At 24.7% G+C, this 88,727-nt stretch carries 83 protein-coding genes, 8 tRNA genes and 3 pseudogenes (1 of these 94 cut by a window edge); 27 read left to right on the forward strand and 67 right to left on the reverse strand.

Going from position 1 to position 88,727, the window contains the following annotated elements; all coding sequences use genetic code 11:
* The 22 genes from rplE to fkpA all read right to left on the reverse strand — a co-directional run.
* Positions 1-334, reverse strand: partial view of a 50S ribosomal protein L5 gene (gene rplE / locus U0T63_02345; GenBank protein XBC39504.1) — the 5' portion only. 206 nt of this gene lie to the left of the window's left edge; 334 of the gene's 540 nt are visible here — the first part of the coding sequence; it begins with the start codon at positions 332-334; its stop codon lies beyond the left edge, outside the window.
* A gap of 14 nt (positions 335-348) precedes the next feature.
* Positions 349-663 (reverse strand): 50S ribosomal protein L24, encoded by a 315-nt coding sequence (rplX, locus tag U0T63_02350; protein XBC39166.1) that lies wholly within the window; start codon positions 661-663, stop codon positions 349-351.
* A 15-nt stretch (positions 664-678) separates the two neighbouring features.
* Entirely contained in the window at positions 679-1,047 is a 369-nt protein-coding gene (rplN, locus tag U0T63_02355) for a 50S ribosomal protein L14 (GenBank protein ID XBC39167.1), read from the reverse strand.
* 133 nt (positions 1,048-1,180) lie between these two features.
* Positions 1,181-1,441 (reverse strand): 30S ribosomal protein S17, encoded by a 261-nt coding sequence (gene rpsQ, locus U0T63_02360; GenBank protein ID XBC39168.1) that lies wholly within the window; start codon positions 1,439-1,441, stop codon positions 1,181-1,183.
* Entirely contained in the window at positions 1,434-1,652 is a 219-nt protein-coding gene (gene rpmC, locus U0T63_02365) for a 50S ribosomal protein L29 (GenBank protein ID XBC39169.1), read from the reverse strand. The genes rpsQ and rpmC overlap by 8 nt, the downstream gene beginning before the upstream one ends.
* On the reverse strand, positions 1,630-2,040 hold the full coding sequence (rplP, locus tag U0T63_02370; GenBank protein ID XBC39170.1) for a 50S ribosomal protein L16: 411 nt from the start codon (positions 2,038-2,040) through the stop codon (positions 1,630-1,632). The genes rpmC and rplP overlap by 23 nt, the downstream gene beginning before the upstream one ends.
* Positions 2,041-2,051: 11 nt before the next feature.
* A complete protein-coding gene (rpsC, locus tag U0T63_02375; protein ID XBC39171.1) occupies positions 2,052-2,753 on the reverse strand; it encodes a 30S ribosomal protein S3 in 702 nt (233 codons plus the stop codon).
* Positions 2,754-2,772: 19 nt separating this feature from the next.
* Positions 2,773-3,108, reverse strand: coding sequence for a 50S ribosomal protein L22 (gene rplV / locus U0T63_02380; GenBank protein XBC39172.1), 336 nt, complete (start codon positions 3,106-3,108; stop codon positions 2,773-2,775).
* A 15-nt stretch (positions 3,109-3,123) separates the two neighbouring features.
* The gene (rpsS, locus tag U0T63_02385; GenBank protein ID XBC39173.1) at positions 3,124-3,402 is read right to left on the reverse strand and encodes a 30S ribosomal protein S19; all 279 of its coding nucleotides are present in this window, start codon (positions 3,400-3,402) and stop codon (positions 3,124-3,126) included.
* A gap of 19 nt (positions 3,403-3,421) precedes the next feature.
* On the reverse strand, positions 3,422-4,243 hold the full coding sequence (gene rplB / locus U0T63_02390) for a 50S ribosomal protein L2 (GenBank protein XBC39174.1): 822 nt from the start codon (positions 4,241-4,243) through the stop codon (positions 3,422-3,424).
* A gap of 26 nt (positions 4,244-4,269) precedes the next feature.
* On the reverse strand, positions 4,270-4,572 hold the full coding sequence (rplW, locus tag U0T63_02395; protein XBC39175.1) for a 50S ribosomal protein L23: 303 nt from the start codon (positions 4,570-4,572) through the stop codon (positions 4,270-4,272).
* Positions 4,569-5,174 carry a 50S ribosomal protein L4 gene (gene rplD, locus U0T63_02400; protein ID XBC39176.1) on the reverse strand — a complete coding sequence of 202 codons (606 nt, stop codon included), beginning with the start codon at positions 5,172-5,174 and terminating at the stop codon, positions 4,569-4,571. Before rplD ends, rplW begins: the two co-directional genes overlap by 4 nt.
* The gene (gene rplC, locus U0T63_02405; GenBank protein XBC39505.1) at positions 5,158-5,820 is read right to left on the reverse strand and encodes a 50S ribosomal protein L3; all 663 of its coding nucleotides are present in this window, start codon (positions 5,818-5,820) and stop codon (positions 5,158-5,160) included. The genes rplD and rplC overlap by 17 nt, the downstream gene beginning before the upstream one ends.
* 46 nt (positions 5,821-5,866) lie before the next feature.
* The gene (gene rpsJ / locus U0T63_02410) at positions 5,867-6,181 is read right to left on the reverse strand and encodes a 30S ribosomal protein S10 (protein XBC39177.1); all 315 of its coding nucleotides are present in this window, start codon (positions 6,179-6,181) and stop codon (positions 5,867-5,869) included.
* 503 nt (positions 6,182-6,684) lie between these two features.
* Positions 6,685-7,869 carry an elongation factor Tu gene (gene tuf, locus U0T63_02415; protein ID XBC39178.1) on the reverse strand — a complete coding sequence of 395 codons (1,185 nt, stop codon included), beginning with the start codon at positions 7,867-7,869 and terminating at the stop codon, positions 6,685-6,687.
* A gap of 44 nt (positions 7,870-7,913) precedes the next feature.
* Positions 7,914-10,025, reverse strand: a complete 2,112-nt coding sequence (gene fusA / locus U0T63_02420; GenBank protein XBC39179.1) for an elongation factor G — start codon at positions 10,023-10,025, stop codon at positions 7,914-7,916.
* A gap of 94 nt (positions 10,026-10,119) precedes the next feature.
* On the reverse strand, positions 10,120-10,590 hold the full coding sequence (rpsG, locus tag U0T63_02425) for a 30S ribosomal protein S7 (protein XBC39180.1): 471 nt from the start codon (positions 10,588-10,590) through the stop codon (positions 10,120-10,122).
* Between the two features lie 99 nt (positions 10,591-10,689).
* Positions 10,690-11,058: a 30S ribosomal protein S12 gene (gene rpsL / locus U0T63_02430; GenBank protein ID XBC39181.1), complete on the reverse strand. Its 369-nt coding sequence runs from the start codon at positions 11,056-11,058 to the stop codon at positions 10,690-10,692.
* A gap of 123 nt (positions 11,059-11,181) precedes the next feature.
* On the reverse strand, positions 11,182-11,469 hold the full coding sequence (gene tusB / locus U0T63_02435; GenBank protein XBC39182.1) for a sulfurtransferase complex subunit TusB: 288 nt from the start codon (positions 11,467-11,469) through the stop codon (positions 11,182-11,184).
* A gap of 11 nt (positions 11,470-11,480) precedes the next feature.
* On the reverse strand, positions 11,481-11,840 hold the full coding sequence (gene tusC, locus U0T63_02440) for a sulfurtransferase complex subunit TusC (protein ID XBC39183.1): 360 nt from the start codon (positions 11,838-11,840) through the stop codon (positions 11,481-11,483).
* Positions 11,841-11,850: 10 nt separating this feature from the next.
* Positions 11,851-12,240, reverse strand: a complete 390-nt coding sequence (gene tusD / locus U0T63_02445) for a sulfurtransferase complex subunit TusD (GenBank protein XBC39184.1) — start codon at positions 12,238-12,240, stop codon at positions 11,851-11,853.
* Positions 12,241-12,291: 51 nt separating this feature from the next.
* The gene (gene fkpA, locus U0T63_02450) at positions 12,292-13,056 is read right to left on the reverse strand and encodes an FKBP-type peptidyl-prolyl cis-trans isomerase (GenBank protein ID XBC39185.1); all 765 of its coding nucleotides are present in this window, start codon (positions 13,054-13,056) and stop codon (positions 12,292-12,294) included.
* A 720-nt stretch (positions 13,057-13,776) separates the two neighbouring features.
* Here fkpA and tsgA point away from each other — a divergent pair.
* Positions 13,777-14,895 carry an MFS transporter TsgA gene (tsgA, locus tag U0T63_02455; protein ID XBC39506.1) on the forward strand — a complete coding sequence of 373 codons (1,119 nt, stop codon included), beginning with the start codon at positions 13,777-13,779 and terminating at the stop codon, positions 14,893-14,895.
* 4 nt (positions 14,896-14,899) lie between these two features.
* On the opposite strand, the gene trpS is transcribed toward tsgA, so the two are convergent.
* The 4 genes from trpS to aroK all read right to left on the reverse strand — a co-directional run bounded on the left by trpS (position 14,900) and on the right by aroK (position 18,577).
* Positions 14,900-15,904 carry a tryptophan--tRNA ligase gene (trpS, locus tag U0T63_02460; GenBank protein XBC39186.1) on the reverse strand — a complete coding sequence of 335 codons (1,005 nt, stop codon included), beginning with the start codon at positions 15,902-15,904 and terminating at the stop codon, positions 14,900-14,902.
* Between the two features lie 77 nt (positions 15,905-15,981).
* A complete protein-coding gene (rpe, locus tag U0T63_02465) occupies positions 15,982-16,644 on the reverse strand; it encodes a ribulose-phosphate 3-epimerase (GenBank protein ID XBC39187.1) in 663 nt (220 codons plus the stop codon).
* Between the two features lie 280 nt (positions 16,645-16,924).
* Complete coding sequence (gene aroB / locus U0T63_02470; protein XBC39188.1) at positions 16,925-18,007, reverse strand: 3-dehydroquinate synthase; 1,083 nt, start codon at positions 18,005-18,007, stop codon at positions 16,925-16,927.
* A gap of 39 nt (positions 18,008-18,046) precedes the next feature.
* A complete protein-coding gene (aroK, locus tag U0T63_02475; GenBank protein ID XBC39189.1) occupies positions 18,047-18,577 on the reverse strand; it encodes a shikimate kinase AroK in 531 nt (176 codons plus the stop codon).
* 482 nt (positions 18,578-19,059) lie between these two features.
* Between aroK and U0T63_02480 the strand changes: the two genes are divergently transcribed.
* A tRNA-Ser gene (locus U0T63_02480) sits at positions 19,060-19,144 on the forward strand.
* A gap of 98 nt (positions 19,145-19,242) precedes the next feature.
* Here the strand turns inward: U0T63_02480 and deoD are convergent.
* Entirely contained in the window at positions 19,243-19,956 is a 714-nt protein-coding gene (gene deoD, locus U0T63_02485) for a purine-nucleoside phosphorylase (GenBank protein ID XBC39190.1), read from the reverse strand.
* Between the two features lie 48 nt (positions 19,957-20,004).
* Complete coding sequence (locus tag U0T63_02490) at positions 20,005-21,240, reverse strand: phosphopentomutase (protein ID XBC39191.1); 1,236 nt, start codon at positions 21,238-21,240, stop codon at positions 20,005-20,007.
* A 909-nt stretch (positions 21,241-22,149) separates the two neighbouring features.
* Here U0T63_02490 and ansA point away from each other — a divergent pair.
* The gene (gene ansA / locus U0T63_02495) at positions 22,150-23,190 is read left to right on the forward strand and encodes an asparaginase (protein ID XBC39192.1); all 1,041 of its coding nucleotides are present in this window, start codon (positions 22,150-22,152) and stop codon (positions 23,188-23,190) included.
* An 18-nt stretch (positions 23,191-23,208) separates the two neighbouring features.
* Here the strand turns inward: ansA and U0T63_02500 are convergent, their stop codons facing one another.
* A complete protein-coding gene (locus U0T63_02500) occupies positions 23,209-23,784 on the reverse strand; it encodes an NfuA family Fe-S biogenesis protein (GenBank protein ID XBC39193.1) in 576 nt (191 codons plus the stop codon).
* Between the two features lie 259 nt (positions 23,785-24,043).
* Here U0T63_02500 and bioH point away from each other — a divergent pair, with 259 nt between their 5' ends.
* Complete coding sequence (gene bioH, locus U0T63_02505) at positions 24,044-24,826, forward strand: pimeloyl-ACP methyl ester esterase BioH (GenBank protein ID XBC39194.1); 783 nt, start codon at positions 24,044-24,046, stop codon at positions 24,824-24,826.
* A gap of 32 nt (positions 24,827-24,858) precedes the next feature.
* Here the strand turns inward: bioH and ssb are convergent, their stop codons facing one another.
* On the reverse strand, positions 24,859-25,362 hold the full coding sequence (gene ssb / locus U0T63_02510; protein XBC39195.1) for a single-stranded DNA-binding protein: 504 nt from the start codon (positions 25,360-25,362) through the stop codon (positions 24,859-24,861).
* A 1,042-nt stretch (positions 25,363-26,404) separates the two neighbouring features.
* On the opposite strand from ssb, the gene dnaB reads away from it, so the two are divergent.
* The 4 genes from dnaB to ruvX all read left to right on the forward strand — a co-directional run bounded on the left by dnaB (position 26,405) and on the right by ruvX (position 29,967).
* Positions 26,405-27,790, forward strand: coding sequence for a replicative DNA helicase (gene dnaB, locus U0T63_02515; GenBank protein ID XBC39196.1), 1,386 nt, complete (start codon positions 26,405-26,407; stop codon positions 27,788-27,790).
* 165 nt (positions 27,791-27,955) lie between these two features.
* Positions 27,956-28,915 carry a glutathione synthase gene (gene gshB / locus U0T63_02520; GenBank protein XBC39197.1) on the forward strand — a complete coding sequence of 320 codons (960 nt, stop codon included), beginning with the start codon at positions 27,956-27,958 and terminating at the stop codon, positions 28,913-28,915.
* Between the two features lie 69 nt (positions 28,916-28,984).
* Positions 28,985-29,548, forward strand: a complete 564-nt coding sequence (locus U0T63_02525; protein ID XBC39507.1) for a YqgE/AlgH family protein — start codon at positions 28,985-28,987, stop codon at positions 29,546-29,548.
* Positions 29,549-29,550: 2 nt separating this feature from the next.
* Positions 29,551-29,967 (forward strand): Holliday junction resolvase RuvX, encoded by a 417-nt coding sequence (ruvX, locus tag U0T63_02530; protein ID XBC39198.1) that lies wholly within the window; start codon positions 29,551-29,553, stop codon positions 29,965-29,967.
* Positions 29,968-30,124: 157 nt separating this feature from the next.
* Here the strand turns inward: ruvX and leuA are convergent, their stop codons facing one another.
* From leuA to leuB, 4 genes are all read right to left on the reverse strand, one after another.
* Entirely contained in the window at positions 30,125-31,672 is a 1,548-nt protein-coding gene (leuA, locus tag U0T63_02535; GenBank protein XBC39199.1) for a 2-isopropylmalate synthase, read from the reverse strand.
* A 397-nt stretch (positions 31,673-32,069) separates the two neighbouring features.
* The gene (gene leuD, locus U0T63_02540; protein XBC39200.1) at positions 32,070-32,681 is read right to left on the reverse strand and encodes a 3-isopropylmalate dehydratase small subunit; all 612 of its coding nucleotides are present in this window, start codon (positions 32,679-32,681) and stop codon (positions 32,070-32,072) included.
* 48 nt (positions 32,682-32,729) lie between these two features.
* On the reverse strand, positions 32,730-34,130 hold the full coding sequence (leuC, locus tag U0T63_02545) for a 3-isopropylmalate dehydratase large subunit (GenBank protein XBC39201.1): 1,401 nt from the start codon (positions 34,128-34,130) through the stop codon (positions 32,730-32,732).
* Positions 34,127-35,227, reverse strand: a complete 1,101-nt coding sequence (gene leuB, locus U0T63_02550) for a 3-isopropylmalate dehydrogenase (GenBank protein XBC39202.1) — start codon at positions 35,225-35,227, stop codon at positions 34,127-34,129. Before leuB ends, leuC begins: the two co-directional genes overlap by 4 nt.
* 874 nt (positions 35,228-36,101) lie before the next feature.
* On the opposite strand from leuB, the pseudogene hemW reads away from it, so the two are divergent.
* The 4 genes and pseudogenes from hemW to murI all read left to right on the forward strand — a co-directional run bounded on the left by hemW (position 36,102) and on the right by murI (position 39,673).
* A pseudogene (hemW, locus tag U0T63_02555) lies at positions 36,102-37,236 on the forward strand (radical SAM family heme chaperone HemW).
* A gap of 241 nt (positions 37,237-37,477) precedes the next feature.
* Positions 37,478-38,509: an A/G-specific adenine glycosylase gene (mutY, locus tag U0T63_02560; protein ID XBC39203.1), complete on the forward strand. Its 1,032-nt coding sequence runs from the start codon at positions 37,478-37,480 to the stop codon at positions 38,507-38,509.
* A 26-nt stretch (positions 38,510-38,535) separates the two neighbouring features.
* Positions 38,536-38,781 (forward strand): oxidative damage protection protein, encoded by a 246-nt coding sequence (locus U0T63_02565; GenBank protein XBC39204.1) that lies wholly within the window; start codon positions 38,536-38,538, stop codon positions 38,779-38,781.
* Positions 38,782-38,857: 76 nt separating this feature from the next.
* A complete protein-coding gene (gene murI, locus U0T63_02570) occupies positions 38,858-39,673 on the forward strand; it encodes a glutamate racemase (protein XBC39205.1) in 816 nt (271 codons plus the stop codon).
* 85 nt (positions 39,674-39,758) lie between these two features.
* Here murI and sbcB read toward each other — a convergent pair whose 3' ends face one another.
* Both sbcB and U0T63_02580 read right to left on the reverse strand, forming a co-directional pair.
* Positions 39,759-41,174, reverse strand: a complete 1,416-nt coding sequence (gene sbcB, locus U0T63_02575) for an exodeoxyribonuclease I (protein XBC39206.1) — start codon at positions 41,172-41,174, stop codon at positions 39,759-39,761.
* Positions 41,175-41,276: 102 nt separating this feature from the next.
* Positions 41,277-41,349: transfer RNA gene (locus tag U0T63_02580), tRNA-Asn, on the reverse strand.
* 115 nt (positions 41,350-41,464) lie between these two features.
* Between U0T63_02580 and U0T63_02585 the strand changes: the two genes are divergently transcribed.
* Positions 41,465-41,537, forward strand: a tRNA-Ile gene (locus tag U0T63_02585).
* A gap of 49 nt (positions 41,538-41,586) precedes the next feature.
* Entirely contained in the window at positions 41,587-42,234 is a 648-nt protein-coding gene (gene pyrE, locus U0T63_02590; protein ID XBC39207.1) for an orotate phosphoribosyltransferase, read from the forward strand.
* A gap of 42 nt (positions 42,235-42,276) precedes the next feature.
* Here pyrE and dut read toward each other — a convergent pair whose 3' ends face one another.
* The 11 genes from dut to pgi form a co-directional block, all read right to left on the reverse strand.
* The gene (gene dut / locus U0T63_02595; protein XBC39208.1) at positions 42,277-42,741 is read right to left on the reverse strand and encodes a dUTP diphosphatase; all 465 of its coding nucleotides are present in this window, start codon (positions 42,739-42,741) and stop codon (positions 42,277-42,279) included.
* A 152-nt stretch (positions 42,742-42,893) separates the two neighbouring features.
* The gene (gene rplI / locus U0T63_02600; protein XBC39209.1) at positions 42,894-43,358 is read right to left on the reverse strand and encodes a 50S ribosomal protein L9; all 465 of its coding nucleotides are present in this window, start codon (positions 43,356-43,358) and stop codon (positions 42,894-42,896) included.
* Positions 43,359-43,398: 40 nt separating this feature from the next.
* A complete protein-coding gene (gene rpsR, locus U0T63_02605; protein ID XBC39508.1) occupies positions 43,399-43,626 on the reverse strand; it encodes a 30S ribosomal protein S18 in 228 nt (75 codons plus the stop codon).
* A 54-nt stretch (positions 43,627-43,680) separates the two neighbouring features.
* On the reverse strand, positions 43,681-44,013 hold the full coding sequence (gene rpsF / locus U0T63_02610) for a 30S ribosomal protein S6 (protein XBC39210.1): 333 nt from the start codon (positions 44,011-44,013) through the stop codon (positions 43,681-43,683).
* Between the two features lie 290 nt (positions 44,014-44,303).
* Positions 44,304-45,599 carry an adenylosuccinate synthase gene (locus U0T63_02615; protein XBC39211.1) on the reverse strand — a complete coding sequence of 432 codons (1,296 nt, stop codon included), beginning with the start codon at positions 45,597-45,599 and terminating at the stop codon, positions 44,304-44,306.
* A gap of 72 nt (positions 45,600-45,671) precedes the next feature.
* Positions 45,672-46,649: a protease modulator HflC gene (gene hflC, locus U0T63_02620; protein ID XBC39212.1), complete on the reverse strand. Its 978-nt coding sequence runs from the start codon at positions 46,647-46,649 to the stop codon at positions 45,672-45,674.
* Positions 46,642-47,856 (reverse strand): FtsH protease activity modulator HflK, encoded by a 1,215-nt coding sequence (gene hflK, locus U0T63_02625; GenBank protein ID XBC39213.1) that lies wholly within the window; start codon positions 47,854-47,856, stop codon positions 46,642-46,644. Before hflK ends, hflC begins: the two co-directional genes overlap by 8 nt.
* 361 nt (positions 47,857-48,217) lie before the next feature.
* The gene (miaA, locus tag U0T63_02630; protein ID XBC39214.1) at positions 48,218-49,168 is read right to left on the reverse strand and encodes a tRNA (adenosine(37)-N6)-dimethylallyltransferase MiaA; all 951 of its coding nucleotides are present in this window, start codon (positions 49,166-49,168) and stop codon (positions 48,218-48,220) included.
* A gap of 1,832 nt (positions 49,169-51,000) precedes the next feature.
* The gene (locus U0T63_02635; protein XBC39215.1) at positions 51,001-52,167 is read right to left on the reverse strand and encodes a mannitol-1-phosphate 5-dehydrogenase; all 1,167 of its coding nucleotides are present in this window, start codon (positions 52,165-52,167) and stop codon (positions 51,001-51,003) included.
* A gap of 107 nt (positions 52,168-52,274) precedes the next feature.
* Complete coding sequence (locus U0T63_02640) at positions 52,275-54,176, reverse strand: PTS mannitol transporter subunit IICBA (protein ID XBC39216.1); 1,902 nt, start codon at positions 54,174-54,176, stop codon at positions 52,275-52,277.
* A gap of 216 nt (positions 54,177-54,392) precedes the next feature.
* Positions 54,393-56,042: a glucose-6-phosphate isomerase gene (gene pgi / locus U0T63_02645; protein ID XBC39217.1), complete on the reverse strand. Its 1,650-nt coding sequence runs from the start codon at positions 56,040-56,042 to the stop codon at positions 54,393-54,395.
* 318 nt (positions 56,043-56,360) lie between these two features.
* Between pgi and orn the strand changes: the two genes are divergently transcribed.
* The 3 genes from orn to U0T63_02660 all read left to right on the forward strand — a co-directional run bounded on the left by orn (position 56,361) and on the right by U0T63_02660 (position 58,114).
* A complete protein-coding gene (gene orn, locus U0T63_02650; protein XBC39218.1) occupies positions 56,361-56,912 on the forward strand; it encodes an oligoribonuclease in 552 nt (183 codons plus the stop codon).
* Between the two features lie 94 nt (positions 56,913-57,006).
* A tRNA-Gly gene (locus U0T63_02655) sits at positions 57,007-57,079 on the forward strand.
* Between the two features lie 405 nt (positions 57,080-57,484).
* The gene (locus U0T63_02660) at positions 57,485-58,114 is read left to right on the forward strand and encodes an N-acetylmuramoyl-L-alanine amidase (GenBank protein ID XBC39509.1); all 630 of its coding nucleotides are present in this window, start codon (positions 57,485-57,487) and stop codon (positions 58,112-58,114) included.
* Between the two features lie 200 nt (positions 58,115-58,314).
* Here the strand turns inward: U0T63_02660 and rpmE are convergent, their stop codons facing one another.
* Complete coding sequence (gene rpmE / locus U0T63_02665; protein ID XBC39219.1) at positions 58,315-58,527, reverse strand: 50S ribosomal protein L31; 213 nt, start codon at positions 58,525-58,527, stop codon at positions 58,315-58,317.
* Positions 58,528-59,335: 808 nt separating this feature from the next.
* Between rpmE and hslV the strand changes: the two genes are divergently transcribed.
* Both hslV and hslU read left to right on the forward strand, forming a co-directional pair.
* Positions 59,336-59,866: an ATP-dependent protease subunit HslV gene (hslV, locus tag U0T63_02670; GenBank protein XBC39220.1), complete on the forward strand. Its 531-nt coding sequence runs from the start codon at positions 59,336-59,338 to the stop codon at positions 59,864-59,866.
* A gap of 12 nt (positions 59,867-59,878) precedes the next feature.
* Entirely contained in the window at positions 59,879-61,213 is a 1,335-nt protein-coding gene (gene hslU / locus U0T63_02675; protein ID XBC39221.1) for an ATP-dependent protease ATPase subunit HslU, read from the forward strand.
* 214 nt (positions 61,214-61,427) lie between these two features.
* On the opposite strand, the gene zapB is transcribed toward hslU, so the two are convergent.
* The 3 genes and pseudogenes from zapB to U0T63_02690 all read right to left on the reverse strand — a co-directional run bounded on the left by zapB (position 61,428) and on the right by U0T63_02690 (position 64,323).
* Positions 61,428-61,667 carry a cell division protein ZapB gene (gene zapB / locus U0T63_02680; protein ID XBC39222.1) on the reverse strand — a complete coding sequence of 80 codons (240 nt, stop codon included), beginning with the start codon at positions 61,665-61,667 and terminating at the stop codon, positions 61,428-61,430.
* Positions 61,668-62,209: 542 nt separating this feature from the next.
* A pseudogene (locus U0T63_02685) lies at positions 62,210-62,761 on the reverse strand (aminodeoxychorismate/anthranilate synthase component II).
* A gap of 2 nt (positions 62,762-62,763) precedes the next feature.
* The gene (locus U0T63_02690) at positions 62,764-64,323 is read right to left on the reverse strand and encodes an anthranilate synthase component 1 (protein ID XBC39223.1); all 1,560 of its coding nucleotides are present in this window, start codon (positions 64,321-64,323) and stop codon (positions 62,764-62,766) included.
* A 474-nt stretch (positions 64,324-64,797) separates the two neighbouring features.
* Between U0T63_02690 and U0T63_02695 the strand changes: the two genes are divergently transcribed.
* Both U0T63_02695 and coaD read left to right on the forward strand, forming a co-directional pair.
* Entirely contained in the window at positions 64,798-65,547 is a 750-nt protein-coding gene (locus U0T63_02695; GenBank protein XBC39224.1) for a ferredoxin--NADP(+) reductase, read from the forward strand.
* A 222-nt stretch (positions 65,548-65,769) separates the two neighbouring features.
* Complete coding sequence (gene coaD / locus U0T63_02700) at positions 65,770-66,255, forward strand: pantetheine-phosphate adenylyltransferase (protein XBC39225.1); 486 nt, start codon at positions 65,770-65,772, stop codon at positions 66,253-66,255.
* Between the two features lie 180 nt (positions 66,256-66,435).
* On the opposite strand, the gene U0T63_02705 is transcribed toward coaD, so the two are convergent.
* From U0T63_02705 to dapF, 4 genes and pseudogenes are all read right to left on the reverse strand, one after another.
* Positions 66,436-67,653, reverse strand: coding sequence for a hypothetical protein (locus tag U0T63_02705; GenBank protein ID XBC39226.1), 1,218 nt, complete (start codon positions 67,651-67,653; stop codon positions 66,436-66,438).
* Between the two features lie 792 nt (positions 67,654-68,445).
* The gene (locus U0T63_02710) at positions 68,446-69,915 is read right to left on the reverse strand and encodes an inorganic phosphate transporter (protein ID XBC39227.1); all 1,470 of its coding nucleotides are present in this window, start codon (positions 69,913-69,915) and stop codon (positions 68,446-68,448) included.
* A 187-nt stretch (positions 69,916-70,102) separates the two neighbouring features.
* Positions 70,103-71,338 carry an MFS transporter gene (locus U0T63_02715; protein ID XBC39228.1) on the reverse strand — a complete coding sequence of 412 codons (1,236 nt, stop codon included), beginning with the start codon at positions 71,336-71,338 and terminating at the stop codon, positions 70,103-70,105.
* 194 nt (positions 71,339-71,532) lie between these two features.
* Positions 71,533-72,356 (reverse strand): annotated as a pseudogene (gene dapF / locus U0T63_02720) (diaminopimelate epimerase).
* Positions 72,357-72,587: 231 nt separating this feature from the next.
* On the opposite strand from dapF, the gene cyaY reads away from it, so the two are divergent.
* Positions 72,588-72,905 carry an iron donor protein CyaY gene (gene cyaY, locus U0T63_02725; protein ID XBC39229.1) on the forward strand — a complete coding sequence of 106 codons (318 nt, stop codon included), beginning with the start codon at positions 72,588-72,590 and terminating at the stop codon, positions 72,903-72,905.
* Positions 72,906-73,171: 266 nt separating this feature from the next.
* Here the strand turns inward: cyaY and U0T63_02730 are convergent.
* The 9 genes from U0T63_02730 to U0T63_02770 form a co-directional block, all read right to left on the reverse strand.
* A tRNA-Pro gene (locus U0T63_02730) sits at positions 73,172-73,245 on the reverse strand.
* Between the two features lie 49 nt (positions 73,246-73,294).
* Positions 73,295-73,367, reverse strand: a tRNA-His gene (locus U0T63_02735).
* A 52-nt stretch (positions 73,368-73,419) separates the two neighbouring features.
* Positions 73,420-73,493, reverse strand: a tRNA-Arg gene (locus U0T63_02740).
* A gap of 294 nt (positions 73,494-73,787) precedes the next feature.
* Positions 73,788-75,047: a transcription termination factor Rho gene (gene rho, locus U0T63_02745; protein ID XBC39230.1), complete on the reverse strand. Its 1,260-nt coding sequence runs from the start codon at positions 75,045-75,047 to the stop codon at positions 73,788-73,790.
* Positions 75,048-75,252: 205 nt separating this feature from the next.
* The gene (gene trxA / locus U0T63_02750; GenBank protein XBC39231.1) at positions 75,253-75,582 is read right to left on the reverse strand and encodes a thioredoxin; all 330 of its coding nucleotides are present in this window, start codon (positions 75,580-75,582) and stop codon (positions 75,253-75,255) included.
* A gap of 164 nt (positions 75,583-75,746) precedes the next feature.
* Positions 75,747-77,666: a UvrD-helicase domain-containing protein gene (locus U0T63_02755; protein XBC39232.1), complete on the reverse strand. Its 1,920-nt coding sequence runs from the start codon at positions 77,664-77,666 to the stop codon at positions 75,747-75,749.
* Positions 77,667-77,765: 99 nt separating this feature from the next.
* Entirely contained in the window at positions 77,766-79,238 is a 1,473-nt protein-coding gene (gene ilvC / locus U0T63_02760; protein XBC39233.1) for a ketol-acid reductoisomerase, read from the reverse strand.
* Positions 79,239-79,336: 98 nt separating this feature from the next.
* Positions 79,337-81,172 carry a dihydroxy-acid dehydratase gene (gene ilvD / locus U0T63_02765; protein XBC39234.1) on the reverse strand — a complete coding sequence of 612 codons (1,836 nt, stop codon included), beginning with the start codon at positions 81,170-81,172 and terminating at the stop codon, positions 79,337-79,339.
* A gap of 278 nt (positions 81,173-81,450) precedes the next feature.
* Positions 81,451-81,523 (reverse strand) — tRNA-Trp (locus U0T63_02770).
* A gap of 269 nt (positions 81,524-81,792) precedes the next feature.
* Between U0T63_02770 and U0T63_02775 the strand changes: the two genes are divergently transcribed.
* The 5 genes from U0T63_02775 to fdx all read left to right on the forward strand — a co-directional run bounded on the left by U0T63_02775 (position 81,793) and on the right by fdx (position 86,110).
* Complete coding sequence (locus U0T63_02775) at positions 81,793-83,007, forward strand: IscS subfamily cysteine desulfurase (protein XBC39235.1); 1,215 nt, start codon at positions 81,793-81,795, stop codon at positions 83,005-83,007.
* Between the two features lie 19 nt (positions 83,008-83,026).
* Positions 83,027-83,413, forward strand: coding sequence for a Fe-S cluster assembly scaffold IscU (gene iscU / locus U0T63_02780; GenBank protein ID XBC39236.1), 387 nt, complete (start codon positions 83,027-83,029; stop codon positions 83,411-83,413).
* Between the two features lie 114 nt (positions 83,414-83,527).
* Entirely contained in the window at positions 83,528-84,040 is a 513-nt protein-coding gene (gene hscB, locus U0T63_02785; protein XBC39237.1) for a Fe-S protein assembly co-chaperone HscB, read from the forward strand.
* A gap of 19 nt (positions 84,041-84,059) precedes the next feature.
* Complete coding sequence (hscA, locus tag U0T63_02790; protein ID XBC39238.1) at positions 84,060-85,610, forward strand: Fe-S protein assembly chaperone HscA; 1,551 nt, start codon at positions 84,060-84,062, stop codon at positions 85,608-85,610.
* Positions 85,611-85,783: 173 nt separating this feature from the next.
* On the forward strand, positions 85,784-86,110 hold the full coding sequence (gene fdx / locus U0T63_02795; GenBank protein ID XBC39239.1) for an ISC system 2Fe-2S type ferredoxin: 327 nt from the start codon (positions 85,784-85,786) through the stop codon (positions 86,108-86,110).
* 87 nt (positions 86,111-86,197) lie between these two features.
* Here the strand turns inward: fdx and der are convergent, their stop codons facing one another.
* From der to U0T63_02810, 3 genes are read right to left on the reverse strand one after another with little or no spacing between them, the layout of a single operon-like run.
* Positions 86,198-87,373: a ribosome biogenesis GTPase Der gene (gene der, locus U0T63_02800; GenBank protein ID XBC39510.1), complete on the reverse strand. Its 1,176-nt coding sequence runs from the start codon at positions 87,371-87,373 to the stop codon at positions 86,198-86,200.
* Positions 87,346-87,570, reverse strand: coding sequence for a GTPase (locus tag U0T63_02805; protein ID XBC39240.1), 225 nt, complete (start codon positions 87,568-87,570; stop codon positions 87,346-87,348). The genes der and U0T63_02805 overlap by 28 nt, the downstream gene beginning before the upstream one ends.
* Before the next feature lie 59 nt (positions 87,571-87,629).
* Entirely contained in the window at positions 87,630-88,232 is a 603-nt protein-coding gene (locus U0T63_02810; GenBank protein XBC39241.1) for a tetratricopeptide repeat protein, read from the reverse strand.
* Between the last annotated feature and the right edge of the window lie 495 nt (positions 88,233-88,727).

An 88,727-nucleotide genomic window follows, 5' to 3' on the forward strand; every position in this document is an offset into this window, starting at 1 on the left:
GAATTCTAGGTATAGCTACAATAATTAAACGCTCTAAAAAATCCCATTTTTTTTTACCGCGAAGTGTTACTTTACAACCAATAGGATATCCTTTCCGAATTTTAAAACTAGCAACAGATTTACGAGCTTTAGTAATTAATGGTTTTTGACCTGATATTTTAGTTAAATCAGAAACAGCGTTATCAAGATGTTTTTTATCTAAAGAAGCTGATCCTACACCCATGTTTAAAGTAATTTTTTCAATTTTTGGAACTTGCATTACGGAAGAATATTTAAATTTATGCATAAAATCTTGTAATATATTATTTTTATAATAATCTTCAAAACATACCATCAAAATGCTCCATTTTATTTAACAACATTATTATCTGATTTAAAAAATCTTACCTTTTTTTTATTTTCTATTCTAAAACCAACACGATCTGGCCTATTTGTATTTGGATTCAAAATAGCTATATTAGAAACATGAATACCTACTTCTTTTTTTATTATACCTCCAGTTATATTCTTATCAGGTATAGGCTTTTGATGTTTTTTTACAAAATTAACACCTTTTATAATAACTCTATTTTTAGACAATATTTGTTTTACTACTCCTACTTTTCCTTTTTCTTTCCCTGTAATAACAATTACATTATCATTTTTTTTAATTTTTGATGCCATGACTATTAATTTTCCTTATAATACTTCTGGAGCTAATGAAATAATTTTCATAAATTTTTCATTTCTTAACTCACGTGTAACAGGACCAAATATTCTTGTCCCTAAAGGTTGATCGTTACTATTTAATATGACACAAGAATTAGTATCAAACCTAACAATTGAACCATCCATACGTCTTATACCTTTTTTTGTCCTTACTATAACTGCTGTATAAACTTCCCCTTTTTTCACTTTTCCTCTAGGTATCGCTTCTTTAATAGCTATTTTAACTAAATCTCCAATACTCGCATATCTACGCCTTGAACCACCTAATACCTTAATGCAAACAGCAACACGAGCACCAGAGTTATCTGCTATGTTTAGCATACTCTGTTCTTGAATCATATTAAACCTCATAAAATTTATAGAGAATACTTGACATGTCACTTCCAAAACTGATAGATACAAAAGATCTTGAAATCAAAACATGAATAGTAAATTTTAAAATACACTATTCATGCTACCTTAAAAATCATGTTTACGATACTATAAAAGCTTTTTTAACTATTCGAACTAAAATCCATGATTTAGTTCTAGATATTGGCCTACATTCACGAATTTCCACTATGTCTCCTAATCTACACTCATTTTTTTCATCATGAATATGCAATTTTGTTGTTCGTTTAATGAACTTTTTATACAATGGATGTTTTACTATACGCTCGATAGCAATAACCGATGACTTTTGCATTTTATTACTAATAACACATCCTAATAACGTACGAAATTTGTTATCCATCTTGTTTTTCCTTACTAGATAATAAAAAGTTAATTCGAGCAATATTACGACGAACTAAACGCAATAAATGAGATTTTTGCAGTTTTTGAGAAGAAAATTGCAAATGAAGACCAAACTGTTTGCGAAGTAAATTTATTAGATCAACTTTTAAATCTTTAATAGTTTTTTTTTTACCTGTGTTATCATCATTATGATATCCTCTTAACGACAAACATAGTTTTTATAGGAAGCTTAGATGATGCTAGCCTAAAAGCTTCTCTAGAAATTTCTTCAGATACACCATCAACTTCATATAATATTTTACCAGGCTGTACCAAAGCTACCCAATATTCTACATTACCCTTACCTTTTCCCATTCTTACTTCTAAAGGTTTTTGAGTAATAGGTTTGTCCGGAAATATTCTAATCCAAATTTTACCTTGTCTCTTAATAAATCTAGAAATAGTTCTCCTAGCAGATTCAATTTGACTAGCCTTTATTCGTCCTCTTTCAATAGCTTTCAATCCGTAAGACCCAAAGTGTATATCTACATCAGTAGATAAACCACGATTGCGACCCTTATGCATTTTTCGAAATTTTGTTCGCTTGGGTTGTAACATTCATGTCTTCCTTACTTTTTATATTTTCTGTGATGTTTTTTAAACTTAGCAAGAGGTTTTTCTAATTTTGAAATAGATTCCATTCCATCTAATAATTCTCCTTTAAATATCCATACCTTTACACCTATTACACCATAAGTAGTATAAGCTTCAGATAAACTATAATCAATATCTGCTCTTAAAGTATGTAATGGAACTCGTCCTTCTCGATACCACTCTCTTCTTGCTATTTCTACGCCACCTAAACGACCACTTACTTCTACTTTTACTCCTTTAGCTCCTTGTCTCATTGCATTTTGAACTGCGCGTTTCATAGCCCTTCTAAACATTATTCTACGTTCTAATTGAGAAGTAATATTATCAGCTACTAATTTTGCGTCTAATTCTGGTTTTCTAATTTCAGATATATTGATTTGTGCAGGAACACCTGTTATATTTGTAATTGATAATCTTAACTTTTCTACATCTTCACCTTTTTTTCCTATAACTATTCCAGGACGAGCACTATATATTGTTATTCTAATACTTTTAGAAGGACGTTCAATAACAATCCGGGAAATTGAAGCTTTAAATAATTTTCTTTTTAAAAATTCACGAACTTTAAAATCACTATTTAAAATATCTGAAAAATTCTTCGTACTAGAAAACCAAACAGAATTCCATTGCTTAATTATACCTAATCGCATACCATTAGGATGTACTTTTTGACCCATTAATAGTTCTCTCCATTTATTATAAACGATCAGAAACAAATATAGTAATATGACTAGTACGTTTTAAAATACGATCTGAACGACCTTTAGCACGTGGCATCATTCTCTTCATAGTGGGACCTTCGTCAATAAATACTTTAGTTATTTTTAAGTCAACCACATCTAATCCGTGATTATGCTCTGCGTTAGAAATAGCTGATTGCAAAACTTTTTTTATTAACATTGATGCTTTTTTATTATTAAATGTTAAAATATTTAAAGCATGTAAAACTTTTTGACCTCTTATTAAATTAGCTACTAGCCGAATTTTTTGAGCAGACGATCGAGCTTGACGATGTATAGCATATACTTCCATATTAAATATTTCCTCCTAACGCTTCTTAATTTTTTTATCAGAAATGTGTCCACGATAAGTACGAGTGATAGAAAATTCACCTAGCTTATGTCCAACCATATCTTCAGTAATAAAAACAGGAATATGTTGACGTCCATTATGAATAGATATTGTTAAACCAATCATATTAGGGAAAATAGTTGAACGACGAGACCAAGTGCGTATAGGTTTTTTACTATGATCTTTAATAGCTGTTTCAACTTTTTTTAATAATGATTCATCAATAAAAGGGCCCTTTTTAAGAGAACGTGGCATCTCATTACCTCCTTCTAAATTACTTGCTACGATTCTTTATAATAAATCGATCTGTTCGCTTATTTCTTCTAGTTTTTTTACCTTTAGTTTGCAACCCCCACGGACTAACGGGATGTTTTCCAAAATTCTTTCCTTCACCACCACCATGAGGATGATCTACTGGATTCATAGCAGTTCCTCTAACTGTAGGTCGAATTCCACTCCAACGAGAAGCTCCAGCTTTTCCTAATACCGTTAACATATGCTCTTCATTTCCAACTTCTCCAATAGTAGCTTTGCACTTTGATTCTAATTTTCTAATTTCTCCTGAACGTAAACGTACAATGACATATTTATCTTCTTTTGAAACTAATTGAATACAAGCTCCTGCTGATCTAGCTATTTGAGCTCCTTTTCCAGGTTTCATCTCTACATTATGTATCATCGTTCCAATAGGAATATTTTTCATAGGTAATACATTTCCGATTTTAATATCAGGCGAAACTCCTGAAATTACTTTAGAACCAACTTTTAAACCTTTAGGTGCTAAAATATATCTTCTTTCTCCATCTTGATACAAAATTAAAGCAATGTTAGCAGATCTATTAGGATCATATTCTAATCTTTCTACAACAGCTGAAATATTATCCTTATTTCTCTTAAAATCAATAACTCTATAAGATTTTTTATGACCTCCCCCTATATGCCTAGTTGTTATACGTCCATTATTATTTCGTCCTCCACTTTTATTCTTTTTTTTTACTAAAGGAAAATACGGATTACCTTTATGCAAATTAAAATTCACTGATTTTATGACATGGCGACGGCCTGGAGATGTTGGTTTACATTTAACAATAGCCATTAATAATTTCCTTTTTTTTCTTCATTCTACTCTTCATGCCCAATAAAATTAACATTTTGTCCTTTTTTTAAAAAAACATACGCTTTTTTCCAATTTTTTAGACAACTTTTAACACCCTTTTTATATTTTTTTTTTCCGTGAACAATTAATGTATTAATATAATTCACCTGTACTTTAAATAACTTTTGAATAGTTTGTTTAATCTCAATTTTAGTAATACTCATAGGTACTTTTATAACTACGATGTTACATTTTTTCAAAATAATAGACGATTTTTCAGAAATATGTGGAGAAAAAAAATTTTTTAATATTTCTTGCTCAATAATCATAATAATAGTTTCTCTATTTTTTTAACAGCTTCAACAGTAATAGCAACATTTTCAAAAGCAATTAAACTTATTGGATCAATAAAATTAATAGTTTTAACATACACTTTATGTAAGTTTCGAGAAGCTAGAAATAAATTTTTGTCATATGCTGCTGTAATAATTAATACATCATATAATTTTATAGAATTTAATTTTTCTACTAATAATTGAGTTTTAGGAGTTTCTATAAAAAAATCTTCAAAAATAAAAAAACGATTTTTTCGAATCAATTCAGAAAAAATACTTCTTAAAGCGCCTCGATACATTTTTTTGTTAATCTTTTTTGAAAAATTTCTAGGTTTTGATGCAAAAGTTATACCACCAGATCTCCATATAGGGCTTCTTAATGAACCTGCTCTAGCACGTCCTGTTCCTTTCTGACGCCATGGTTTTTTGCCTGACCCAGATACCTCTGAACGATTTTTTTGTGCTTTAGTTCCTTGACGAAGGCTAGACGAATGAGAAATAATAACTTGATGAATTAATGCTTCGTTAAAACTACAATTAAAAACTTTATCAGATACATTGAAAAAATTTTTTTTATCTCTAAGAATTAATTCCACTATGCTTTACTCCCTTTACCTTAATTGCTGGCCGAATAATAAGATCACTTCCTCTCGAACCAGGAACTGAACCTTTTACAAGAAGTAAACTTCGATTTAAATCAACTCTAACTATATCTATGTTCTGTATCGTTACTCTGCGATTCCCTAAACGACCAGCCATTTTTTTGCCTTTAAAAACTCTACCAGGAGTTTGATTTTGACCAACTGAACCAGGAGCTCGATGAGATAACGAATTTCCATGACTAGCATCTTGAGTATGAAAATTCCAGCGCTTTATTGTTCCACAAAATCCTTTTCCTTTAGATTTTCCAATAACATCAACCTTTTTATAATTCAAAAACACTTTTAAATCTAAAATTTGTCCAATTGCAAAATCTAATATGTTTTTAGAAATTCTAAATTCCCATAAACCACGACCTGCTTCAATTTTAGATTTTAAAAAATGACCAATTTCTGATTTAATTAACGTACTATTTTTTTTTGTTCCAGTAGTAACTTGAATAGCATTATACCTATCAGTCTCTATAGTTTTAACTTGAGTAATACGATTTTCTTTAATTTCAATCACAGTAACTGAAATAGATGCACCCTCTTTCATAAAGATACGGGTCATACCTATCTTTTTACCAATTAAACCAATCATGCGTTCTTTAATCCCTTTTAACCATTTTACTTTATACAATGTAAAACTAACCTAAACTAATTTGTACATCTACACCAGCAGCAAGATCTAATTTCATCAAAGCATCAACTGTTTTTTCAGTAGGTTCGACAATGTCAATAAGTCGTTTATGCGTTCGTATTTCATATTGATCACGAGCATCTTTATTGACATGAGGAGAAATAAGTACAGTAAAACGTTCTTTATGTGTTGGAAGAGGAATAGGACCACAAACTTGTGCTCCAGTTCTTTTAGCTGTTTCAACAATTTCTGAAGTTGATTGATCAATTAATCTGTGATCAAATGCTTTTAAACGAATTCTTATTCTTTGGTTCTGTTGCATAGACCAGAACTCCTATAACGTAAAATTATACAATATTCCTCTTTTCAATTTTTAGAAGAATATGCTAAAATTAAATTTTAGTTCATATACTAAAATTGTATATTTAAAATAATCAAATTGATAAATATCAACATTAAATTTAATATAATCTAAATAATAAACATTATTTATATAAAATAGCCTATTAAAAATTTTTAATTATTTATATGAAAAATTAAAAACTAACCTGTAGAAGCTTCGAAAAAATTTTATATACAAAATTTTTCATTACGTTATTATAAAGCATGAAATTATAAAATTCATTATTTTTTTATTATTTATCAAACAAAGATGAATACTTCCATACAAATAATAACATTAATAAAATACCTTCAAAAACAAAACAATTTTTTAAAATAAAAACAGAAATATTATTATGTTCAAAAGACAAAAATCAAGAAAAGAATTGAAATTTAATTTCTTTTCTTGACTTTAATTTCATAGTATATAACATATATTGCAGTTTAATTAATTACTTTTATAACAATTCCAGCACCTACCGTTTTACCTCCTTCCCGGATTGCAAAACGAAGTCCATCAGACATAGCAATAGGATGGATCAATGTAATAACCATTTTAATATTATCTCCTGGCATAACCATTTCTACTCCTTCTGGGAGCTCAATATATCCAGTAACGTCCGTGGTACGAAAATAAAATTGAGGTCTATATCCTTTAAAAAAAGGCGTATGACGACCTCCTTCTTCTTTAGACAAAACATATACTTCAGATTCAAATTTCATATGAGGAGTAATAGTTCCAGGTTTTGCTAATACTTGACCTCTTTCAATGTCATCTCGTTTAGTTCCACGTAATAACACTCCTACATTTTCTCCAGCTCGTCCTTCATCTAATAACTTACGAAACATTTCTACACCAGTACATATAGTTTTAGAAGTAGGTTTAATACCTACTATTTCTACTTCTTCCCCTACTTTTATTATTCCTCTTTCTACTCGTCCAGTAACTACTGTACCTCTACCTGATATAGAAAATACATCTTCTATAGGAAGCAAGAAAGGTTGATCAATAGAACGCTTAGGTTCAGGAATGTAAGAATCTAATATGTTAGCTAAATCAATAATTTTTTCTTCCCATATTAAATCTCCTTCTAATGCCTTTAAAGCCGATCCTCTTATAATAGGAGTATTTTCCCCAGGAAAATCATATTGAGTTAACAAATCACGAACTTCCATCTCTACTAGTTCAAGTAATTCTTCATCATCCACCATATCACATTTATTTAAAAAAACTACAATATATGGAACTCCTACTTGCCTTCCTAACAAAATATGCTCACGCGTTTGAGGCATAGGTCCATCTGTAGCTGCTACTACTAAAATCGCACCATCCATTTGAGCTGCTCCAGTAATCATGTTCTTTATATAATCAGCATGGCCAGGGCAATCTACATGTGCATAATGTCTCATAGAAGTGTCATATTCAACATGAGACGTATTAATTGTAATGCCTCGTGCTTTTTCTTCTGGAGCATTATCTATTTGATCAAAAGCTCGAGCTGATCCTCCATATTTTTTTGCTAAAACAGTAGTCACAGCTGCTGTTAAAGTAGTTTTTCCATGATCTACATGACCAATAGTACCAACATTTATATGAGGTTTTAAACGATTAAATTTTTCTTTAGACACAACTTCTTTCCTTTTCTAAATATCAAAATAACAAAAATTTCATATTACTTATGTTCTCTTTTTTCAATGATAGATGCCGCTATACTATTAGGAGCTTCTAAATATTTTAAAAATTCCATCGTATAAGATGCTCTCCCTTGTGTTTGAGAACGCAAATCAGTAGCATAACCAAACATTTCAGATAAAGGCACTCGAGCAGAAATTATCTTTCCCATTGAAATATCATCCATCCCTTCAATAATACCTCTTCTTCTATTCAAATCTCCTATTACATCGCCCATATATTCTTCAGGAGTTTCTATTTCAACTTTCATAATTGGCTCAAGTAAAATAGGATGAGCATTTTTAAAAGCAGCTTTAAATGCTAATGAAGCAGCTAACTTAAATGCAATTTCTGAAGAATCAACGTCATGATAAGATCCAAAGTGTAAGCGCACTCCAATACTCACTACTGGATACCCAGCTAATGGACCACTATTTAATTGCTCTTGTATTCCTTTATCAATAGCCGAAATATATTCTCCAGGAATCACACCACCTTTAATATCATTTAAAAATTTATAATTTCCTTCATTTAATTTTAAAGGAAACACATCGATAACAACATGTCCATACTGACCTCTACCACCTGATTGTTTTATATATTTTCCTTCCACATTATTGATACTATTTTTAATAGTTTCACGATAAGCGACTTGAGGTTTTCCCACGTTAGCATCTACATTAAATTCTCTCTTCATCCTTTCAACAATTATTTCTAAATGTAATTCACCCATTCCAGAAATAATTGTTTGATTTGACTCTTTGTCAGTCCAAACTCGAAAAGAAGGATCTTCTTTAGCTAATCTGTTTAAAGATATACCCATTTTTTCTTGATCTGCTTTAGTTTTTGGCTCAACAGCTATAGAAATAACAGGATCTGGAAAATCCATTTTTTCTAAAACAATTAAACTATTAGGATCACACAAAGTATCTCCTGTTGTCACACTTTTTAAACCAATAGCAGCTGCTATATCACCTGATCTTACTTCCCTTATTTCTTCTCGTTTATTAGCATGCATTTGAACGATACGTCCAAACCGTTCTTTTTGACATTTCACAGAATTAAAAACCGTATCTCCAGAACGAACCACTCCGGAATATACTCTAAAAAATGTTAAATTCCCAACAAAAGGATCCGTAGCAATTTTAAAAGCCAAAGCAGAAAAAGGTTCCTTATCATTCGAATAACGAACAGATAAATTGTTTTTAACATCATGAGATGTTCCTCTAACAGAAGAAATGTCATTAGGAGATGGTAAAAATTCAATTATAGCGTCTAATAAAGCTTGTACTCCTTTATTTTTAAAAGCTGATCCACATGTTACGGGAATAATTTCATTTTTTAAAGCACGCTTTCGAAGAGACGCCTTAATTTCTTCTTCAGATATCGCTTGACCTGTCAAATATTTTTCCATTAAAAAATCATCATTTTCTACCGCAGCTTCAATAAGACGTAGATACCACGTTTCAAACAGCTCTTTTAAATGAACTGGAATTTCTTGATAAGTAAATGTAATTCCTTGATCCAAATCGTTCCAATAAATTGCTTTCATTTTTATTAAATCAATAATACCAACAAAACGATCTTCTGATCCAATAGGTAATTGAATAGGAATAGGATTAGCACCAAGCTTGACTTTCATCTGCTTAATTACATTAAAAAAATTTGCACCCATACGATCCATTTTATTTATAAAAGCAATTCTTGGAACATTATATTTATTTGCTTGCCTCCACACAGTCTCTGATTGAGGTTGTACTCCTCCTACTGAACAATATATCATCACAACGCCGTCTAAAATTCGCATAGATCTTTCTACTTCTATAGTAAAATCTACGTGTCCAGGAGTATCAATAATATTAATTCTATGTGAAAAAAATTGTTTAGCCATTCCAGACCAAAAAGCAGTAGTAGCTGCTGAAGTTATAGTAATCCCCCTTTCCTGTTCTTGTTCCATCCAATCCATAGTAGCTGCACCATCATGAACCTCACCAATTTTATGATTAACACCTGTATAAAACAAAATACGTTCAGTAGTGGTTGTTTTTCCAGCATCTATATGTGCACTGATTCCTATATTACGATATTGTGTTATTGGTGTAATACGTCCCATTATATTCCTCTAATTTTAAATTTTATATAATGAATTCTTATATACAAATTAAAATTAATTATAAATTGATTAAAAATAATAATCTTTAACAAGATTACCAACGATAATGTGCAAAAGCTTTATTAGCTTCTGCCATTCGATGCACTTCTTCACGTTTTTTTACAGCAAATCCTTTATTGTCCACTGCATCTAACAATTCATGTGCTAACCTTAAAGACATCGATTTTTCTGTACGTTTTCTAGCAGCACTTACTATCCATCTCATAGCTAAAGCATGTCTTCGAATTGCGCGTACTTCAACTGGAACTTGATAAGTAGAACCACCGACACGACGAGACTTTACTTCTACAGTAGGACGAACATTATCTAATGCTAAATCTAAAGATTCTAGTTCTTTTTTTTTAGTATGCTTAGACAATATTTGTAAAGCGTTATACACTATTTTTTCAGCAATAGATTTTTTTCCATGCACCATTATTATATTAATAAATTTTGAAACTATATCAGATAAAAATTTTGGATCCGATATTATTTTTCGATGTCCAATACCGTGACGTCTCGGCATAACATTACTCCAATTAACATTAATGTAAATCTATATACATATTATTTTAAAAAATTTTAAATTTAAAAATTATTCTGAAAATAAAATTTATCTTTATAATTACTTTTTCTTAACACCATATTTAGAACGACTTTTTTTTCTATCTTTAACACCCGAACAATCCTGAGTTCCTCTAACAACATGATAACGCACTCCTGGCAAATCCTTAACCCTACCTCCTCTAATCAAAATTACTGAATGTTCTTGTAAATTATGACCTTCTCCTCCAATATACGAAGTCACTTCAAACCCATTAGTCAAGCGTACTCTACATACTTTTCGTAACGCAGAATTAGGTTTTTTAGGAGTTGTCGTATATACCTTTATGCATACACCCCTTTTTTGAGGACACTTGTCTAAAGCAGGTACATTACTTTTAACTAACTTTCGAATTCGAGGCCTACGAACTAGTTGATTAATTGTAGCCATATAAAGTTTTCCCAATTATTTTATAACAAACATATAAAAATAAATATATAAAATATTCTTTGTAATAACACAATACTAATAAATTACAATACAATAAAAACAAAAATATTAAAAATAAATATCTTACCAAGACATCTGTTTATTATGCTTAATAGTTAATAAGACAAATTCAGAATAATTGATAACATAAACTTTATTAGAAATTTTTTTTTGAATACCACGAGCATTAATATCATTTTTTAAAACATATATTTTTACTGGAATAGATAAAAACTTATTTAAAATAACATTCCCATTTATTGCAATTATTACACCATCTTGCAATACAACTATGTCATCATCTGATTTTAAAAAATTTACTAATAATATCATATTAACTTCAAAAGGAGAACGCGTTAAAATATGTAGCATATTTTATCCCTTTAAAAATTAATGATTAAATCATATTTCTCTAATTTTTCTCGTATATGCTCTCGATTTATCACTAAAACTTTTAAAAAAAAATCACTCTTAGAAAAAAGTCCCCTTTCAATTAATGAGTTCTTACAATAATATAATTTGTTAATTCCAAAATAAGGCAACATCCCAAAAGAAGATGCATAATTATGAGATAAAATACATTCTGGTTTTTGATTTTTCATTAATTGAAAAACTCCATCTCCGATAAAAAAAAGAGCAATATTATTATTAAATGTAGAAATCGACAAAACAGAATCCAATCCTTCACGACTAAAACTACTTCCGTGAGGTACACGAGAAAAAATGAATGCTATATGTTTCATATCAACTTGTCTAAAATTTTATAATACGATCACTTTTTTCGATATATTTTACTAATTCACTAAATCCTGTTAGGTTAAAAGATAACCATAAATCATTGTTCTTTTTTAAATAACCATTATGTATATTATTATCGAAACATAGTCCTCTTCTAGAAGCAGCACTAACACAAACATTCAGTTGAACAGAATGCTTATGATGCAAATTTATCCATTGTTCAATTAAATTGTACTCATCAGAACAATAAGAAATGTCTATATTAGCATTTAAAACTCCATCAAAATGAAAAAAAATACTTAGCAATTTATTTTTACTATTTAAAACAGCTTTAGAAAAAAGAAATGCAGTACTAGCATTTTGCGTTCCATACGGCGGTCCAGTAACTAATAATGTAAAATTCATATTTTGCTTCAATAAATTTTATAAAGTTTAACGTATTTAAATATTAAAATTTCATGAGATAGATTTTATATCAATTAATTCTATTTCAAATATCAAAGTAGAATTCCCTGGTATGCCAGGTACTCCCATTTCTCCGTATGCTAACGTAGGTGGAATAACTAATTTTATTCGTCCTCCTTTTTTTATATATTGTAATCCTTCTTGCCATCCTAATATGACGCTATTTAAAGGAAACGATAAAGGTTTACCACGTTTATAAGAATTGTCAAATTCAGTTCCATTCACTAATGATCCAACGTAATTTACAGTAACAATATCATTTTTACCAGGATGTATCCCTTCACCCTCTTTTTCTATAAAAAATACTAACCCTGTTTTAGACTGTTTTACATCTTTTTTAGATAACATATCTTTTATATATTTCTCTCCCTGAATAGCGTTCACTTTTGTCTTTTTCGCTTCTATGGTTTTTTTTAAATTGAACAATTTTTTTTTTAATTCTGTTAATATTTTAGAAACGTCATCATTAGAAAACTTAGATTTAAAAAACATCACATCTCGCATTCCAGATAATAAAATATCTTTATTTAAAAGCACTCCTAACTCTTTTTTATCTAAAAAAAAGTTATTTACATAATTTCCCAATGATATTCCTAAAGCATATGAAAATTTTTCATTTTCATTTTTGAAGCTTTTCTCAATAGATACATCTGATGAAGATGCAATAGTTGCCGGATCTATACTTTTTGAAAAAACAGTAGAAAATAAAAAAAAAACAACTGTTAATATTATTCCTTTCAATAGAAAAAAAGACATCGTAGCTCCAAAATTAAAATATTTTTAAGATATAATTAACTATAATTAATTACATCAAATTAAATTTTGTTTAGAGTAAACTCTAAAAAAAATATTTATATAATTCAACAAAACAACAAAAATGTAAAATTTTAATAAAAATAATATATAATACGCAAATAAACTATACACATATTCTAAATAATTTTAAATAATTCTTTTAAAATACTTAAAATCAAATATACAATACAAAACAAAATACACAAAATAATTTATTTTTTAGAATTATAAAAAATTTATCATTTAATTATTAAAATATATTTTTACTAAAACAATTATGAACTATAATTGAAACATTTTATTAACATGTTAAAAATACATAAAATTTGAATTTTTATTTTAAAATCTTGAATTTTTAAAAACATAAAAATATATATTATTACTTATAAAACTATCTAAAAAAATTAAAGCAAAATGTAAAATAACGTTCAACTTAAAATATTTAACTTTTCTCAATATCTTAAATTTATGCAACTAAATTTTACATTTTAAAAAAATAAATCTCATCCACCTTTACTTCTATATTAAATATCTTCAAACATACTTATGGAAGTTTAACATTAATATTATAATTTTGCGCTATTAAGCAATATCAATCTTGATATACTATTTTCGAAGTTATAACTTTATTATAAAGGAACTCTCAAAAATGAAAAAAAAAACCTTTTAGGACTTACTTGTATTAGTTTTTGTTCTTATTCTTTAACAGGAGCGCTTATCATCGTAACTGGGGTTATTTTGGGAAACGTATCTGAATATTTCAACATATCTATTTCTAAAATGAGCAATACTTTTACTTTATTAAACGCTGGTATTTTAATTTCTATCTTTTTAAATTCCTGGATCATTAATATTCTATCGTTAAAAAAACAACTAATACTAGGATTTATATTTATAATAATAGCTATATATATATTAATATTTCACCATACTCTTGCACTATTCTCATTAAGCATATTTATTCTAGGAATAGTTAGTGGCATAACAATGTCTATAGGAACTTTTTTAATCGCGTATCTATATGAAGGCAATAAAAGAGCTTCTATATTGCTACTAACTGACTCATGCTTTAGCTTATCAGGCATTATATTTCCTATAATTGCTACATATTTAATCTTTCATCACATTTCATGGTATTGGATATATCCCTTAATAGGAACAATTTATTTAATTATATTTTTATTAACTCTAAATGTAAAATTTCCTATATTACATTCTAAAAAAACGAAAAATAAAAAAGTAAAAACATGGAATATTTCTATTTTTTACTTATCAATATCAGCGTTACTATATATATTAGGACAATTAAGTTTTATTTCGTGGTTACCAGAATATGTTATAAAATCAATAAATTTAGATATTATTAAAGCTGGACAATTAGTTAGCAATTTTTGGACGTCGTACATGATAGGAATGTGGTCTTTTAGCATTATATTAAAGTACTGTAATCTTAAAAATATTTTTATCTACCTAACAGGAATATCTACTATACTAATGTACATATTTAATAATGTGCATAATTATATTTTATTACAATTAATAATTATCTTATTAGGATTTTTTTCTAGCACTATTTATACTATTATAATTACATTAGCTTCTCAAGAAACAAAAAAACCTTCCCCAAAAATTATAAATTTTATTCTAACTAGTGGAACTGTAGGAACCCTTTTAACGTTTATAGTTACTGGACCTATAGTAAATAACTTTGGATTTATCTCAGCACTAATCACATCTAATATATTATACGGATTAGTATTTATACTATCCACATTACTAAAAGTAAAACAAAAACAATAAAATATTAAATTAACCCTATTGCGAGTTTCACTGTTTTTAACAATCTATTGGCTTGAACACATGCTTTAGATGCACCATGACATACTATTTCTTTTAAATAATCTTCTTGCTTTCTATAATAAAAATATGAAGATTGCAACTTTTCTATTATATCAGATATAACTTCAATTATATCTGATTTAAATGCATGATACGATTTTCCAGAAAATTCTATTTCTAAATCAGAAATTTTTTTATTTGTTAAACTAGAAAAAATATTTAGTAAATTTGATATCCCTTTCTTATTGACCATGTCATAATGAATACTAGCGGGATTATCTGAGTCAGTAACAGCTAATTTTATCTTTTTAGAAATACTATCAATACTTTCTAATAAAAAAATTACATTATTTTTATTGAAATCAGATTTAGACATTTTTCTGTCTAAATCTAACAATGCTAAAATATTTGAGCTGTTTTCTATTATATATGGCATAGGAATAGTGAATATATTGCTACCATAATATGCATTAAATCTACGAGCTATTTTTCGAACTAACTCCAGATGTTGCATCTGATCATATCCAATAGGAACTATATCAGTTTCATATAATAAAATATCAGAAGCCATTAAAATAGGATAATTTAATAAACCAGAATTAATATTTTTGGAATTTTGAAAAGACTTATGTTTAAATTGAGTCATCCGTGATAATTCTCCACAATAAGTGTAACATGTTAATAACCAATATAGCTGAGTATGTTGATGAACGTGTGATTGCAAGAAGATAATACTTTTACATGGATCCAAGCCACATGCTAAATATAAAGCAATAGTATCTAAAATATTTTTTTGCAACTGAACAGATAAACAACGTGTAGTAATAGAGTGTAAATCAGCAATACAATATAAACATGTATAATAATTTTGCATTTTTTTCCAAGGACGCATAACACCGATATAATTTCCAAGAGTTAATTGTCCTGAAGGTTGTATAGCACTAAATAACGTTTTTTTGGAATTATTCACTATTATATTCCATACAAAATATAGAAATCTTTTAAAATATTAAAATTAAAAATTGAACTTATACAGTACGAATTGTTTTAATTTAATTCAAAACGAATATTCTTAATAGTTTCTTTATAATTTTTTGATCCAAAAATAGCAGATCCAATTACAAAGATATTTACTCCATAAGATGCTACTTTTTTAATATTATTTAAATTTATTCCTCCATCAATTTCCAATAATATCTTTCTATTACTGTTATCTATTAATTGTCGAACTTGTAAGAGTTTTTTAAATGTAATAGGTATAAACTCTTGTCCTGAAAATCCAGGATTGACAGACATTAATAAAATAATATCTAACTTTTCAATAATATAGTCTAAAACATGTAATGTAGTTGTAGGATTAATACCAATACCTACTTTGCAACCAAAACTCTTAATCAAATTTAAAGATCTATCTAAATGTTTCGTTGATTCAGGATGAATAGTAATAAAGTCCGCTCCTGCTTCAGCAAATTTAACTATTAAGTCATCCACAGGATCAACCATAAGATGAACATCAATAATAGATGTAATTCCATAACTCCTAATGGATTTTAATACCATTGGTCCAAATGTCAAATTAGGAACATAATGATTGTCCATTACATCAAAATGAATAATGTCTCCTCCTGCTTTCAAAATATTTTGTATATCTTCTCCTAAATTTGCAAAATTTGCAGATAAAATTGAAGGAGCTAGTAAAATAGTTTTCATTAATTTTCCTAAAACTTAGTCATACTTAATAATATAATTAACATTGAAATAATTTAAAAAATTTTTTTAAAAAATTTTTAAATACAAAACATGACTTTAATCCCTTTAAAATACATATTACCTGGCACTAAATATTATAATATGTACATAATAACGATTATTAATTCACTTTCTTATTTATATATATCTCGTTTAGAAAAATTTAAAAACATCTCTAAAACATTTAAGTAAAGTAACATATAAAATAATTCTTCAAAACTAATTACATTAGTAATAATACTTAACTACAATTATCAATAACTGACATCAATATATCCTTTTTTACATTATTAAAAACTACAGCTTTTCCTATAGAAGTAGGTAATACCAACCTCACAATATCTGAAGAAACTTTTTTATCTCTTAAAAAACAAGCATAATAAGAACTAAAAACCATATTTTTGGGTCCTTTTGTAGGTAATCCTATTTTTTTAATTAAATTGATAATCCTATTTTTTTCATAGATATTTAAAACTCCTAGTAAAACTGATGTTTCTACTGCCATAATGATTCCAACTGCTATTGCTTCTCCATGTAACCAAACTCCATATCCCAAATAAGTTTCAATTGCATGTCCATACGTATGGCCTAAATTTAATAAAGCTCTAGAACCATATTCTCGCTCATCTTCTTCAATTATTACTTTTTTAAGTTCGCAACATCTTTTAACACAATATAGTACTGTTTTTGAGTCTAATTTTAATATAGAATTAATATTTTTCTCTAACCAATCAAAAAACGTCTTATCAAAAGCAATAGCATATTTTATTACCTCTGCCATTCCAGATATTAATTGAGATCTCGGTAAAGTAGATAAAAAATCAAGATTAACAATAACTGAAATAGGCTGCCAAAATGAACCAATCATATTCTTTCCAAGAGAATGATTAACAGATGTTTTTCCACCTATAGAAGCATCCACTTGTGATAATAACGTGGTAGGTATTTGTACAAATTTAATACCACGTTGATAAATTGAAGCTGCAAATCCAGTTATATCACCAATTACTCCACCTCCAAGAGCTATTAAAATAGTATCTCTACCATAAGTTTTTTGTAACAACTTTGATATGATATATTCTAAAAAACTTATATTTTTAGTTTCTTCACCATCAGGTAAAACTATATAGTTCTTTTTAATTTTAAATTTATCTAAATAACGAAAAACAGTTTCTTTCCATATTCTATCTACTAAAGTATTAGTAACTAACATAACTTTATCTTTAGATTCAAACGGAAATAAACTATCATTTGTCTTAAATATAGAAGATCCAATGTTAATATAATAAGTGCAACTATTTAAAGATACCTTTAATCTTTTCAATATGGATATACCTTAAAATTTTATAAATAACAGAATTTTTTAACTTAACCGTTTATCTAACAAGTTAATAATACAAAAAACTACTGCTTTAGCACTTTTCTCATCCATTTGTATAGTGATATCTGCTATTTTTTTATACAAATGATTTCTTTTATTAGCTAGAGACTCTAAAATAACTCTCACAGGTACATCTTGAGTTTGTAATAAAGGTCTTTTTTTGTCCTTTTTAGTTCTAGCTATCTGTTTTTCTATTGTTGCTTCTAAATACACCACAATTCCACGAGACGACAATTTATTTCTAATTTCTTTTGACTCAATAGAACCTCCTCCTGTAGCTAACACAATTCCATGTTTATTCGCTAGTTCATTAATAATTTTCTTTTCACGTTCTCTAAATCCTGATTCACCCTCTATATCAAATACCCAACTAATATCTGCTCCAGTACGCTTTTCAATTTCTTGATCAGAATCATAAAATTCCATACTTAATTGTTGTGCTAATTGGCGACCAACAGTACTCTTTCCAGCTCCCATAGGACCAATTAAAAATATATTACGTTTTTCTGCCATTTTTTTATATTATTACAATAACATGTTAGTAATAACCATACTCAGTTTACTTAACTGGATGGAGATGAAATTTATAATCCTTATTATAACAAACTAAATCATTAAGAAAAGTGTGCAAAATATAAGGTCAAAATTTAAAAAATATATAACATATAATTATAAAGAAATAACTTTCTATTTTTAGTATACTCTAAAATAAATATAAAAATTTAGAATTATATATTTCTCAAAAACATTAACTATAATATAAAATAAAATGTTATATGTTTCAAAAACTTTTATGTCAAGTTAATGAAAAATCAACCTTATAATCTTTATATAAGTAACATATAACAACTTATATTTAATCTATATTAAATTATCTATTTTAAGCCATAATTATTTTAAAAAAAAATTAATTTAACTGTTTTCAATTTTCAACATTTACTATAAACTATTTAAAAATTAAGCACATTACTAAAATTTTAAAATATTCTTAAAACGGTGAGATGTCTGAGAGGCTTAAAGAGCATGCCTGGAAAGCGTGTATACGAAAACGTATCAAGGGTTCGAATCCCTTTCTCACCATAATAATAAATAAACAATTTTATACGAATCAGAAAATTAAATAAATTGCACATATCATTCTTATACCTTAATTTTTGTTTAAATATAATTTTTAACTTTTAACTCTCCAATAAAATCGAATCTAAAGCGATTTTAACCATATTATCTAAACTTGATTCTCGATCTTTGACACTAATCTTAATATTTTTTAAAATATGATCAGATACTGTACAAATAGAAGCTGATTTTATTCCAAATTCTGAAGATATACTATATAATCCTGCAGTTTCCATCTCTATCCCAAGAATATTAAATTTCTGTATAATTGATAAAATATCACTATTATCATGATAAAATAAATCTGTCGTAAAAAAACTTCCTATATTAATCTTAATTCCTAATTGCTTAGAAGAAACTAGTAAATTATGCACTAAATCAAAATCTGCTACAGCAGAAAAATCGTTATCTTGAAATCGAGCTCTATTAACTTTAGAATCAGTAGAAGCTCCTAACCCAACAATAAGATCATTAACATTGATATCTTTACAAATAGTACCACAAGTACCAATACGAATAATTTTTTTAACATGATATTGAGTAATTAATTCTCGAACATAAACAATACACGAAGGTATCCCAATACCATGACTCATAATAGAAACGCGTCTTCCTTTATAACTTCCAGTGAAACCTAACATAGAACGAATATTAGTGACTTCTACAGCGTTATCTAAATAATTTTTAGCTATATATTTAGCTCGAATAGGATCTCCAGGCATAAGCACGAAATCAGAAAAATCCCCTTTTTTTGCATTTATATGAGACGTTGACATATATTTTCCTATTTTTATAATATATTTTATATTAAAAACATAATAAACTTATGATTTTAAAAACATAGTGCTTCCAAATTTCATTGAAGACAAATTAAAATATTTTGCTAATGTTTGAGCTATATCTGAAAAAGTATTTCGATGTCCTAAAAACTTTGATTCAATGGTCGGCCAATATATTAATATTGGAATATTTTCTCTTGTATGATCAGTTCCTATCCAAGTTGGATCACATCCATGATCAGCAGTAATAATCAAAACATCATCTTCTTTTACTAACTCTAATAATTTTGGCAAACGAGAATCTAACCACTCTAATCCACAAGCATATCCAGACACATCACGCCTATGACCCCATAAAGAATCAAAATCTACAAAATTAACAAAAACAATAGTATTATCTTTCGATTTTTTTATTTCATATAAAGTGGAATTAAATAACTCAGACAAACCTGTTGAGTTAACTTGCTTAGTAATTCCATGTCCTGCATAAATATCTGAAATTTTTCCTATAGAAATTACTTTTCCAGATTTCTCTTTAATTAACTTATCCATAACAGTTACATCATGAGGTTCTACCGAAAAATCCCGTCTATTTCCAGTTCTTTTAAAACTAAATTTATCATAACCAATAAAAGGTCGAGCAATCACTCTACAAATATTTATTTTTTCTAAATTTAATATTTTTCTAATATTTTTACATATTCTATATAATTCTTTTAAGCTAAAAACATTTTCATGACAAGCAACTTGAAATACTGAATCAATAGAAGTATAAAAAATAGGTTTTTTCGTTTTTATATGTTCTTCTCCGAAATGTTCCAATATAGTAGTTCCAGAAGAATGACAATTTCCTAAAAATCCAGATAAATTACACTTCTTAACAATTTTCTCAAGTATATTCTTAGGAAAGCTATCATTTTTATCTTTAAAATAATCCCAATTAAATAACACTGGCACCCCAGCTATTTCCCAATGACCTGAAGATGTATCTTTTCCTGATGACATTTCACTTGCATAAGCATAACTTCCTATAATAGCACTACCTTCATTGCTTATTCCTAATAATGACTTTCCTAACGACTTATTAGCAGCATTCACTAATCCAAGAGAAATTAAATTAGGTATATTCAAAGGCCCTTTTCGACCTGTGTTAGCTTTTCCTAAATAACAAAATTTCGCTATGTTTCCAAATGTGTTAGCACCTACATCATTAAATATATGCGCATCACTGGTCGAACCAATTCCAAGAGAATCTAAAACTAAAATAAATGCGCGTTTCATATAATCTCCATGTTAAAATTTTAAAAAATCTAAATAATTATCTAAGATTTTCAAATAAGATATATTTCTAATCAAAAATAATATTTATAAAAATTACATTTAAATAACAAATTATTTAATGAAATTTAAATTAATATTTCAAATAATTATCTGAAAAATTACCATAAAATTTAAATTACACTCGTTATTTCTAAAATTGATCATTTTAACATTTTCTTTTTACTTAATCTATCTGTCTAAAAATATTAATTTTTAAAATATAATATATATAATGAGTGTTTTTTATTAATTATTAATATTAAAACGTTATATTTTACCTTATCGTTTCTTAAATTAAATATTTTCGTTATTTTATTTTTTATAAAAAATAAAATACTTCTTGCTCACATAATTAAATTGTTTATATCTTATAAATTATCTATAAATTAAAACCATAAACATCAAATAAAACCGTAAAATATAAAATTTTTAAAATTCTTAAAAAAAACCATTGTTTTAATAGACCTAAGCAATAATAAATACATATAACATATTAAATTTTACTTCCATTTTTAAAACAATTTCATAAATATTTTTTAAAAATTATCCCTTAACATACTTTTAAATTAACATAATTTAAATTACTATGCTCTTGTAAAATTAAGTTGTTTTAAAATATTGTTTATTACTTCCTTCAAAATTACTTATGTTAAATTATTTACATATTAGAAATAAAAATTATTCCTTTTCAAAAAAATTACATATTTGTAAAACCACAAAACTTTTTAAAAATATACAATTTGAAATATATTATATATACATTGCATATTAACCACTTTTATATAAATATTAAAAAATTATATAAATCAAATAAAAGTCAACTTTTTAAAACTTATTTTGTAATTAACAATACTTTTAAAGAGCTATAATATGCGAAAAAAATCTATATATATATCTTATACTGGGGGAACTATTGGCATGAAAAAGTCACTTTATGGTTATGTTCCTATCGCAGGATATTTACAAGAACAAATAATTAGTATTCCAGATTTTCAAAGACCTGAAATACCATTTTTTACTATCAATGAATATAAACCTTTAATTGATTCTTCTAATATGACACCTATTGAATGGAAAATAATAGCAGAAGATATCTACAATAATTATGAAAAATACGATGGTTTTATCGTTTTACATGGAACAGATACCATGGCATACACTGCTTCTGCATTATCATTTATATTAGAAAATTTGAAAAAACCAGTCATTGTAACTGGTTCGCAAATTCCGTTATCTGAATTTCGATCTGATGGACAACAAAACTTATTAAATTCATTATTCTTAGCTGCACATTATCCAATTCCTGAAGTAACTTTATTATTTAACAATAAATTATATCGTGGAAATAGAACAACAAAATCTCATGCAAATGGATTAAATGCCTTTTCGTCTCCTAATTTTAGCACATTATTAGAAATAGAAATGTCAATAAAACACACTTATACACCAGAAATACTACATAATAACAAAAAATTTAAAATTAATTCTATGATACAACAACCTATTGGAATAATTACTATTCATCCCGGAATTACAGAAGAAACCATATATACTTTTCTTAAACAACCTGTAAAATCTATAATTTTATGTTCTTATGGAATTGGAAATGCACCACAAAATAAAAATTTTTTACATGCTTTACATTTTGCTTATAAAAACAATGTAATAGTAGTAAATTTAAGTCAATGTATTTCAGGAACTGTAAACATGCATGGATATGCAACAGGAAATTCTCTTGTTAATGTAGGAGTAATTAGTGGATATGATCTAACAATAGAAGCGGCATTAACAAAATTATATTTTTTATTAAGCCAAAATTTAAACAATGAAAATATAAGAAAAAAAATGCAAAAAAATCTAAAAGGAGAGTTAACTCCAACTTTAAATAATCACTTAAACATTTCATATTAATTAATAAATTTACTGATATCAATAATATGAATGATTTCCTTTATTATGATTTGTGATGTCACATACTCCTTTTAACTCAGGAAATTGAATCAACAATTGGTGTTCTATTCCTTTTTTTAAAGTAAATCCTACCATAGAGCATCCATTGCAACCTCCAAAAAATTTAAGAGTAACATACCCTGATTGAGTAATACCTATTAAACATACTTTTCCACCATGAGAGGATAATTGAGGATTAATTTTAGAATTTAAAAAAACTTCTACTTTATTCTTTAAATTAATATCATTGTTAAAAATACACTTTTTAGCATAAGGAGCTATTAAAGTTAACTGAGATTTATGATCTTCTATAAGAAGATCAATCTTTGCATCTTTCAAATATAATATACTTAATTTGTCAATATACAACTTAAAATTTCCATATTCAAATTTCTTATCTTTACTCGTTATTTCTTCTGGATAACAGAAAGACACTCCACATCTTGCTGTTGGAGTTCCAGGATAACTTACAAATACCCTAATGTGAGTATTCTTTTTTTGTTTCAAAAGCAAATTAAAAAAATGATCTCTTGCTAATTTAGATATACTAATCATAATATAATCTCAAATAATTTAATTCTAAATGTATTCTATAAAATACATGTTCTTTCTAAAAATATTTAGCTATAAAACTTAATAAGTTAAATTCAATCCTATTAAATAAAAAATATTATTTATCTATTATAAATAGTAATAAAATATTAATACAAAGCAAAATTATTATCATCTTTAATTTTTACACTAAAAACACCATAAATTTACATATTTTAGATTTTCATAAAAATGAATTTTTTAAAAAATAAGTATAATATTTATGAATAAATTTCATTGGACTGTATTAGGAAACGGAAAATTCAACTTAATTTTAATACACGGTTTAGGATTTAATTCTAATATTTGGCATTTATTATTACCTAAATTATATACTAACTTTAAAATATATTTAGTAGATTTGCCTGGATATGGAAAAAATACACACTTAAAATTTACAAATTTAAATAATATAGCTAAATTTTTAGCAAAATATATACCTAGTAGTTCTATACTTCTAGGGTGGTCTATGGGGGGATTAATTACACATAAAATTGCAATTTTTTGTCCAAAAAAAATAAAAGGAATTATTAACGTATCTTCTTCCCCTTGTTTTATTAAACATGATAATTGGCCAGGAATTTCTAAAAATATATTAAATGAATTATATACTAAATTAATTTTAAACTACAAAAAAACTATTAAAGATTTTATCAATATACAATTTTTGCATTTAAAAAATTTAGATTTAAAAATACAAATTTTAAAAAAATTAGTGTTATCCTATCCAAAACCTACGTTATCGACATTAAAAAAAGGATTAAAACTACTTTGCTCATCAGACCTTCGAAAAGAAATTTCTAAAATAAAGATTCCATACTTGAAAATATATGGTGCCTGGGATGTACTAGTTCCGAAAGAAATATTTTATATTTTAGATAAAGAAAATTCAAACACTAAATCTATAATTATGAAAAATTCTTCTCATGCCCCCTTTATCTCCGAACAACACAAATTTTGTTTTATAATACATCAATTTTCTAATTATATAAACACTTATCTATAAAATTTTTGAAAGCTTATTTATTTCAAAATAAGTTAAAAAGGAATATCTTCATCATCAAAATCTAAATTATTTACATTAATATTTTCATCTTTTTTAGAATCATAACTTTCCTTATCATCTTTCAATAAATTTTTTTCTGGATCTCTCAAACTACTCTTAGAACGACCTAAAGAAGATGGATGATTAGAATTTCGACCCAACATTTGCATAGTTCCTCCGATACTAACAATTATTTCCGTAACATAACGATCTATTCCATTTTGATCTTTCCATTTTCTAGTTTGTAACGATCCCTCAATATATACTTGAGATCCTTTTTTCAGATATTCTCCAGCAATTTCAGCTAATCTATTAAAAAAAACAATCCTATGCCATTCCGTCTTTTCTTTCATTTCTCCAGTATTTTTATCCTTCCATGTTTCTGATGTAGCTAATGTAATATTAGTAACTGCTCCTCCATTTTGCATATATCGAACTTCTGGATTTTGTCCAAGATACCCAATAAGAATAACTTTGTTTACTCCTTTACTTGCCATTACGTATTTTCTCCAATATATTTTCTAATTGCTACTAAATTATAACCTTTATATTAAATAAATTTTGTTACTTTTAAATTTTAAGTGATAATTTTAAATATAAATTATGATATAAAATAATCACATATTAATATTATAATACTTATTATTAAAAATAATAACTGTTTACAAATTAAAAATAAAATTCCTTGAAATGTATACAATTTAATTACAAAAACAAATTATATCATATTTTAAAAGTAATTTACGTCTATTTATAATATTGAAAGTTAGTAACTTTCAAAGTTTAAAATAAATATATTTCAAAAAAAATTAAATTATAAAATGTCTCTAAAAATATTTTTTATATTAAAATACTTTTATAAAATACATAGACTACTTTCAACACGTTTGAAGTATAAAAAACTAAATTAAATATAATATTAACTATAAACATCTTACAAAAACTACGATGTAAAATTTTATTTTTTAAATTTTAAAATACAATATAAGTACAAAAACGTTTCTCAAAATACTTTACTTGTTAAATATGAATAAAATAATTGATCTATATTTAAAATGTCAAGAAACTAAAATTTAAATAAATTCTTTATACAAAATGTAAAATAACTACACGTTTATTATATTTATAATCTATATTATAAATCGTTTTGAAAAAATTTAAAATTCATTCATTCTAAATTTAATAACATTTCAAAATACTATTGTAATAATATTTTATATCATATGGTAAAATTATTCTTAAATATCTTTAAAAACATAAAATGCTTTATATTTAATAAATATATAAAAATTTTTCATATAGAAATCTTAAAACTATTAATTAATAATTAATAAAAACAAAATATTTTATTATTATAAAAAAATAAAATTCATGTATTTTAAATTACTTAAGAATTATGTTAATTAAACTTATTAGTACCATCAAAAATTTTGTAAAGCATAAACATATGATTAACTTGAAAACTCTACTATTACGTAACTTCTTATTTTAAAAATATAACTTTAAACTATTACAATTGAATTTCGGTGCTATATTAAAATGTCAGAAAAAAAAATATTTCCTAATAAAATCAACAAACATTTTAAACTACCTCATTCTCTAGAAGCCGAACAATCCGTATTAGGTGGTTTAATGTTAGATAACGAGCAATGGGATTGTATAGCAGAAAAAATTACAGAACATGATTTTTTTAGCTTCCCGCACAAATTAATATTTAAAGAAATGCAATATTTACTAAATCGTGGATACCCTATTGATCTAATTACACTATCAGAATCTCTAGAACAAAAAGGAGAATTAGAAAATGTAGGAAGATTTTCTTATTTAGCAGAACTATCCAAAAATATTCCTAGTACTGCTAATATTTCTACTTATGCAGAAATTATTCATGAGCATTCCATTATTCGTGAAATAATTCAAGTTGCACAAAGAATAATTAATATTGGATATAACTTAAAAGGACAAACTAGTGAAGAACTATTAAACATAGCTGAATCAAAAATATTCAACATCACAGAAAATAGATTAAATAAAAATACTGGCCCCAAAAACGTTGAACAAATATTAGATGTAACCTTAAAAAATATTGAAGAACTATTTCATAATTCTAATCATGGAATTACCGGAATTAATACAGGATATCAAGATTTAAATAAAAAAACATCAGGATTGCAACCTTCTAACTTAATTATAATTGCTGCTCGTCCTTCAATGGGAAAAACAACATTTGCTATGAATATTTGCGAAAATATCGCTATGGCATATGAAAAACCAGTTTTAATTTTTAGCCTAGAAATGTCTGGAGAACAAATAATGATGAGAGTTTTATCATCCTTATCTCGTGTAAATCAAGAAAAAATACGAACAGGACAATTAAACGATGAAGATTGGTCTCGAATTTCCAGTACTATAAATATTTTATTAAAGAAAAAAAATATGTATATTGATGACTCATCAACTCTTACACCTACTGAAATGCGATCTAGATCACGTAGAATTTATAGAGAAAATAACGGATTAAGCTTAATTATGGTAGATTATCTACAACTTATAAAAGTTCCATCACTCGTAGGCAACAGAACACTAGAAATAGCTGAAGTATCTAGAACTTTAAAAGCACTAGCAAAAGAACTACATGTACCTATAATAGCATTATCACAATTAAATCGCTTATTAGAACAAAGAGGAGATAAAAGACCTATTAATTCTGATTTGCGAGAATCTGGATCACTTGAACAAGATGCAGATTTAATTATGTTTATATATAGAGATGAACTATATCACGAAAATACAGATTTAAAAGGTATAGCTGAAATTATTATAGGAAAACAAAGAAATGGACCAATTGGAACAATTAAATTAACTTTTAATGGACATTGGTCACGATTCGATAATTATTCGAATTCTAAATACCATGAAAAATAAAATATAAAATTCAGTTGACAAAAATTTTCTATATTATTAATATTTAAAGTTATTAGTTATCATTTAATTAAAAACTAAAAACATTTATTTTTATAAAAATTAATATTTAACTATTCATATTGTTTAAAAAGATTTTAATTAATATAAATAAAAAATTTTCTATATATGAAAATAAAATTAGGAATAATAATGGATCCTATTTCTTCCATTAATATTAATAAAGATTCTAGTTTTGCTATATTATTAGAAGCTCAAAAAAGAAAATATTCGATTTACTATATGGAACTTTTAGACTTATATTTAAAAAATGACCAACCTTTTTCTAAGGTTAAACTTTTATTTTTAAAGAACAATATGAAAAAATGGTTTTTTTTTAAAAAATCTAAAGATATTTCTTTGTCAAATTTAGATGTTATCTTAATGCGAAAAGATCCTCCCATTAACGAAAATTACATCTATACCACGTATATTCTTGAACAAGCTGAAAAACAAGGTGTACTCATTATTAACAAACCTAAATGCTTAAGAGATTTCAATGAAAAATTGTTTTCTATACAATTTTCAAAATTTATTCCTCAAACCTTAGTTACTAGCGACATTTCTAAAATTGATAGTTTTATTCATAAACACAAAGAAATTATAATAAAACCATTAAATGGAATGGGAGGTTTATCTATTTTCAAAATCAAACATAATGACCCTAATAAAATGGTAATAATTGAAACAATGACTAGTCATGGAACTAAATTATGTGTTTCACAAGTTTATATACCAGAAATTCAATATGGAGATAAAAGAATACTAATTATTAATGGAAAAGTGTTTCCTTGGTGCCTAGCTAGAATTCCTAAGATTAATGAAAATAGAGGTAATTTAGCTGCAGGAGGATTTGGAAAAGTTCAAAAACTTAATTCATATGACTGGAAAATAGCAAATTATATATCTAAAGCTATAAAAAATCAAGGATTATATTTAATAGGTTTAGATATAATCGGAAAGAAGTTGATAGAAATTAATGTCACTAGCCCAACATGTATACAAGAAATTGAAGCTCAATGTAACATATCTATACGAAAAATTATTTTAGACTCAATAGAAGAACTTTTAATTAAAAATAATAATTAACTCGTTCACATATAACATTCTTTTAAAAATCTTACCGAAATTATAAAATAACAGGAATTAAAAGTGAAAATTAGTTTTCAAAATCATTTCTTGATAGCTATGCCTAATCTAAGAAATCCATTTTTTAAAAAATCTGTAATATATATATTTAAACATGATAATAACGGAGCAATGGGTATTATTATTAACAAACCTATTGAAAATTTAACAATTGAAAAAATACTAAATGAACTTAAAATTAATATTTCATCTAATAATACTTTAAGTCATCTAAACAAACCCGTTATAATTGGAGGACCAATATCCGAAGATCGCGGTTTTATTCTACACTCTTTTAAAAAAAAATTTATTTCTAGTATACTTATATCAAAAAATATTTTTATAACATCATCTCGAGATATATTAGAATATATAGCTAATAATCAAGATTCTAAAAATATGATCATGACATTAGGACATTGTATTTGGAATAAAAATCAATTAGAAAATGAAATACTGAATAATATCTGGTTAACTACATCAGCAAATAACTCGATTTTGTTTAATACTCCTTTATCAGAAAAATGGGTTAAGTCAGCCCAAAATATAGGAATAGATATAAATATATTATCTACAAATTTTGGACATGCATAATAATGATCGTTATAGCGTTTGATTTTGGAATTAAAAACATTGGAGTAGCAGTGGGACAAAATATAACATACACTGCGCAAAGATTGTCTTCTATAAAAATAAAAAATAACAAAATCAATTTTAAAAAAATTAAACAGTTATTTTTAGAATGGCAACCAAATTCTATAATTGTCGGACTACCATTAAATATGGATGGCACTAAGCAAAATATTACACAACAAGTAGAAAAATTTTCAAAAAAAATATCTTTACATTTTAAAATACCTATTTATTTTCACGATGAAAGATTAACTACAATAGAAGCAAAATCAATATTGTTTAAAACAAACGGATCAAAATCTTTAAAAAAAGAAATAATTGATTCTACTTCTGCTGTACTTATTTTAGAAAGTTGGTTAAAAGAAAATATAAGCCCTTAAAATTACTAAAACTCATGAAATAAAAAATATTATACTTATTCACTTTAAATTTATTAACTACAATTACAGTTATCAACAATATATGAACGCAAAAATTGCACAAATTTTTACATCCATATCTAAAAAATCAGAAATATTTTTAAAAAATTTAAACTAATTAAGATCTTTTAAACTTTTTATCAACTTTTTTTATTTTCCAAACAACATTTAAAATATTTATCATCGCTCTGATAAAAGATTCTATAATATCCTTAGAAAAACAACCTACTCCATATAAATTACGACTTCCGTATTGTGCCTGAATTTCAACATGTCCAAAAAAATCAAATTTTTTATTTTTTATTATTGAAGAAAAACTTTTTATTTCAACATTATAAGATGATAACTTGTTCAACGCTTTGCATATAGAGTGTATTAGTCCATTTTTAGTTTTAACGACTTCAGTTTTCAATTCTAACCCGCACATCAATTGCAACGTTAAACAACATGCACCATTTAAGCTTAATGCTATATTAAAATATTTTAACTTAAAATATTCAAATAATTTTTCTTCCGGATCAACAAAAGCTAATATTTCTAAATCATAGTCAAATACCTGACCTTTATTGTCTGCAAATTGTAAAAAAGAACTATATAAATTTTCTAAATTATAATCACTGTTTTCTTTATAACCCATATTAGACATATAATGTTTAATAGCTGATCTACCAGATCTAGAGGTTAAATTAAACATCATGGGACTTAGACCAATAACTTCAGGAACTATTATTTCATAATTCTTTCTATTTTTTAGTACTCCGTCTTGATGAACTCCAGAAGAATGTAAAAAAGCATTACTACCTACTATAGCTTTATTAGGAGAAATCGGAACATCACAAATTTTACTAATAATTTTACTAGTATTAAAAATTTCTTTATATTTAATATTAGTATACACTTTGAAAATATCTTGTCTGATTTTAACTGCCATCATGACTTCTTCTAAAGCAGCATTTCCAGCTCGTTCTCCTATTCCATTAATTGTCCCCTCTATTTGTCTAGCTCCTGCTTGTATAGCAGAAATGGAGTTAGCTACTGCCATCCCCAAATCATTATGACAATGAACAGAAATAACAGCCTTATCAATGTTTGGGACTTTATTATATAAAGAAGTAATAATGTTTTTAAATTGACTTGGAACGGCATAACCTACCGTATCTGGAATATTAATCGTAGTAGCCCCAGACTTAATAGCTATTTCTACAATACGACACAAATTATCTAAATTTGTTCTTCCAGCATCTTCACATGAAAACTCAACATCATCTGTATACTTACGAGCTCGTTTGATAGAACATGTAGCCATTTCTATAATTTCACTAAATGTTTTTCTTAATTTAGACTTCATATGCAAATTAGAAGTACCTAAAAATATATGAATTCGAAATGATACAGCATGTTTCATAGATTCAGCAGCTATATCTATATCCTTATAAATACATCGAGCTAAACTACAAACTTTAGAATTTTTAACATGTTTAGATATAATATCTACAGCTAAAAAATCACCAGGCGAAGAAACGGGAAATCCAACCTCTATAACATCAATACCTAGTTTTTCTAAAGCTAAAGCTATTTTTAACTTTTTTTTTGCACTTAAACTTGATTTTAAAGATTGTTCACCATCACGTAGCGTTGTATCAAAAATAATTAATTGTTGAGTCATCTATTTTCCTAAAGATTCAATATACTATAAAATTTATTAAAATTGATAAAAACAAAGTACCTTTTATCTAAACTATAGTTTTAAAAAAATAAAACAGTCTATCAATAACAAATATTGAAAATAACAAACCTATTTATACTAAAACATAACGCAATAAGCATTAACTTTAACTAATCTTAAAAATGTGCAAAATTAATTTAAATTTATTCATGAAATGTAATATATTAAAAATATAAAATCATATTTCTTGTTAAGAAAATAAACTATCTTATTATTTAAACAATACAAAATAACTTTAAAATAACTTTTGAAAATTAAAAAATTTATTTAATACATACACTTGAAAAAATTTACTAACATATTTCAATATCCTTAAAATTAAAATATCTATATAAAATTATTTAAAAATAACAAAAAACTTAGGTATTTTACTTTCGTAATCTCTTATTTCTTTATTATATTTTAAAGTTAAATCTATGTCATCTAATCCATTTAACATACAATGTTTATGAAAACTATTAATTTTAAATACATAACTCTCACTATCAATTAAAACTTTATTATTAACTAAATCTATAGTTATTAAAGTATTAAAGTTTTTAGAAGTTATTAAAAATAAATCATTTATAATATTTTCAGAAAGTTCAATAGGTAATAAATTATTTTTAATACTATTACTATAAAAAATATCAGAAAAACTAGACGCTAAAATCACCTTAAATCCATAGTCTACTAAAGCCCAGACAGCATGTTCTCTTGATGAACCACACCCAAAGTTATTTCTTGATAATAAAATAGTCGCATTTTTATAATATGGTTTATTTAAAATAAAATTAGAATTTAATACTAAGCCATTGTCATCTAAATATCTCCAGTTATAAAATACATGTTTTCCAAATCCTGACTTATTAACTTTTTGCAAAAATTGCTTTGGAATAATTGAATCAGTATCCACATTAGACATATTTAAAGGTACTACAATCCCTGTATGACGAACAAATTTAGACATTTTACAACCTTCTTATATTAAATATAATATTTATAAAATTTTTCTGTTCTATATTAAACTTCTAACATCCACAAAACGACCAAAAATTGCTGCTGCAGCTGCCATCATAGGACTAACTAAATGAGTTCTACCACCTCTTCCTTGACGTCCTTCAAAATTTCTATTACTAGTAGAAGCACAACGTTCCTTATTATTTAAATGATCTCCATTCATAGCCAAACACATAGAGCAACCAGGATAACGCCATTCAAACCCGGAGCGAAGAAAAATTTTATCTAATCCTTCTTTTTCTGCTTGTATCTTTACCAAACCAGATCCAGGAACAATAATTGCCTGTACAGTTTTAGCTACACGTCTATGCTCTACTATTTTTGCTATACTACGTAAATCTTCTATTCTAGAATTAGTACAAGATCCAATAAAAACTTTATCAATAAGTACATCTTTTAAAAACATTCCAGGTTCCAGTCCCATATATTCTAATGATTTTTCTGCAGTGTCTTTTTCTAGAAAGTTATCATAAGAATCAAGATATGGAATTTTCTCGTCAATAGATATTACTTGACTAGGATTAGTTCCCCAAGTAACCTGAGGTAAAATAGTAGATACATCTAATATAAATTTTTTGTTAAACACTACTCCTATATCAGAATGCAAAGAATTCCAATATAATAATGCATTTTCCCAATCTGTTTCTTTAGGAGAATATTTTTTATATTTTAAATACTTAAAAGTAATTACATCCGGAGCAATAATTCCAGATTTAGCACCCATTTCAATAACCATATTACACATAGTCATTCTACTTTCCATACTTAAATACGAAATAGTATTTCCAGAAAACTCTATCACATATCCAGTACCACCAGATACACCTAATTTTCGAATTATAAATAAAATTATATCTTTTGCTGTTGTTCCATAACTTATTTTACCATTTATTTCTATATTCATACTTTTAAATCGATTTTGCTTTAATGTTTGTGTAGATAACACATGTTCTACTTCTGATGTACCAATACCTAATGACAATGTTCCAAAAGCTCCATGGGTAGAAGTATGAGAATCTCCACATACTATCAACATTCCAGGTAAAATCATACCTTGTTCAGGACTCACAACATGAACTATTCCTTGATTTAAATTATCTATTCCAAATAACTTAATATTAAATTCTTCACAATTTTTCTGTAATACATCCATTTGCTTTCTAGCTAATCTAGTAGCACAATTCATGTCTCTACTCACTGTCGGAACATTATGATCCATAGTAGCAAAAGTTTTTTTAGGCTGTCTTAACGTTCTATTTTTCAAACGTATTTCATGAAAAGCTTGAGGAGAAGTAACTTCATGAATTAAATGCAAATCTACATACAAAATTGGAGATTGATTATTTTCTTCACACACTACATGCGAATCAAACAATTTCTGATAGAGTGTCTTTTTCATTTTATTTCTCTGTGAGATAATAATTTAGAGATAATGTCACCCATTTCTCTAGTACTAATAAAATGACAATTATTACTTGATATATCTCTCGTTCTATAACCTAAATTTAAAACCTCGAAAATCACTGAATCAATAATATTCGCTATTGTATCTAATTTAAAACTATATCTTACTAACATACTTATAGAGAGAATTAAAGAAATAGGATTAGCTATATTTTTCCCTTGAATATCAGGAGCTGAACCACCTGATGGCTCATATAATCCAAACCTTTTCTCATTTATACTAGCAGATGGCAATAATCCTATAGATCCTGAAATCATTGCGCATGCGTCAGAAATTATATCCCCGAACAAATTAGAACATAATAATACATCAAAACTTTTTGGATCTTTAATAATTTGCATAACAGCATTATCAATATATAAATGAGATAATTTTACCTCTGGATAATCTATAGCTATACTATTTACTGTTTCTCTCCATAAAATAGAAGTATCTAATACATTAGCTTTATCTATTGAAGTAAGTTTACATTTTCTACTTAATGCCAATTTAAATGCCATGCGAGCAATTCTCTCAATTTCAAACTGATAATATATTTCAGTGTCAAACGAATACTTTTTTAAATCCTTATATTGAGTACCTCTAGGAGTTCCGAAATAAATACCCCCTATCAATTCACGCACACATAAAATATTAAATCCTCCTCTAACGATTTGAAAACGAAGTGGCGATAACTTTTCTAATCCAGGATATAACTGAGAAGGCCTTAAATTCGCAAATAAATTAAAATATTTCCTCAAAGGAAGTAAAGAAGCTCTTTCAGGTTGTAAATGAAGAGGTAGTTTACTCCATTTTGGACCTCCTACTGCCCCAAATAAAATAGCATCAGAATTTCTACATCCTTCTAATGTATTTTTAGGCAATGCCATGCCATGTCTATCTATCGCAATCCCTCCAATATCATATTCCTTCGTTTTAATATTTAAACCAAATTTTTTTCGAAGAACATTTAAAATTTTATATCCTTCCTGCATTATTTCAGGTCCAATACCATCACCTGGTAAAATAGAAATTTTATACTTTTGATTCATATACAGTTCAAATTCCTTTCTTTAAAATATTAAAATTTTTGTACATTAGATAACAAACTTTTTTAAAATACATAAAAAATTATTGTTTTAATAAAAATAATTAACTTAAAAACTTTATTAACTGAAATTTAAATATACTGACTTTCAATCAAACATCTGTAATCAATGAAAAAACAACACATATCTCAATACTTATCTCTAAAAACTACGAGAAATTGTTATTTTAAAAATAATATCTTTTAAATAAATTTTCAATTGTATTAATTAATCATTAATAAATATTATTACTATATAATATTTTTATTTTCTATTAAAATAGAATATTTAAAAAAACAATTTCAAAAAATAAAAACAATCATACTCTCGAGAACACGATTTCTAAAATATTATACAAAAAACTTTTCTTAATTTTATACTTTAAAAATAACTACTCGAATGTTTGAATAAAAATCATTATTGTAATAAAAATAAAAAATCTAATTTATTAATATGAATGAATATCGAAATGTTTTATAAAATTTAACACTAATGACTTTGAAAATTTAATCAAAACATATTTAAATTTCTATTCATATAAAAATAAAAATTCTGTAAAAACATATTAATTATTATAACTATATGAAATTAAGCAATCACATATGATAATATATCTTTTTCATACAATAACAAAACTTAAAATTTTTCATAAATGTTATTGCAATAAGAATTAATTCTAATGTAAAATTTAATTTCATTTTCACAAATATATTAGAAATAGTATCTCATATTTTCAATACAATTTTATCTTTTAAATTCTGCATTTAAAATATAAAAAATTCTATTGTTTAATTTTTAATATATTTTAGTGAATTACAAATATATATATTTTATACAAATGTCAAACTTACCTCCATTAAGTCTATATATACATATTCCTTGGTGCACTAGAATATGTCCCTATTGCAATTTTAATGTATTTAAAAAAAAGCAAAATATTCAAGAAAAAAAATATATAGAACACCTTTTAAAAGATTTTAAAAACGATATCTTATTATCTTCAAACAGAAAGATTAAAACAATTTTTATAGGAGGGGGGACTCCTAGTTTGTTAAGTAAAAAATCTATTAAATACTTATTAGATTCCATAAGAGAAATAACATTTATTTCTAAATTTTCTGAAATTACTATTGAATCTAATTCTACAATATCAGAAATTAAAAAATTTTTAGATTATAAAAAACTTGGAATAAACCGATTTTCTATAGGAATGCAAACTTTTAACAAAAAACAATTAAAAATATTAAAAAAAGATCCAAATAATAAAACAATACTTAATACTATAAAAAATTTCAAAAATTTTAAAATAAATAACATAAATCTCGAATTAATGTATGGTCTACCTCAACAAACTTTAAAAACAGCTTTATTAGATCTAACATCTATTATTCAATTAAATTCACAACATATTTCTTGGTATCCTCTATATCTTGAACCTCATACCCCATTTTATTCAAATAAAATAATGTTACCTAACCATGACATTTTATGGGATATATACGTACAAGGAGAAAAAATGCTAAAACAAGCAGGATACAAAAAATATGCAATATCTTCTTATTCAAAAAAAAAAATATAATTGCCGTCATAATTTAAATTATTGGAGATTTGGAGATTATATTGGAATTGGTTGTGGAGCTCATGGAAAAATAACACAACAAAACGGAGACATAATAAGAACCATAAAAGAAAACAATCCAAAATACTTCATTCAAGGAAAATACATAAACAAAAAATATGTGGTTTCAAAAAACGTAATACCATATGAATTTTTTTCAAATCGTTTTAGATTATATGAACCAACTTTAAGAACCCACTTTGAAAAATATACAAACATTCAAGAATGTACAATTCAAAATAAAATTAAAAAATCTATTTCAAAAAAATATTTAATACAAACAAGAAAACATTGGAAAACTACGAAAAAAGGAAAATTGTTCTTAGATTTTCTTTTAGAAGTGTTTTTGAAATAAAATCATATAAATTATAATAATAATTTAAAAAAATTAAAGTAAAAGATATTAAAATTTATTATTGTAAAATTCGAAACATATAAATAACTTTGATTATATAAAATATGTAAATATAGTTATACATGAATTTAAACATGAATAATACATAAATATTTGAAATATAATATTAATATATTAACCTATATATTAATATTAAAAAACTTTAACAACTAAAATATACAATATTAATATTGAGAAAAATATGTTATTTTCCCAATTAGTTTTAAACTGGTACCACCAAAATGGTAGAAAGAGTTTACCTTGGAAAAAAGATAAAAACCCATATAAAGTCTGGATATCAGAAATTATGTTACAACAAACACAAGTAAAAACTGTGATTCCATATTACAAAAAATTTATAAAAAAATTTCCTAATGTTAATATACTAGCACATACTACTATCAATCACATACTTAATGCATGGAGTGGATTAGGATATTACAATAGAGCTCACAACATTTATCGTACTGCAAATATTATTGTAAAAAACTATCAAGGAAAATTTCCAGACAATTTAATTGACATTATTAAATTACCGGGAATAGGACGTACTACAGCAGGAGCTATTTTATCATTTGGATTCAATTTATATGCCTGTATTCTTGAATGTAATATAAAAAGGCTTTTATTAAGATATTTTAACTTACATAATTATAATACAAAACATATTGATAAAAAATTATGGTCTATTATAAATCTATTAACACCTATACATAAAACAAGTCAATTTAATCAAGCTATAATGGATATAGGAGCTTTAATTTGTTTAAAATCTTTACCTAAATGTTATATTTGTCCTATAAACAAAACATGTTTATTTTTTATTCAAAAACAAAAAATTGAAAAATTTATATATACACCAAAAAAACAAAAAAAAACTGAAAACATCTTTTTATTAATTATACAATACAAAAATTTAATGTTTTTATGTAAAAGTAGTATAAACAAGATATGGAAAGGATTATATTGTTTTCCAACATTTTACAATCAATTAGAAATATTAAAATGGATAAAAGAAAATAACATTAAAATAAAAAGTCAAAAAATGTTTGAAAAATTTATATATAAAATTTCCCATATACATTTTTTTTGTACCCCTATAAAAATAAAAATAACAAATTCATATTTTATAAATGAAATTAAACAGAGCATGTGGCTTAATGTTTTAAAACCTCAATGTGTAGGATTATCAACTCTTACAAAAAAAGTTATAAAAATATGTCTTATTACTTAAAATTAACTAGAAGGCTTGAATACAAAATGGAAAAAAAAATTTTTTGTCGTTTTCTTAAAAAATATACGTTAAGCCTAGATAATCCTCCATATCCAGGGAAAATAGGCCAGAAAATTTATGAAAATATTTCAAAATTAGCATGGAAACAATGGATTATTCAGCAAACTAAAATAATTAATGAAAAAAAACTAAATATGTTAAATCATCAAGATCGAAAAAATTTAGAGAAATATATGATAAACTTTCTTTTTTTGAAAAAAACTAAAAAATAGTAACATTATATATTCAAAATTTTACTAAAACTAAAATAAAAATAATTATTATTTAAAATAAATATTATATAAAATTATGAATTTTACATATAACTACTCACAAAAAAAACAATATAACGTCCTAATATTTGATTCAGGTTTAGGAGGTTTGTCTATTTATAAAAAAATGCAACACCGTTTTCCTAACATAAATTACATTTACGTGTTTGACAACGAATGTTTTCCATACGGAAATAAAGAAATATCCTTTATTTTTGAAAGATGTTCGAAAATAATTGAACTAGTATCTAAAAAAATACATATTTCTACAATGATATTAGCATGCAATACAATTAGTGTAACTAGTTTAATGTCATTAAAAAAAACTTTTAACTTTCCTATAATTGGAATTACTCCAGATATAAAAAAATCTATAAAAATAACTCGAACTAAAACTATTGGATTATTAGCAACCAAAGTTACTATTCACCATGATAGCATTCAAAAAAAAATTGCATCATTACTACCTGAAATTATTATAAAAACATTATATAATAATAATTTAGTAAAATTAGCAGAAAAAAAAATAAAATATAATTTTGTTAATAAAAAAGAAATAAGTAATATAATGAAACCATGGTATTCAAAAACAAATAATGTTGATACAATCATACTAGGTTGTACTCACTTTAACTTTCTAAAATATGAAATCCAACAACTGTTCTCTAAAAAAATTTGTATACTTAATTCCAATATAAAAATATCAAAAAAATTTTTTAATATCTTAAAAAATAATTACATTAAAAAAAATAAAAACATTGTATTTTTTTCAAAGTTTGAAAAAAATCATATATATATATTAAATTTGTTTAAAACATACAAATTCTCAAAATTTAAAAAACTAAATATTTAAAAAAATATATTTACATTTTAATAAATCTAATTCCAGTTAATATTTTAAAATATTTTAAAATACTATGATTTAACAAAACTACTAATTAAAAAAACTTTTTAAATATATTTATATATCTTAATAAATCTTTTAAAAGTAGTATATTTTTAAAATCATTATAATTCAATTTCAATAAATATATAATTTTTTTGGTATATTTATTAATACTATCTTGATTTATTTTTTTATTGCAATATTGAATCCAAAAAATTCTTTCTGTATGATTTAACATATGAGAAAAATTTCTAGCTATACACCGTTTCAATAAAGATCTTACTTTACTACTAGAAATAAATAAATTTCTATTAAATACATTTTCCTTAAGAAATGCTCGTATAATTTTAATTACTTTTTTTTCTGAACTACTAAAAAAATTATCATAAATTTGTAAATCTATATCATTTTTTTTAGAAAAAACAAAGCAACTATTAATAAATTGTATTTTTTTCTTTAAAAAATGATTACTACGTATTAATGATAAATTTTTGTTACATACTAAATAATTTATTCCTAATTTTAACATTCTTTTTGAACTAATAACATTTGTAGGTGCTAACATCGGACATCGATTCATATAGACAAACACAATTCCATATTCAAAAAGTTTTTTATAATTTAACATCTCAGTTGTAATATTTAAAAAATATGCCAAAAATTTTTTAAAACTTTTCGTTAAATCAAATCCAATTAATATATTTTGATTATAAAAATTCCATGAAATTGGAGCAATTACACTAATGTTTTTCCTTTCAGATCCGAAAAACCTAGAAATATATATCAAAGGCTTAATATTATAAATATCAACTATTTTTAATAATTCTTGTTTTTTACGATATTTAAAAAAGTAATTAAACAACCTAGGTTGCTTATTTTTCAACAATTTCGCTACTTCAAGAGTAGCTTGAACGTCACTAATAGCACTATGCGCATGACTATGATCAATATTATTAAATTTTGATATATTAGATAATTTGAAACTAGGAACTTTTAAATTTTTCTTAAAAGGCCAATTTATACCATTAGGCCGTAATACATAACAAGCTCGTAATACGTCTAACATATCCCATCTAGAATTGTTATTTTTCCAACTCCATTCATAAGGATCGATGAAATTACGATAAAAAATATTTCTCGTGATTTCATCGTCAAAATGAATATTATTGTAACCAACAATACATGTATTAGGTTTGGAAAATTGTTCATAAATTTTACTGGAAAATTCAAACTCATTTGTACCATATTTTCTTGTATAATTTGGAGAAATTCCAGTAATCAATATAGATTCAGGATTTGGAAGATAATCTACAGGAGGATAACAAAAAAATTCTAAGGGTATATCGACAATATTAAAATTTATATCAGTACGAATACAAGCAAACTGAGCTGGTTTATCTAATACTGTATCAATTCCAAAAGTTTCATAATCATAAAATAGAAAAGTGAAATTATCTAAATTAAACATTATATTTTTATTTATAAATACATGTTATAAAAATTTAAAAAATTTAAAACTGTAAAATGTTTACATTTACTTAAATAAATATTTTAAAATCATGAAATTTTTCTCCTCCGACTGGACTCGAACCAGTGACATACGGATTAACAGTCCGCTGTTCTACCAACTGAACTACAGAGGAATAAAAATTCTATCAAAAAAAGTTTTTATTGTCAAGAAATTAAAATTTAAAAAATATATGTTTTTAACTAAAATATATGTATAATATAAAAAGTTGCAATATTGAAACTTCTTAGGGCTCCTTAGCTCAGTGGTAAGAGCAGGCGACTCATAATCGCTTGGCCGCTGGTTCGAATCCAGCAGGAGCCAATTTATATAATTAATTTTATTATAAACCATTCTAAAACTAAAATATAAAATGAAAAACTGGAAACAAAAATTTATTCAATTTTGCTTTGAAAGAAACATATTAAAATTCGGAAAATTCAGATTAAAATCGGGCGAAAAAAGCTCGTTTTTTTTTAATTTTAGTTTTTTTAATACAGGATGTGATCTTGAAAAACTAGGATTTTTCTATGCTAAAACAATCATTAAAAATAACATTGATTGCAACACTTTATTCGGAATAGCATATAAAGGCATTCCTATTGTTATATCATCTATCATAGCATTAAAAAAATATTTTAATATTAATATTACTTATTGTTTTTCTAGAAAAGAAACAAAAAATTATGGAGAACATGGAAAATTTATTGGATGTGACTTATCAAAAAAAAATATCCTTATACTAGATGATGTAATTACATCAGGAACATCTATACAAAATACAATACAAACAATCGAATCTTATACACCACTATCCAATAACTTGATATCAGGTATATTAGTAGCTTTAGATAGACGAAAAAACAAAAATTTAAATTTGTTCTTTTTAAAAAAACAATATAATTTAAAAATAATTTCTATAATAAAAATACAAGATATCATAAATTACGTAAAAAATAACAAAACATTATTTTGTTATTTAAACCATATAGAAAAAATGAATTGCGAGATTATGAAATAAAAAATTTTTATAAAACTTTATATTAAAATCATAATTTTGAAATTAATCTAATCCAGAATGACCAAATCCTTTCCCTTTTCTTTCAGTATTGTTAACAGTAAAATCTTTCACAAAATGAAAATTAGGCCTAATAATTGGAATAAAAACTATTTGAGCTATTCTCATACCTACAGTTATCATAAAAACTTTGTTACTTCTATTCCACATAGATAACATAATTTGACCATTAAAGTCAGAATCAATCAATCCTATTAAATTTCCAAGAACAATTCCATTTTTATGACCTAAACCTGATCTAGGTAAAATTAAAGCAGAAATAAACGGATCTTTTATATGTATAGCTATTCCAGTAGGAACTAAAATAGTATTATTAGGTAATAAACTCTTGTTTTCACTAATACAAGCTCTCAAATCTAACCCAGAAGATCCTGGGGTTGCATAATTTGGAAAAAAGAACTTAGATTTTATATTTGAATCTAAAACTTTAATTTCAATATTAAAATTCATTTTACACCTTATTATTTTAAATATATTTAATATTTAAAACTACGCTAATCAAATATCAAACTTAATATACTAAGACAATAAAAAATTTAAAATTACAAAAATTTATAAAAAACATTTTATTTCTTAGTATAAAATACCACGGTTAAAATCGTTTACACCTTCTCTTTAGATACAATATTTATCTCAACAATTGTTTCAACATCGTGATGCGGTTTAAAAACTACATCATATTTGCCAATTTTTCGAAAAACTCCATTAGGAAGATATATTTCTTTTTTATTAATCTTTATTCCACTTAACTTAGATAACAATTTAGAAACATCACGTGGCCCTACAGAACCAAATAACTTTCCTTCTTTTCTAGTTTTTGAATATATTACTATCGGTTGAGAAATAACTTTAATTTTTTTAATACGCAATTGAGCTAAAGATAATTTGTCTAATAACTTTTGTTCAAACTCTATTTTTTTTTGCAATACTAATTTAACATTAAGTTTAGTAGCTATCATTGCTTGTTTTCTGGGAATTAAAAAATTACGTGCATATCCTGACTTAACATGTATTATGTCACCTAGATTTCCTAAATTTTCTACTTTTTCCAAAAGAATAATTTGCATTAATAAAAACCTACCCTACTTATATTTAAATGATAACATTTCATTGCTGCTGATCCGTATACGGTATCAAAGAAAGATAACGAGCACGTTTTATAGCTCGAGCTAATTGACGTTGATACTTAGCTCTAGTACCTGTAATTCTACTTGGAACTATCTTTCCATTTTCTGTAATATAACTTTTTAATATAAAAATATCTTTATAATCTATTTCTTTAACTTTGTCAGAAGTAAATCTACAAAATTTCCTGCGACGAAAATAACGCATTATAAAATATCCTTTACTTTTTATTTTGTAATCAAATAATTTTCACCACTCATTGGACTATTTAACTTCTTCTCGAGAACGTAATATTGGAGATATCTCTGTTACTGGACTCTTAACACATATAATAATATTTCTAATTATAAAATCACTAAATCTAAATTTGTCAGATAATTCTTTAATTAAACTTGGATATACTTCAACATTCATTAATACATAATGCGCTTTATGTAACTTTTGAATAGCATAAGCTAGCTGACGTTTACCCCAATCTTCTAACCTATGAATTTTCCCTTGATTATTTATAATTATTTTTTTGTATTGTTCAATAATATTATGACATTGTTCGCTATGATCGGGATGAATAAGAAATACTATTTCATAATGTCTCATAAAATTTCCTTATTATATCTCATTCCTATAAATATCATCACATTTGTATAATATCAAATAGAATAAAAATTCTTAAAATAAATAATATACATTAATAAAGAAAATTGTTCAATACTAGAAAAAATTTTATTTAAAATGAAATGAAAAAACAAAATTTAAAATGCCTTTACAACGCATATATCATTATAATTTTAACTATATCTAAAATATTAATATTTAAGAATACCTTCTTAAAATTTTATAACACTCAAAGCTAGAAATAAAAATTTTGTTATTTCTAGCTTTGAGTATTATAAATTTCTAATAATTATATCATTTCTATGAGGACCAGTAGATATCATACTAATAGGAACATCTAATATTTCCTCAATTCGTAAAATAAATTTTTTTGCAAAATAAGGCAACTTTTCAAAACAAGTAATTTCTAAAGTTGTATCCTTCCAGCCTGGCATTATTTCATAAATAGGAATAACTTCATTCCAATCTTTTTTACAACAAGGAATGTCCTTACATTTAATACCACTATTTTTATTTCGGTAACCTATACAAATTTTTATTTTTTCTAAACTATCTAATATATCTATTTTAGTTAAGCACAACTTTGAAAAAAAATTAATCTCTATGGACTTTTTAAGTAATACAGTATCCAACCATCCAATACGGCGTTTTCTTCCTGTAGTAGAACCAAATTCATTACCTTTTTTACAAAAATAAGAATCTAATTTACCAAATACTTCTGTTGGAAAAGGACCATTACCAACTCTAGTAGAATATGATTTAACTACTCCAATAATATCTCTGATACTGTCTAATCTTGCACCAGTACCCGTGAAAATATTCCCAGACACACTATTTGAAGAAGTAACATACGGATACATTCCATGATCTACATCTAACATACTTCCTTGAGCTCCTTCAAATATAACTGACTTATTGTCGTGCTGAGACTGCATTAAAATTTTAGAAACGTTACGAGATATACTAATAAGATAATCTTTTGTTAAAAAAATTTCATCTATGATAGAATTATAATTCACACCTTTAGCATGATAAAAATTTTCTAACTGATAATTATAATAATCAATATTATCTTTCAACTTATCAGAAAAATACGACCAATCTCGTAAGTCACATATCCTCAATCCTCTTCTTGCTATTTTATCTTCATAAGCAGGACCAATGCCTTGCTTAGTGGTACCAATAGCATTTTGACCTAACTTGTTCTCTCGAGCTAAATCCATAGAAATATGATAACTGAATACTAAATGAGCTAATTCTGATACAATAATTCGATTGCGAACATTATAATGAAATCTTTCTAACATATTGATTTCATTCATAAGATGAACAGGAGATAATACCACACCATTAGCTATTAAAGCTACAATGTTATCATGTAAAATTCCAGAGGGCAAAATATGTAAAACAATTTTATTTCCATTAATAACTAGCGTATGTCCAGCATTATGTCCTCCTTGATATCGCACAACATAATCTACATTTTTAGTCAAGAAGTCTACAATTTTTCCTTTTCCTTCATCTCCCCATTGCGCACCCAATATAGCTATATTTTTTTTATTATTCAAAATTTTCTCACTTGTTTTCTATATCAGTATAGATATCATTAAAATTACATTAAACACCAAAACAAAATATTATTAAAACTTTTTCATATATTTAAAAAAATAGTTGTTTTCTGGATTAATTATTAAAATATCTTGTCCACTTTTAAAACTTTTTTCATAAGCTTGTAGACTACGAATAAAATCGAAAAATATAGGCTCTTTATTAAAAGAACTAGAAAATAACTTAGCTACCTCAGCTTCTCCTTCTCCTCTTATTATTAACGCTTTACGCTGTGCTTCAGATAAAACTTTTACAACTTCATAATCAACAGATGCTTTTAATTTTTCTGCTTCTTCTTGACCCTGTGATCTTTGACTTCTAGCAACTGCTTCTCGCTCTGCTCTCATTCTATTATATATTGCGTCAGATACTTCAACAGGTAAATTAATTTGTTTGATACGTACATCTATTACCGTAATTCCTAGCTCATTCATACTATTAGTATTAATTAATACTTTATTATATTTATGATTTTTAGTATCTAACATCATATATTCATTTTGTTTTCTAATTTTATTAGAAGTATAATCTGCACTACCAGTATTTAAAGCATCTTTCACATCGTTAGTTAATTTTCCTCGAGAATCAGTTACAATTTCTTTTACATTTAATCGACCTATCTCCGAACGCAATCGATCACTAAATTTTCGCTTCAATAACATTTCTGCTTGAAAAATATCTCCACCCCCTGTTGCTAAATAATACCGACTAAAATCGCTAATATTCCATTTTATATAAGAATCAACAATAAGGTCTTTTTTCTCTTTCGTAACAAAACGATCAGCTTGATTATCTGTAGTTTGAATTCTAGAATCTAAAATCTTTACTGTATCCACTAACGGAATTTTTATATATAAACCAGGATTATATACTACAGGTTGACTTTGACTATTACGTAACACTTTACCAAATCGCAACACAATACCTTTCTGTCCTTCTTGAACAATAAATAAACATAAAAACAAAAAAGTCAACATCGTACTAAAAACGGTCATGAAAACTTTATTCATTACTACCCTCTTTTATACAATCACTTCTAACTGAATTTATTTTTCTTTGATCCATTACATCTTCATTTAATTTATTTATAGTAGATTCTTCATTTTTATCTTTTTTTAAGTTAGAAGCGTTATCTAAAGAAACATCTTTTTTAGAAGAATCATTAGATGTAGATAATTTATTTTTTTGAAACACTAAACTATCTAAAGATAAAAACAACGCGTTATCGTTAATCAATATTTTCTTAATGTTACTAAATATTTTTTCCATAGATTCAATATATAGTCTTTCTATAGTAATCTTTTTTGAAGATTTATACCAAGGAAGTATTTTTGAAAATCTAATTACTTCTCCTTTAGCTTCTGCTATTATACGAGATTTATAAGCTCTTGCCTCTTCTAAAATACGTTGAGCTGTACCATTTGCTTTAGGTTGAACTTCATTGACATAAGCTTCTGCTTCTCTAATATACTGTTCCCTATTCTCTCTTGCGGCAATAGCATCGTCAAAAGCAGATTTTACTTCTTCAGGAGGTCTAGCTGTCTGAAAATTTACATCTAATATAGTTATACCCATTTCATATGGTAATATTGTTTTTTCTATTTCTTTCTGAGTATCACTTCTAATTACAGTTCTACCTTCAGTCAAAATACGTCCCATAGTAGAATGACCTATTACGCCTCTTAACGCACTGTCAGTAGCCTCTCGTAAACTATCATCTGGATTAGTTACAGAGAACAAATATTGTACTGGATTAGTAATACGATACTGAACATTCATTTCTACCCGAACAACATTTTCATCAGAAGTTAACATAATACCTGAAGTTGCTAATTCTTTAACAGTCTTAATATCAACAGGAGTTACTTTATCAATAAGCATTAATTTCCAATTTAAACCAGGTTCTACTAAATGGCTAAATTTTCCAAAACGTGTTATTACTCCTCGCTCTGCTTCTTTAATAGTATAAAAACCATTAATTATAAAAGAAAGAAAAACTGTTATAAAAATTAGCACTATAGGGTTCTTAACAAACTTAAAAAACTTTGAATTATTACAAAAAAAACTCTTTCTAGTTCTGAAAGAACTAAGAAAATTTTTAAATTCAATAAAATTAAAAAACTTATTTTTTTTATTTTTGAAATCTTCCGATTTTCGATCATGATTACTCCAAGGATCGAGATTAGGTTCATTACTACTTGGCTGATTCCAAACCATTGTTATCTCCGTTTATTATTTCATTACTTTAAAACTTTATAGTATTGTAAACTCAAAATAATTTTATCACATATCAACCAAATAATTAAAATCTATAGAATATAAAGCGTTTTTAACTTATAAAAACTTTATTTATAATGCAAATTTTTAAATTATTACAACACACTATTTTAAATATGTTTAAAATTCTAAAGAATTGTTGACAATATATAAATTCAAATAATATTAACTTAATCTCATAAAATTACATACCCATTGAACAAATTTTATACTAGAACTTCTATGCTTCAATATTGATAAACGTAAAAAATTACATATTAACAGATAATTAAAAAATTTATAAATAAAAAGTAATATATCTTTAAAAATATGTGTTTTTAATAATTTTAACTATTTGATGACTTAAATTATCTATATTTCCAAAATTTTTTAACTCATATATATTTTTCCAATTTTTTAACCATGTCAATTGATTTTTAGCCAATTTTTTAGTAGCAGAAATAGATTGAAAAATCATTTCATCATAACTTAAACTATTTAAAAGATAATTCCACATTTGTCGATATCCTACACAACGTATAGAAGGTAAGTCAATATGTAAATCTCCACGTCGTAGTAAATTTTCCACTTCATTTTGAAAACCAAGAAATAACATTTTATGAAATCGAATATATATATTCTTTTTTAACCAATCCTTACTATATGGAATAATTGAAAATTGAATTACATCATATGGAAATTTATAATTCTTTGACATTGTAAGTTCTGTTAACGTCTTTCCAGATATATAAAATATTTCTAAAGCTCTTAAAATTCTTTGAATATCATTGGGATGAATTCTTTTTGAAGAAGTAACATCAATTTCTTTTAATTTGTTATGCAAAAAATTTTTATTGTTTTTCATAGAATACAAATATGAACGAACATCATAGTTTGATGGAGGTAATTTCGGCAATCCTTCCAATAAAACTTTAAAATAAAACATCGTCCCTCCAACAAGCAACGGAACTTTATCTTTAGAAATTACGTGTTGTATTGCTTCTAAAGCATCGCTCTGAAACTCACTTACAGAATACCTTTCCATAGGATCCTTAATATCAATTAAATGATATGGATTATATAATAGTTCCGATTTAGTGGGTTTTGCTGTACCAATATTCATATCACGATAAACTAATGCCGAGTCTACACTAATTAGTTCAACTGGAATCAATTTTCTTAACTTTAATGCAATCATACTTTTCCCACATGCAGTGGGGCCCATCAAAAATATAACAAATAATCTTTTAAATTTTTTATTTTTAGTAATCATCGTTTAATAACTTTAAACTAAAATTAATATTTATAAATTATAAATAGCTTAAAATAAAATTTTTATCAAATTTTTGTAATATCTTACAAATTCTAATAGTAAAATCAAAAACTTAAAATCATTTCAATATAACATGTTAACTTCTATAATATTAATAATCTTTTACTTTCTAAAAGCTATTTCATCATACTTCTATTTCGTTTAAAAATTATTTGATGTGCTTTTAATCTTAGTCAGTACATACAAAACACGAATACCTAAATTAAATTTAAAAAATAAAATGATTTAATACAATTTGGAATAAAAACCTTTACGTATATAACATAAAATATAACTTTCGTATTATTTTTTTATAATTATAAAAAAATCTCTAAAAATATTTAACTATATATTACTATTTGAATTTCTAATCTTAACTCAATTTATAAATTAGACGTTTTACTATAAGTAGAAAAATATAAACAGCTTTTACATTTTAGTTAAGAATAATAATCCTCTATAAGAATAAACAAACGTCTAAATATAATAGAAAATTTTAAAAATAAATTAACTATAAAAAATTACCATTTTTAATTTTTTAAAACCATTTCTAAATTTAATTTAAAATTAAAAACACAATTAAATTCTAATATATATATGAATTAATAATTTTTCTTACAAAGAAAAAACTTACAACTAAAACTATCTAATTTTTCAAAATTCATAAAATGAAATGTATAAAAACATACATATACAGCTTTATTTTATAACAGACAAGTAGAATACTATGTAACACTATATGTACCCATATACATACTTGAAAATATTTTCTTGCTTAAAGCATAATTAATGTTCAACTAATTAACATTAATTCAACAATAAATATAATAAATTTTATAATTTTTATTTACATTTTATTTTTGAAAACACCATGATAAAAAATTCTACACAATACTGTACTTTTATACATCATCATATTAAATAAATAAAATTAATTCAATTTTAATATAAAATATTATATCCTATTCTCAAATATTTATGTTACTATATAAATACTTCGTAAATACAAATTAATCAAAAGCAAAAACGACTTCAATAAGAATTAATTCTCTACTTTTAAACATAATTATTAGACTTATAATGGTATTACATCAATTTTAATTATGTTTTTGGACTAATATTTATTTTTATTCTAAAATAGAAATAACATGATACTTTATTAATTCTAAAAAATTTATAATATTTAAAATACAACATATTTTCAAAATACGCAAAACCTCAAACAAATTTCAAATCATTATCTTCATTCCTCAAAAAAATAAAGCTCATTATATACCTTGATATTAATATGATATAAATTGATTTTTTTATATCTATAAAAGGAAATAGTTAATTCTAATTTATAAATTGTAAAAAAAACTAAAAATTTTATTTAAAAAACTACATAAACACTAACTAAAATTTATTTATAAAATTTAAAATAATAATTAGTTTTAAACTTTTTATGAAAATTTTACTAATTGTATCAACAAGTTAAGACAAAATTGCAATTCTTTTATCTTGTTCTGATTCCATTATCTCTAATATTGATTAGATATAATTCTCTGATTTAAAATTAATGTTTAATATGTTCAAAATTAAAACATATTTCCATATCATTTTTATAAATTCTTTTAAAACTCATACCAAAAAATAAATTGCTTTACTTAAGTTATGAAACTTAACGTTATTATAAAAATATGCAAAGATGTAATAGATTTTTGAGATGCAAAATATATTTAAATTTTTAGATCTATACAATATTTTAACAAAAAAGTTTATTTATCGTTGTAAACAATTATATAACACTTATGCTAATTAATAAGATTATTCTTAAAAAACCAAAAATATTTCTTAATTAAATTACAAATAGATAATTCTAAATCCAAAAAACTAATGTTTGATAAAATATGATCAATACCCTTATTTTGAATTAAATAGTTCAACTCTACTGCTTCACTATCATTAACATCTGTATAACATAATGTAGCCGAAACGCCTTTTATTAAATTTATATTAGGAGTTTTATATTCTAAAGTTCCCAGAATAGGTTTGATTAAACGATCGTTTTTTTGCAATTTTCTCAAAGGATTTCGACCTATCCTTCTTAAATCATCAGAAAAATAAGAACTTTTAAATCTCGACAAAATAGAATTAATGTAACGATTATGTGTAATTTTATCAAAATTATGACGCAGTACTAATACATTTCCACTTTCATACATTGCCCCACATACCACATCATATATATTTTTATCAGAAATAGAATCAAACATATTTTCATATCCATAAACTACACCTAAATATGCAGCAATAGCATGTCCCGTATTTACTGTAAACAACTTTCGTTCGCTATAAGCATTCAAATTATCGCTTAATTGCATATTAATAATATTAGGAATATGTCCTCTAAACTGATTTATATCACATATAAACTCTTTAAATGGCTCTACCTTAATAAATAATATATTTTCATTTTTTTTATAATCAGAAGATACAATCCTATCCACTACTGTATCTACAAATCCCACATTATCTTCTAAATATTGATGATATTTTTTAGGCAAAAAAAATAAAACATTTTTTTTAAGTTCTGAAGTACAACGAAAAGAATTTTCGCATGCCATAATATTTAAAAATTTTTTTTCACCAGATTTTATTTTATATATTATTCCTTTGGAAATAATACTAGCCAAAGAATTAATAACATTGACTCCTACCGCTGTTGTAATCACATCCGAATTTTTAATAACAGATATAATATCTGAATCACATAAATGTATAGCTTTTATATTTTTAATTTTATCTAAATGAGAATTTTTACCTAATGTTTCAATCTTGTATTCATTAAAAAAATTTATAGCATCAATAATTTTTTCATTAATGTCAGAAAAAATTAAATCAAAACCCGAATGAATCAACATTGGCCCAATAAAACCACGACCTATATTTCCAGCTCCGAAATGTAATGCCTGCATCATCTTTTCCAAAATACAATTTTGTTAAATAAAATAATATTGTATTATCAAAATAAAAACAACGTCTTTTAAGAAACTTTCAAAGTATTTAATAATTACTAAATAATCTTTTAATTAAATAGTCTTAAAATATCATTAATGTCATTTGTTTTAGACAAAGCTTTAATTACTTTATGATCATCTAAAGCCTTTGTAATACTACTCACTACCATAACGTGTTCATTATTACGTGCAGCAATACCTATTACCAAACATGCAATATCATCAGAATGATCTCCAAAACGCACACCTTTAGGAAATTGACAAAATATTGCTCCTGTTTTCAATATAAAATCTTTTGCCTGTATAGTACCATGCGGTAAAGCAATTGATTCTCCTAACCATGTAGACATAATTTCTTCTCGTTCTAACATAGCTGAAATATATTCTTGTTTTACATATCCTTGATTTACTAGTTGTTTTCCTATGAACTTAATAGCCTCTTGTTTATTCTTAGCAGTTTGATTTAAAAATATATTTTCTTTCCTAAAAGAAAATATATTTTTATCCTTATTACTTTCTTTCTTAATTATATTGTTACATGTTGAATTAACATGATTAGTTTTTAACTTTATTAAATCACTTCCTAATTTTTTATAAAAATCTCGATCTAAAAAATTATTCAGAGATAAATGCTGAAATTGGGGATGTTTGACTTTAGCTCTTTCAGTTAAATTTTTATGAGTAATGACTAAATCGGTATCATTAGGAATAGAGTCAATAGCAGAGTTAGAAACGATAATATTAACATTTAAAGAACATAAAACTTTTTTTAACATTTCAGCACCTATTGCACTAGAACCCATTCCTGCATCACAAGCAACAATTATTTTATTTATCTTTGTAAAAACATTAAATTGAAAATTATTAAAAACTTTCTTATTATATTGAGGTTTAAAATTGTTTTTCATATGTTTAACTGATACTGTTTTCATATCATTTTGAAATAATTTATTAAAAATCCTTAATATCACTAAAGACATTAAAAACGATATTAAACATGACATTGAAACAGCAAACATATTAACAATATATAAATTTTTCGGTGTCATAGCCAAAATTGATATAATAGAACCAGGAGAAGCCGTTGATATTAATCCACCTCCAAAAATCATTAATATAAATATATTAGTCATTCCACCTAAAATTAAGGCTATAATTAATCTTGGATTTAATAAAACATAAGGAAAATATATTTCATGAATTCCACCTAAAAGTTGAATAATAATAGCGCTCTTTAAATTTGATTGAACATTTTTGTTTTTATGCTGTAAAAAAAACAATGCTAAAAGCATACCAATACCAGGACCTGGATTTGATTCAATTAAAAAGAAAATAGACTTTTTAAAAATATCTACTTCTTGCATGCCCAAAGAAGAAAAGATTCCATGATTAATAGCATTATTTAAAAATAATACTTTTGCAGGTTCAATAAAAATTGCAATTAAAGGCAAACAGTTATGTTTTACTATCACACTCACACTATATTCTAGAATATTAGAAAATTCTTCAATAATTGGACCAATAACGAAAAAAGAAACTATCGACAAAAATATTCCAATAATTCCAGCTGAAAAATTATTTACCAACATTTCAAAACTACTAGAAACCTTACCTTTAATAATACTATCAAACCCACGAATACACCATCCTCCTAAAGGTCCAATGATCATAGCACCTAATAACATAGGTAGAGTAGTATTAACTATAGCCCCTATTATAGCTATACTGCCAACAATAGCTCCTCTTTTCCCATGCATTAACCGTCCACCAGTACTAGCAATTAAGATAGGAAAAAGATAAATTATCATTGGATTAATTACTTTTTCTAAATTTTCATTTGGAATCCATCCAAAATTAAGAAATAAACCACTAATTAATCCCCATGCAATAAAAGCGCTAATATTTGGTATAATCATTTTACTTAAAAATCGACCAATATTTTGAATTTTAACTTTTATTAACATCGACATGATTTTTCCTTACTTCATTTATGCAATTCATAAAATAATTATTTTAATAAAACGACATAATGTAAAAATGTTTTCGAAATTTTAAGAACGTTTTAATACGAGCTTAAACATTATTATTTAAAAATTTAAAATAAAATTTATATCCATCAATTTAAAAATATTTGATTATTATAATTAATCAATAAAACAGCTATTTTAAAAACAATAATTAAAAAACTAACGCAACAATTTATAAAAATTAATTAATCCATTTGTAGATGAATCATATTTAGTTTCTTCTAAATTATTGGTTAAAGTAAGAGAAATAGATTTTGCAAGATTTTTTCCTAATTCTACACCCCATTGATCAAATGTAAAAATATTAAATATAACACCTTGTGTAAATACTTTATGTTCATATAATGCGATTAAAGAACCTAAATTATAGGGATTTACTTTATGCATAAAAATAGAATTACTTGGCCTATTTCCTTCAAATGCTTTATAAGGAGATACATTAAATAATTTCTTGGATTGATATGTAGTATTTATTGTATCTTGATCTATATTCTCTTTAAATTTCCCAAACGCTAACGCTTTAGTTTGTGAAAAAAAATGAGATAATAATTGTATATGATGATCAATTAAAATACTATTATTAGGATGTATTGAAGCTATAAAATCACAAGGAATTAATTTAGTACCTTGGTGTAATAATTGATAAAACGCATGTTGACCGTTAGTACCTGGCTCCCCCCAAATAATTGGACCAGTTTGCCAAGTTACTGGAAAACCATTTCTATCAATATTTTTCCCGTTAGATTCCATATTAGTCTGTTGAAGAAACGCTGGAAAACGGCGCATATTTTGATCATATGGCAAAATTGCTTCTGTTTCTGATAAAAAAAAGTTATTATACCAAATACCTATTAATGCTAATATAACAGGTATATTTTTACTTAAAGTAGTATTTACATAATGTTGATCCATCGCATATGCTCCATTAAGAAGCTTTGAAAAATTATTAAATCCAATAGAAAGAACAATAGATAATCCTACAGAAGACCATAACGAATAACGCCCACCAACCCAATTCCAAAACAAAAATATGTTTTCAGATTTAATACCAAAACTAACTGCATTTTTCATATTTTCAGATATTGCAATAAAATGTTGATCTATACAACTTTCAGTGTGAAAATATTTCATCATCCACATTTTAGCTGTATTAGCATTAATAATTGTTTCCTGAGTAGAAAATGTTTTAGAAACAATCAAAAATAACGTTGTTTCTGGACATAATTTTTTCAAAACATTAGAAATATGCGAACCATCCATATTAGATACAAAATGTATTTTTAAATGATTTTTATAAGCATTCAGTGCTTTAACTACCATAGAAGGACCTAAGTCTGATCCTCCAATCCCAATATTTACTACATCGGTAATAGATTTTCCTGTAAATCCTTTCCACACTCCATTAATAACCGATTCTGAAAATAATTTCATCTTTTTAAGAACTTTTTTTATGTCAATCATGACATTTTTTTTATTATACATAACTGGACTATCACTATTATTTCTTAATGCCGTATGTAGAACCGCACGACCTTCAGTACAATTTATTTTCTCCCCATTGAACATACATTGCATGGCATCAATTAAATCTACTTCCTCTGCTAGCATAAGCAATTTCGACATTGTTTCACTAGTAATTCTATTTTTAGAAAAATCTATCAATATTTGATCATTAAAATTTATAGAAAATCTAGAAAATCTCTGCTTATCTTGAAAGAATAAATCTTTCATATGCAAATTCTTTATTTTTTGGAAATGTCGTTTTAAACTTTCCCAAGAATAGGTTTTGATAGGATTAATATTTTTCATGTCAAATCTCATTAAATTAAAACTAAAACGTTAAATAAAACACATTTATAAAAGCATATTATCACTACTTACTTATTTTATAATCATACAAAATAAATTTGATTATAAAGTTTCAAATGTTATAAACAACATCGTAAAATTATTCTATTCAATTTTTCAAAAATTCTAGCTAATTTATATATAATAATACTAAGAAATTAAACTTTTTATATATTTAATTTTAAAATTTAAACAATTATAAAACATATATATTATAATATGTATATAAACTAAGTTTTAAAAATATAAAATCGATAATTTAACATATTAAAAAATTTAATGAATATCAATAAGAATAATTTAATATGGATTGACTTAGAAATGACAGGTTTAAATCCAAATAAACATAAAATTATTGAAGTTGCCGTATTAATCACTAATAAAGAGTTAGACATACTCTCTACTCAACCCACTATAGCAATTTTTCAAAATGATACTCAATTAAAATTAATGAATCTTTGGAATCAAAATATTCATTTCAAAAACGGATTAATAAATCGAGTTCAAAAAAGTTTATATAATGAAAAATTAGCCGAAATTAAAACTATTTCTTTTTTAAAAAAATGGGTTCCTAAAAATACATCACCTATGTGCGGAAATACTGTCAGTAAAGATAGACAATTTCTATTTAAATATATGCCTACTTTAGAAAAATATTTTCATTATAGACAAATAGATGTAAGTACAATAAAAGAGCTAGCTATAAGATGGAACCCTCAATTGTATAAAAAATTCAAAAAAATAAATAATCATCAAGCACTCAACGATTTATACGAATCAGTAAAAGAATTAAAATATTATCAAAAAAATTGGTTAAACATCCACGTCTAATATTAATTTAATGTTATTAAAATTCTTTAAAATATGTCAAATTTTTAAATTATTTCTTGAATTTTTTTTTTATTTGTAATAAAGTTAAAATTATGCGGGAATAGTTCAGTTGGTAGAGCACAACCTTGCCAAGGTTGAAGTCACGAGTTCGAATCTCGTTTCCCGCTTATTCACACTAAATTAAAATTAATATAATTATTTCACATTTTAGTTTTACATATAATTATCTTATAAATAAAAACTTATAAAAAATTTACAAAAGTAAAAAGGAAGTATATGTTTAGCTGTATATTACATATAATGGTATTTCTATATAACTCTATTAATTCAAATATGATTCATATGTTTTCAAATATATCAATAAATCAAGTTCAGCATAAAAAAAAATAAATACATTATATTCAGAAAAAAAAATTTTTCCATACAAATATAACCTCCATCACATTTCAAAAAAAAATTTTTATAAAAAAAATTATATTTTAAAATACGGTATTAAAAAGAAAAAACTTCTCTCAAAAAAAAAATATAATATTCTAAACCAATCTAACATTAAAAAAAAAATTATTATTGCTATTGATGCGGGACATGGAGGTCAAGATCCTGGAGCTATTGGAATTAATAAGACTGAAGAAAAAAATATAAACTTTTCAATTTCTAAAAAATTAGAAAAAAAAATAAACAGCTCAAATATTTTTAAAGCAATAATGATCCGAACAGGAAATTATTACCTTTCCATTTCTAAAAGAATTAAAATATCCGAGAAGAATCATGTTAATTTATTAATTTCTATTCATGCAAATTCATCTAAAAATTCTAAAATATCTGGGTTATCTGTATGGGTATTGTCTAAAAAAGGAATGAAATTTGAAATTACTCATTTATCAAAAAAACAAAACGCTCTTAAACGCCACAAAAATTATATGAAACCCCCAATTTTAAACTCAAAATTTAATTTCGTAAAAAAATCGGGATATACATTAGCAAAAAAAATTATTCAAGAATTTAAAATTTTTAAATTTTTATATCAAAATAACCCTAAACATGCAAACTTTGGAATATTAAAATCCCCTAATTTTCCATCTATATTAATAGAAACTGGATTTATAAGTAATATAAAAGAAGAAAAAAAACTAAATAACAAAAATTATCAAAAAATTTTAGTAAATTCTATATATCTTGGATTAAAAAAATATTTTCTATAATATTTAAAATAACCTTAAATATGTATTTTATACATGTACTTCAAAAATTTTTAGTATAGATTTGCACAATAATCAAAAGTTCTAAAATACTTGGTATTTACTTATTCTAATTTATTCTTAAACAATATATAATTCTCATTTTAAATTTTATAAAGATATAACAACATAACATTTATTATAGAAATATTTAAAAACTTATTTTATGTTTTAACATTAATTTTAAATTTTTTATTGAATTTTTCGATACGTCCTTTAGTATCTGCTACTCTTTGTTTTCCAGTATAAAAGGGATGACATTTAGAACATACATCAATACTTATATCTCTACATAAAGTAGAGCATGTTTTAACAATATTTCCACAAGAGCAAATAATCAATACTTGAGAATAATTAGGATGAATGTTTTTTTTCATAAATTCTTCCAATTGTAATTAAAGATCAAAATTGTTAAAATATTTACATAATATTTTTAAAAACAATTTAAACATAGTTATTATATTACTGCAAAATTATTTCTATATAAATACTTTTTAATATTTAGATTTATTTATACTTTAATAAAAATTTTGTGTATCTATACAATCTAAATTACCTAAAATAATTCTAAAGCTATCTAAAAATATTTAAATATATAAAATTTAAAAATAAAAATATTAGTTTTAAATAATTAATATTTCTACAAACTATTTAAAAATTTTTTATTTTAACAAAAGTTTATATTCATGCTTTTAAAAAATGTAATATTAAAATACATACCATTCTAGCTGTCACTATTACATCAATATTCACTTTTACAATATCATTATTTTATGTGCAATCTAAATCAATATGTTTATTTAAAATATCTTTCAAATTAATATTAATTATACAATATAAAATATTTTAAAAAACAAATAATTTAAAATATTCAAAAATACAACATTAATATGTAAAATTTAATTAAAAACATGAATATGTTTATATATGTAAAATATAAAAAAATGTTTTAATATTAAAATATATCACTTAAATTCACTTCGTTATATATTTCTAATGAAATAATTTATAAAACCAGTTAATTTTATTTAAAATATTACATACTTTTAATATATAAATACCTCTTGTATTTTACGGTTTAAATTCTTAAATAAAATAAAAGGAAATTAATAAAATATTGTGAAAATTCAAAATACATTATTAGTATCTTAAAATTATAAATTTTATTACAAGGGATCATACTTTATGACGACAATTCTTAGTGTACGTCTCAAAAAACAAGTAGTTATTGGAGGAGACGGACAAGCCACACTAGGTAATACTATCATGAAAAGTAATGTTAAAAAAGTGAGAACACTATATCATGAAAAAGTCATAGCAGGATTTGCTGGAAGTACAGCAGACGCTTTTACATTATTTGAATTATTTGAAAAAAAGTTGTTAATGTATCAAGGTCATTTACAAAGAGCAGCAATAGAGTTAGCACAAGATTGGAGAACTGATAAAATATTGCGAAAACTTGAAGCATTATTAGCAGTAGCAGATAGAGAAAAATCGTTTATCATAACAGGAAATGGTGATGTGATTCAACCCGAAAATGATCTTATGGCTATAGGTTCAGGCGGACCTTATGCACAAGCAGCAGCACAAGCAATGTTAGAAAATACCTCTCTTAGCGCCAAACAAATTGTAGAAATAGCACTTAAAATTACTTCTAAAATTTGTATATATACAAACGACGTATTTACCATTAAAGAATTAACTTCAAAAAAGTAAGGACGAATCTTTATGTCAAACATGACTCCTCGCGAAATAGTTAAAGAACTTAATCGATTCATAATCGGCCAAGAAAAAGCAAAACGTGCAGTAGCTATTGCTTTACGAAATCGCTGGCGTCGTATGAAATTAAATAAAGAACTAAGACATGAAATAACACCAAAAAACATTCTTATGATTGGACCAACTGGAGTAGGAAAAACAGAAATTGCTAGACGTTTAGCAACATTAGCTAATGCTCCTTTTATCAAAGTAGAAGCTACAAAATTTACAGAAATAGGATATGTAGGAAAAGAAGTAGACTCAATCATTAGAGATTTAACAGATCTATCTATAAAAATGATACGAAAACAAGCTTTTAAAAAAAATAAAAATAAAGCGAAAGAAATTGCCGAAGAAAGAATTCTAAACGTTTTAGTTCCTACTATCGACAAAAAATGGAAAGAATCAGAAACTTCCAACCAACCTAGTGCTGCTATGCAGTTATTTAGAAAAAAATTGCGAGAAGGAAAACTTGATGAAAAAGAAATCGAAATTAATATTTCTACAACACCTATGGGTGTCGAAATCATGGCACCTCCTGGAATGGAAGAATTAACCAGCCAGCTACAATCACTATTTCAGAATTTAGGAGGTAGAAAAAAAAACATTAGAAAACTAAAAATTAAAGATGCTATGAAATTATTAATAGAAGAAGAATCTGTAAAATTAGTTAACTCAGACGTACTCAAAAGAGAAGCTATATATGCTGTAGAACAACATGGAATTGTTTTTATCGATGAAATAGATAAAATATGTAAACATAGGGGGACAACTGGTCCAGATATTTCACGTGAAGGAGTACAACGCGATTTACTACCACTAATTGAAGGTTGTACTATTTCTACCAAACACGGCATGGTTAAAACAGATCACATTTTATTTATTGCATCAGGAGCATTCCAAGTATCTACTCCTTCAGATTTAATTCCAGAGTTACAAGGTCGTCTACCAATACGAGTAGAATTACAAGCATTAACAATTGATGATTTTGAACTAATTTTAACAGAACCCAAAGCATCTATAACTGTACAATATAAAGCATTACTAAAAACAGAAAAAGTTGAAATTAATTTTACCAAAGAAGGAATTAGATACATTGCTGAAATAGCTTGGAAAGTTAATGAATCTGTGGAAAATATCGGAGCTCGTCGATTGTATACTGTATTAGAACATCTTATGGAAGATATTTCCTTCAATGCTAGTGAACATCAAAATGAATTAATTATCAATATAAATGAAAAATATGTTCGAGAACGTTTAGATAATTTAGTTTTAAATAACGATTTAAATCGATTCATTTTATAAAAACCATTCTAAAATTAAATATTTTCTTATATAAAAAAATTACTTTCCTATCTTAAAAAAGATAGGAAAGTTATCGTATTAATAAAAAATTTATATCTTCAACGTTTTGTTCTCAAAAAGTATTATTTTTGTTTTAAATATTTTATAAAATCTTTATAAACAGAATATAATGTATTTTAAAATAAATTAAAATTAATATATATTCATATCATAATTATATGTTATTAATTTTGCTTAATAATCTATTTAACATATCTTTCCAAACATCTTTTTCTTCTTTTAACTTTTTATTCTCTTCTTCTATCTTTACTTTATTAGATAATATCAAATCAATTTCTTTTTTTTGATTATCATTCTTTTCTTTTAGTTCTTTTAATTCTACTTGTAATAATAAAATAGTATCAATAGCTTGCTGTATTTTTTCTTCTAATTTTGAAAAAGTTTCAAAAATCATTAATATACATCCTTATTATATTATTTTACAATACAATAAATATTTCAATACACTAAATTAATGTTCAAAATCAAATAAACTATAAAATTATAATTTTAACTATATCTTTAAACATTCAATTATGTTTGAAAATATTTAATATAAATAAATGTTTATATGATTTAGTTTCAACATAACAAACAAAATATAACATTTAAAATTATATAATTTTACAGTTTAGAACTAAAATTTATGAAAATTAAATTTAAATTTTAAAACATTAAATAAATTTTAAATATATCAGACAAAATGTATAATAGTCTTAATTTTTAATACTATTAATTTTAAATAAATATTTTAAAATAACTCAACTAATTGTATATTGCTATTTTCGAATCTGAATTATATAAATATGATCCTATATATATTTATTAGTGAAGTATTTGCTTCAAACAAATAACTATATAAATTTAACTATGATTCAAATTATACAATTGTAAAATACTAAACATTTAATGTAATTTAAAACATACAATTTATTTCACAATCCAATTCATAACATTTTTTAAAAGTTTTGTGCCTAAAGTAGTCAATATAGATTCAGGATGAAATTGAAATCCACATATTTTTTCATTGTCATTTCGAACAGCCATAACCATATTATTATAATAAGCATTAACAGTTAACTTTTTAGGAATATTACTGCAAATAAGAGAATGATATCGTGCTACAGGAAGAGGATTAGGCATATTATAAAACATAGCTTTTTTATCATGATTAATTAAAGAAGTTTTTCCATGTAGTATTTCTCCAGAATATCGAATATCTCCTCCATATATTTTCACAATTGCTTGATGTCCTAAACAAATTCCAATAATAGGTATTTTCCCTTTCATTATATCTAGTAATTCTAACATGCAACCTGCATTATTAGGATTACCTGGTCCTGGAGATAATACTAAAACAGGATTGTACATTTTAGATATTTCTTTTAAAATAGTTTTAGTAGAAACTGTATTACGGTATATAACAACTTTATAGTTGAAAACTCGAAATTGATCTACTAAATTATAAGTAAACGAATCAATATTATCTAATAAAAGTATATCATTCATAATTAAAACTCTATATAACAAGAATGTGACTCTGCAATCGCTTGCAAAACAGCTTTAGCTTTATTTTTACTTTCATCTACTTCTGATTGTGGTATAGAATCTAATACTATCCCCGCTCCTACTTGAATAGTAGCAACATTATTTTCAATATATGCTGATCTAATTACAATACACATATCTAACGATCCAGACGCAGTAAAATATCCTATAGATCCTCCATAACTTCCTCTTTTTTCTTTTTCTACATTAGAAATCAACTCCATTGCTCGAACTTTAGGAGCACCACTCAATGTTCCCATATTCATACACGCTTGATAAGCATGAAACACGTCTAAATTAGATTTTAATTTTCCTATTATCTTTGAAACTAAATGCATTACATGAGAATAACGATCTACTTGTGTTAAACTAGCCACATAACGAGTACCAGAATCACAAATTCTAGCTAAATCATTTCGTGCTAAATCTACTAACATTAAATGTTCAGATAATTCTTTATGATTTGTTCTCATTTCTAATTCTATTCTGCTATCTAAATCTAGATCTAAAGTGCCATCTTTTTTTCGACCTCGTGGTCTAGTACCTGCAATAGGATAAATTTCTATTTTTCTAGATAATACATTATATTTTAAAGAACTTTCTGGAGAAGCACCGAATAAAGTAAAACATGAATCCTGCATAAAAAACATATATGGACTAGGATTATTTTTTTTTAAAACTTCATAAGCTGCTAACGAATTAAAACACGGTAAATAAAATCTTCTAGAAGGTACAACTTGAAAAACTTCTCCCATGAATATTGATTTTTGTATTTTTACAATAATATCTTTATACTCTTTGTCTGTTTTATTGCATTTTAATGTCATGTTTTTTAAAGATATAGACTTTATGGGATCAAAAACTTGAGATAACTTTTTTTTTACTTCCAACAACCTATCTCGCAATCTTTTTTTTTCTAGAACATCAGAGGAAAATAAATTGGCTTTTATAAAACAAGTTTTTTTCTTATGATTAAATGTTAGTAGAACTTCAGACAAATAAAAACAAAAATCAGGACAAGTTTGAGTAGTTTCTAATTTTGGTAAATTTTCAAAATTAGAAACTAAATCATACGAAAATAAACCTCCAAAAAAAATAGATTTAGATATTTTATCATGTGTAATACTTTTTATTAATAATCGTATTGCATCAAATACAGACAATATATGTAATTTTTTATCTTCATCTATATTGATAGAAGTTATAGGAAATGTAATTTTTAAACAATTTTTAAAAGAAGATATCTTAATTTCTTTTGGTAATAAAGGTATAAAATTTAGTAATAATATTTCTCCATTTTTTGTTAATGCTTCTAATGTAACTGTATAATCTAATGCTGAAATACGTAATGCAGAATCTATAATCATCATACTTTTTAAATTACGTTTTTTATTAATTTCAGCTGATTCTAAAAGTAAAGTATTATTTTTTTTACGACAAATATGATGAAAAACAGCTGTTGGATTGGGTTGATAACATGCTTCGACTTTTAAAATATCCATTCTTTGAAGATGTTTATTCATTTAATCTTATTCCAAATTTTGATATTCAGTGATAAATTATAAATAATTTTATTCCAAATTTTTATAATATTACTATGTTATAAATATTTACTATATATGTTATATATATTGAGTTATTTAATATTTAATATTAAAAAATAATTTTTTCAATATTTGTTTTAACATTAAATACTTAATCCAAAACAACATATTTAAAATATTTTACAAAATCTAAAAAATTAAATATATATCTAAATGCAATATAACACGTTATATTAATATTGAAATATTTAAAAATTTATATATATCGTTTCCTTAATATAAAATATAATAATCTTTATTAAATTTAGTTATATTCTTAAATTTTTTGAAATTTAAATATAACAATATAACGTATATTCAAAATTTTTATATAAATTTTAAGATTTGTAACTAAAAGTAAATGTATGTAAAATATCTAGTATTACATATTAATATATTCAAAGGATTTTTAATATGAGTGATTGGACTGTAGCTAAAGTATTAGAAGTTAAAAAATGGAAAAATAATTTGTTTAGTATAATTTTAAACGCATCTATACATCCATTTATTCCTGGTCAATTCTCAAGATTGTTATATTTATGTCAAGACGGAAGAAATATTCAAAGAGCATATTCATATGTTAATTCTCCAAAAGATAAAAATTTAGAATTTTATATAATTCTCATACCTCATGGTCAACTTACTCCAAAATTATATAATATTTCACATAAAGATAAAATAATGATTAAAAAAACAGCTTCAGGATTTTTCATATTAAATGAAATCCTTCCATGCAAAAATTTATGGATGTTTGCTACTGGAACAGGAATTGGTCCTTATTTATCTATATTACAAGATAAAAACGATACTAACAAATTTGAAAATATTATACTTGTACATGCAGTACGACGTCAACATGATCTCACATATTTATCTTTAATTCAGAGATTAAAAACAGAATACAATGGAAAATTACGTGTACAAATTGTTATTAGTAAAGAAATCACAAATTTTTCATTATATGGAAGAATTCCGGAATTATTAAAAAATAATGTTTTAGAAAAAAAAATAGGGATAAAAATTAAAAAAAATACATGCCACGTAATGTTATGTGGAAATCCTAATATGGTAAAAAGTACACAAAAAATTTTAATTGAAACAAGAGACCTAAAAAAAAATCTCCGAAAAACACCTGGTCACATAACCAGTGAAAATTATTGGTAATATTTCATAATGAATGTTCGAACAAACTCTATTTAAATTTTCTAAATAATTTAAAAACTTGATATTATTTTAAAAATCTACTTTTATAAAGAAATAAAAAACCAATAACATAATTAATGTATTTCTTTAAAATTGTAAAAATTAAATATGTTAATTATAAAAACTCACTAAAATTATACTATGTTTTACACTAATACTATAAATTAGTTTACAAAAATCCTAATGAAAAAAATAGCTATTTATCCTGGAACATTTGATCCTATAACATATGGTCATCTAGATATTATCACCAAAGCAACAAAAATATTTAATTTTATTATTATTGCAATTTTTGATAACTCTGAAAAAAAACCGTTATTTAATGTGAGAGAACGAAAAAATTTAGTAAAAATCACTACGAAAAGTTTTAATTCTATTAAAAAAGTTATTAGTTTTAATACTTTATTGGTAAATATTTCCAAAATTGAAAAAACACATTATATTATCAGAGGAATACGATCATATCGAGATTTTGAATATGAATTAAACATGTTTAACATAAATAAAAAACTGTATTCAAAGTTAGAATACGTTTTATTTTTTCCATCACCTAAATATTCTTGTATCTCTTCTACACTAGTCAAAGAAATATTTAAATATAAAGGAAACGTAAAAAGATACGTTCCCAAACTAGTATATTACGCTTTATTAAAAAAATACAAAATATAAAAATAATAGTACATTTTCTTATGTTATTTATTTAAAACTTAAAAATAAATAAAAATGAAGTATATAAATAAAAATTTATATACTCCATATATTTTATATATTAAACTAACAAAACTACTATGTACTTAATCATACTTCTATATTTTATTTTGTAAAACTATTTATATAACTTTTTAACTGTTACATTAAAAAGTATACATATTCTATACTAGGAATTTTATCTTTAGAAAGAGTCATTGATGCTTGTATTCCAAATGAATCATATGTTCTTCCATCTGCTTTGTAACTCGAATGTAATTTCGATTTGCTAGTAGCAACAAGTTGGAAATTGCCATCATTTAATTCATCAACAACATAAGATACATTTACATCTCTTAATTTTAATTTAGATAATTCTGGACGTTGAGAAAACAATTCAATATATGGTTGAGAAAACAAATCTTGATTAGAATACGAAGAAATTAACTGTCTTGACTCTAAGTTAGGCAATACGTGCTTAAAATCATCTAACATATTTTCTGGAGATGATTTAGAAATACGCTGTCCATTTACTTGTAATATCGAATCTTTACCTTCAAAAAGAAAATTATTGTCTAATTTTATAGTTTTTCTTAACTCATTAAAATGACTTTGAAATCTTCTTCCAGGAGGAATTTCAGAATTAGAATTACTTGCATTCAATTTATTTAAAGGATACCAATAAGGTTTTTTAAAATCCTTATCTTCAATTTGTTCATCTTTCTCATCTTGAGATTGTTGAACAATGTTATTAGATACTATCGGAGCATCTGATTGAACATTATTAGCACTATTATCAGTATTTTCATCTGAACCAGAAATAATATTACTAAAAAAACCCGATACAGTAGATATAATACTTTTTCCAAAATCAACAGAAGTATTAAATGCAGACTCTCCTACATCTTTTACAAAACCTACAGTAGAATTAAAAATTAATTCTCCAGTGTCATATATTGACGCACAAGCACTAGAAAGTGTATTTAATATTGAATCAAAAAATCCTACTAAAGGAGTAAAATTAAACTGCGGAAGATCCGGAAGAGTAAATTTTGGTAACATACCTTTTAAAAATGTATAAGAAGGAACAAAATACGAAGCAAAACTATTTGACTGTTCTATTTTATTCGCATCTTCTCCTGCTAATCCAGAACGATTATGTATAACAGAACCTACTTGAAAATCTATAACTTTATTATTAGGAACATCAGGATATGTAACACTTAAATTATCTTTTGATATAGAAAATCTAATTTTATTTTTCTCTTCTTCAGAAGATAAAATATCATCTAGATTTTTATCTATTGAAACATCTTGAGGGAGTTTGTCTTCATTTACATCTACAAGTCGTGTACCATTTACAACTGACATTGATGACATAATTTTGCATCCTCTATTTTTTATTAGTTCTTTTTACTTTAATTCTATTTTTTAGTCAAGTTTTATAACTCATTTTATTAAAGAATTTTAAATTTGTTAAGAAACTAAATGTTTTTGAAATATCAACCTTCTAAAACGTTATACTAACAATCTGAAATTAAATCAAGTATTTTAAATATATTTACTTTTAAATATTGCTTTATATGAAAATTTAACCTTAAATAAATTTTTAAATTTTATTTAACGATAACTAATTTATTAAATATGTTTATAATTTAAAATATTTACTTCAAATTTTTCGAATATTAAATAATTATTATAGTTAACAAAATCAAAAGTTAAAAGTTAAAAGACAAAAATTCAAACTCATTATATCAAATAAATAAATTTTTTAATACGATATACAAAAATTAAATTAATTTATAAAATATTTCAAGAAACGTCAAATTAATTTAAACATATATAAAATATATTATATTTTAAATCAATTTAACTAAATAAATCTATTACTTATTTTAATACACTATATCTTAAAATACTACTTTATAATAGTACTACTTTTTATAATAAATTAATATAATTAATAATTATAAAATTTAATATATAAAGTTAATATTTTAAGATACTTAAACATTAATGTTTTACTATATATAAATAATATAAACTATTAATTATAATTTTATAAAATATATGCGATTATTATATAGAATGTGTTTATAAAAATTAAACTTTTTACATTTAAAATAATATTTAAACTTTATAAAATAGCTGATTGATAACTTGTATACTAATTTAACTAGCTAATTCTAGACTAATCCAATATAGAATACTAGATAATATAATAGAAACAGGAAATGTTAATATCCAAGAAACAACTATATTCTTTATAGTACGCATTTGTATTTCATCTCCATTGACTAAAATAGTTCCAGTAATAGAAGATGCAACAATGTGAGTAGTTGATACTGGAATACCTGTATAACTAGCTGTTCCTATAGAAATAGCAGCTGTTAATTGAGATGATATAGCCTGTATGTAAGTCATATTTTTTCTTCCAATTTTTTCTCCAAACGTAGTTACTATCTTCTTCCATCCAATCATTGTTCCAAAAGATAAGGACAATGCTACTAATGCAATAATCCACATTGGTGCATATTCAATTGAAGATAACAAATTTTTTTTCAAATTTTTTAAAAAATGCTTATCATCAGAAGAAATATTAAAATTTTGATTAATTATTTCTATATACTCAGAAATGCATAACAATTCTTGACGTAATTTACAACGTTGATCTATACTTAATTCTTTATAGCTAAGTATATTTTTTAATAATTTATATACATCTTGAAAAATATATAAAATATTTTTTTCAGGAGATTTAAAATTTTTTTCTAATTTTATTTTTTTTATATGATCTTGTATCATATATGTGCTTACTTTTAAATTAGATTTATTATCTTCATAATATTTTTGAAAACACAGAATAGAATTTTTAACTTTCGCAATATCATATTGAGTAAAATTCAAATTTACAAAATATCCTGAAGGAAATATACATATTAAAACTAACATAATTAATCCGATTCCTTTCTGACCATCATTAGCTCCATGAGAATAACTAACTCCCATAGAAGATAGGATCAATGTAATCCTAACTAGAAAAGGAGGATGAGTATCTTTTGTAGTCATATTAACATAATGAAATTTTTTATTATTTCTGAAAAAAAATTTTAAAATAAAAACTAAACAACCAGATAAAATTAATCCTAAAATTGGAGAAATAATTAAAGACAAAAATACATTTAATAACTTACTAAAATTAAACGTATTAATTATAGACAAATGATTACTTATAGCGTAAGAAATATTAATCCCAATAATAGTTCCAATTAGTGTATGAGAGCTAGACGTGGGTAAACCAAAAATCCATGTGCATAAATTCCACAACATAGCAGCACAAAGCATAGAAAATATAGCTTTTAAACCATATAATGAATGGATGTTAAGTAATAAATCAATAGGAAGAAGATGTACAATAGCATATGCTACACTTAATCCTCCAAACATAACTCCAAGAAAATTAAAAATACCAGAAGTTATAACAGCTAATCGTGAATTAAGTGCATGAGTATAAATAACAGTAGCAATAGCATTTGCAGAATCATGAAAACCATTAATAATTTCATATAACAAAATTATTGAAAAAGCAATAATAACTAAAAAAATATCACTACAATTAAAATGAGAAAACAAATAAAACATAATATTCCGACCACTAATAAAATGTAAACTTGATGTATTATCTTCGAGAAAATGAGATAGAGAAAGATATAATATATCTAATTATTATAAATATTTAAAATTTAATAAAATTTTAAAAATATTATTCAGTTATATATAATTCTTTAATTTAATAAACTCTGAGTTTTTTAAAATATTAAAAAGAAAATTATTCAAAATTATACTTTTTATCTTCTAAAACTATATCATCCAATTGAATTACTAATACTATTCCGATAAATAATATAATTGTTAAAAATATTGAAATTCCTAACCACTTTTGTAATGTCCAAAAAAATCCACTAATTGTTCCCAAAACACTCGATCCTAGGTAATATGAAAACAAATAAATAGAAGAAATATAACCTCGACCATATTTAGAATATTGTCCTATCCATGTACTAATAACTGAATGAGCTGAGAAAAAACCAGCTGAAAATAAAAGCAGACCTAAAATAATCAAAATTATTTGATCCATTTGCGAAAAAAAAAGACCAATAATCATTATAATTATTGAAAATAAAAGCATCATACTTTTTTTATGTTTTTTAATTAATGTACCTGCTTTAGGAGAACTATATACGCCAACTAAATAAATAAAAGATAGCATACTGATAACATCTTGATGAAAAGAAAATGGTTTCGATAATAATCTATATCCAATATAATTAAAAACTGTAACAAAACTACCCATTAAAATAAATCCCATTATAAATAATTTAGATAAAATTGGATGTTTCCATTGTAATAAAAAATTTGTGAAAATTTTATAAGGATTTAAAGAAACAGTATGAAAATTTCTGGATTGTGGAAGTAAAAATAAAAATAATACTGAAAAAATAAAAGCTAAAACACTAATCCAAATCAATACTACTTTCCATGAAGTACTTTGAACTAACGTACTACTTAAAAATCTTCCAAAAAATCCCCCAATGGTATTACCACTAATATATAGTCCCATAGAAAAAGGTAAATTTCTAGGACTTAATTCTTCACTAAGATATGTCATGGCAACAGCTGTAACACCACTCAACGCTAAACCTGTTAATGATCTGACAAATATAACACCTTCCCAACTATTCATTTTAGAACATAAAAATGTTAAGAAAGCTGCCAACAATAGAGAACTGGTCATGACTCGCTTTCTTCCTACTTTATCTGATAATGGACCTGTAAACAACATCCCTATTCCCATCATAGCTGTAGCAGAAGATAAAGATAAACTACTTTCCACAGGAGTTAAAGAAAAATCCTTAGAAAAAACAAATAAAATAGGTTGAACACAATATAAAATAGAAAAAGTTACAAAACCAGCCAAAAATAATGCGATTGTCATTTTAAAAAAATTTTTTGTACCTTTTTTTATATATTTTTTTTTATTTTCTATGTTTGTTTTTGAGTTCACGTTATATATATCCAAATAAAATTTTTAAAACTAAATTATAAAATAATCAAGATACATTTTTAATGAAACAAGTTTTTAAATATTGAAATTTATTTTTATTTAACATTGCATTTAAAATTTTAAATATGCAAAAATTTAAATAAAACAAAACAATTTTACTGACAAAATTTTTTATTTAAAACATAATATCAATGTTACATATAAAAATATCCACTATAAACATGTGTTGCTGATCCAGTCATATATAAACTATTTGAATTTCCATTCCAGTTAACTTTTAACTGTCCACCTACTAAATCAACATGTACTTCATTAAATAACATATTGTGCTTAATGCCAATCGCGACAGCAGCACAAGCACCACTTCCACATGATCTAGTTTCTCCCACCCCTCTTTCATATACTCTAAGAACAATATGTGTTTTTGAAATAATTTGCATAAAAATTACATTTGTTCCTTCAGGAAATAGTTTATATGTACTTAAAGTGGATCCAATTTGTTCTACTGGATATTTTTTTACATTTTCTACAATTACAACACAATGAGGATTTCCCATTGAGACAACGTAATATTTTATAATTCTCTTTAAAATAGATACAGAATAGAATTTTTGATGATTAGTATTTATATAAGGAATATATTTTGGATTAAAAATTGGTATACCCATATCTACACAAATATTATGGTTTTTTAAAATATATAAAATAATTACTCTATTTTGAGTACTAACATAAATTGTTTTTTTTCTTGAATAACCATTTAAGAATAAAAATAAAGCCAAACATCGAGCTCCATTTCCACATTGAGATACTTCAAAACCATTAGCGTTAAAAATTCGATAATGAAAATCAATATTTTTTTTTTAGAAGATTCTAATAATAACAATTGATCAAAACCAATACCAGTATAACGATTTGACAAACGTTTTATAGTTTTAGAAGTAAGAAAAATATTATTGTCTATATTATCCAGAATTATAAAATCGTTTTCCAAACCATGCATTTTGGAAAATTTTATCTTTTTTTTAATTAACATTATTAACATTTAACTTTATTGATAGTATAATAAATTGTACTATCTAAAAATTAAAGTTCAATAAAAATTTTATATATTACTTTGATTTAAAATAATATATTTAAAATATTTTACCTTTAAAAATCAAAATGTTTAACTTGGAATTATTTTTGTATTATTTTTATAAAAGTGTTATGGTTTAATTTTAATAAAACTCATATGTTTTAAAAAATAATGAAACATTTTAAATTTCATGAATTAGCTGAAAAATTATTTAATTCTATTGAAAAAAAAATTGAAAATTTTCATAGTAAATCAGACATTGATTGTGAAATAAATTACAATATGATGATAATAACTTTTGAAAACAAAAGTAAAATCATTATTAATCAAAAAGAAGCACTTAATCAAATCTGGCTAGCTACCAAAAAATCTGGATATCATTTTAAATATAAAAAATACCAATGGATTTGTGTTCGAACAAAGAAGATTTTTTGGAAAGTATTAGAGGAATCATTTTTAGAACAATCTAATGAAATAATAGAATTTTAATTTTATTTAAAATAACATTATTAAAAATCAATGCAAAACACATAATACAACACATTGAAATAACTAAACATTATATATTTAAGAAAATTTTTTAATGTTTAATAACTATATTTTATATAAAAATCACGTACCACAAAATTCTACATATAAAAACACTTAATGTTAAAATTTTTTCAAGCATATTTTAAAAAATCTTAAAAATTAAAATTTTATTACACTTATAAAATTAGTCTTCAGAATTAAATCAATTTATAATAATTATACTCTCGGTGAGAGAGGATTTGAACCTCTGACCTACTGGTCCCAAACCAGTTGCGCTACCAAACTGCGCTACTCACCGCGATATTTTATATTTATATAATATAAAATATAAAAATAAAGAAATTATGGGTGACCAATGGGTCTCGAACCCATGACATCTGGAATCACAATCCAGGACTCTACCAACTGAGTTATGGTCACCATATTTTTATAAATAAAAATTAGTTTTAATTTAACAATTTATTTGAATCTTTGCGCTCGACAGGACTTGAACCTGAGACCTCTACCTTCGGAGGGTAGCGCTCTATCCAGCTGAGCTACGAACGCTATAATAAAATATCAGAAAATTTAATATTATGAGTATTTCTTTATAATGTCCAGCTTTTTTTTAAAAGTTATCAATTTTTAAATCATTTAATTATCAAAGTTAAATAAATTTTAGAAATTTTAAAGAAATTTATAAATTTTCAAAAAAATATGTTTAAGTAATATTTTTTGTTATTATTTGAATAAAACTCTGATTTTATAAAAATAAATAAATTATATGTTTAAACAAATTTAAATCATACAAGTAAAATTATATAATTTTAAAATACAATAAAAAATTATCATAAAAATAAATTATGATCGTTTCATCATATCAAAAAATTCACTATTTGTCTTAGTCATTGCTAATTTATTTATCAAAAACTCCATAGCATCAATTTCTCCCATAGGATGAATAATTTTTCTTAAAATCCACATTTTTTTAAGTTCATCCGGTTGTGTTAATAATTCTTCTTTTCTTGTTCCTGATCGATTATAATCAATAGCTGGAAAAACACGCTTTTCTGCTATTTTTCTTGAAAGAGGTAATTCCATATTTCCAGTACCCTTAAATTCTTCATAAATCACCTCATCCATTTTTGAACCTGTATCAATTAACGCTGTAGCTATAATAGTCAAACTACCCCCTTCTTCTACATTTCGAGCTGCTCCAAAAAATCGCTTCGGACGATGTAAAGCATTTGCGTCTACTCCACCTGTTAAAACTTTTCCAGATGCAGGAACTACAGTATTATAAGCTCTTGCCAATCTTGTAATAGAATCTAATAATATTATAACATCTTTCTTATGTTCAACTAATCTTTTTGCTTTCTCTATGACCATCTCTGCCACTTGAACATGTCTAGAAGCTGGTTCATCAAACGTAGATGCTACTACTTCTCCTTTAACTAATCTACACATTTCAGTTACTTCTTCTGGTCTTTCATCTATAAGCAAAACCATTAATACACAATCAGGGTGGTTGTAAGCAATACTCTGTGCTATATTTTGTAAAAGCATTGTTTTACCTGCTTTTGGAGGGGCTACAATTAAACCTCTTTGTCCTCTTCCTATAGGAGATGCTAAATCTAATACACGAGCTGTTAAATCTTCAGTAGAACCATTTCCTCTTTCCATTCTTAAACGAGAATTAGCATGTAAAGGAGTTAAATTTTCAAACAAAATTTTACCTCTAGCATTTTCTGGTTTTTCATAATTTACTTCATTAACTTTTAACAATGCAAAATATCTCTCCCCCTCTTTTGGAGGACGTATTTTTCCAGAAATAGTATCACCAGTCCTTAAATTAAACCTTCGAATTTGACTAGGAGATACATAAATGTCGTCAGGACCAGCTAAATATGAACTGTCAGAAGAGCGTAAAAAACCAAATCCATCTTGTAAAATTTCTAATACACCGTCTCCAAATATATCTTCTCCACTTTTTGCGTGTTGCTTTAATATGGAAAAAATAATATCTTGCTTTCTCATACGTGCTAAATTTTCCAATCCCGCATTATCACCAAGAATAATTAATTCAGAAACTGGTATATTTTTTAATGCAGTAAGATTCATAATGATAGGTTCTTAGTAAAATCAGAATCGATTTCGAAATGATATTTGACATATTAAATAAAATGGTTATAACACTTTATTAGAAATTAAATAATTTTATATAATGTTTTAAAATTTTAAGAAACATTTAATACTACCACAAAGGCAGTATTAAATCTATAATTTTAAAAAATAATCATTTAAAATAACAATATGATTATTAATTTTATTTCAAATAAATATCTAAAAAATTTTTTAATTGATATTTAGATAAAGCACCAATTTTAGTAGATATCACTTCTCCCTTGTTAAATAATAATAACGTAGGAATACTTTTAACAGAATATTTTGACGCAATGCTAGGATAAGAATCAATATTGATTTTTGAAACTAACAAACGATCACTATATTCTTTAGAAATTTCTTCTAAAATAGGAATTAATAGTTTACATGGATTACACCAATCAGCCCAAAAATCAACTAATACAAAACGATCAGAATTGAAAACTTGTTCATGAAAATTTTCTTTAGTTAAATTAATTATATTTTCTTGCATATCTAACCTTAACAAAACTTAATAAATATAATTTATATAAATAAATTATATAGCTAAAATAGTATACTATTAAATATGACTACTAATATATAAATATTAATAAATATATTTAAAATTGCTATGTAAATTTTTATGTAAAATATGTTTTTCAGTTATAATAAAATTTAAATATCTTTTGTATACCATAGAACATCGCCTTGAGGTAATTCTAACAAAAATCGACTAGGTTTAGTATTCGTTACTGTTCCATACTGAGTACGAACTCTAGAATAACTCAAACAGAGTTCTTTTTTTGCTCTAGTTATTCCTACATAAGTTAATCGTCTTTCTTCATCTATATTGTCACTTATAGAAGTATAATGCGGCAAAATACCTTCTTCCATGCCTATTATAAATACATACGAAAATTCTAATCCTTTAGAAGCATGTAATGTCATTAATTGAACTTTATCTTCTTCAATAATGTCGGAATCATATAATTCATTTTCAAGAATAAATTGATTAATTATTTCAAACAAAGATTTATCAGTATTATTAAAATTATATATTAATCTAGAAATACAATTTAAAAGCATACGTATATTTTTTATAATTAATTGATATAATTTTACATCTTTAACAGTTTTCAATAACCATTTATCATATTTTATATCAAACATGAAAGTGTTTAATGTTTCTAGAGGATTAATAAAAATATTTTTCTTTAATTTTTCAATTAACGTTACAAAATTTTTTAATGCATGTATACTACGGACGGTCAAAACATCTTTTAATATAATATCACTGCTAGAACAAAATAAACTTTTTTGTTTTGCTTTACTCCATTCTTTCAGTCTATTTAATGTAATATTTCCTATTCCTCGTGGAGGAAAATTAATTATTTTTAAAAAAGCAATGTCATTATTAGGATTAAGTATTAATTTTAAATAAGCTAATAAAACTTTAATTTCAGGACGAGAAAAAAAAGATGAATTAGAAATGACACGATATGGAATTTGTGCATTTATAAAATTTTTTTCAAATATTTTTACTTGGCTATTATTTCGGTATAATATGGCATAATCTTGATATTGAGTTATATTTAAAGATTTATGAAGCAAAATTTTTTTAGATATTAATTCAGATTCTTCTTCATTATTTTTGGCAGATATTATATTAATAATGGGTCCATATTCTAAATTAGAAAATAACTTTTTTTTAAAAAAATGATAATTATTGTTTATTAAAAAATTAGCTACCTTCAAAATTCTTCCTGAAGAACGATAATTATGTTCCAATTTTATCACATGTAATTCAGGATAATCTAATTTTAGTAATGAAAAATTTTTTAATCTAGCTCCTCTCCATGAATAAATAGATTGATCATCATCTCCAACTAAAGTAAAGTTAGAATGATATTGACTTAATAACTTTATTAATTCATATTGAACAGTATTAGTATCTTGATATTCATCGACTAATAAATATTTTATTTTTTTTCCCCATTTTAATCTTAACTTATTATTTTGTTGTAATAGTAATGTAGGTAAAAAAACTAAATCATCTAAATCTAATACATTTCGTGATTTAAGATACGATTCATATAACTCATAATAATAAGCACACAATTTTTCTAAAGTGGATTTAGAACGCATTTGTGCATTTCGAAAATCAACTAATGTATTTTTCCAATTGGAGATAATTTTACAAAACGCTTTAAGAAATATTTTATCTTTTTTTTTTATAATACTACTTAAAACAGCTATTCGATCTTTATCATCAAAAATTGAAAAATTAGATTGAACACGAAAATAATTTAATTCAGATTTAATAATTTTTAATCCTAACATATGAAAAGTAGAAATAGTAATTTTCTTAGAAATTTTAGGAGATAACTTTCGAGAAATTCTATTTTTCATCTCATTTGCAGCTTTATTAGTAAAAGTAATAGAAACAATATTATTTGGGTTAACATTACATTTACTAATCAAATAAATAATTTTATTTATAATTACTTGTGTTTTTCCTGATCCTGCTCCCGCTAAAATTAAACATGGTCCAGAAATATAATGAATAGCTTTATTTTGATTAATATTTAAATCCATAATAATATTTATAACAAATAGTATTTTAAATAATTAAAATTTTATAAAATAACCATAAAATTTTAAATTTCTAATAAAATTTTAAAAACTTCAATATTCTTATTTGAAATTAATAGGTTTCATATTTTTCATATATTTTCTTAATTTTCTTCCAATAATTTCTATAGAATGATTTCTAATCTTATAATTAGTTTGACTTAAAATTGTATTATCTATTTTTATGTCAGGGATTTTACTACCTAAATCGCCCGGTTTTAATGTATACATAAATTTTTCAAGCAGAGGTATAGCAGACTGTGAAAAGAGATAACTCCCATACTCAGCAGTATCTGATATAACTAAATTCATTTCATATAAACGTTTTCGAGCAATAGTATTAGCTATCAAAGGTAATTCATGTAAAGATTCATAATATGCAGATTCTTCTCTTATTCCAGTTTCAACCATAATTTCAAATGATAATTCAATACCACATTTTAATATAGCAATCATCAGCAATCCATTTTCAAAATATTCTTGATCTGATATCACTTGGTTATAACTTCCACATTGTTCAAAACTGGTATTTTTGGTGTTTAATCTCCATGCTTTCAACTTTCTATCGTCATCTTTCCAGTCATCAATCATATTTTTAGAAAATTCACCTGAAATAATGTCATCCATATGCTTTCTAAATAATGGTGAAAAAATTTTTTTTAACTTATCAGAAAGTTTACAGACTCTTATTTTAGCAGTATTAGATAATCTATCTAACATTAATGTGATTCCACCATGTTTTAAAGATTCTGAAATTACTTCCCAACCAGATTGAATAAGTTTCCCTGCATAATTTTCATTATGTCCTTGACGAACTAATTGTTCATAACACACTAAAGAAGCAGAATACAACATTCCACATAAAATCGTTTGTTCCCCCATCAAATCTGATTTTACTTCTGCAATAAAAGAAGAATATAAAATTCCAGCGTGATGACTTCCAATTGAAATAGCCCAAGATTTAGCTATTTCTAATCCAATTTTATTCGGATCATTTTTAGAATGTACAGCAATTAAAGCAGGAACACCAAAACCTCGCTTATATTCTTCTCGAACTTCTGTTCCCGGACATTTAGGAGCAACCATAACTACTGTAATATCACTTCGTATTAATTGACCTAATTCAACAATGTTAAATCCATGAGAAAAACCAAGAACAGAATTTTTTTTCATACACATTTGTAAAAATTTAACAACTTCATAATGTTGTTTATCAGGAGTTAAATTTATAACCAAATCTGCTTTGGGAACAAGATCTTTATATGTTCCAATAAAAAAATTATTTTCAAAAGCATTAGTCCATGATTTATTTTTTTTTAAGATAGAATCTTTTCGAAGTGCATAAGAAACTTGTAAACCAGAATCACGCATATTCAATCCTTGATTCAAACCTTGAGAGCCACATCCAACGATAACGATGTTTTTTCCTTTTAAAATATTATTTTTTTCAGAAATACAACATTTTTTTATTAATTTACAAGTTTGTAAATTGATTAATTTTTGACGAAAATTCAGTGAATTAAAATAATTTTTCATAAAATCTCAATAATTTAATATAATTAAAAAAATAAATACACTTTAAAAAGCAAAAATTTAAATCAAATCATTAACAATTTGAACATTCTATATTAAAATTATATTTTTCTAATAGCACCCTGATCAGCACTAGTAGCAAAAAATGCATATATTTTTAAAGAAGAGGATACAACACGTTTTCTACATGTAGGAGTATATGAATTTCTTCCTCTTTTTTGTTCATTATTAATTCTTTTTGACAATTCATATGAACTAACATCTAAATGTATAATGCGATCAGGAATATTTATATTTATAAAATCATTATTTTTAACTAAAGCAATAATACCTAAATTAGCTGCTTCAGGAGAAACATGTCCAATAGATAAACCAGAAGTACCACCAGAAAACCGACCATCAGTTACTAAAGCACAATGTTTATCTAATCCCATTGATTTTAAATAAGTAGTAGGATACAACATTTCTTGCATTCCAGGACCTCCTTTAGGTCCTTCATATCGAATTACAATAACATGACCTTTTTTGACTTTTCCACTTAGAATTGCTTTTACCGAATCTTCTTGACTTTCGAAAACTATTGCTTGTCCTCTAAATATTAAATTATTTTTGTCAACTCCAGCAGTTTTAACAACACAACCATTTTTAGCAAGGTTTCCATATAATACAGCTAAACCACCATCAGTACTAAATGCGAATTTATAAGATCTAATACATCCATGTTCACGATCTGTATCTAATTTTTTCCATCTATGTTTTTGGCTAAAAGGTTGTATTGTTCTCTTTCCTAATGGTCCTGCACGAAACATTTTACGAACTTCTTTATTTTTTGTTTGTAAAATATCATACTCATTTAACATAGATTCTAAATCTAATCCAAGAATATTATATGTATTTTTATTTAGTAAATGAATGCGATTTAATTCTGAGAGTAAACCCATTACCCCTCCCGCACGATGAAAATCTTCCATATAATATTCAGAACTATTAGGGGCTATCTTACACAAATTTGGTATTGTTTTAGATAAAATATCAATATCTAACATCTTAAAGTTAATCGCACCTTCTTGAGCAATTGCCAATAAATGTAAAATAGTATTTGTTGATCCTCCCATAGAAATATCTAGAGACATAGCATTTAAAAAAGCTTCTCTCGAAGCAATATTCCGAGGTAATATATTTATATTATTATTTTTATAATAATCTTGAGTAATTTTAACTATTAACTTTCCAGATTGAATAAATAAATTTTTTCTATCTAAATGAGTAGCTAACAATGTTCCATTTCCAGGTAATGATAATCCTAATGCTTCAGTAAGACAATTCATAGAATTAGCAGTAAATAAACCAGAACAAGAACCACAAGTAGGACAAGCAGAATTTTCAATATCATGTATTATAGTTTCAGAATATTCAGAATTAGCACTATATACAATTGCATCAACTAAATTTATCTTTTTTATTTTTTCTTCTATAGAAATCTTTCCTGATTCCATAGGTCCACCAGAAACAAATACACATGGAATATTTAAACGTAAAGCTGCCATTAACATACCTGGTGTGATTTTATCACAATTAGAAATACAAATCATAGCATCTACACAGTGCGCATTAATCATGTATTCTACAGAATCTGCTATTAATTCACGAGATGGAAGAGAATATAACATTCCAGAATGTCCCATAGCAATTCCATCATCTATAGCAATAGTATTAAATTCTTTAGCTACACCACCTTCCGATTGAATTACGTTAGATACCAATTTCCCTAATTCTCGTAAATGAATATGACCAGGTACAAATTCGGTGAAAGAATTAACAACAGCAATAATTGGTTTTTTAAAATCTAAATCTGTCATTCCTGTAGCTTTCCACAATGATCTTGCTCCTGCCATATTTCGTCCCTGAGTAGTCGTTGAAGAACGATATCGTGGCATAATTTTTCCTTAAACGATTTTTTTACAAAAGAAATAAAATTATTATTTTAAATTCTATAATTTTTATAAAAATGTATTTGTTGAAAAGAAAGGGATTCTATATAGAAATTAAAAATCAAATATTTTTAAAGATAATGTATTAGTATTATTAAAATGTACTTTATAAACGTTATTATTTAAAACAAAACTAAATGTTATAATTAATTTAATCTATTAAAAATATTACAATTAGAATTACAAAAATTTAAAAATCATTGAAAATAACATTATATAATTTTCAGGGGTGAAGGGAGTCGAACCCCTAACATTCGGTTTTGGAGACCGATGCTCTACCATTTGAACTACACCCCCAATTTAGATATTAAAATTAATTAATACAATTTAAAAAAATTATATCTTCAGTATACTAAGAAATATTAATCAAGTCCATAATATCTTCTATTTATAAATTAATATTTATTTTTGTTAATATATTTAAAATAATTATTTCGACATAATTTATATTAAAAACAATTTACTTTTAAATATTTTATTTTTCATAATACAACTTAATTTGAAAATTAATTACTAAAAAGAACTAAAAACTTATTTTGAAATTGCAACCATATAGGTAATATGTAATGAAAATTCCTATTTATTTAGATTATGCTGCAACCACACCTGTCAATAAAAAAGTAATGGAAAAAATGACAAAATTTTTAACATTAGAAGGCACGTTTGGAAATCCTGCTTCTCGTTCACATCAATTTGGATGGAAAGCAGAAGAAGCAGTTGATATTGCAAGAAATCAAATTTCTGAGTTAATCAACGCTGATTCTCGAGAAATAATCTTTACATCAGGTGCTACTGAATCTAATAATTTAGCAATTAAAGGAGTTTCTGATTTTTACAAAAGAAAAGGAAATCATATAATTACAAGTAAAACAGAACACAAAGCTGTTTTGGATACTTGTAAATATTTAGAAAATAAAGGTTTTCGGGTAACATATCTTAATCCATTAAAAAATGGAATAATTGATTTAAAAGATATTATAAAAAATATTTGCAAAGAAACAATACTTGTTTCTATCATGCATGTAAATAATGAAACTGGAATAATACAAGATATAAAAAATATTTCTAAAATCTGTAATAAATACGGAATTTTATTTCATGTTGATGCTGCACAAAGTATAGGAAAATTACATATTGATTTAAAAAAAACAAAAATAGATTTAATGTCATTTTCCGCACATAAAATATATGGACCTAAAGGGATTGGAGCTCTATACGTTCGACGAAAACCTCGCGTTAGATTATCTTCACAAATACATGGAGGAGGGCATGAAAGAGGTATGAGATCAGGTACTTTACCAGTACATCAAATTGTAGGGATGGGTGAAGCATATCGTCTTGCTAAAAAAAATATTAATACCGACTATGTATATATAACTAATCTTCGTAATCGTTTGTGGGATGGTCTTAAAAAAATTGAAGAAATACATTTAAATAGTAACTTTAAATTTGGAATACCTCACATCTTAAATATAAGTTTTAATTACGTAGAAGGTGAATCTTTGATTATGGCGTTAAAAGAGATAGCTATATCATCAGGTTCAGCATGTACTTCAGAAAGTTTAGAACCATCATATGTACTTCGAGCTTTAGGTTTAAAAGATGAATTAGCTCATAGCTCTATTCGCTTTTCAATAGGTCGTTATACTACTATTTCAGAAATAAATTATACTATTGAATTAGTACATAAAGCGATCGATCGACTAAGAAATTTATCACCTCTTTGGGAAATGTTTAAATCTGGAATAAATTTAGATACTGTAAATTGGACTTATGATTAACATATGTAAAGGAAAAAAAATGGCTTATAGTAAAAAAGTATTAGATCATTATGAAAATCCGAGAAACGTAGGTTCATTTTCAAATTTAGATTCTAACATCGGAAGTGGTTTAGTAGGTGCTCCAGCATGTGGAGATGTAATGAAATTGCAAATAAAAGTAGACGATGATGAAATCATCAAAGATGCATGTTTTAAAACTTATGGATGTGGATCAGCTATAGCTTCTAGCTCTTTAATTACAGAATGGATTATAGGAAAATCCTTATCAGAAGCTGAAAAAATTAAAAACGTTAGCATAGCAGAAGAATTAGATTTACCTCCAGTAAAAATACATTGTTCCATTTTAGCTGAAGATGCTGTTAAAGCAGCTATTTCAGATTACAGAAACAAAAATAAGGATAAATAAAATTGTTATAATGCTTTAAAAATTTAAAATAACTAGCATGTTGGAAGCTAACTGTTTCAACATGCTTAAAATGAAACTTAAGATTGTAAAAATTTTATATAATTTGGAATATATATGAACTATTTTAAATTGTTTGATTTACCTGAATTATTCAAAATTAATATAAAAACACTTGTACTAAAATTTTACAAATTACAAAAAAAATATCATCCTGATATTAATCATGATTTCTCTAAAATTAAAAAAAATGATTTTTTAAACATGTCGATAAATATAAATAAAGGCTATTCAATACTTAAAAGTTCGGTTAAACGTGCTAAGCATTTATTATATTTAAATTTATACGATTTTGAAAAAGAAAAACATAATATATGTAAAAAAAATTTTTTACATAAACAATTAGAGTTATATGAAAAACTTGAAATGCTAAAAAATTCTCCTGATAAAAATTTAGAGATACATCATTTTTTTAAAAAACTTAAAAGTAAAAGAAAACATCATTTATCGCATTTAGAATTAATGTTAAATATACAAGAATGGAATTTAGCAGCAATAGAATTATATAAATTTTCATTTTATAAAAAAATTATAAAAGTAATAAAAAAGTTAGAAATATATAAAAATTAAATATTAATATGAGAAAAATATGACCATAATAAAAAAAATAAAATATAACTCAAAAAAAAATATAAATAAGAAAACTATGTATTTTGGAATTGATTTTGGAACAACTTATTCATTAATAGCCACAACCTTTTTAAAAAATATTTTAATTATAACTGACAAAGAAAATAGAGAACTTTTACCTTCAATCGTTAATTATAGCTTTCCTCGTCCTGTTGTTGGATGGAATGCTAAAAATAAAATTTTATATGATCCCACTAATACGATTACTTCAGTAAAACGTTTAATTGGACTTTCTTTAAAAGAAATTAAACAATTATATCCTTATTTACCATATAATTTTAAAGAAATAGAAAAAAAAAACGTTTCATTTATAGTTAAAAATTCTACTATAAATGTTATTGATGTATCCAGTCAAATTTTTCGTATACTAAAGCGTCGTGTTGTTTCTTTATTTAAAAAAGACATAGAAGGGGTAGTAATTACTGTTCCTGCACATTTTAATGATATACAAAGACACAACATAAAAAAAATAGCACAGTTAGAAAATTTACATGTGTTACGTTTATTAAACGAACCGACAGCAGCAGCTATTGCTTATGGTATGCATTTAAAAAATAAAGGAATTATTATCATATATGACTTAGGAGGAGGAACATTTGACGTTTCTATTCTTAGTTTAAATAAACATGTTTTTGAAGTATTATCTACTGCTGGGAGTACACATCTAGGAGGAGATGATATTGACTATTTATTATTAAATTATATTAAAAATAAATTTTTATCATTTAATTCAAATGATTTTCTATTAGAACAAGAACTACTAAATTTAGCTAAAACAATTAAAATTAAATTAAGTTTTGAAAATTGCGTTTCTGTTAAATTTAAATCACAAAAACTCCAAATTACTCAAGTAGAATTTAATAATTTAATTCAACCTATTATCGTAAAAACATTAAATATTTGTCAATCTGCACTTAAGTCTGCTAATATTTCTATAAAAAACGTTGATAACGTTATTTTAGTAGGAGGATCTACATATATTCCTATTATTAGAAGATATGTTGAAGAATATTTTAAACAATCTCCTCTTTTTTCAATTAATCCAGATCAAGTTGTAGCTGTAGGAGCAGCAATACAAGCTAATATGTTGACCCAAAAAAATACAAAAAATAATATTTTGTTGTTAGACGTAGTTCCTTTGTCGTTAGGTATTGAGATTATGGGAGGTGTAGTAGAAAAAATAATTTTTAAAAATACTAAAATTCCTATTTCACAAACAAGAGAATTTACTACTTTTAAAGATAATCAAGAGTCTATATTAATTCATGTTTTACAAGGAGAAGAAAATACTGTAAAAAAATGTAAGTCTTTGTTTAAATTTGTATTATCTAATATTCCTAAAAAACCAGCTGGAAAAACTATTGTTATAGTAAAATTTCAAATAGACGTTAATGGAATTTTATCTATTATAGCTAAAATTAAATCTACTAACATCAAAAAGAAAATATCTATTAATTCTATATATAAACTCAATGAATTAAAAACATTTAATATGATAGAAAAAAACTAACCACATTATAAAATTAACTTGAAATAAATGCATATTTATTATTTATATTAATATATATACAAGATTTATAAGTTGAATATCAAATAATAATTATTATTCTATAATATATTTACAAGATATTTGTTACATACATATTATATACTTTAATGTATACATAACTATAAGAGCACATTATGCCAAAGATTAAAATATTTCCTCACAAAATATTATTACCAAAAGGTGGAATTTTTCAGGCAAATGAAGGAGAAACGATTTTAGAAGTTGCATTGAGAAATAATGTTAATATTGAACATGCTTGTAATAAAGCATGTGTATGTACCACATGTCATTGTTTCGTAAGAAAAGGATATTTTTCTTTATCAGTATGTCAGGAAGAAGAAGAAGATATTCTTGACAAAGCATGGGGAGTACAATTAGATAGTCGCTTAAGTTGTCAAGCTAGGATTAAAAATCAAGATATAGAAATTGAAATTCCTATGTATACTATAAATCAATTTTAATATTATTTTGAATATAAACAAAATAAATAAAAGTTTTTAATCAGAATCAAACTATTTTAAAAATATAAATTTTAAAAACTTAGACATTTATTTTGAAATGCAAGTATTATTTTCTTTGAAAAAGAAATGTATAGAATTTCCAGTTAATTTTAATCGTTTTATAAAAAAATTTAATAAGTATTTTTTGTAAGTTTTTGTAAGATATTGAAGGTTTTTTCCATGTATAATTATAGTTAACGGATTTTTATTTCCTAAATGCGCATATTTAAGTTTTATTTTATATCCTTTAATTATAGGTGGTTTGTGATTTTTTACTGCTAATTCCATAATTTCTGTTAACTTGGAAGGTTTAATATCTTTGATAGAATTTTCAAATGTCTTTTCAATAGATTCAAAAATTTTATTTATTCCTAATCCGTTAATAGAAGAAATAAAATGAATGATTCCAACATTCATAATCTTCATTTTTTGTGATTTTATAAACATTTTCTTTTCTATTCGAGAAATTTTATCACATTTATTAATTACTATTATAATTCCGCAACCACTATTAATTATGTAATTAAATAATGTTATATCCTGATTTGATATTGTATTTGTGATATCCAGCATTAATATAACAATATTAGCTATTTTAATTGAGTTAAACGTTTTTTTAATTGAAAGTTTTTCTATACAGTGAAAAACTTTATTTTTTTTTCTTACTCCAGCAGTATCAATAAAAATATAATTATTGTTTTTATATGACGCAATACTCCAAACATTATCTCTAGTAGTACCGGGTATGTTATCAGTTACCATTCTGTTTTCATTTAAAACATAATTTACAAAAGTTGATTTTCCGACATTTGGTTTTCCAACAATTGCAATTTTAATACAACTGACGTGGTTTTTTACTCGTGTATTTTCTTTTTCTTTTTCTAAAATTTCAAAAAAATAAGATTTTTTATCATTATGAGTCAAAGAACTACGAAAAAAATTTAGAAAATATTTTTCTATTAATTTGTTTATTCCTATTCCATTGGTAGCTGAAACAGCATGTACATATGGAAATTTTAATGAAAAAAATTCTGATTGAATTAAATTATAATTTAATCCATCTATCTTGTTAATAATAACTAGTACATCTTTGTTATAGAGTCTAATTTGTTTAGCAATTTCATAATCTTCATTCATTAATCCCTCTTTTGCACTAACTAAAAAACAAATTAAATTAGCTTCTTGAAGAGATAATTTTATCTGTTTTTTAATATTTTTATCGATATTTTTTTTTTATTGTTAATGCCAGCAGTATCAATAATAATAATTTTATTATTTTTAATTCTTAAACATCCATATTTTCGATCTCTAGTTAAATTAGGACTATTGGAAACTAACGAACTATTAAAAGATACTAATTTATTAAACAATGTAGATTTCCCAACATTAGTTCTTCCAATTAATGCTATTTTAAATGACATAATTGATACCTTTTATAATAATATTTAAAATTTTGTAAATCATATTATAAATACTTATTTTATTTGATATTATTTAATTTCATTTGTACTATTTCTTTTAGCTCTTCTCTAATTTGATAATAAATACTTTTTTTCCATTCCAAAATAGCTTGTTCTGTATTGTTTAATAGAAAAAATACATTTCCTTTTAAATCATGTTTAATACTTTTCCAAGATTTTAAATTAATGTTATTAATTAATTTCAATGATTTTTTGTAATTATTTAATTGAAGATGTATTTTAGACATATTTAAAATAACTATGTTTAAAATATGTTCATCATGTATATATTTTAAATTATTTTGTAGTATTAGTAGAGCATTATATAACAAGTTCTTTTCAAAATATGTTTTAGATAAGTATAAAGATGCAAAAGTCCCATAAATATTGTTTTCGTTATTTTTAATAAACTCAATAATTTTTTTTATTGAAATATCTTTATTAATTTTAACTTCTTGAATAAGTTTATCATAATTTTTTACATCAATATTAACATTTAAATAAAATTTAAAAAATAAAAAAGCAAAAAGAGCTAAAAACAAAAATATAATGTTTTTTTGAGTTTTATTTAAATTATAATTTTTTTTTATATCTTTTTTTAAAAACATATTAAGATCTTTCATTATAATAAATTTTCAAGCATCTTAAAAAATATAATATTAGTATGTTTCAATAAATGCAAGTAGTTTATTTAAAAATTAAAATTTTATGAAAACATTATATGCATTTAATAAAATTTTTAAAATTCATAATTTAATTATGCAATAATACATAACTTAAATATATTTATATATAACTTAAATATATTTATATATAAATAAATACATAACTCCATACCAATAAATAGGAATGTTATATATATAAAACATCACAGGATTAAAATTATGAAATAATATATATGTATTATACATAAACATTTTCACCCTAACATGAAATAGCATATTTTAAAATAAAAATATATTTATATATAACTTAAATATATTTATATATAACTTAAATATATTTATATATAACTTAAATATATTTATATATAACTTAAATATATTTATATATAACTTAAATATATTTATATATACTTATGTAACATTGCATTGAATATATTAATTAGGATTTATTAA

Origin of the sequence: Buchnera aphidicola (Nurudea shiraii), from assembly GCA_039829955.1 — a bacterium.
GTDB lineage: Bacteria > Pseudomonadota > Gammaproteobacteria > Enterobacterales > Enterobacteriaceae > Buchnera_B > Buchnera_B aphidicola_AY.

Coding starts and splice junctions, on each gene's coding strand:
- tusD (XBC39184.1), bottom strand. CDS start 12,240: ATGAATTTTACATTATTAGTTACTGGACCGCCGTATGGAACGCAAAAT.
- hslU (XBC39221.1), top strand. CDS start 59,879: ATGTCAAACATGACTCCTCGCGAAATAGTTAAAGAACTTAATCGATTC.
- U0T63_02690 (XBC39223.1), bottom strand. CDS start 64,323: ATGAATAAACATCTTCAAAGAATGGATATTTTAAAAGTCGAAGCATGT.
- dnaB (XBC39196.1), top strand. CDS start 26,405: ATGTCAGAAAAAAAAATATTTCCTAATAAAATCAACAAACATTTTAAA.
- tusC (XBC39183.1), bottom strand. CDS start 11,840: ATGAAACATATAGCATTCATTTTTTCTCGTGTACCTCACGGAAGTAGT.
- cyaY (XBC39229.1), top strand. CDS start 72,588: ATGAAACATTTTAAATTTCATGAATTAGCTGAAAAATTATTTAATTCT.
- rplC (XBC39505.1), bottom strand. CDS start 5,820: ATGATTGGTTTAATTGGTAAAAAGATAGGTATGACCCGTATCTTTATG.
- rplP (XBC39170.1), bottom strand. CDS start 2,040: ATGTTACAACCCAAGCGAACAAAATTTCGAAAAATGCATAAGGGTCGC.
- iscU (XBC39236.1), top strand. CDS start 83,027: ATGGCTTATAGTAAAAAAGTATTAGATCATTATGAAAATCCGAGAAAC.
- rpsQ (XBC39168.1), bottom strand. CDS start 1,441: ATGGATAACAAATTTCGTACGTTATTAGGATGTGTTATTAGTAATAAA.
- U0T63_02695 (XBC39224.1), top strand. CDS start 64,798: ATGAGTGATTGGACTGTAGCTAAAGTATTAGAAGTTAAAAAATGGAAA.
- U0T63_02775 (XBC39235.1), top strand. CDS start 81,793: ATGAAAATTCCTATTTATTTAGATTATGCTGCAACCACACCTGTCAAT.
- zapB (XBC39222.1), bottom strand. CDS start 61,667: ATGATTTTTGAAACTTTTTCAAAATTAGAAGAAAAAATACAGCAAGCT.
- U0T63_02500 (XBC39193.1), bottom strand. CDS start 23,784: ATGATTAGTATATCTAAATTAGCAAGAGATCATTTTTTTAATTTGCTT.
- rpsC (XBC39171.1), bottom strand. CDS start 2,753: ATGGGTCAAAAAGTACATCCTAATGGTATGCGATTAGGTATAATTAAG.
- rpsG (XBC39180.1), bottom strand. CDS start 10,590: ATGCCGAGACGTCACGGTATTGGACATCGAAAAATAATATCGGATCCA.
- bioH (XBC39194.1), top strand. CDS start 24,044: ATGAATAAATTTCATTGGACTGTATTAGGAAACGGAAAATTCAACTTA.
- U0T63_02755 (XBC39232.1), bottom strand. CDS start 77,666: ATGGATTTAAATATTAATCAAAATAAAGCTATTCATTATATTTCTGGA.
- hscA (XBC39238.1), top strand. CDS start 84,060: ATGACCATAATAAAAAAAATAAAATATAACTCAAAAAAAAATATAAAT.
- murI (XBC39205.1), top strand. CDS start 38,858: ATGAATTTTACATATAACTACTCACAAAAAAAACAATATAACGTCCTA.
- U0T63_02810 (XBC39241.1), bottom strand. CDS start 88,232: ATGAAAGATCTTAATATGTTTTTAAAAAAAGATATAAAAAAAAATTAT.
- pgi (XBC39217.1), bottom strand. CDS start 56,042: ATGAAAAATATTAATCCTATCAAAACCTATTCTTGGGAAAGTTTAAAA.
- rplN (XBC39167.1), bottom strand. CDS start 1,047: ATGATTCAAGAACAGAGTATGCTAAACATAGCAGATAACTCTGGTGCT.
- U0T63_02710 (XBC39227.1), bottom strand. CDS start 69,915: ATGTTTTATTTGTTTTCTCATTTTAATTGTAGTGATATTTTTTTAGTT.
- trxA (XBC39231.1), bottom strand. CDS start 75,582: ATGCAAGAAAATATAATTAATTTAACTAAAGAAAATTTTCATGAACAA.
- rho (XBC39230.1), bottom strand. CDS start 75,047: ATGAATCTTACTGCATTAAAAAATATACCAGTTTCTGAATTAATTATT.
- fkpA (XBC39185.1), bottom strand. CDS start 13,056: ATGTCTTTTTTTCTATTGAAAGGAATAATATTAACAGTTGTTTTTTTT.
- rplI (XBC39209.1), bottom strand. CDS start 43,358: ATGCAAATTATTCTTTTGGAAAAAGTAGAAAATTTAGGAAATCTAGGT.
- orn (XBC39218.1), top strand. CDS start 56,361: ATGAATATCAATAAGAATAATTTAATATGGATTGACTTAGAAATGACA.
- deoD (XBC39190.1), bottom strand. CDS start 19,956: ATGTCAACGTCTCATATAAATGCAAAAAAAGGGGATTTTTCTGATTTC.
- fdx (XBC39239.1), top strand. CDS start 85,784: ATGCCAAAGATTAAAATATTTCCTCACAAAATATTATTACCAAAAGGT.
- rpsS (XBC39173.1), bottom strand. CDS start 3,402: ATGCCACGTTCTCTTAAAAAGGGCCCTTTTATTGATGAATCATTATTA.
- leuA (XBC39199.1), bottom strand. CDS start 31,672: ATGACTCAACAATTAATTATTTTTGATACAACGCTACGTGATGGTGAA.
- gshB (XBC39197.1), top strand. CDS start 27,956: ATGAAAATAAAATTAGGAATAATAATGGATCCTATTTCTTCCATTAAT.
- rpsL (XBC39181.1), bottom strand. CDS start 11,058: ATGGCTACAATTAATCAACTAGTTCGTAGGCCTCGAATTCGAAAGTTA.
- dut (XBC39208.1), bottom strand. CDS start 42,741: ATGAATTTTAATATTGAAATTAAAGTTTTAGATTCAAATATAAAATCT.
- ssb (XBC39195.1), bottom strand. CDS start 25,362: ATGGCAAGTAAAGGAGTAAACAAAGTTATTCTTATTGGGTATCTTGGA.
- rpmE (XBC39219.1), bottom strand. CDS start 58,527: ATGAAAAAAAACATTCATCCTAATTATTCTCAAGTATTGATTATTTGC.
- rpe (XBC39187.1), bottom strand. CDS start 16,644: ATGAAAACTATTTTACTAGCTCCTTCAATTTTATCTGCAAATTTTGCA.
- hscB (XBC39237.1), top strand. CDS start 83,528: ATGAACTATTTTAAATTGTTTGATTTACCTGAATTATTCAAAATTAAT.
- ansA (XBC39192.1), top strand. CDS start 22,150: ATGCGAAAAAAATCTATATATATATCTTATACTGGGGGAACTATTGGC.
- rplB (XBC39174.1), bottom strand. CDS start 4,243: ATGGCTATTGTTAAATGTAAACCAACATCTCCAGGCCGTCGCCATGTC.
- ruvX (XBC39198.1), top strand. CDS start 29,551: ATGATCGTTATAGCGTTTGATTTTGGAATTAAAAACATTGGAGTAGCA.
- hflK (XBC39213.1), bottom strand. CDS start 47,856: ATGGTTTGGAATCAGCCAAGTAGTAATGAACCTAATCTCGATCCTTGG.
- rplW (XBC39175.1), bottom strand. CDS start 4,572: ATGATTATTGAGCAAGAAATATTAAAAAATTTTTTTTCTCCACATATT.
- U0T63_02805 (XBC39240.1), bottom strand. CDS start 87,570: ATGTCATTTAAAATAGCATTAATTGGAAGAACTAATGTTGGGAAATCT.
- leuD (XBC39200.1), bottom strand. CDS start 32,681: ATGTCTAAATTTGTTCGTCATACAGGGATTGTAGTACCTTTAAATATG.
- pyrE (XBC39207.1), top strand. CDS start 41,587: ATGAAAAACTGGAAACAAAAATTTATTCAATTTTGCTTTGAAAGAAAC.
- U0T63_02705 (XBC39226.1), bottom strand. CDS start 67,653: ATGTCATCAATGTCAGTTGTAAATGGTACACGACTTGTAGATGTAAAT.
- U0T63_02490 (XBC39191.1), bottom strand. CDS start 21,240: ATGAAACGCGCATTTATTTTAGTTTTAGATTCTCTTGGAATTGGTTCG.
- leuB (XBC39202.1), bottom strand. CDS start 35,227: ATGAATCAAAAGTATAAAATTTCTATTTTACCAGGTGATGGTATTGGA.
- sbcB (XBC39206.1), bottom strand. CDS start 41,174: ATGTTTAATTTAGATAATTTCACTTTTCTATTTTATGATTATGAAACT.
- ilvD (XBC39234.1), bottom strand. CDS start 81,172: ATGCCACGATATCGTTCTTCAACGACTACTCAGGGACGAAATATGGCA.
- rplX (XBC39166.1), bottom strand. CDS start 663: ATGGCATCAAAAATTAAAAAAAATGATAATGTAATTGTTATTACAGGG.
- tusB (XBC39182.1), bottom strand. CDS start 11,469: ATGCTACATATTTTAACGCGTTCTCCTTTTGAAGTTAATATGATATTA.
- fusA (XBC39179.1), bottom strand. CDS start 10,025: ATGGGACGTATTACACCAATAACACAATATCGTAATATAGGAATCAGT.
- hflC (XBC39212.1), bottom strand. CDS start 46,649: ATGAATAAAGTTTTCATGACCGTTTTTAGTACGATGTTGACTTTTTTG.
- rplV (XBC39172.1), bottom strand. CDS start 3,108: ATGGAAGTATATGCTATACATCGTCAAGCTCGATCGTCTGCTCAAAAA.
- leuC (XBC39201.1), bottom strand. CDS start 34,130: ATGAAAAAGACACTCTATCAGAAATTGTTTGATTCGCATGTAGTGTGT.
- aroK (XBC39189.1), bottom strand. CDS start 18,577: ATGGCAGAAAAACGTAATATATTTTTAATTGGTCCTATGGGAGCTGGA.
- U0T63_02565 (XBC39204.1), top strand. CDS start 38,536: ATGGAAAAAAAAATTTTTTGTCGTTTTCTTAAAAAATATACGTTAAGC.
- miaA (XBC39214.1), bottom strand. CDS start 49,168: ATGATTACTAAAAATAAAAAATTTAAAAGATTATTTGTTATATTTTTG.
- hslV (XBC39220.1), top strand. CDS start 59,336: ATGACGACAATTCTTAGTGTACGTCTCAAAAAACAAGTAGTTATTGGA.
- coaD (XBC39225.1), top strand. CDS start 65,770: ATGAAAAAAATAGCTATTTATCCTGGAACATTTGATCCTATAACATAT.
- U0T63_02640 (XBC39216.1), bottom strand. CDS start 54,176: ATGTCGATGTTAATAAAAGTTAAAATTCAAAATATTGGTCGATTTTTA.
- rpsF (XBC39210.1), bottom strand. CDS start 44,013: ATGAGACATTATGAAATAGTATTTCTTATTCATCCCGATCATAGCGAA.
- ilvC (XBC39233.1), bottom strand. CDS start 79,238: ATGAAAAATTATTTTAATTCACTGAATTTTCGTCAAAAATTAATCAAT.
- rpsJ (XBC39177.1), bottom strand. CDS start 6,181: ATGCAACAGAACCAAAGAATAAGAATTCGTTTAAAAGCATTTGATCAC.
- mutY (XBC39203.1), top strand. CDS start 37,478: ATGTTATTTTCCCAATTAGTTTTAAACTGGTACCACCAAAATGGTAGA.
- U0T63_02635 (XBC39215.1), bottom strand. CDS start 52,167: ATGATGCAGGCATTACATTTCGGAGCTGGAAATATAGGTCGTGGTTTT.